Below are 115,343 nucleotides of genomic sequence, written 5' to 3' on the forward strand. Positions count from 1 at the left end.
GGATTTCCCCGAGGCCGAGGGCGAACACCCCGACCAGGAGTCCGACACCTGGTTCATCGCCGGACAGTTGCAGGCCGTCGAGAGCGACCGGTCGTTCGCGTTCCTGACCATCTTCAACAAGAACCAACCCGGGGGGACCGTCGTCGCCGACTTCTACACGATGGCGCTGTTCGACCTCGACACCGGCGATTACGGCACCTACACCGATTACGACATGCCGCCGAAGAACATGGAGCCGGGCGCGCAGCGCAAATTGTTCATGGCCGCAGGCTATCTCGACATCAGCTATCAGAGCAGCGTCGGTACCGCGTCGTGGACCACCTGCCGTGACGCCGACGACCAGTTGCTGCCCTACACCTATCGAGTCAGCCTGGTCGGCCGGGATCACCAGGGACGGTCCATGCGGCTGGACTTGGTCGTCACCCCGACGCGCGCGCCGACGCCGGTGGGGGCGTCGACCTACAACGGGAAGATCACCTGCTTCGGTCAAGACGACACGTATTCGTATTTCCAGAGCGGGATGTCGATGACCGGGACGCTACGCTGGGGCGAGACGGTCGAGCAGGTTTCCGGTAGCGCCGGACATGTCGACCGGCAGTGGTTTCCGAAGTATGCGGGCGGCGGCGGAAGCGGGGGAGACCCGCGGGCTCGCTCGCACGAATGGCGGACTATCAATTTCGACAACGGCGTCGACCTCAGCATCTGGCGGCAGTTCGACCGGACGAATGGCAACGCGTTGCAACCCTTTACCGGTGTGACGACGAGTCATCCCGATCCCGCCATCGCGCCGGAGTGCGCCGAGGACGTGGAGGTCACCGTGAGCAGCTATGTGCGCTGGCCACTTACCGTGCGTCCGCTGATGCGCCCGCTGGCCCCGGCTCGGTACATGCCCGACCGGCACCGGATCACCTGCGCCACACTGCAACTGGACCTCATCGGCGAGCCGCTGGTGCCGGCCCCGGCACATGGTCTGCCGATCGAGTACATGGAAGGCCCGTACCGCTACCAGGGGACGTTATGGGGAAAACCCGTGAGCGGCTTCGCCTTCAACGAGCGTTCGCTGGCCATGTATCGGGACTGGGAATTGGTGGAGGTGCTGGCCACCACAGTGGCCGACGTCGATCCCGGCCTGCAGTCGGTGGTCGATCAGCTGGTGGGATTGGTGGCCGCGGGACGTCGCGGCGCAGCCGTGGAATTGTTGGCCGGGATGCTTCCCGTGCAAAACGACACGTTGGCAACGCTTCTCGAAGATTTGATCGCCGTGCTGTCCCAGGAGGACTCAGCCGACGGAAGCTGAGGCGGCCAGCGCCTCGGCCCACGTGATGTGGCGGTGCTGCAGCCCCGGCTCGTTGCGGCCGAACACCAGGTGATCGCGTGCGCCCGACATGAGATTGGCCTGCAGGCCCTCGACCAGCCGGTAGTCTTCGTCGCGCACCGTCGCGTGCGCGTACTCGAACACGGCTTGCGCGCCGGCCGCCACCGATTCCTCCGAAAGGTCCAGCGGCGTCGAATTCTGGTGCACGGTAATCGATCTGCCGGGCTCATCGCCGGGGTAGATACGGAACAGCTCGCCGTTGGCGATCGTCACCGACAGCACGATGTTGGGGAACAGCGCGTAGATCACCACCATGTTGTGGAACGGGTCCCACTGCTCCTCGGGAACATTCTCCAGCTCCAGGATCGCGTTGAGCGGGAAGATCAATCGGTGGTGGGGCCCGTAGGAATCGAAAACCGCGCAGTTGCTGCGGGCGATGGTAGCGAAGGTGTCGCGGTGCACGGTGGCGAAGTGGTAGTTCTCGGCGAAGGTGTCGACGGCCAGCTTCCAGTTGATCGGGGCGTCGAGCACCTTCTCGCCCAACGGAGACCAGCGGCCGATGCCCCACGAGTCGAGCTCGTCGGCCAGCGGCCCTAGGTGCGCGGCAACGTCCAGGGTGGCGTCCTTATCCAGTGCCACCCAGAGGAACCCGGCGAACTCGGCGGCGGGCAGTTCGGTCAGTGAGTCGGACTTGACCGTCGCGTCCGGGAAGCCCTCGCGACCCGGCAGGCCGACCAGCTTGCCGGTGTTGTCGTAGGTCCACGCGTGATAGGGACAGCTGAACCGCTTCGCGGTGCCGCAGCCGGTCACGACGGGCGACTGGCGATGCAGGCAGACATTGTCGAACGCCCGGACCACCTCGTCGGAGGTTCTGGTGAGCAGGATCGACCGCCCCATCACCGTCTTGGTGCAGTAGGCGCCGGGTGCCGCGAGCTCCGAGACGTAACCGACGAGTTGCGGGCTGGCGAGCAGCAACGCCCTGTCACTGAGGTGGCGCTGCATCGAGGTGTAGTCGCTGGCGTCGACCGTGTGCGGTCGCGGAGCCAGGTCGGTGGTCTTGTCGCGGGCCAACTTCAAGGCCCGTCGGGTCAGGTCGATGAGCTGGTCATGGTCCATCCGAAGCCCCTTGTGCCGCTAACTTTGTAAAGTTAATAGTGACAATAACAATGGACTCCGCGACCTGGATCGGCGGCATGGACGAGGCGCTTCCGTGCCGCGGCCGTCGAGTGCGCGCTGGCGGCGCGATTTCGGCGCTTTTGCCGCCCTGGACGCGCACTGAACGCCGTAACGCAACACCTCGACGGCGGAGGAGGCCGAATCGGCGCTCAGCAGCGTGGTGACCGCGCCGCCGCACCGCCAAACTCCAACGACAAACAGCTCCAACGAGATGTGATCGACCTGTGATCAGCGTGACTGATGTGTCTATTGATGTTTGTGTCGTACCCTGTGCGATGTGTCGATTTCGCGTCGTGACGTGCTCAAATTCGCGGCGGCGGCCCCGGCGTTGGTCGGCCTGGGCGTCGCGGCGTCGTCGTTGAGCGCGCCAGCGGCCTCGGCATCGCTTGGCACCCTGCTGGACTACGCCGCGGGCGTGATCCCGGCAAGTCAGATCCGCGCCGCCGGCGCCGTCGGGTCGATCCGTTATGTCTCTGACCGGCGGCCGGGCGGCAACTGGATGCTGGGCAAGCCGATCCAGGTCGCGGAAGCGCGTGATCTGAACAGCAACGGGCTCAAGATCGTTTCCTGCTATCAGTACGGCAAGGGCAATTCCGCCGACTGGCTGGGCGGCGCCAGCGCTGGGCTGCAACACGCCCAGCGGGGGATGCAGTTACACGCCGCCGCAGGTGGTCCGCCCGACGCGCCGATTTACGCGTCGATCGACGACGACCCGTCCTATGAGCAGTACAAGAGCCAGGTAGCGCCGTACCTGCGGTCCTGGGAATCGGTGATCGGACATCAGCGGACGGGCGTTTACGCCAACTCGAAGACGATTGATTGGGCCCTGCACGACGGCCTGGGTTCCTGCTTCTGGCAGCACAACTGGGGCTCGCCCAAGGGCTACGCCCACCCGGCGGCCAATTTGCACCAGGTCGAGATCGATAAGCGCAGCGTGGGCGGCGTCGCGGTGGACATCAACGAGATCCTCAAGCCCCAATTCGGGCAGTGGGCCTAGCAACTGCGCGCCCTCGCACAGAATCCTGACCGCATAGCCTATCCGGCCGGGCTTGTGCAAGCCGATTCCAGCAAACACTCGTTCGCCGCTTGTCGCGCCGCGCGGCCGGCGGCGGGCGCGCGGCGGCTGGGCGGCCGTGGCGCATCGGGCGGCGCGCACTACAAATTCTTAACATAACGATTTGATAACAATGCCGCCTTGAACAGCGCAGTTATAGCTACTCGACCGTAACCACCTGCATGCAGGACGTTTGTTCTGGATACCCGGAAGGGCGGTTAATCCGGGTGTTACCCACGACACGGTTACCCGTGCGTAGAACTCACCAGTAACCGATCTGCGCCGAAAAACGACCGGAATCCTTATGACACTCTTAGTACAGCCGATGCAGTCCGCCGCGCCGCTTGGTCGACATGGGTGGCCCGCCGACAACACACCGGTCAGCCGCTAGTCGGGCTGCGATTCAAAGCGGAATCGACCCAAAGCCAGCTGGGGCTCCGCTCGCCGGGCTCTCAGCAGGCCGAACGATCCGATACGTGAAGACGCAACAGGGAGATACACAAGGTGACGATCCACGAGCACGACCGGGTGTCCGCTGACCGCGAAGAAAATGGACCGCACAGCTCCCATGCTCTGGTCGACCGGCTGACGGCGGGCGAGCCATACGCCGTCGCATTCGGCGGTCAGGGCAGCGCCTGGTTGGAAACCCTGGAAGAACTGGTGTCCTCGGCGGGCATCGAGACCGACATCGCCACACTGGTCGGCGAGGCGGAACTGCTGCTCGAGCCGGTGGCCAAAGAGCTGGTCGTGGTGCGTCCGATCGGCTTCGAGCCGCTGCAGTGGGTGCGCGCGCTGGCGGCCGAGGACCCGACCCCCGCAGACAAGCACCTGACGTCGGCCGCGGTGTCGATGCCCGGCGTGCTGCTCACCCAGATCGCGGCCGGGCGTGCCCTGGCGCGACAGGGCATGGACTGGACCGCGACCCCGCCGGTCGCCGTCGCCGGCCACTCTCAGGGCGTGCTCGCCGTCGAGGCGTTCAAGGCCGAGGGTGCGCGCGACGTCGAGCTGCTGGCCCTGGCCCAGCTGATCGGCGCGGCCGGGACGCTGGTCGCCCGTCGGCGCGGCATCTCCGTGCTCGGCGACCGCCCGCCGATGGTCTCGGTCACCAACGCCGACCCCGAGCGCATCCGCCAGCTGCTGGACGAGTTCGCCCAGGACGTGCGCACCGTGCTGCCGCCGGTCTTGTCGATCCGCAATGGCCGGCGTTCGGTCGTGATCACCGGCACGCCGGAGCAGCTGTCCCGCTTCGAGCTGTACTGCCAGCAGATCTCCGAGAAAGAAGAAGCCGAGCGCAAGAACAAGTTGCGCGGCGGCGACGTCTTCGCGCCGGTCTTCGACCCGGTTCAGGTCGAGGCGGGCTTCCACACGCCGCGGCTGGCCGACGGTATCGACATCGTCGGCGGCTGGGCGGAGAAGGTCGGCCTCGACGTCGAGCTGGCCCGGCGACTGACCGACGCCATCCTGGTCAGCGGCGTCGACTGGGTCGACGAGATCACCGGGGTGCACGACGCCGGCGCGCGCTGGATTCTCGACCTGGGTCCCGGCGACATCCTGACCCGCCTCACCGCACCGGTGATCCGTGGCCTCGGCGTCGGCATCGTGCCGGCCGCCACCCGCGGCGGTCAGCGCAACCTCTTCACCGTCGGGGCCACCCCCGAGGTGGCACGGCCCTGGTCGAGCTACGCGCCGACCGTCGTGACCCTGCCCGATGGCCGCGTCAAGCTCTCGACGAAGTTCACCCGGCTGACCGGGCGTTCGCCGATCCTGCTCGCGGGCATGACCCCGACCACGGTTGACGCCAAGATCGTCGCCGCCGCGGCCAACGCCGGACACTGGGCCGAGCTGGCCGGTGGCGGACAGGTCACCGAAGAGATCTTCAGTGCCCGCATCGAGGAGCTGTCCGGGCTGCTCGAAGAGGGCCGCACCTACCAGTTCAACACCCTGTTCCTCGACCCCTACCTTTGGAAGCTTCAGGTCGGCGGCAAGCGCCTCGTGCAGAAGGCCCGCCAAGCCGGTGCGGCGATCGACGGCTTGGTGATCAGCGCCGGGATCCCGGACCTCGAGGAAGCCGTCGAACTGATCGACGAGCTCAACGAGGTCGGCATCAGCCACGTCGTGTTCAAGCCCGGCACCATCGAGCAGATCCGCTCGGTCATCCGCATCGCCACCGAGGCGCCCACCAAATCGGTGATCGTGCACATCGAGGGTGGGCGCGCCGGCGGTCACCACTCGTGGGAGGACCTCGACGATCTGCTGCTGGCGACCTACTCGGAGCTGCGCTCACGCTCCAACATCACCGTCTGTGTCGGTGGCGGCATCGGCACGCCCGAGCGGGCGGCCGAATACCTGTCCGGACGGTGGTCGCAGTCCTACGGCTTCCCGTCGATGCCGATCGACGGCATCCTGGTCGGCACCGCGGCGATGGCGACGCTGGAGGCGACCACGTCGCCGTCGGTCAAGCAGATGCTGGTCGAGACCACCGGCACCGACCAGTGGATCGGCGCCGGAAAAGCCCAGGGCGGCATGGCTTCCAGCCGCAGCCAGCTCGGTGCCGACATCCACGAGATCGACAACGCCGCGTCGCGTTGCGGCCGCCTGCTCGACGAGGTCGCCGGTGACGCCGACGCCGTTGCCGAGCGCCGCGACGAGATCATCGCCGCGATGGCCGGCACCGCCAAGCCCTACTTCGGCGATGTCGCCGAGATGACCTACCTGCAATGGCTGCAGCGCTACGTCGAGCTCGCGATCGGTGAGGGCAACTCGACGGCGGACACCGCCTCGCCCGGCAGCCCGTGGCTGGCAGACACCTGGCGCGACCGCTTCCAGCAGATGCTGCAGCGCGCCGAGGCCCGGCTGCACCAGCAGGACCACGGCCCGATCGAGACGCTCTTCAATGACGACGCGCTGCTGGAGAACCCGCAGGCCGCCATCGCCGCGCTGGTTGACGGCTACCCCGACGCGGAATCCGTTGTGCTGCATCCCGCCGACGTGCCCTTCTTCAACACGCTGTGCAAGACACTGGGTAAGCCGGTCAACTTCGTCCCCGTCATCGACAAGGACGTGCGGCGCTGGTGGCGCAGTGACTCGCTGTGGCAGGCGCACGACGCTCGCTACGACGCCGACCAGGTCTGCATCATCCCCGGCACCGCCGCGGTCGCCGGCATCACCCGGGTCGACGAGCCCGTCGGTGAACTGCTCGACCGCTTCGAGCGGGCCGCCATCGACGACGTGCTGCGCGCCGGTGGCGAGGCGACAGCCGTCCGGTCGCGCCGGGTGGGCCGCCCGGATGTGAGCGGGCCACTGGCCGTCGTGCTCGACGCCCCCGATGTGCTGTGGGCCGGGCGCACCGCCACTAACCCGGTGCATCGCATCGCCGATCCGGCCGACTGGCTGGTTCACGAGGGTCAGCGTGCCACGCACTCGTCGACTGGAGCTCGCCTGCAGGTCAAGTCTGACGGTGGGGCCGGCAACGAGCAGGTCGTGCTGAGTATCCCGATCTCCGGGGTATGGATCGACATCCCATTCACGTTGAACGCCAACACAATTGACGGTGGTGCGCCGATCATCTCCACCGACGACGCTACCGCCGCGATGCGCGCGGTGCTGGCGATCGCCGCCGGCGTCGACGGGCCGGAGTTTCTCCCGCAGGTGACCGACGGGACGGCCACCGTGACGGTGGACTGGGACCCGGAGCGGGTCGCCGACCACACCGGCGTCACGGCCACCTTCGGCGAGCGCCTGGCGCCCAGCCTCACCACGGTGCCCGACGCGTTGGTCGGCCTGTGCTGGCCGGCGGTCTTCGCCACGATCGGTGCCGCGGTCACCGAGGACGGTGACCCGGTCGTCGAGGGCCTGTTGAGCCTGGTGCACCTGGACCACGCCGCCCACGTCGTCGGCAAGCTGCCCGAGCAACCGGCCCAATTGGCGGTTGCCGCAACGGCTTCCGCCGCGCTCGACACCGACATGGGCCGGGTCGTTCCGATCTCGGTGACGGTGACAGGTCCCGACGGTAAGGCGATCGCGACCCTCGAGGAACGGTTTGCGATCCTTGGGCGTACCGGTTCCGCCGAACTCACCGACCCGTCCCGGGCCGGTGGCGCGGTGTCGAAGAACACGACCGACACCCCGCGCCGGCGCCGCCGCGACGTCGCGATGACCGCGCCGGTCGACATGCGGCCGTTCGCCGTGGTGTCCGGTGACCACAACCCGATCCACACCGACCGGGCGGCCGCGCTGCTGGCCGGGCTGGGATCGCCCATCGTGCACGGCATGTGGCTGTCGGCCGCCGCCCAGCACACGGTGACCGCCACCGACGGACAGGCCCGCCCGCCGGCCCGCCTGATCGGCTGGACCGCCCGATTCCTGGGCATGGTGCTCCCGGGTGACGAGGTCGACTTCCGGGTCGACCGCGTCGGAATCGACCAGGGCGCAGAGGTTTTGGAGGTCACCGCCAAGGTCGGCACCGACCTGGTGATGTCGGCGACCGCGCGACTGGCCGCACCCAAGACCGTCTATGCGTTCCCCGGCCAGGGCATCCAGCACAAGGGCATGGGCATGGAGGTCCGCGCCCGGTCCAAGGCCGCCCGCAAGATCTGGGACGACGCGGACAAGTTCACCCGCGACACCCTGGGCTTCTCGGTGCTGCACGTGGTGCGCGACAACCCGACCAGCCTGATCGCCAGCGGTGTGCACTACCACCACCCCGACGGCGTGCTGTACCTGACGCAGTTCACTCAGGTCGCGATGGCCACCGTGGCCGCCGCGCAGGTCGCCGAGATGCGCGAGCAGGGTGCGTTCGTCGAGGGCGCCATCGCCTGCGGTCACTCGGTCGGTGAATACACCGCACTGGCCTGTGTGCTCGGCGTCTACGAGCTGGAAGCGCTGCTGGAGACCGTGTTCCACCGCGGCTCGAACATGCACGACATCGTGCCGCGTGACGCGATGGGCCGCTCCAACTACCGGTTGGCCGCGATCCGCCCCTCGCAGATCGACCTGCCCGACGACGAGGTGACCGACTTCGTCGCCGAAATCGCCGAGCGCACCGGGGAATTCCTGGAGATCGTGAACTTCAACCTGCGCGGCTCGCAATACGCGATCGCCGGCACCGTGCGCGGTCTCGAAGCCCTCGAGGAAGAAGTGGAGAAACGCCGCCAGGTCAGCGGCGGCAAGCGCTCGTTCATCCTGGTGCCGGGCATCGACGTGCCCTTCCACTCGAGGGTGTTGCGGGTCGGCGTTGCCGACTTCCGCCGCTCGCTGGAGCGGGTCATGCCGCGCGACCAGGATCCCGAGCTGGTCATCGGGCGCTACATCCCCAACCTGGTGCCGCGGCCGTTCACGCTGGATCGCGACTTCATCCAGGAGATCCGCGATCTGGTGCCGGCCGAACCGCTCGACCCGATCCTGGCCGACTACGACACCTGGCTTGCCGAGCGGCCGCGTGAGATGGCCCGCACGGTCTTCATCGAGCTGTTGGCCTGGCAGTTCGCCAGCCCGGTGCGCTGGATCGAAACCCAAGACCTGCTCTTCATCGAGGAGGCCGCCGGTGGTCTGGGCGTGGAGCGGTTCGTCGAGATCGGTGTGAAGTCCGCGCCGACCGTAGCCGGATTGGCCACCAACACTCTCAAGCTGCCCGAATATGCCCACAGCACAGTCGAAGTGCTCAACGCCGAGCGTGACGCGGCGGTGTTGTTCGCCAACGACACCGACCCCGAGCCGGAGGCCGAGGACGTCGCGGAGCCGGCCACCGAGGCGGGCGCACCGGCAGAAGCCGCGCCGGCCGCCGCCGCTCCGGCTCCCGCCGCAGCTCCGTCTGGTGCTCCACGTCCCGATGACATCGGATTCGACGCGGCCGATGCGACTTTGGCGCTGATCGCGCTGTCGGCGAAGATGCGCATCGACCAGATCGAGCAGCTGGACTCCATCGAGTCCATCACCGACGGCGCATCGTCGCGGCGTAACCAGCTGCTGGTCGACCTGGGTTCGGAGCTGAACCTGGGTGCCATCGACGGCGCCGCCGAAGCCGACCTGGCCGGGCTACGCGCGCAGGTGACCAAGCTCGCACGCACCTACAAGCCCTACGGCCCAGTGCTTTCCGACGCGATCAACGACCAGCTGCGCACGGTCCTCGGGCCGTCCGGCAAGCGGCCGGCCGCCATCATCGAGCGGGTCACCAAGACCTGGGAGCTCGGCGAGGGCTGGGCCAAGCACGTCGTCGTCGAGGTCGCGCTGGGAACCCGCGAGGGCACCAGCGTGCGCGGCGGTGCCATGGGGCACCTGCACGAAGGTGCGCTGGCCGACGCCGCTGCCGTCGACAAGGCCATCGACGCCGCCGTTGCCTCAGTCGCTGCGCGCCACGGTGTTTCGGTGGCGCTGCCCTCGGCCGGCGGTGGCGGCGGGGCGACGATCGACGCCGCCGCACTCAGCGAGTTCACCGACCAGATCACCGGCCGGGACGGCGTACTCGCTTCGGCGGCCCGCCTGGTGCTCGGCCAGCTGGGGCTGGACGACACGGTCAGCGCCGCGCCGGTGGCCACCGATGCCGAGCTGATCGACTTGGTCACCGCCGAATTAGGTTCGGAATGGCCACGTTTGGTGGCACCGGCATTCGACGCCAAGAAGGCCGTCGTCTTCGACGACCGCTGGGCCAGCGCCCGCGAGGATCTGGTCAAGCTGTGGCTGACCGACGAGGGTGACATCGACGCGGACTGGGTGCGGTTGTCCGAGCGCTTCGAGGGTGCCGGCCACGTCGTCGCTACCCAGGCCACGTGGTGGCAGGGCAAGGCGCTGGCGGCCGGTCGTCAGATCCACGCCTCCCTGTTCGGCCGCATTGCCGCGGGCGCGGAGAACCCGGACCCCGGCCCCTACCACAGTGAGGTCGCGGTGGTCACCGGAGCGTCGAAGGGTTCGATCGCCGCGTCGGTCGTGGCACGTCTGCTCGACGGCGGTGCCACCGTCATCGCGACGACGTCCAAGCTCGACGAGGAGCGGCTGGCGTTCTACCGCACGCTGTACCGCGACCACGCCAGGTTCGGCGGGGCGCTGTGGGTGGTCGCGGCCAACATGGCCTCGTACTCCGATATCGACGCCCTGGTGGAATGGGTCGGCACCGAGCAGAACGAAAGCCTTGGGCCGCAATCGATTCACATCAAGGACGCCCAGACGCCGACGCTGCTGTTCCCGTTCGCCGCACCGCGGGTGGCCGGCGACCTGTCGGAGGCCGGTTCGCGCTCCGAGATGGAGATGAAGGTTCTGCTGTGGGCCGTACAGCGGCTGATCGGCGGCCTCTCGAAGATCGGCGCCGAGCGTGACATCGCGTCGCGGTTGCACGTGGTGCTGCCGGGCTCGCCCAACCGCGGAATGTTCGGCGGCGACGGCGCTTACGGTGAGGCCAAGGCCGCGCTGGACGCGCTGGTGAGTCGCTGGCATGCCGAATCCTCGTGGGCCGCGCGAGTCAGCTTGGCGCACGCGCTGATTGGTTGGACGCGTGGCACCGGACTGATGGGTCACAACGACGCGATCGTCACTGCCGTCGAGGAGGCCGGTGTCACCACCTACTCCACCGACGAGATGGCCGGGATGCTGCTGGCTCTGTGCGACGTGGAGTCGAAGGTGGCCGCGGCCGGCAAGCCGATCGAGGTCGACCTGACCGGCGGCCTCGGCGAGGTTGAGCTCGACATGGCCGAGCTGGCCGCCAACGCACGCGAGCAGGCAACTGCCACAAGCGAAGAGGCTGACGACGAGGCGGCCGAGGGCACCCTTGCGGCGTTGCCGTCCCCGCCGCGCGGATTCACCCCGGCGCCGGCACCGGAATGGGCCGATCTCGACCTCGACCCCGCCGATCTCGTGGTGATCGTCGGCGGCGCCGAACTCGGCCCGTACGGCTCGTCGCGCACCCGGTTCGAGATGGAGGTCGACAACCAGTTGTCGGCAGCCGGTGTGCTCGAGCTGGCCTGGACCACCGGCCTGATCCGCTGGGAGGACGACCCGCAACCGGGTTGGTACGACTCACAATCCGGTGATCTGATCGACGAGGCCGAACTGGTCGAGCGCTACCACGACACCGTCGTCGAGCGCTGCGGCATCCGCGAGTTCGTCGACGACGGGTCGATCGACCCCGACCACGCGTCGCCCTTGCTGGTCTCGGTGTTCCTGGAGAAGGACTTCGCGTTCGTCGTCTCCTCGGAGGCCGACGCCCGCGCCTTCGCCGAGTTCGACTCCGAGCACACGGTCATCCGGCCCGTGCCCGACTCCAGTGACTGGCAGGTTATCCGCAAGGCGGGCACCGAGATTCGGGTGCCGCGCAAGAACAAGTTGTCACGTGTTGTCGGCGGCCAGGTCCCGACCGGGTTCGACCCGACGGTGTGGGGCATCAGCCAGGACATGCTCAGTTCCATTGACCGCCTTGCGGTGTGGAACATCGTCGCCACCGTCGACGCGTTCCTGAGCGCCGGGTTCAGCCCGGCCGAGGTAATGCGTTACGTGCATCCGAGCCTGGTGGCCAACACCATGGGCACCGGCATGGGCGGCGGTACCTCAATGCAGACGATGTACCACGGAAACCTGTTGGGCCGTAACAAGCCGAACGACATCTTCCAAGAAGTGCTGCCGAATATCGTTGCCGCACACGTGGTTCAGTCCTACATTGGCAGCTACGGGTCGATGATCCACCCGGTTGCCGCCTGCGCGACGGCCGCGGTGTCGGTCGAGGAGGGCATGGACAAGATCCGGCTCGGCAAGGCCGAGCTGGTGGTGGCCGGCGGTATCGACGACCTGACGCTGGAAGGCATCATCGGCTTCGGTGACATGTCGGCCACCGCCGACACCGACATGATGCGCGGCCGCGGCATTGCCGACTCGAAGTTCTCCCGGGCCAACGATCGGCGGCGGTTGGGCTTCGTCGAGGCGCAAGGTGGCGGCACCATCCTGCTGGCGCGCGGTGACCTGGCGCTCAAGATGGGGCTTCCGGTGCTCGCGGTGGTTGGTTTCGCGCAGTCCTACGCCGACGGTGTGCACACCTCGATCCCGGCACCGGGACTCGGCGCCCTGGGCGCGGGCCGGGGCGGCAAGGACTCGCCGCTGGCACGCGAGCTCGCGAAGCTCGGCGTGGGACCCGACGACATCGCGGTGATCTCCAAGCACGACACCTCGACGCTGGCCAACGACCCCAACGAGACCGAGCTGCACGAGCGCCTCGCCGACTCGATGGGTCGGTCTGAGGGTGCTCCGCTGTTCATCGTGTCGCAGAAGAGCCTCACCGGGCACGCCAAGGGCGGCGCGGCGGTCTTCCAGATGATGGGGCTGTGCCAGATGTTGCGCGACGGGGTGATCCCCCCCAACCGCAGCCTGGATTGCGTCGACGACGAACTGTCCGGCTCGGCTCACTTCGTCTGGGTGCGGGACACCTTGCGGCTCGGCGGGAAGTTCCCGCTCAAGGCCGGGATGCTGACCAGCCTCGGGTTCGGTCACGTGTCGGGTCTGGTCGCGCTGGTGCACCCGCAGGCGTTCATCGCAACGCTGGACCCGGAGCAGCGGGAGGACTACCAGCGCCGCGCGGACGCCCGCCTGCTGGCCGGCCAGCGCCGGCTGGTGTCGGCCATCGCCGGTGGCGAGCCGATGTACCAGCGGCCGCCGGACCGTCGCTTCGACCACAGTGCGCCGGAGAAGCGTCAGGAGGCTTCGATGCTGCTGAACCCGGTCGCGCGACTGGGTGAGGACGACGCCTACGAGGTGTCTGCCGGATGACTTCGGTGATCGGTTAACCTGGCCGGCCATGGGCATTGTCGGTGTGGGGATCGATCTCGTCTCCATTCCGGATTTCGCCGACCAGGTTGACCAACCGGGAACGGTGTTCTCCGAAACGTTTACGCCGGGTGAGCGTCGCGACGCCTCGGACAAGAGTTCGTCGGCGGCGCGTCACTTGGCCGCACGATGGGCCGCGAAGGAAGCCGTGATCAAGGCCTGGTCCGGGTCACGGTTCTCGCAGCGGCCGATCCTGCGCGAGGACATTCACCGTGACATCGAGGTCGTCACGGACATGTGGGGACGGCCGCGGGTGCGGTTGACCGGCGACATCGCCAAGCATCTGGCCGACGTGACGATCCATGTGTCGCTGACGCACGAAGGGGACACTGCCGCCGCGGTCGCGATCATCGAAACGCCGTGAGGCGCCGACTAGCCTCGAGGGCATGAGCGATCTGGTTGAGCGCGTCCGCGACGTCTTGCCGTCGGTGCGCCGCGATCTCGAGGACCTGGTACGGATCGAATCGGTGTGGGCCGACCCCGGGCGCCGCGACGAGGTGCATCGCAGCGCGCAGGCGGTAGCGGATCTGTTGTCTCAGGCAGGTTTTGGCGACGTGCGGATCATCAGCGAGGGCGGCGCCCCGGCCGTCATCGCACACCATCCAGCACCCGCCGGCGCGCCGACCGTGCTGCTGTACGCCCACCACGACGTGCAACCCGAAGGCGACCGCGAGCAGTGGGCGTCGCCGCCGTTCGAGCCGACCGAGCGCAACGGGCGGCTCTACGGGCGCGGCAGCGCCGACGACAAGGCGGGTATCGCAACGCATTTAGCCGCGTTCCGGGCGCATGGCGGCCAGCCGCCGGTGGGTGTGACGGTCTTCGTCGAAGGGGAAGAGGAATCCGGGTCGCCGTCGCTGGGCCGGCTGCTGGCGGCCCACCGCGACGCGCTGGCAGCCGACGTGATCGTCATCGCCGACTCGGACAACTGGAGCACCGAAATCCCGGCGCTGACGATCACCCTGCGCGGTCTGGTCGACTGCGTGGTCGAGGTCGCCACCCTCGACCACGGGCTGCACTCCGGCATTTGGGGCGGCGTGGTGCCCGACGCGCTGAGCGTGCTGGTGCGACTTTTGGCCAGTCTGCACGACGACGACGGGAACGTGGCCGTCGCCGGCCTGCACGAAAGCACCGCGGCGGCCGTGGATTACCCGCCCGAGCGGGTGCGCGCCGACTCGGGGCTGCTGGACGGGGTGTCGGAGATTGGCTCGGGTTCGGCTCCGCAGCGGTTGTGGGCTAAGCCGGCGATCACAGTGATCGGCATCGACACGACGCCGATCGACAAAGCGTCGAACACGCTGATCCCGCGCGCGGCCGCGAAGATCAGCATGCGGGTCGCGCCCGGCGGCGACGCCGCCGCACACCTGGACGCGCTCACCGCTCACCTGCACAAGCACGTGCGGTGGGGTGCGCACGTCAGCGTCACCCGCGGCGATATCGGGGAGCCCTACGCGATCGATGCCAGCGGCAGCGTCTACGACGCGGCGCGAGCGGCCTTCCGGCAGGCGTGGCGCACCGACGCGATCGACATGGGTATGGGCGGATCGATCCCGTTCATCGCCGAATTCGCCGAGGCGTTCCCGCAGGCGAAGATCCTCGTCACCGGCGTGGAAGATCCCGCCACCCAGGCGCACAGCATCAACGAGAGCCTGCACCTGGGTGTGCTGGAACGCGCGGCCATCGCCGAGGCGCTGCTGCTGGCCAACCTGGCCGGCGCTTAATCGTCGGCGATCCCGGGCGCGCAAAGCGCCGCGACCGTGTCCTCCCGCTGCAGCACCGAGCGCGCTGTCACCGCAAACTGGTTGAGCTTGTCGATGACGGTTTGCCCTTCCGGCTGGTGGCCCCAAATGCTGATGCCCTGGTGGGTGGTGGGGCTCCAGGTGCTTTCGTCGACGACGATCGGGTTCCACCCCACCTCCCACTCGAATCCCGACGGCGTCAGGGCGTAGTAGGACAGCTCCTTGTCGTTGGTGTGCTGGCCGACCGAAAGGGCCGTCCCGAATCCCAGTTCTTTGACCCGCTGATAGGAGGTGACCATGTCGTCGAGTGAGGCCACCTGGAGGTTGACGTGCTGGACGCGGGTGCGAATCGGATTGATTGGCAAGGCATTCACCGAAGCGATTGCCACGGAATGGTGTCGTTCGTTGACCCGCAGGAAGCGGATCTTGAGCTTCAAGCCGTTGATGGTTTCGTCGATGTAGTCCGAGAGGCGCGCGTCGAACACATGGTTGTAGTAGCCGCGGACGAGTTGCGGTTTCTTGGTGGGGAGGGCCACATGGCCCATGCCGCCTGCGCCGGTGACGAATCCACTGCCCGGCACGTCCAGGGACAGCGGCGCGGTGCGCGCGGTGGTGTAGATCTCCTGGCCGAGACCGTTGGGGCCGGGGAACCGCAGGAAGCGCTCGACCCCGCGGAGCTTCGCCTCTTCGTCGGTGCCCTCGAGGGCAGGCACGCCGTGGTCGGCGACGCGCCGACTGATTTCGTCGAACGTCGCGTGGCCGTCGAGCTGCCAACCCAGCGCGACCACGTCCTCGGCCGGTCCCCGCCGCAGCAGCACGCGACATTCGTTGTCGTCGAGGCGGAATCGAACCGTGTCGGGAGCCATGTCGTCGAGGTGCATGCCGATCGCGTCGCGGCCGAAGCGCTTCCAATCGCTGATCTTGTTGGTTTCAATCACGACGTAACCCAGGTGCACGCTTCCGAACACCGAAAGTGGTTGTGTGGTAGTCATCCTGGATCCTCAGCTTTTCAGGAACGCGGAGGTGACCGCGTTGAACAAGTCGGCACGCTCCCACTGGACCCAGTGTCCGGTGTTGGCGGCGAGCAGGACGTCGGCGTTGGGCAGCCGGTCGGCCAGCATTGCGGCGCCGCTGGGTTTGTTGACCTTGTCGTCGCGCCCCCAGACGATCAACGTCGGCGTCGAGAGACTGACGAGCCTGCGGTCGCGGGTGAAGTCCATCCGCCACAGGGTGCGCAACCCGGACGGGCGTTGTAGGGGCGGGTTGGCGACGACCTCGGGATCGATCGATGCCTCGTAACGGGATTCGATCAGCGAGTCGGGCACCGCGACCGCATCATACACCAGGTACGAGCGGATGAAGGTGCGCAGCTTCTCGAGGCTCGGTCCCTCACCCCGGTAGTAGCCCAGCAGATTTTTCAGGCCGGCGCTGGGGAGCCCCCGGCTTGTCCCGACGCCTCCGGGACCCATCAGCACGAGTTTGTTCACTCGGTACGGGGTGTCCAGCGCGAGCCGCAGCGCGCAGGATCCGCCGTAGGAGTTACCGACCAGGTGCGCGCTGTCGATGCCGAGCTCGTCGAGCATCCCCCGGATGTGATCGGCGAGGTATCCGAACGGATCTCGCCGGTCGACACCCTTGGTGGAGCGGCCGTAGCCGGGCATGTCGGGAACGATGACCCGGAAGTTCTCGGCGAGTGGCTCGATGTTGCGCGTGTAGTTCGACACGCCCGACGCGCCCGGTCCGCCGCCGTGCAACAGCACCACGGCGGGGCCGCTGCCGGTCTCGGCGACGAAGATTTCTCTCCCGTTGACCCGGACGCTGCGTTCCGTGAGTGTGGCGGTAGTCATGTTGTCTCCCTTACGAGTTGAAGCCGGCCGGTGGCGGTGGCAGTGGTTGGCGGTCAGTGGCGCCGGCGTAGACGAAGCCGTCGGGCCGAACAGCCACCGCAGCGGCGCCCTTCTTGTTCAGCCAGGCGCTCAGCACTCCCTCGCTGTCGACGACGGAGTCGGCACGCGGGACGCTGCCGGGCGGGGCGACTTGCAAGACCGGCACGCCCGCGGCCCGCCAGTCCGGGCATTCGGATCGGCCGCCGGTGTGCAGCACGGTCCAGCGGCCGCCGACCACGTCATCGAGGCGCACGCTGTCGCCTTTTTCATCGAAGACCCAAGGCTGCGGGATGAGCCAGCCGACGGCCCGGTTCCCGTTGCGCGCGAGCAGACCGTCTCGGTAGCGGGCGTCGGGTAGCCAGCGGTGATTGCGCAGCCACGTCGTGAAGTACGGCACCTTGCTGGCGGCGCGAAACAAGTGATTGCGGGCCGCCGCCCGGAACCGGTTGCGCTCGATGATCAGCTTGCCGGTCTTGACCGCGCGATCGGTTACTTCTTTTACGTGCGGCAGCCGCTCGCACTGATAGCTGTCGAGCACGGCTTCCGGTAGCGAGCCGTTCAACACGGCCCCCAACTTCCAGCACAGGTTTGCCACATCGCGCACGCCGGCGCACATGCCCTGGCCGATCCATGGGGGCATAGCGTGTGCGGCGTCGCCGGCCAGGAATACCCGGCCCACCCGCCACCGGTCAGCGAATCGGACGTGGTGGCTGTAGCAGGCGAAGCCGAGGATCTGCACGTTCTCCGGCGATATCCCCTGGCGGCGCAGCACCTTCCAGATCGCGTCGTCCGACAGCAGATCGCGCTCATCCTCCTCATCGCGCACCGGAAACTCCCAGCGATGGTGTCCTAGCGGAGTGGGGCAGTCCACAGTGGGCCGCTCAGGGTTGCAATGGAAGCGAAGCCGATCATGGCCCGGCCACTCCTTGAGCACTTTCGTGTCGATGACGATCCAACGCTCGGCGTAGGTGCGACCGCTGAACCCGACACCCAACTGCGCGCGAGTGGCGCTGGAACCGCCGTCGGCGGCGATCACGTAGGACGCGCGGATCCGGCGAAGCTGGTCAGTAGTGAGGTTGGCAAGCAGCAACTCGACGTGATCGTCCTTCTGGACCAGCCGCAGGCATTCGTGCTTGAGCAGGACGGACACATTGGGGAAGCGGTCAACTCCGTCGCGCAGCACCTTCTCCAGCGCGGGTTGGTAGATGAACTGCTGTGGGGGATGGCCGTTGCCCCTCGAGATGGGCATCAACCTGACGAACGGCACACCGTTGGCATCGACGAACGCCGCTCCGCAGCCGGGCAGCATGTCGGCGTTGAGGCGGTCGGCAAGCCCCACCTGCTGCCAGATGCGGACGACCTCTTCGTCGGTGGAGATGGCGCGCGCACGCGCATAGATGTCGGGGTCGCGTTCCACCACGACGACGTTGAGGCCCAACTGGCCCAACAGGTTGGCCGCGGTGCAGCCGACCGGGCCGTAGCCGACGACCGCCACGTCATAGGTTTTCCGCTCTGTCATCTCCGGGCCCCTTCGCCAGCTTGTTAATGTAGCGATCCATACAGTAAGTTTTTATAGCGTGAGCGTCAACACCCACAAGGAGGGAACGTGACGGCAAAACCCGAAAAGTCGGGCGCGACCAGCCCTCGCGGTCACAGGCGCACCCGGGCCAACGGGGAACAGTCGCGCGAGCGGATCCTCGATGCGGCGACCGAGGTCGCCACCGAACGCGGCTACGAAGGAACCACAATCTCCCTGGTCAGCAAGAAGAGCGGCCTGCCGCCGACTTCCATTTACTGGCACTTCGCCGACAAGGACGACCTGATCGCCGCCGTCATCGAGCGAAGTTTCGCCCGCTGGCTGGCGGCGTTGGATCTGCCCGCCGGCGCAATGGCCGCAGAGCGGGTGACCGAGCTCGGGATGCAGGTGGCCAAGGCGCTGCTGGATGCGCCCGACTTCATCCGCCTGGGCCTGATGCTGGCGCTGGAGCGCCGCCCGGTCGAGCCGCGCGCGAGGGAGATGTTCCTACACGTCCGCGACGCGGCCTTTCACCGGTTCGAGGCGATCGTGCGTGACGTCGCCCCGGGGCTTGACGAGGAGAGCGTGCGACTGCTGACCACCTATGCGATCGCCGGCGCCGATGGCCTGTTCATCGCCAAGGAGGTCGGCGGCGATTCGGTCGACTTGATCAAGCTGTTCGACCTGCATGCCCGCCTGGTCTTCCAGTCGGCGATGAAGCTTTTGGAATCTGGAGAACCGACATGATCGACGTGACCGCACGGGACCCGCGACTCGACGAGGCCGCCCAGCGGCTGTATACGGCACTGGTGGGCAGCAGTCCCATCCCGCCGCTGACCGAGACCTATCCGAATCTCGGTGTGGCGCAGGCCTATTCGGTACAGCGGCGCAACTTGGCCCGTCTCCTGGCTGACGGCGCGCTGCTGTGCGGCCACAAGATCGGGCTGACCTCCGCGCCGATGCAAAGCCTGCTGGGTGTCAGCGAGCCCGACTTCGGCTACATCCTCGACAGCATGATGCTGGCCGACGGGGCTTCGGTGCCCAGGGCTGCGTTCTGTGCGCCGCGGGTGGAACCCGAAGTGGCGTTTCTCCTGCGGGCGCCGCTGCGTGGTCCGGGGGTGACCGTCGCCGAGGTGATGGCGGCCACCGAAGCGGTGGCCGCGGCGCTGGAGATCGTGGACAGCCGCATCGCCGACTGGCGGATCACGCTGGCGGACACCGTTGCCGACAACGCCAGCTCTGGCGCGGTGGTGCTCGGCGAGTGGGTACCGATCTCCGACGCGTCGCCGCTGTCCGGCACCACCGCGGCGCTCTACCTGAACGACGCGCTGGTCGGAAAGGCACAGGGTACCGCCGTCATGGGCGATCCGGCCGTGGCCGTCGCGTGGCTGGCGAACGCCCTGGCCGAGTACGGAACCGGGATCGACGCAGGGCAGTTCGTGATGTCCGGCTCTTACACCGGGGCCGCGTTTATCGGGGCCGGCGACCGCGCGGCGGCGACGATCACCGCCCTGGGCGCCGTCCGCGTCACGTTCGAGTAGAGGAGAAATCCATGACCAGTCAACAATTCGCGGTGGCGATCATCGGGTCCGGCAACATCGGCACCGACCTGATGCTCAAGATCCTGCGCGGTGGCGGACCGCTGACGATGGCGGCGTTGATCGGCATCGACCCGACCTCCGACGGGCTGGCCCGGGCGCAGCGGGCCGGCGTGCCGACGTCTGCGCAGGGCGTCGACGGGCTGCTGGCGATGCCGGGCTTCGACCAGATCCGGTTGGTGTTCGACGCCACGTCCGCCGAAGCTCACGTCAAGCACTGGGAAGCCCTGCGCCACACCGGTGTACGTGTGCTCGACCTCACCCCCGCCGCCATCGGCCCGTTCTGTGTGCCGGTGGTCAACCTGGAGGACCACATCGACGAGCCCAACCTGAACATGGTGACCTGTGGCGGGCAGGCCACCGTCCCGATTGTGGCCGCGGTGAATCAGGTGGCGCCGGTGTCCTACGCCGAGATCGTGTCGGCGATCTCGTCGAAGTCCGCCGGCCCGGGCACCCGGGCCAACATCGACGAGTTCACCGAGACCACTGCCACCGCGCTGAAGGTCGTCGGCGGCGCGCAGCGCGGCAAAGCGGTGATCGTCCTGAACCCGGCCGATCCGCCGGTCATCATGCGCAACACGGTGTACTGCCTGGTGGAAGGCGACTGCGACCAAACCGTCATCGAAGCGTCCATCGCGGCGATGATCGAGCGGGTCCAGGGCTACGTTCCCGGTTATCGGCTCAAGCAGCCGGCGCAGTTCGAGACCTTCGGTCCCGAAAAGCCGCTGCACATTCCCGAGACCGGGAAGTTCATCGGCACCAGGGTCACCACGCTGCTGCAGGTGACGGGCGCCGCGGATTACCTTCCCGCGTACGCCGGCAACCTCGACATCATGACCTCCGCTGCGCTGGCGACCGCCAAAAGCATTGCCGCCCATGAGATGACGAAGGTAGGAGTGTAACCATGGGCGAGCGGCTCTATATCAGCGACGTCACGCTGCGGGACGGGATGCACGCGGTTCGCCACCAATACACGCTGCGGCAGGTCGCCGACATCGCCGCGGCGTTGGACGCCGCGGGCGTCGATTCGATCGAGGTCGCCCATGGCGACGGGCTGGGCGGCTCAAGCTGCGTTTACGGCTTCGGCGGCCACACCGACCTGGAGTGGATCGAGGCGGTCGCCAACGTGGTCCGCCGGGCGAAGATCGCGACCCTGATCCTGCCGGGAATCGGTACGATCCGGGACCTGGCCGCGGCGCATCGGGCCGGGGCCGGCGTGGTGCGGGTCGCCAGCCACTGCACCGAGGCCGATATCTCCGCACACCACATCGCCGCGGCCCGCGAGATGGGCATGGACACCGTCGGATTCCTGATGATGAGCCACCTGACCACCCCGCAGGCGCTGGCCGAGCAGGCCAAGTTTGATGGAGGGCTTCGGGGCCGGCTGCGTGTACGTCGTCGACTCCGGCGGCGCCATGACCATGCGCGACGTCGCCGAGCGGGTCGACGCTGTGCGCCAAAACCTTTGCCCGGAAACCGAAATGGGCATCCATGCGCACCACAACCTGTCTCTGGGCGTGGCTAACTCGATGGTCGCCGTCGAGCACGGGTGTCGTCGTGTCGACGCGTCCCTGGCCGGGATGGGTGCCGGCGCGGGCAACGCCCCGCTGGAGGTTTTCATCGCGGTCGCCACCCGCATGGGCTGGGAGCACGGCTGCGATCTCAATGCCCTCGAGGATGCCGCCGACGACCTCGTCCGCCCGCTGCAGGAACGTCCGGTGCGGGTCGATCGCAAGACGCTGACGCTCGGCTATGCTGGTGTGTACTCCAGCTTCCTGCGCCATGCGGAGGCGGCGGCGGAGCGGTTCGGTGTCGACGCGCGGACGCTGCTCGTCGAGGCCGGCCGTCGGAGAATGGTCGGCGGCCAGGAAGACATGCTCGTCGACATCGCCCTGGACCTGTCGGGCGCGGCGCCGCGCTGACCGTTTCCGAGCGTTTTCGGCGCGGCTCACGCCTCGTCGAGCACCGGAAACAGCAGCTGCTGCCGATCAGTATGGCGCGCGGCCTTCGGGAGTCGGGCATCAATCGGTAGAAGCCTGCGCGGATGCGGCGCATATCGGCGAGAAAGTACACGGTCAGCATGACCACAATGCCGACGTGAGACAGGGCGCCGAAGACTTGGGCACCCTACGGGTTGCGCTTAAAACAGTCTGTCCGTCAACGGGTGCTTTGGCGCTGAGACACGGTGTTGTTGTTGCCCGTCTTATTGATTGTCGGTGACCCGGAGTGGTAGATCATCGCGTTGTCGTCGCCGAAAACACTGATGATGTCGGCGCTGTCAACGGTGACGCGGTTTGCGCTTCCGGAGACGTCAAGCCTGCGACAGTGGCCGGTGACGGTGTAGGTGTTGTTGTCACCTTCCAACCTCAGATTTCCGTCGTTGCAGTCGATCGTTTCCTTCGCACCGCCATTGATCATTGTGAGATTTCCGTGCACGGTGGTGCCGGAGTAATGGCCCCAGAGAGCCGCGATCGCAAACGCGGCAAGGACCGCACCCATTAATAGCCCCCATGCTCGCGGCGTGTTCGCCAGCTTCGCGACGCCCCCACACCACCGCCACCAGGTCCCCCCAGGGTCTTTCTTCTCCGGGTCTTCTTCCGGGTCCATCGCTCAATAGTCCGCTCTGCGGTTCAGTTTTGGTGATGTCGCGCCGAGTCGCGACGTTTCACGGCCAGGGGAAGCCGGGTGCCGGTGGGGGTACGTCGGCCGGATTGGCCTCCTCGAAGTGATACACCGGGCCGGACGGGCCGTTGGTCACGGTCACGGCGAACCAGTGGCACACACTCAAGTCGAATCCTGGCGGTATCGGAACCGTGTATCCCCATTTCTGGCCGGGGCAGTAATGCCAATAGGATGGCCCGGCCTGCGCGGGTGCGGCCAGGCCCAGGCCGGCTACCGCTACGCCGCCAGATATCAACGCGGCCGCGACGATCCGGCCCAAGGTGCGAGGTGTATTCATCCCTTGACCTCTTGGTTAGCAATTGCGCCGCGGGTTATGGCGATCCATTGGCGAAATTCTGGCGATCGCGTGCGGCTACCGATCCCAATTGAAGCCCGGATGCTTTGTAGACGGACAGTCTCGTCGCATACTGCTACTACATGCAGCCACTCGTCCGCAGGAGAGGCCACGGTGACTACGGAAGACACCCTGACCGGCAAGTCAGCTAAGGCCGGCAAGACCAACCGTTACCACTTCGATCGCCACACTCCGGAGTACCGCGAGCGGTTCACCGCGATCACCGAGGAGATGCACGCCAAGTGCCCGATGGCGTGGACCGACACCTACGACGGGCATTGGGTGGCCGCGGGCAGCCGGGAAGTCTTCGAGCTCGCTCGATGCCCACACGTGTCCAACGACCACGACGTGACGGGCGAAGGCACCGGCTATAAGGGCATCACCATTCCCACGCTGCCGCAGGGCACCGGTGTCCGTGGCGGCATGCTCGAGATGGACGAACCCGAGCACTCCGCCTACCGCAGCATCCTGAACCCCTACCTGTCGCCGGCGGCCGTCAAGCGCTGGAAGCCGTTTGTCGACGAGATGGTGCGGGCGAGCATCGACGAGAAGATCGAAAGCGGGCGGATCGACTTCGTCGACGATCTCGCGAACGTCGTGCCCGCCGTCCTGACTCTGGCGATGATGGGCGTTCCCCTGAAGAAGTGGCAGCTGTATTGCGAGCCGGCCCACGCCAGTGTTTACACGCCCGCCGATTCTCCGGACGCCCCAAGGGTTTTGGAGCAGACGATGGCGATGGGGATGGACCTGTTCAACCATCTGCTGGAGATCCGGGAGAACCCGTGCCCCGGCCTGGTGGACGCGCTGGCGAGGCTCCACATCGACGGCGAACCCGCCCCCGATGCCGAACTCCTTGGAATGCTCGGCTTGATCATCGGCGGCGGCTTCGACACCACGACGGCGCTGACCGCGCACGCACTCGAATGGCTAGGCGAAAACCCCGATCAGCGCGAACTGCTGAGGCGGGAATCGGAAACGCTGCTCGACTCGGCGACCGAGGAATTCCTGCGTTACTTCACGCCCGCTCCGGGCGACGGTCGTACGATCGCCGCCGACCTCGAAATAGCGGGCACGCAGTTCAAGGAGGGCGATCGGTTGTGGTTGTCCTGGGCGATGGCCAACCGGGACCCCGCGGTGTTTCCCGAGCCGAATCGCTTGGACCTCGGCCGTAAGAACAACCGGCACTTCAGCTTTGGGCTTGGCATCCACCGTTGCATCGGATCCAATGTCGCGCGCGTCGTGTTCAAGTCGATGCTCATGGCCGTGCTCGAGCGGATGCCCGGCTACCGCTGTGACCGCGAGGGCACCGTGCACTATCCGACGATCGGCGTGATCCAGGGCATGCAGCATCTTCCGGCTACCTTCACGCCCGGCAAGCGCGTCGGACCCGGAATCGACGAGACGCTGGAAAGATTGCAGCGGATCTGCGACGAACAGGGCTGCGCGCGGCCCATCACCGAGTACGCCGAGGCGGTCGTCATCGACTAGACGGACAGGTCGCGGCGCAGCTTGGCGACGTGTCCGGTGGCCTTCACGTTGTACTGTGCGACGGCGATCTTGCCCTTTTCGTCGACGACGAACGTGGAGCGGATCACGCCGGTGACGGTCTTGCCGTACATCTGCTTTTCGCCGTAGGCACCGTACGCGGTCAGCACCTTGCGCTCGGGATCGGACAGCAGCGGGAAGGTCAGCCCTTCCGCGTCGCGAAACTTGGCGAGCTTCTCCGGCTTGTCGGGGGAGATCCCGACGACGTCGAGTCCGGCCTCGTTGAGCTCGGCGAGGCTGTCGCGGAAGTCGCAGGCCTGCTTGGTGCAGCCCGGGGTGGAAGCCGCCGGATAGAAGTACACGACGACACGGCGTCCCTTGTAATCGGCCAGCGACACCAACTTGGCGTCGGCGTCGGGAAGGCTGAAGGCGGGCGCTTTGTCCCCGGGTGCCAGCCGCGTGGTCTCGGTCTTCCCGTCGGTCATAGTGCTTCCCCTTTCGGTTCACCAGAGCGTCGGCACTAGGGTAGTGCCTCAGGTGCACGAGGCTCAGTTGGAGGACAGACACGTGGTGGACCGCGACCCCGACGCCATCAAGCAGGAGATCGACGCCGCCCGCGACCAGCTCGCGGCCACCGTCGACTCGCTTGCCGAGCGCGCTAACCCGCGCCGCCTCGCCGACGACCTCAAGGCCAGGGTGATCGGGTTCGTCACGCAACCCGCGGTGGCCGCCTCGCTGGCCGGTGTCGGTGCGGTGGTCGTCATCGTGGTGGTGCGCCGGGTCAGGAACCGCTGAGCCACGTTCGCCGGGTAGACAGACAGCTCTGTCTACTCACCTGAGCTCTGCTAGCGTCGGCTTATGAACAGCCCCGCCCGCGAGGTCGCCACGGCCGGTGATCAACCCGTGCGCTCGGCGTCCCCGTCCGACCGGCTGCTTGCCGGGGCCACAAGGCTGTTTGCCGCGCATGGGATTCGGGGAGTCGGGATCGAGCGGATCCTGCGCGAATCGGGGTGTGCCAAGGCCAGCCTTTACGACTCGTACGGTTCCAAGGCGGGTTTGGTGCTCGCGTACCTGACGCAGTTGGATCGTGCCGATCGCGACCGATGGGAGAAGGCGACCGCAACGGTGGCCAGTCCCGTCGAAAAGGCGTTGACGTTCTTCGATCTCGCGATCGCCAATGGACTGCGAGGTGAATTTCCCGGCTGCTTGTACGCCAACGTGGTGACCGAGTTTCCGGGCGTGCGTTTCGAACCCGTCGACGCCCACCGCCAATGGGTGCGATCGTGTCTGACCGCGCTGATGACGTCGGCCGGCGCACGTTCGCCGGATTCGACCGCCCGGCGGTTCCAGTTGCTCTGCGACGGGGCGCTGGCGGGCTCCAAGCTCGAACGGTCGGTAGAGCCGATTCAGCTGGGCCGGGGTGTGGCGGCCGAACTGATCGATCGCGCCTGCCGTCGATAGCGGCCGGTCAGAACGGTTCCGATCAACACGATTGAATTCCGGCCGGCGGTGTGACCAGCATCATTTCCCGGCAAGAGCGCCGTGCGGACGCGGTTCAAGGCGGTCGCCAACAACGAGGCGGTTCCAGCTAAAATCTGAATCACACAGTGCCGCATAGAGATTCGTCGCCACGCTGGCGACCTGTCGGACGAGGCGCCGACGACCGGCCACAACAGCACCCGCTATGCGCTGGCAGAACCGCGCAAGGTCCCAACCCGGTCGCGTAGACAGAGCGGTCTGTCTGTGGAAGCGTCGCCCACGTGCCTGCCCTGCGATGTGCGAGGCGCTCCGGGCTTACCGAAAGGACATCAACGTGGCAACTGGCACAGTGCGGATAGTCGGTGGCCACAAGAGCTTTGGGTCCACCAGACCCGCACTCGCCGACGTCGACCTGACAATCGACGACGGCGACTTCCTGGCAATACTGGGGCGCAGCGGAAGTGGCAAGTCCACTCTGCTGCGGGTGATCGCCGGCCTGGAGCAACTCACCTCCGGAACGGTCGAGTGGTCCACCGGAAACGCCGTGGCCCGGCCGCACACCGGTGTCGTGTTTCAGCAACCGCTGCTGATGCCGTGGCTCAACGCCCGCGAAAACGTCCTCTTCGCAGCACGATTCGCCGCGAACCGGGCGTCGTTCGAACCCGCATACGCTCAGGAACTGCTACGGCGTTTCGACCTTGAGCGGGTGGCCGACCAATATCCCGACCAGTTGTCCGGCGGGCAGGCGCAGCGCGTCTCGATCATCCGCGCGGTAGCGACCCGGCCCCGGCTGCTGCTGCTGGACGAGCCGTTCAGCGCGCTGGATCCCGCCATTCGCGGCGACCTGCGAAGCTGGCTGGCCGATCTCGCCGTCGAGCTCGGGATCACCGTCGTGCTGGTCACCCACGACGTCGACGAGGCCCTGCAACTGGCCAGCCGGGTGGTGCTGCTCGGCCCCGACGGGCGGATCCGCCGCGAATGGCAACCGGATGCCGATGACGCCGAGCTGAGAGAACAGATACTCGACCATTACCGACTGGTCGAACAATGATCGGCGTGCTCTCGCGCCGGTCGCTGCTGGCCGCGGGCGCCGCGCTGGCCGCGGCCGGGGGAGTGGCGGGGGTGGCCGACCTGGCCCGCGCCGCGAGCATCGACCGGACCAACACCAGCGGACAGCTTCGGATCGGATACCTGCCCATCACCGACGCGGCGCCGCTGCTGATCGCGCACGCCGCCGGTCTCTACCAGCCGGGCGTGGTCAGCTCGGCCAAGCCGGTACTGTTCCGCAGCTGGGCGTCGCTGGCCGAGGCGTTCGTCACCCGTCAGGTCGACGCCGTGCACATGCTGATGCCGATGGCCATCCAGCTGCGCTTCGCCTTGGGTAGTGCCGTCCGGGTGTTGGCCTGGAACCACACCAACGGTTCGGCGCTGACCGTCGCGCCGAACATCACCGACATCGGACAACTCGCGGGAACCCAAGTGGCGATCCCGTTTTGGTGGTCGATCCACAACATCATCCTGCAGGAGCTGTTGCGCGCGCACGACCTGCTGCCGGTGGTGCGCCGCAGCGCCTCGCGCAGTGCCCGCACGGTCGAGCTGATCGTGATGAGCCCGTCGGACATGGTGCCCGCACTGGCCAACCGTTCCATCGGCGGCTACGTGGTGGCCGATCCGTTCAACGCCATGGCTCAGGTGCGCAAGATCGGCCGCATCCACACCTTTTTGGGCGACGTGTGGCGCGACCACGCCTGCTGTGTGGTGCTGGCGCACGAGGACCTCATCGAGAACCGTCCGCAGGCGGCAGGCTCCCTGGTCAACTCGATTGTGCTTGCGCAGCAACGTATTAACGACAACCGGCCCGCCGCGGCTGCGGCACTGTCGAGTGGTGCCTATCTGCCCCAGCCGCTTCCGGCCATCAAGACCGCACTCACCTACAACCCGAAGGACTTTCGGCTCGCGCATCCGGATTGGCAGCCGCAGCGGTTGGGCTATCAGCCATTCCCGTTCCCGAGCTTTACCCGGCGACTGGTGGAGGCGATGCACGCCACCGTGGTCGACGGTGACCGGGGGTTCCTGGATCGGCTCGATCCCGCGGTCGCGCACGCGCAACTGGTTCACGACAGCTTCGTGCGAGCGGCGCTGGACGGGCACGGCGGCGCCGCGCGCTTCGGTATTCCTTCCGACCTGACCCGAACTGAAGAGGTGCAGCCGCTATGACCGCACAGGGAATCGAGACCGCCGCGCCGGGAGAGACGGACGCACCGGCGACGACGTCCGCGCCCAAGTGGTCCGTGCTGCGGCGCTGGTGGCCACCCGCGCTGGCCATCGGCGTGGCGGTCGCGCTCTGGTGGCTCGTCACCGCCGCGCTTGCCTCTCCGCAATCCCTGCTGCACCAGACCACACCGGGGCAGGTGGCCAAATCCCTTGTCGAGCTGTACAAGCGGGGCGTGCTGATCTCCGACACCGAGGTGAGCCTGTGGCGGCTGCTCGTCGGCTTGCTGGTGGCCGCGGTCATCGGGATTCCCGCCGGACTGCTCGTCGGGCTCAGCGACACCGCAGACCGTGCCACCCGTCCCGTCATCCAATTTCTGCGCATGATCTCGCCGCTGTCGTGGGCTCCGATCTCGGTGGCGATCTTCGGAATCGGCAATGAGCCCGTTATTTTCCTGATCGCCGCGGCGGCGGTGTGGCCGATCCTGATCAACACCGCAGCCGGCGTGCACAGCGTCGATTCCGGCTACCTGCAGGTGGCGAAGTCGTTCGGGGCGAGCCGAATCGAGCAGCTGACCCTCGTGGTGTTGCCCGCGATCCGCGGCCACCTGCAAACCGGCTTACGGGTCGCGTTGGGCATCGCGTGGGTGGTGCTGGTGCCGGCCGAAATGCTGGGCGTGCGTTCCAGTTTGGGCTATCAGATCCTGAACGCACGCGATCAGCTGTCCTACGGACAGGTGGTCGCGGTGATCGTGGTCATCGGCGTCATCGGATACGCGCTGGATCTCGCCGCGCGGCGGTTGCTGTCGTCGGGGCGCGGCTGAATCAGGCTGTGTCGGGTGCGGTACTGCGCTGCACGTGCACCGGCAGGTCGTCGGCCCACGGCTGGGTGGTGACCATGTCGTCGACGTCGATGTAACCACGCTCGAATTCACCGGTCGCCGCATCCACCAGCCGATATTCCTGCCGCTGTTTGTGGATGGGCTGCGCATCCAGAATCACGACCCGCACATCACCGGGCTCGAATCCGCACCGCTGCTGCATCGCCTCGATCAGGCACTCGTTGTGCATGTGCCCGTCGCCGAAGTTCCAGCCGAGCACCATGGAGCAGAGCACCTCGCCCTCGCACAGGTTGTAGTCGTCCTCGTCGTAGCCGGCCAGCGCGCGGTGTACCAGCGTGAGCAGCGCGCGCCCGTGCGTGTTCATCCCGCGGAATGCCAGCGCCAGGTGCAACGGGATCAGCGTTTCCTCTTTGCTGCCGTACAACCGCTCGAGCTGCAGGTGTTGCATCGGGCCAAGCGCACGGGAGCCGATGCGGAATTTCTCGTCCATCGAAGGCTTGACGCACCACACGGTGGTGTCCCAGTTGCCGGCGTAGTAACGCATACCGGGCAGGAAAGAAACCTTGCGCGGGAACAGGTTTCCCACCACCACGACCGTCGTGATGACCGCGAACAGCACGACGGGCCAGAGGCTGGTCAGATCCGACAGCCCGATGGGCGCGTGCGCCACGAACAGCCACAGCACGCCGAAGATCATGAACACGTTCCACTCCAGCGGCACGCCCATCGGAAAGGCCAGGAGGATGTTCAGGTGGAACACGATCATCACGAACGCGGCGATCGTCGTGGGCCAGCCGCCGTGCGCGAACAGCAGTGCCAGCGGCACCAAACCTTCGATCGCAGTGGAGAAGTGCGCGATGAACCCCGACAGCGCGCTGGGCCTCAGGTCGTCGGGATAGTGCTTGAACAGTGACCGCTTGAGCACTCCCGAGGGCAGGAACGGGTTGTTGGCCAGCATCGTCGAGATCACGAACGGGAAGTGCTTGGTGATCTTCGAGGTGGCGGCGCCCAGCCAGATCACCATGAAGACGAGCTTGGCCCCGATCACGATGTCGGCGCCGACGAATAGAAACGCCAGCGCCAGCGGTCCGTATACCTCGGCGCGAGCGGCCAGGAAGATCACCTTGTCACGCAGACTGATAACGGCCAGGACCGCGAGGATCGCGAGGGTCTGCCACCGCGGCAGCACGCCGATCACCGTGTCCAGGACCGGAATTGGACCGGAGCCGTCGGATACCAGCGCCGTCGCGAGCAACGCCAACAGCGCGCCGTAGAGCAACGCGTCGAACGGGGTCCGGTCGATGCCTTTGGTCAGCGGTACCCGGTTGGGCCAGGGTGGCAGCCGAATGGTGCCGGGCCGCAACCAGTACAGGATCGATCCCATCGGCGGGTAGTAGCGCCCGGCCAAAGGTCCGAAACAACAACCGAGACCGACGACTTCGAACAGCATGGTGAACAGCACAGCCTTCTGGAATACGATCGGCTCCGACCACCACGCACTGACGTCGGTGAGGCCGCCGATGCCCGTCGTGCACCAGCCGAAGAACCAGCCACCGAAGATGTAGAGCGCGATCTTCGCGCCGTACATCACATGCATGATCAGGGGAATGCCGAAGCCGTTCTCGGCGACGTGGCGCTGCATCGGGATGAGTCGCTCGGCGCGCGGGAGCTTGCTCCACTCGGGGATGTCGACGACGGGCAGGTTGGGCTGGATGAACCCCATTACAGCTCCTTCGACACGGGCGCCGATCGGCAGTACTGGCCGCGGCGTCACGAAGAAATTACCTGCGGTCAGCGGGCATGCGCAGGCGAAAGCCCGCTGTGTGGGATTCCCGGGAGCGCTACCTAATCTAAGATGATTAGGTTTAGACTCACTTGCGCAGCCCCCGATGCCCGACCAGGCATTTCAGACCACGGCCGACCTGTGAGGTGAGTCGATGACCGCTTTGGAGAGCACCGTCCCGGCAGTGCGGACCGAAAGCGAAGTGGCGGATAGCAAGACGGTGCATACGTCTTGCCGATACTGCCTGGCGTCATGTGGCGTGGAGGTGACGGTCAAAGACAATCGGGTGCTGAAGATCTCGGCCGACAAACAGAACCCGCACAGCTGGCACGACTTCTGCGCCAAAGGCCGGACCGCGAATCAGATGGTCGAACACCCGCGGCGCATCCTGGCCCCGATGCGACGCGTCGGCGATAGCTATGTGGAGGCCAGCTGGGAAGAGGCGATCGCCGATATCGCCACCCGGATGAATGCGCTCATCGAAACCGGCGGTCCCGACGCCGTCGGCTGCTATTGGGGCAATTCGGCGGCGTTTTCGGCGCCCAGCGTCATGTTCATGACCGCGTTCATGGATGCGCTCGGCAGCTACAGCCGCTACTTCGTCGGTTCGGTCGACCAGAACGCGATGCACGTCGTGGCCACGGCGATGTACGGCTCCCAGCTGATGGCGCCGGTGTCCGACATCGATTACTGCGACTACTTCCTGCTGGTGGGGACGAATCCTGCGGTCAGCGCCTGGAATTGGCTGGAGACCGTCCCGGCGGGGTGGCAGCGCACCCTCGACCGCCAGCGCCAGGGCGCGACGGTCGTCGTGGTCGATCCGGTTCGATCCGAGACGGCGGCCAAGGCGGACATGCATTTGGCCGTGCGGCCCGGGCAGGACTGGGCGCTGCTGCTCGGCATGGTGAAGGTCATCCTCGACGAGGGACGCGAGCATCGGCGGGACTGCCTCGAATTGGCAACGGGGGTACCCGAGTTGCGCAAGCTGGTCGCCGAGGCCGACCTCGACGACCTGGCCGCCCGGTGCGATATCCCGCGGGCCCAGATCGAAGCGGTGGCACGCGATTTCGCCGCGGCGCCCGGCGCGATGGTGGTGACCCGGACCGGGGTGTCGCTGCACTTGGCCGGCACGATCGGCGAGTGGCTCGGTCACGTCCTCAACGTCATCACCGGGCGGATCGACCGGCCGGGCGGTCGCCGCTACGAGCAGGGCTACGTGGACTCGCTGAAGCTTTTCGACATGATGGCCAAGCCGGTCGCGCACAAGTCGCGGCTGCACGGTCGTGACATGGTCGCCGGTCATCACGGCCTCGACGAATTGCCCGACGAGATCACCACACCCGGCCGCGGACAGATCCGCGCGATGATCATCAACGGCGGCAATCCTGTGGTGGCCGGACCCAACGGCGCCAAACTGGATCGAGCCCTGCAGGACCTCGACCTGCTGGTCGCCATCGATCTGGTCCAGCGAGAAAGTCACCGGCACGCGCATTGGCTGCTTCCCGTCGTGCACTGGCTGGAACGCGACGATCTGCACGCGCTGACGAGTGGGCTGCACGACGAGCCGTTCGCGATCTATGGCCCCAAGGCCATCGAGCCGCCCCCGGGGGCGCGGCCGGAGTGGCGGATCTTCACCGACCTCGCGCTGGCGATGCGCAAGCCGTTGTTCGGGATGAAGGGTGTCAACAGCTTCGTCAAGGCATCGCGGACGCTCGCCAGGATCACCGGGAGGCCCGCGCTGGAATTCAGTCCACAGTGGATCGACCGGCTGCTGGTGGCCACCGGGCGCAAGGTGAAATGGCGCGACATCATGGCCCATCCACACGGGTTCGTGTTCGGCAAGCCCGAATACGGCAACTTCAAGGCCGAACTCAAGACCGACGACTAGATGGTGCACGCCGCGCCGCCAGAATTCCTGGCCAGGTGCCGGGAACTGCTGGCCGATCCGCATCCGTGCGCGCCGCAGGGCTACCCGTTCCAGTTGGCGAACCGGCGTCACCGGCACTCGATGAACTCGTGGATGAACGATCTGCCGGGACTGCACCCGTCCGGCAAACGCAACGAGGTGGTGATTCATCCCGACGATGCCGCACCGCTGGGCATCGCGACCGGTGACCGGGTCAAGGTGTTCTCACCCGTCGGTGAGATCGATCTGCCCGCGCTGATCAGCGATCAGCCGCGTCGCAGTGTTGTGATCGTCGACCATGGCTGGGGCTCAAGGACTTTCGATCCCCGCGGCGGCGGTGCGCCCGAGTCGTTCGGGGTTAACCGCAACCTGCTCATCGACGGGTCCAAATACGACCCGCTTTCGCAGTCGCCCGCGATGAGTTCTTCCTACGTGGGTATCGCCCCCGCCGAATGAGCGAGCCCGACTAACTAGCCGACCGCCACCGCGCGGGGCCAGGCCAGTGGGTTGAGCTCGCGGAAAGGGTCCTCGGCGCGGACGGCCAACAGATCGCTCAGAATCGTCTCCAGCGATTGCTGGGTCGCGGTGCGCACCGACTCCACCCAATTCTCGGTCGATTCGTTTTCCGGCTTCGCGGTGTCGATCGGCCGGCCGAAACTCAGATACATCCGCTGCGGGCGGGGGATGAAGGTGGGTCCGACGCCGCGCAGCAACGGCATCGCCATATCCGCATTGCCCGACAGCCTCGTGCTGATGGCCTGGCTGAGCCGGCCCATTCTGCTGTCGCGGGTAACCAGGCTCTTGTAGACGTCGTCGCCGCCGACCAAGCCGACGGGGACGATCGGGTAGTTGTTTTCCACGGCGATGCGGGCGAACCCGGAGCGGCCGCGCCAATTGAGGCGGTACTCATCGCCTTTGAACTTGGCGATTTCTCGGCCCCGCCCGGGAAAACCAGGATGGTCTCGTTGTGCCGCATCAGCTCCCGTGCGGTCTCCGGCGCACCGACAACGCCGCCGTAAGCGGTGATCAGATCGTGCCCGAAGCCGGGCCGCTGGGAGAATCTTCGGTCCGCCAGCGGCCGAACCCGAACCCCCAGCGCGCGCCGCACGAAGTGTGGAATCAGCAGCACTTCGCCGCCACTGAACTGAGTGTGATTGCCTACCAACAGGAATCGGCCGTCGGCAGGCAGCGTCTCGAGGCCGGTGACGTAGGGCTGCCACAGGTCGATCAGAGGCGTGATGCCGTCGTGAACCTTCTCCAGCACGCCACGCAAGAACTGCGCGCGGCGTGGATGGTTCATCACGGCATCGATATCGATCGGCATGTTCACGGCAACCTCGGCTCGGGCTGGGGGAAGATGACACCGCTATACCAAACGAACTAGTTCGTATGGTTTATGATCGTCACCATGCGGACCACGACCGAACTTCGCGAGACGATCCTGACGGCCGCACGGTCGGAGTTCGCGCAGTACGGGCTGGCCGGTGCCCGGATCGATCGCATTGCGCGCGACGCGGATGCCAGCAAGGAGCGGCTTTACGCGCACTTCAAGGACAAGGAGACGCTGTTCCGCGGGGTGGTCGCCGCCGACATGGCGGAGTTCTTCGCCGCCGTCACGTTGCGTGCGGACGCGGTGCCGGAGTTCGTCGGCGAGATCTATGACCTGGCCTGCCGGCGGCCCGAGCACTTGCGGATGATGACGTGGGCCAATCTGGAGGGTCTGGTGTTGGACCCGCCGCCCGCCGACGGCCGTGAATCGGTCGCGGCCCGCGACATCGCCACCATCGAGGCGGCCCAGTCGGCGGGCTACGTGGATGCCTTCTGGCAGCCGATGGACTTGTTGGTGCTGTTGTTCGGCATCGCCTTGGCCTGGGCGCAATCGCCTCATCCCGACGCCGATACGGCCGATGTTGCGGTGATTACCGCGCGCCGCGCGGCCGCCGTGGAGGCGGCCCGGCGGATTGTTGCTCCCTCAACCTCAAATTGTGGTGCGCCGTCAGGGTTTCGAACCCCGGACCCGCTGATTAAGAGTCAGCTGCTCTACCAACTGAGCTAACGGCGCCTTGGTCAGCCAAGACCGGTTTGCAACAATAACAGGCCTTCTGTCGCAGGACGAAATTCTGGATTTCTTCCAGGATAGCGGCCCGCTTGGCGGCGGTATTGTGACCTCCGACGCCTAGCCGGCTCGTAGAGCGCGAAAACCCCGCCAGCGCAGGGACATTCGTTTGTGGCGAATATCAAAACAGGGTCCCGCAGTACGGTGCCCGCTCGGTACGGAACACGGCATCCAGGTCGCGCGCGACACCTGGACGAAGCTCCGTGAAACGGCCCGCGCGGGCAAGTTGAGATGCCGAATGAGTACCCATGTACAGGCTGGCCAGATCGGCCAGGCCGAGCTTGACGTCCGCGGGGCCCTCCTCCGGCGTGCATTTACCCACACCGTCGCGGATCTGCAGCCGGAACAGCCCCCCGGCCAGGTCTAGCGGATCCGCGACGTCCAAGACGACGTCGAGGTCGGCGAAGTACTCGCGGGTGCCCAGCGCGTGTGGCACGTCGTTGATCCGTACCCACAGGAAATCGCTTTGGCCCGCGGTCGCCGCGGCACGCTGATCACGCAGTTTGAGCGGAAGTGGATCATCGACCGGCACATCGATCTCGATCTCGTCGAACACCTCCAAGGCTAGCAATGTCTGAAGCAGTTCGGTATGGGCCTCGTCGGTGATGGGGCAGAAGTCTTGGACGACGACGGTGCCCAGCGGCGGCCGAAATCCGTGATTCATCTGACCGAACACGCGGTAGGACAGGAAGCCGTCCGGGTGGACCGTGTAGTTCAGGGCGGTGGCCTCGCTTCGCTGCGTGGCCCGGTCTTCGAAAAAGTCTGTCCACCAGGCGTCGTCCCGACTGACCGCACCAGCAGTGGCGGCGCACCAGCGTTCATAGATCTTCGGCAGCACGCGCCCGGCTTCGGCGGCGCCGACCTCGCGAGCCCGTCGCGCGCTCGGCTTGGCGCGCAGTTTCGCGAAACGACGGTCGAGGGAATAGGTGCGGCTGTAGCTCGTCACGCCCGCGCCGAAACCGTCGTACATCGCGGTCTGGGTCGGGACGCCCACGATGAGCGGGTAGCCCCTGTCCATCAGAATCCCCAGCCCTTGGGCGCTGAGCTGCCCCCAAATTCCCGTCCCCTGATGGGTTGAGGCGACGGTGATCATGGCCAGCCACGCCGCCCGAAGGCTGGCACCACCGGGCACGGTGAGACGCGTTTGGTAGATGATGGACGTCCCCACCAGAAACGGGCGGCTCGGGTCGGAGACATCCTCGGCAATCAGGATGTCGTCGAGTTTGACCCGCCGCTTCCATGCTTCGACGTCTTGCGGCCCGAGCAGATCGCCGAAGGTTCGGGCCTGGCTCTCAAAGATTGCCTGCGAATCGTTGTCGGATGGATGCCTGATGTTGATGGCGTCGTCAGATGCACTCATTGCTCGCCAATCTCCTTCTGGCTCAGCCTAACCGGCGCATGCTGAGCCGAATCCACTTGGTGAGACAGCCTTTCCGTCCGATACCCAGGGACCGGACGCCCAAACCTCATTCCGGGAATCCGATGCGATGCGCTTTCGGATTCGACGGGTCAACCGGCATCTTTCGGGTACTGCGGTATCGCATGCTGCAAGCAATCACTCGACTCGCCATCGCCGCGCCCCGCCGCATCATCGCGGTCGCCGCTTTGGCCCTGGTAGGGGCCGCGATCTTCGGCCTCCCGGTGATCAACAGCCTGTCCGGCGGCGGCTTTCAAGACCCCACGTCGGAATCTGCCCGCGCGACCGGTGTGCTCAGGGACAAATTCGGCCAGACCGATCAGCAGATGATCATCGTGGTAACCGCACCCGCCGGTGTTCGCAGCGATCAGGCGCGCCGAGTCGGCACCGACATCGTCGCCCACCTGAAGCAGTCGCCGTGGGTGCTGAACCTCTCCTCGGCGTGGACGTCGCCGCCGCCGGCCGCCGCGCAGCTGATCAGCAAGGACGACAAATCGGGCATGATCGTCGCCGGCCTCAAAGGCGGCGAGAACGACGCTCAGGAATACGCCAGCACGCTGTCCGACCAACTGGTGTATGACCGCGACGGTGTCACGGTGCGCGCGGGCGGCATGGCCATGGCGTATGCCCAGATCAACGACCAGAACGCGCGGGACCTGCTGTTGATGGAGTCCATCGCGATTCCGCTGAGCTTCGCGGTCTTGGTGTGGATTTTAGGTGGCGTGGTGGCGGCCGCGCTGCCGATCGTCATGGGCGCACTCGCCATTGTCGGCACCATGTCGGTGCTGCGGCTGATCGCCTTCGCAACAGACCTGTCGACCTATGCGCTGGATTTGAGCATCGCCATGGGTCTGGCCCTGGCGATCGACTACAACCTGTTGATCATCAGCCGCTACCGCGAGGAGGTGGCCCGGGCGGGCAACCGCGACCAGGAGCTGCCGCGAGTGATGGATCGGGACCAGGCGCTGCTGCGGACCATGGCGACTGCCGGGCGCACCGTGCTTTTTTCCGCCACCACGGTTGCGTTGTCGATGTCGGTCATGGCGCTGTTTCCGATGTATTTCCTGAAATCGTCCGCGTACACGATCGTGGTCACCGCGGTCATCGTCGCGCTCGCCAGCGTCGTGGTGACCCCGGCCGCGATCACGTTGCTCGGTTCGCGACTTGACGCGTTCGACGTCTCCGGGATCGTGCACCGCGCCCTATTCGGGGTCAGACACCAACGGAAGTCGTGGCGCGATCATGCGCACACGCCGGTCGAGTCGCTGTTCTGGTACCGATCGACGAAGTTCGTGTTGCGCCACGCTGTGCCCGTCGGTCTCTGGGTGGTCGCGCTGCTGCTGCTAATGGGGGTTCCGTTTCTGGGGGTGAAGTGGGGATTCCCGGACGAGCGGGTGTTGCCGAAGTCGGCGTCGGCGCGCCAAGTCGCCGATATGTTGGACGAGGATTTCGGCAACGGGCCGGGGACCGCCGTGACCGTCGTCGTCCCCGACGCCGGTGGTGTGACACCGGCGGCCGTCAGTCACTATGCCGCCCAACTGTCGCGGGTACCCGACGTGTCCGCGGTCAGCGCGCCGACCGGGACGTTCGTGGCCGGCAACGCGGTGGGACCGCCCGCGGCCGCCGCCGGGCTCGCCAACGGCGCCGCATTCCTGACCGTAGATACCACCGCACCGCTGTATTCGAAGGCGTCCAACGCCCAACTCGATCGATTGCACAAAGTCGCCGGACCGGCAGGACGGTCCACCGAGATGACCGGGCTGGCGCAGATCAACCGTGACAGCATCGATGCGATCACCACCCGCTTGCCGATCGTGTTCCTGCTGATTGCGGTCATCACCTTCGCGTTGCTGTTCTTGCTGACCGGCAGTGTGGTGCTTCCGTTGCAAGCCCTGGTGTGCAACGTCTTGTCGCTGACCGCCGCGTTCGGCGCCATGGTGTGGATCTTCCAGGACGGCCACCTCAACGCCCTGGGGACGACGCCGAACGGGACGTTGAACGCCAACATCCCAGTGTTGTTGTTCTGCATCGCATTTGGACTGGCCATGGACTACGAGGTGTTCTTGGTCTCCCGGATTCACGAGTACTGGCTGGCTTCCGCGCCCGCCCACGAAAGACGTCCGATCGCGGTGGAGGCACGCGCTGCCACCGACGAGAGCACCGCGCTGGGCATTGCCGGCATCGGCCGCGTGGTCACCACCGCCGCGCTGGTGATGTCGATTTCGTTTGCCGCGTTGATCCCCGCGCACGTGTCGTTCATGCGGATGCTCGGTGTGGGCCTGACGCTTGCGGTGCTGGTTGACGCCACACTGGTTCGAATGGTGTTGGTACCGGCCTTTATTCACCTGCTGGGCCGGTGGACGTGGTGGGCGCCCGCGCCAATGGTTCGGCTGCGAGAGCGCTCCGCGACCGGTGAAGACGCCGCCGCTGCGGTGGGACGGCGCCGGTGGGCCGCCGACGTGGCCGGCCCACAGCGGCGCTTGATCAGAAGATGGCCTACCACAATGACTTCCGATGGCAGATCCCGTATATCGACGGAGAACTTGCCATGACCAAGGTCGAGATCGCCGTTCTGCTCGCATTGGCTTCCGCGCTTTGCGTGGCGATCGGCGACGTATTACAGCAACGAGCGGCGCACTGCGTCGAGGACTCCTCGATCGGGCACGTCGAGCTGTTCGCCAGCCTGCTTCGAAATCAACGATGGTGGTGGGGTGCAGTGTTGCTGATCGCCAGCCTTGCCCTGCAGGCGGCGGCATTGAGTCGGGGCTCGGTGCTGTTGGTGCAGGCGCTGCTCATGCTCTCCCTGCTGTTCGCACTGCCCATCAACGCCAGATTCGCCCGCCGCACGGTCCACTCGAGCGAGTGGATCTGGGCCGGGGTGCTCACCGCAGCGGTGATCGTGATCGTCGTCGTCGGCAACCCGCAGCCCGGTCATTCCTCCGCGCCGTTGAGGACCTGGATCGCCGTCGCCGTCGTGCTCGGCCCGTTGCTCCTCGCCTGCGTCATCGCCGGCCGCAGGTGGGGCGGCGCGGTCGCCGCACTGTTGTACGCCCTGGTGTCGGGTTCGCTGTGGGGGATTTTTGCCGTGCTCGCCAAGGAGGTCGTCGCCCGGCTTGGCGAGGGGGGCGGGGCGGTGCTCCGAACCCCCGAACTGTATGCCGCGATCCTCGTCGCGGTGGGGGGTGTCGCGGGAAGCCAGTTCGCGTTTCGGGCGGGTCCGTTGACCGCGTCGATGCCCGCCCTGCAGGTATCGCAACCGGTGGTAGCGGCGCTCCTGGGGGTCGTTGTGCTCGGTGAGACCCTGAACGGCGGGCGGGCGGTCATGATCGGCTTGGTCCTAGCGGCCGTGGCGATGACGGCCGCCATCGTCAAACTCGCGCGCGTCGAGGCCGTGGCGACCCGTGAGCAGGTCGAGGCGAGTCGGCAATATCCGGCGAGCCAACCGACTTAGCCGGCGCGACCGCGACACCGAACGGCTCAACCCGCCAATGTCGACGTGGGGCGGGGCAAAAACCCATTAGAATGCTTGCAATTAAGCAAGGTCAGCGGTGACCGAACGTAACCGAATGATGTGGAAGGTCACTTGATGACGGCTTTGCGCAGGCACCTACCTTGGCTGGTTATCGCCATGGTGATGTTTGCTGTGACCAGCACCTCCTGCAGTAGTAACCAAGCTGCGGCGCCGCCGAAGATCATCTTCGACAAAGGCACACCGTTTGCCGATCTGCTGGTGCCCAAGCTGACCTCCTCGGTCTCGGACGGAGCCGTCGGTGTCACCGTCGATGCGCCGGTCACGGTCAACGTTGCCGACGGCGTGCTCGCGTCGGTCACGATGGTCAACGACAACGGCCGGGCGATCAGTGGCCAACTCAGCCCCGATGGACTGCGCTGGTCGACCACCGAACAGCTCGGCTACAACCGGCACTACACGCTGAACGTCAAGGCGACCGGGCTCGGCGGCGCGGCGAGCCGCCAGATGAGCTTCTCGACCAGTTCGCCCGCGCACCTGACGATGCCGTACGTCGCGCCGGGCGACGGCGAGGTCGTGGGTATCGGCGAGCCGGTGGCGATCCGGTTCGACGAGAACATCGCCGACCGCGCCGCCGCGCAGAAGGCGATCAAGATCACCACCAACCCGCCCGTCGAAGGCGCGTTCTATTGGCTGAACAACCGCGAAGTGCGTTGGCGTCCAGAGCATTTCTGGAAGTCGGGAACCGCGATCGACGTGGCGGTCAACACCTACGGCGTCGACTTGGGCGACGGGATGTTCGGCGAGGACAACGTCAAGACCCACTTCACGATCGGCGACGAGGTCATCTCGACCGCCGACGACAACACCAAGATGGTCACCGTGCGGGTCAACGGCGAAGTGGTGAAGACGATGCCGACGTCGATGGGCAAGGACAGCACCCCGACGGCCAACGGCTTCTACATCATCGGCGGCCGGTACAAGCACATCATCATGGACTCGTCGACTTACGGCGTTCCGGTCAACTCGCCCAACGGATATCGCACCGAAGTCGACTGGGCCACGCAGATGTCCTACAGCGGCGTCTTCGTGCACTCCGCGCCGTGGTCGGTCGGCGCGCAGGGCCATACCAACACCAGCCACGGCTGCCTGAACGTCAGCCCGAGCAACGCCGAGTGGTTCTACGACCACAGCAAGAGCGGGGACATCGTCGAGGTGGTCAACACGGTCGGGTCGACGCTTCCCGGCACCGAGGGCCTGGGTGACTGGAACATCCCCTGGCCGCAGTGGAAAGCCGGCAACGCCAACACCTGAGCTAGTCCTCGGGTTTATGCCGATGCTTCCGGCGTGCTCGAGCCGGCTAGTCAGCGATCGCCCGCCTGGGTGGGGCGGAGCCGGCCGGTACCCGCTCGCGCCGGCGCCTCGGCCATCGATTGACGGATTCGCCTGCCGCGCAGTCGCTTAGGGTTATGCGCAGGTGAAGAGCGGGTCGCAGACGACGGTGAACGTGCACCCCGATGCCGCCGGGGCCATAAATGCGAGGACCAGGGCGAGGACAACCTTGTACTCCAGACCAGACATGACCACTCCGAACCTATGAGCAAGTGATGTTACGCGATGTGACCTTGAAGAAACATGGCGCTGGCAAACATCGGCCGCGAGGTTTCGTCGCCCGCGGGCGGCGGGGTGGTCGGGAGGGCCGCCCGCACGGCAAGGCCGCTGCGCCACAACGTAATAGGTAGCCGGGCTCGACGACGGTCGCGCGTCGGTTCCGGCGCCGATTGAGCTGGCTATGGTCCCGGACAAGCAAAAAGGTCAGAGGGCGGATATGCCCTCTGCCCCTGTGGGGTGAGTGACGGGACTCGAACCCGCGACATTCAGGATCACAACCTGACGCTCTACCAGCTGAACTACACCCACCATGACCGCGCTACACGCGGCGACTGTCGATACTAGCGGTTCGGTGGCTCGACAGCCGAATCAATTGGCTGTGCCGCGCCGTCAGTGCCCGCGAGCTCGGCCGCCACCGCCGCGATTTCGCTGGTAGATGGCCCCGGCGGGGACACGAACGCGGTACGGCGGTAGAACTGCAGCTCGCGGATGGACTCGCGGATGTCGGCCAGTGCCCGGTGGGCCAGCCCCTTGGCCGGCTGGCCGAAGTAGACGCGGGGGTACCAGCGGCGGCAGAGTTCCTTGATCGAGCTGACGTCGATCATCCGGTAATGCAGAAACTCGTCCAGGGCGGGCATATCGCGGGCGATGAACGACCGATCGGTGGCGATCGAATTGCCCGCCAGCGGCGCCGTCTTGGGCTGCTTGACGTGCTTACCGATGTATTCGAGCACCATCGCCTCGGCGGTGGCCAGGTCGACGGTCGAGGCCCGCACCTCATTGATCAGCCCTGAGCGGGTGTGCATCTCGGTGACCACGTCGATCATCGACGACAGGGCGGCGTCATCGGCGTGGATCACCACGTCGACGCCGTCGCCGAGGATGTTTAGATCGGCGTCGGTGACCAGGGCTGCGATCTCGATCAACTTGTCCGATCCCAGATCCAGCCCGGTCATCTCGCAGTCGATCCACACCATTTCGTCGCGCACAGCGCTCAGCGTATGCCCACGTGGAGCCCTGCCGCTGGCTCCCCCTGGCAAGTAGTGTTGGGCCTTGCAACTTTCGGGCGAGAGGGGCGCGATGACCACCGAATCAGCGGACGGACCCGCGCAGCGGATCGCCAGCGGCTACGCCGTGGAAGGCCAGGCACTGGAACTGGGCACCGTCGTCATCGACGGCAACGCCGACCCGAGCGCGCAGATTCGCATCCCGCTCGCCACCGTCAACAGACATGGTCTGGTGGCCGGGGCGACCGGAACCGGCAAGACCAAGACCCTGCAGCTGATCGCCGAACAGCTCAGCGCCGCCGGGGTTCCGGTGCTGATGGCCGACGTCAAGGGTGACCTGTCCGGCCTGTCGCGGCCGGGGCAGGCCAACGAGAAGACGGCGGCTCGGGCGAAGGACACCGGGGACACCTGGGCGGCGACCGGCTTCCCGGTGGAGTTCCTGTCGCTGGGCACCGGTGGGCTCGGCGTACCGATACGCGCGACCGTCGCCAGTTTCGGCCCGGTCTTGTTATCAAAAGTGTTGGGGCTCAATGCCACTCAAGAGTCGACGCTGGGGTTGATCTTCCATTGGGCAAAGGAGAACGACCGCCCGCTGGTCACCCTGGACCAACTTCGCGCCGTCATCGGCCACCTGACCAGCGACGCCGGCAAGGCCGACCTGAAATCGCTGGGCGGGGTGTCGTCGACGACGGCCGGCGTCATCTTGCGCGCGCTGGTGAACCTCAAGGGCGAGGGCGGCGACACGTTCTTCGGCGAACCGAAGCTCGACCCGCAAGACCTGCTGCGCGTCGACAACGAAAACCACGGCACCATCTCGCTGCTCGAGTTCGGCGGTCAGTCGCTGCGCCCGGTCATCTTCTCGACCTTCCTGATGTGGTTGCTTGCCGACCTGTTCAACGAACTGCCCGAAGTTGGTGACATCGACAAACCCAAGCTGGTGTTCTTCTTCGACGAGGCGCATCTGCTGTTCACCGACGCGTCCAAGGCGTTTCTCGAGCAGGTCGAGCAGACCGTCAAGCTGATCCGCTCCAAGGGTGTCGGGGTGTTCTTCTGCACCCAGTTGCCCACGGATCTGCCCAACGATGTGCTGTCGCAACTGGGCGCGCGGATCCAGCACGCCCTGCGTGCATTCACCCCCGACGACCAGAAGGCCCTGTCCAAGACCGTCCGTACCTATCCGAAAACCGATGTCTACGACCTGGAGTCGGCGTTGACGTCGCTGGGCATCGGCGAGGCCGTCGTCACCGTGCTGTCCGAGAAGGGCGCCCCGACACCGGTTGCCTGGACACGGATGCGGGTGCCCCGCTCGCTGATGGCGTCGATCGGCGACGACGAGATCGCCAAGGCGGCGAAATCCAGTCCGCTGCAGGTCAAATACGGCCAGACGATCGAGCAGCCGTCGGCGCCCGAAATGCCCTCGGCGCCACCAGCGCCGAAGGCACCGTCGCCGCAGGGGCAATACGACCCGCTGCCGTCGTATCCGGACCCGTACGACATCCCGCCGATGCCGGCGCCCGCCGAACCCAAGGGCCCGGCCATATGGGAGGAAGTGCTGAAGAATTCGGACGTCAAGGACATCGTCAAAACTGGGTTACGCGATTTCGTCCGGGCCAGGTTCGGCACCGGCCGGGGCCGCCGGTGACGCGAGCCTAACGTCACTGCGAAATATCGGGCGGATTTTTCGCAGCCAGGTTAGACTCGCGGACGCGAGCGGGCGAAGGCTTAGCCGCCGCCGAGTTTCTTGTAGAAGCTGCCGACGATCGGCGCCACGATCGCGCGCGGGGCATACCCGCTGCCGACCGACATCGCCTTGGACGTCAGGCCCGGGACGACGCGCATCTTGTTGCGTTCCAACGCATCCAGCGAGATCCGGGCGGTGTGTTCGGTCGAGATCCACAGGAAGTCGGGCACCAGCCGTTCGACCAGTGACCGCTCGGCATCCTGGGGCAGGTCGGTGCGCACCGGGCCCGGTGCCAGCAGCGTGACGTGCACACCGGAGCGGCGTAGTTCGCCGCGCAACGACTCGCTGAAGGTGTTCACGAACGCCTTCGAGGCGGCATAGGTCGCGTTGTAGGGGATCGGCGAATTGCCCGCTGCCGAACCGGAAATCAAGATGCCGCCCGCGCCGCGCTCGACCATCCCCGGCAGTACCGCCAACGTAAGGTCATGCACCGCAACGGTATTCAGTTGCACCTGCGCTTTCTCGCCCGCCGGGTCGAGGCCGGAAATGGGGCCGAATGTGCCGGTGCCCGCGTTAGCGCACAGGATCGAGATGTTGCGGGTGGCCAACTCGTCGCAGAGTTTGGCCCGTTCCGCCGGGTCGGCGAGGTCGGCAGGCCGCGCTTCGACCGTGACCCCGTACTTCTCGGTTAGCCGAGCGGCAAGGTCGTTGAGCTTGTCTTCGCGTCGTGCGGTGACGATCAGGTAGTGTCCGCGTGCGGCCAATTCCGTGGCCAGGGCTTCGCCGATGTTTTGCGAAGCTCCGGTGACAACGGCGCGTGCATCCGGGTTGGGAGCGGGAATCGGCATTCGACAATCGTAGACAGCGGCCGAACCTCGACGACAATGGCTGCAACCGGGCCGCAGCCGCGGGGGGGGGGCGTCTTGTCGGCTCAACAAATAGAGTGCCGGGCATGGGTCAGCCAGAACCGGGGGCGGGCGAGATCGTGCGATCTCGGGTGGTGGCGTGGGCGCTGTGGGACTGCGGATCAACGGGTCTGAACGCGATCGTCGCGACATTCGTGTTCTCCGTCTACCTGACCAGCAGCGTGGGGGAGGGCCTACCCGGCAGGACCACGCCGGAGAGCTGGCTGGGCCGGGCGGGAGCGCTCGCCGGGTTGACGGTCGCGCTGCTGGCGCCGCTGGTCGGTGTGTGGGTGGAGTCGCCGCATCGCCGGCGCGTGACCCTGGGCGTGTTGACCGGCCTGGCGGTGACGCTGACCTGCGCGATGTTCCTGATCCACGACCGGCCCGCGTACCTATGGGCCGGGTTGGTGTTGCTGGGCGCGACGGCGGCCTGCGGCGACCTGGCCAGCGTTCCGTACAACGCGATGCTGCGTCAGCTCTCGACTCCCCAGACGGCTGGCCGCATCTCCGGTCTGGGTTGGGCATCGGGTTACCTCGGCAGCGTCCTGCTGCTGTTGCTGATCTACACCGGCTTTATCGCAGGCTCGGGTGACGGGCCCGGCGCGGTGCGGGGGCTGCTGCGCGTGCCGCTGGCCGACGGGCTCTACGTCCGCGAGGCCATGCTGGCCGCCGCGGCATGGCTGGCGGTATTGGGGCTGCCATTGCTCCTCGTCGCGCACCGACTGCCCGAGACCGGCGAGGTGTACCAGCCGACAACCATGCTCGGCGGCTATCGCAAGCTGTGGACCGAGATCTCCGCGGAATGGCGGCGCGACCGCAACCTGGTCTACTTCCTGGGCGCCAGCGCGCTCTTCCGCGACGGGCTGTCGGCGATCTTCGCCTTCGGCGCCGTGCTGGGCGTCAACGTGTATGGCATCTCGCAGGCCAACGTGCTGATCTTCGGTGTGGCGGCCAGCATCGTCGCCGCCATCGGCGCCGTGGCGGGCGGCTTCGTCGATCACCGGATCGGGTCCAAAACCGTCATCGTCGGATCGCTGGTAGCGATCATCGTCGCGGCGCTCACCCTGATGGTGCTCTCGGGTCCGGTGGCCTTCTGGGCGTGCGGACTATTGCTCTGCCTGTTCATCGGGCCGTCGCAGTCGTCGGCGCGCGCCCTGCTGTTGCAAATGGCCCACCACGGCCGGGAAGGCGTGGCGTTCGGTCTGTACACGATGACGGGCCGGGCCGTCGCGTTCGTGGCGCCCTGGCTGTTCTCGGTGTTCGTCGACGCGTTCGGCGCGGTGCGCGCCGGGCTGGGCGGGATATCGCTGGTGCTGATCGCCGGACTGATCGCGATGATCGCCGTCCGTGTCCCGCCGCGCCACACCGCCGCGGTCGAACAGGTCGAACAGGTCTAACGTCCGGCGGCGTCGCAGACCGTGATGCCGGCGCCGAGGTGTTGGCGTAGCTGCACGCCGTCCACGGTGACCGAGCAGGTGACGTTGTGGCCGATGTTGATGATCGTGACGCTGGCCGGATGAGCGGCCGACGGAGACAGGCTGACCTGCTTGGTCCATGGCAGCGAGACATTGAACTCGGTCTGGATGACGTCGCCGGTATCCCAGTAGGTGATGCTGATCGCGCGTCCCTCGCCGCTGACCGTGTAGACGACGTTGTGCATCGCGCCTGGGGTGGGCGCGGACCCGGCCGAGCTGCTCGGCGGCGGGACCGGCAGCGGGGTCTGCGACGGCCGCGACGTTCGTGTCGACGGGGTGGGCGTCGGGCTCTCACTCGATCCGGGCATCGCGGGCAACGGCGGCACCGCCGTCTGGGTCTTCAGCGCTCCATTGGTGAGGACCAGCGCGATCGTCAGTGCGACGACCAACAGCACGGCCAAGCCGGCACCGATCAACAACCAGCGGGGCGATCTCGGCCCTTCCGGCGGTGGGGGGGCCTCGCCGCCGGAAGGCAGCCCAACAGGTGGCGGCTGGTCCTGGTCCTGCTGCCAGTAGGCCGGCAGCCGTTTTGTCGTGTTGGTCTCGTTCGGGCTCGGCGCCCACTGCGGGGCATACCCGCCGTAGGTAGGCGCGTAGCGCGCTTGGTCGGCGTAGGCCGGATCAACGAGCGGCGCGTTGCGCGGGCCAATCGGCCCGGTCGGTTCCCACCCCGCTTCGGGGGGACTAAACCGCTCGGGTCGACGTGGATCGTTCATGTCCACCTCACAGTTTGCAGGGTACCTAAGCCGAGCGGCCGGGCGTGGATTCTCCCGGTGACGCCCAATCAGCCGGCTTGGCCCCCGGCTCCCAGTGCGGCAATCGTCATGGCCCGCATCACGGCGCGCGACCGTGTCCCGCGGGCGGGCTTTTCCGCTGCCTTCATGCTGTGCGGCGTCGAGTTCAGCAAGCCGAACACCGCGTGCGCCGCAAGCCGGGCATCCGCCTCGGCCAGCGCCGGGTCCAGCTCGCATAGCACGCCGACCCATACCTCTACATATTGGCGTTGCGCCTTGCGGACCTGTCGCTCGGCGGGCGCGGGCAGGTGTGCCAAGTCGCGGTCCTGGATGCGAATCAGGTCGGGCTCGCCGAAGGCGAAGTCGAGATGAAAATCGATCAGCCCTTCCAGGGCGGCGGCCGCGTCCGCACTGCGGGCAGTGACCTCGCGGGCCCCGGCGAGCAGCCGGGCGCTGATCCCGACCAACAACTCGACCAGCATCGATTCCTTGTTGGGGAAGTGGCGGTAGATGGCCGGGCCGCTGACCCCGGTGGCGGCGCCGATGTCTTCGAGTCGCACCGCGAGAAATCCGCGTTCGGCGAAGAGTCGTTCGGCCGCGGCCAGGAGTTGCAGTCGCCGGTCGGATTTCAACTGGCTGCGGCGATTTGCTGGTTCGGATTGACCGGGCGCGGTGTCCGGGCTGGACGCTGTCATGACGGCCCTCCGGAACTTTCGGTTAATCATCGCTAACTTAGCACGGGTTACTGGCTATTAACTCAGCTCACGCAGATATGCCGACACCGCGGTGATGTCGGCGACCGGCAGACTGTGGTCGATCAGGCCGAGTTGGCGCAGCACGGTGGCCTGGTCCCAGTAGAGCCGCTCGCTTGCCATCAGGTCGCCCCGAAATCTGACGACGACCACGGCGGCGATTTCCACCGTCTTGCCGGTGGGCGCCAGTCCCGGCAGCAGGAACGGCACATCACGGTCGTGGTTCATCCGCATGATGAACTCGTCGACCAGCAGGCCGTCACCGACCGATCGTGCGATCGGCGCACTGGTGGTGTCGGCTGGAATGCCCGGAATGAATACGTCGGCGTAGTACCGCCGCAGGTTGTCCTTCCCAGCGCCGCCGCTCATCGTCGGCAAGTGCATGACGGTGGCGTCGTCTGTCATCGTGGAAACCGCGAGATCGGGGTCCTTCAAGTCGAATTCACACGCCATGTGGCGTTCCCATGTCTCGACCAGCTGATCTCGATCCATTGCTAGTAGCCCAGCAGCTGGTGGTAGATCTGCGAGCGCACCGCGCGCGCCTCGTTTTCACCGATCATCCAAGTGATCAGGTCCGCGATCTGTGGGATGACGATGCGCGCGGTGCAGTGCGGTGCCAGCGGGTAGGTCGGTACGACCACGGTCGCCGATGTCTGGCGCGCGATGGCCGCATAGTCTCGCCAGTGCAAGGCGGTGGCCTCGCATACGAAGGCACCGCCGTGAACGGCTAGCACATGTTTGCCCGACGGAGATGCGGGGCGCAGTTCGCACACGTCCCAGTCGTTGAACTCGAGCTGTCCCACGGTCAGGGCGCGCGTGGTATGCCGGGGCGGGTGGCGGCTGGCCATCAAGGTGTTGATCGCAGTGCTCAGATCAATGCCGACCAGGCTGGCGATCGAGCGCAGCTGCCGCAGCGCCGGCGCACTGATACGTGCTTGCAACGAAGGTCGACCGGTGAATTGCGACGAGCGTGCGCCGTTCCTGCCGGCCGGCCTGTCAGGCATGACTTCCCCTGCGGTGATCGCGATTTCTCTCTAGCGATGATCGGCGAAAAACGTCGGGAATTTATGACGGCTCGGGAAGGTAAACACCCGTTGTCAGTGCCGCGCGTCCACCTCTCGTCGACGGGGCTCAAGGTAGAGAACATCCGCCCGATCTTCCGTCCCCCCGAACGGGTCACAAACGAGTTGAAATAGCCGTCCGCCAAACAGGGGACAGCCGGACCTGCATGGAAGCTCACGGCCGATCGGGTCTTAGCGCGCGTGATAACCCGTCCCTGGACGCAGGAATGCGCGCGATGGTATTCTCCGCGCCGAGTTAATGATCATTAACTGAAACGTCGTGTAACGGCGAGGAGGCCCGTCGTGACCGTGTCCGCAAAGGTCGCAGCGTCGTTCGCCGACGAGCACCGTCGGCTGGTCGATGAGCTGAACGCCAAACTGGCGGTCGCGGCGCTGGGTGGCAATGAGCGTGCGCGGGAGCGCCACGTCAGCCGCGGCAAGCTGTTGCCGCGCGAACGGGTGGACCGGCTACTCGATCCCGGCAGCCCGTTTCTGGAGCTCACCCCGTTGGCCGCGAACGGGATGTACGACGACGAATCGCCCGGGGCCGGGATCATCACCGGGATCGGGCGAGTGTCGCAGCGCGAGTGCGTCATCGTCGCGAACGATGCAACGGTCAAGGGCGGCACCTACTACCCGATCACGGTCAAGAAGCGCCTGCGCGCCCAGGAAGTCGCGCTGCAGAATCGACTGCCGTGCATTTATCTCATCGACTCCGGCGGCGCCTTTCTGCCGCGTCAAGACGAGGTTTTTCCCGACCGCGAGCATTTCGGGCGAATCTTCTACAACCAGGCGACCATGAGCGCCAAGGAAATTCCTCAGGTCGCCGCGGTGCTCGGTTCGTGCACGGCGGGCGGCGCCTATGTGCCGGCGATGAGCGATGAGGCCGTGATCGTCCGCGAGCAGGGCACGATTTTCCTCGGCGGACCGCCACTGGTGAAAGCCGCTACCGGAGAGATCGTTTCGGCCGAAGACCTCGGTGGTGGCGATCTGCACTCGCGCGTCTCCGGGGTCACCGACCATCTCGCCGACGACGACGAACACGCATTGCGCATCGTGCGCGCGATCGCGGCGACGTTCGGTCCGCGCGAGCCCAGTCCGTGGGAAGCGTTGCCGTCGGTCGAGCCTAAGCATGCGCAGACCGAGCTCTATGACGTCGTCCCCCCGGATCCGCGGGTGCCCTACGACGTGCACGAGGTCATCGTGCGATTGGTCGACGGAAGCGAATTCAGCGAATTCAAAGCGAAATACGGCAAGACGCTGGTGACCGGCTTCGCGCGCATCCACGGCCACCCGGTCGGGATCATCGCCAACAATGGTGTGCTGTTCAGCGAATCCGCTTTGAAGGGTGCGCATTTCATCGAACTGTGCGACAAGCGCAAGATCCCGCTGCTGTTCCTGCAGAACATCGCCGGTTTCATGGTCGGCCGCGACTACGAGGCCGGCGGCATCGCCAAGCACGGCGCCAAGATGGTCACCGCCGTGGCCTGTGCCCGGGTGCCCAAGCTGACCGTCGTGATCGGCGGATCCTATGGCGCGGGCAACTATTCGATGTGCGGGCGGGCGTACTCGCCGCGCTTCCTGTGGATGTGGCCCAACGCGCGGATCTCGGTGATGGGTGGCGAGCAGGCGGCCTCCGTGCTGGCCACCGTGCGCGGCGAACAACTGTCCGCCTCCGGCAAACCGTGGTCGCCCGACGACGAAGAGACGTTCAAGGCGCCGATCCGCGCCCAGTACGAGGATCAGGGCAACCCGTACTACTCGACCGCCCGGCTCTGGGACGATGGCATCATCGACCCAGCCGATACGAGAACGTATGTCGGGCTTGCCCTTTCGGTGTGCGCTTAGGCGCCGCTGGAACCGGTCTCCTACGGCGTCTTCCGGATGTGAGTGCAGTGTTTGACACCGTCTTAGTGGCCAACCGCGGCGAGATCGCCGTGCGGGTGATTCGGACGCTGCGCCGGCTCGGTATCCGGTCGGTGGCCGTCTACAGCGATGCAGACGCCGATGCGCGACACGTGCTCGAAGCCGACACGGCCGTGCGGCTGGGTCCGGCGCCGGCCCGTGAGAGTTACCTCGATATCGAGAAGGTGCTCGACGCGGCCGCGCGCACCGGCGCTGCGGCGATTCACCCCGGTTACGGGTTCCTTTCCGAGAATGCCCATTTCGCCGCCGCGTGCGAGCGCGCCGGGTTGGTGTTCCTGGGCCCGCCGGCCCGCGCGATCGAGGTGATGGGCGACAAGATCACCGCCAAGAACGCGGTGGCCGCCTTCGATGTGCCGGTGGTTCCCGGTGTGGCGAAATCGGGACTGACGGACGACGAGCTCGTCGCCGCGGCCGCCGAGGTCGGCTATCCGGTGCTGATCAAGCCATCGGCTGGTGGTGGCGGTAAGGGTATGCGGCTGGTGGACGATCCGGCCCGGCTGCCCGAGGCGCTGGCCGGCGCGCGCCGGGAGGCCGCGTCCTCTTTCGGCGACGACACGCTGTTCCTGGAGCGATTCGTGTTGCGGCCCAGGCATATCGAGGTACAAGTCCTTGCCGACGGCCACGGCAACGTCGTGCATCTCGGCGAGCGGGAGTGCAGCCTGCAGCGGCGTCACCAGAAGGTCATCGAGGAGGCGCCGTCGCCGCTGCTGGATCCGCAGACCCGTGCACGGATCGGAACGGCGGCCTGCAACACCGCCCGCAGCGTCGACTACGTCGGCGCCGGCACGGTGGAATTCATCGTCTCCGCCGAGCAACCCGACGAATTCTTCTTCATGGAGATGAACACCCGTCTGCAGGTGGAACACCCGGTCACCGAGGCGATCACCGGGCTGGACCTCGTCGAGTGGCAGCTGCGCGTGGGCGCCGGCGAGAAGCTCACATTCGCCCAAGACGACATCGAGTTGCACGGGCACGCGATCGAGGCCCGGGTGTACGCGGAGGATCCGGGCCGGGGCTTCCTGCCGACCGGCGGGCGGGTCCTCGATGTCTTCGAGCCCTCGGGTCCCGGCGTGCGAGTGGACTCCTCACTGCTGGCAGGCACGCTGGTCGGAAGCGACTACGACCCGATGTTGAGCAAGGTGATCGCCCACGGAGCCGACCGCGACGAAGCGCTCGCCGAGCTCGACCGGGCACTGGCGCAGACGACGATTCTGGGCGTGCAGACCAACATCGAATTCCTGCGCTTCCTGCTTGCCGACGAACGAGTGCGGGCGGGCGATCTGGACACCGCGCTGCTCGAGGAGCGGCTGCCGGACTTCGCGCCGCTGCCTGCGCCCGACGACGTGCTCGCGGCGGGCGGGCTGCATGTCCAATGGGTGCTGGCCCGCCAGGCGCGGGGTGACGTGTGGGCGCAGCCGTCGGGCTGGCGCGTTGGCAGCGCGACCGCACCGGTACGCACCGCGATGCGTACGCCGCTGCGCACCGAGACGGTCTCGGTGTCCGGCTTGCCGACCGCCGCGACGGTAAAGGTCGGTGACGGCGAAAACCAATCGGCGAGTGTAGAAGTCGAGCGGCGGCTGATGAGCGCGACGCTGGACGGGCTGCGCCGCGAGTACCGGTGGGCCGAGGCCAACCGTCACCTGTGGATCGCCGACGAGCGAGGGACCTGGCATCTGCGCGAGGCCGAGGAAACCAAGATCCAGCGCGGATCCGACACCCGGCAGGCCGAGGTTCTCAGCCCGATGCCCGGCAGTGTGATCGCCGTGCAGGTCGATTCCGGGGCCGAGGTTGCCGAGGGCGACGTGGTCGTGGTGGTTGAGGCGATGAAGATGGAACACTCTTTGGCCGCGCCGGTTTCGGGACGCGTGGAGCTGCTGGTGTCGGTCGGCGATCAGGTGACGGTTGACCAGGTGCTGGCCCGCCTGGTCCCAGACTCCGAAGAGAAAAAGGATTAAAGGATCATGACGACAACGATCACCGCGGGGACGCTACCCAAGGAATACGAAGATCTTCGCGCGACCGTCGCCGATTTCGCGCGCAGCGTGGTCGCTCCCGTATCGGCCAAACACGATGAGGAGCACAGCTTCCCGTACGAGGTCGTCGCCAAGATGGGTGAGATGGGGCTGTTCGGGCTGCCGTTTCCCGAGGGGTACGGCGGCATGGGCGGCGACTACTTCGCGCTCGCACTGGCGCTCGAGGAACTCGGCAAGGTCGACCAATCGGTGGCGATCACCCTAGAGGCCGGGGTGGGCCTCGGCGCGATGCCGATCTACCGATTCGGCACCGAGGAACAGAAGCAGCAGTGGCTACCCGACCTGGTGGCCGGCCGGGCGCTGGCCGGCTTCGGGCTCACCGAGCCGGGCGCGGGCTCGGACGCCGGCGGCACCCGCACCACGGCCAAACTCGACAACGGCGACTGGGTGATCAACGGATCCAAGCAGTTCATCACCAACTCGGGCACGGATATCACGTCGCTGGTCACCGTCACGGCGGTCACCGGCTCCCTGGCCGACGACAAAAAAGAGATCTCGACTATCATCGTCCCCAACGGCACAACGGGTTTCACCGTCGAGCCGGTCTACAACAAGGTCGGCTGGAATGCGTCGGACACCCACCCGTTGACGTTCGCCGGCGCCCGCGTCCCGGAGGAGAACCTGCTGGGCGTTCGCGGCAAGGGGTACGCGAACTTCCTGTCCATCCTTGACGAGGGCCGCATCGCGATCGCCGCGTTGGCGACCGGTGTGGCGCAGGGCTGCGTCGACGAGAGCGTCAAGTACTCCAAGGAACGGCAGTCGTTCGGCCAGCCGATCGGCTCCTATCAGGCGATCAGCTTCAAGATCGCGCGCATGGAGGCGCGCGCGCACGTAGCGCGGACCGCGTACTACGATGCGGCCGCAAAGATGTTGGCGGGTAAGCCATTCAAGAAGGAGGCGGCCATCGCCAAGATGATCTCGTCGGAGGCGGCCATGGACAACGCTCGCGACGCCACCCAGATCCACGGCGGATACGGCTTCATGAACGAGTATCCGGTGGCGCGTCACTACCGCGACAGCAAGATCCTCGAGATCGGTGAGGGCACCACCGAGGTGCAACTGATGCTCATCGCGCGGTCGCTGGGGCTCTCGTGACCGTCGACGATGCAGAGCGGAGCGATGAGGAGCGGCGCTCATGACCGAAGGTAAGTCGGTTATCCCGCGCGGCTTGTGGTTTGAGGAATTCGAGACCGGCACGACCTACCTGCACCGGCCTGGCCGCACGATCACCGAGGCCGACAACGTCCTGTTCACCACGCTGACAATGAACACCCAATCGCTGCACCTCGACGCGGCGTGGGCCGCCGAACAGCCCGGCTTTCGCGGCGAGCGCCTGGTGAATTCGATGTTCACCCTCTCGACGCTGGTCGGGCTGTCCGTGACACAACTGACGCTGGGCACCATCGTGGCCAACCTCGGCTTCTCCGAGGTGTCCTTCCCGAAGCCGGTTTTCCACGGCGACACGCTGTACGCGGAGACCGTGTGCACCGCCAAGCGTGAGTCGAAGAGCCGGCCCGGCGAAGGCATCGTCACCCTGGAGCACACCGGCCGCAATCAAGATGGCGAGATCGTTGCGCGCGCGGTCCGCACCACCCTGGTGCAGAAGCGACCCGCGGACGAGGAGCCTCGATGAACCTAGCCGCCGCCGGCCCCGGGTGGTTGTTCTGCCCGGCCGATAGGCCCGAGCGATTCGCGAAGGCGGCGGCCGCGGCCGACGTCGTGATCCTCGACTTGGAGGACGGCGTGGCGGAGGCGGACAAGCCCGCCGCTCGCAAGGCGTTGCAGGAGACCCCGCTGGACCCGGAGCGCACCGTGGTGCGCATCAACGCGGCCGACACCGCGGAGTACCCCCTCGATCTCGAGGCCCTGGCCGGTACCGCGTATTCGACGGTGATGTTGTCCAAGACCGAATCGGCGGCACAGGTGACGGCGCTGGCGCCGCGCGACGTGATCGCGCTGCTGGAGACGCCGCGCGGGGTGGTGTTCGCGACGGAAATCGCCGCGGCGCACGGCACGGTGGCGCTGATGTGGGGCGCCGAAGATCTGATCGCCACGCTCGGCGGCAGCGCCAGCCGCAAGGCCGACGGCACCTATCGGGACGTCGCCCGTCACGTGCGGTCGGCGGCCCTGCTCGCGGCGAACGCCTTCGGCCGGGTTGCACTCGATGCGGTGCATTTGGACATCCCGGACCTCGACGGCTTACGCGCCGAAGCCGAGGATGCCGTGGCGGTGGGCTTTTCCGGCACCGTCTGCATTCACCCGACTCAGGTGCCGGTAGTGCGCGAGGCGTTTCGGCCCACCGAGGAGAAGCTGGATTGGGCGCGTCGGGTATTGGCGGCGGCCCAGAACGAGCGCGGCGTGTTTGCTTTCGAGGGGCAGATGGTCGATTCGCCGGTGCTCAAGCACGCGGCCGCGCTGGTGCGTCGAGCTGGAGATTCCGGCTCGTAGCCGCTCCGGGCGCGCGTTGTTCTGAAAACGTCATTTGTCGCCTTGGGGCCTGGTCTTGAGCGGCGTCGCCGAATTGGGCCGGCTTACCGTGCATCCCGGCGGGGTGGCCACGCCGATGCTGGAGAACGAGCCGGCGGCACAATGCTTGGCCGAATTTCCGGAGGGCAGCAGCGCATTGGAAAATCTGTTGCCGGTCCCGATGATCGAAGCCGCCGACGTCACGGAAGCAATGGTTTACCTATGCGGGCAGTCCGGCCGCTGCATCACCGGAATCTCACTTCCCGTCGACGCGGCTTATACCGTCAAATAGGGGCCTCACCACCGGTTGCGCCGTCGCGTACCCGGTTCGCGTCTTAACGAAATCGCAAAAAAGCGGAAACATTCGCGAACGCCCAAGCCGCAATTGTGTCGTAATCTTTGATCCACCAGAACAGTTGCTCGCTGCACTGACTAGCTCCACGGAAGGAACCAAATCATGACCATCGCGCGGGGCTTCGCCGCAACCGTCGTTTGTGCCGGCTTAGCTGTCGGTTCGGCCGGCACAGCGTGGGCTACACCGACGATGAGCGGTAGCTACACCGAGACCGTCACGACGCCGAGCGGCAAAACCATCGACAATAGCTGGGCCGTCAACTCCTGTGGTGACGGATGCCTCTGGATCAAGGCCGGGTTGGGCGGTAGCCAGGCCCGCTTGGTCGATGGTCAGTGGGTCTTGGACACGATGAGCAACGTCAGCTGCCCCGACGGTTCCTACACCCTCTACGGCACGACCACTCACACCGTCTGGGATCCCAACACCCTTACCGGCACGTCCGCGCACACCTACGTCGTTGGAGCGTGCGGCCAGCCGCCGGGTTACACGCAGGTCGACCAGATCGCGATCAAGTCGGCTTCCTAACGCATTCTCAGTCTCAAAACCCCTGAAATCCTTGGGATTCAGGGGTTTTGAGCTATCACGACGGTTGCACGCTGTCAGCCGGCCGGTTGGATGCCCAGCGGATCGCTGCTGTATAAGGCAAGCTAACTAATCGCGCCGACAAATCGGCGGCCGGGCACCGAGACCGTGGAGTGTTATGGGCAGCGAGTACTTTCCGTACGTCATTGCGGTGGTCATGCTCGCCCTCGGGCTGACACTGACCGTAGACGACTTCAAGCGGGCCGCCACGCTGCGCCGACCACTGGCGGTAGCTCTGCTCTGCCAGTCCCTGCTGCTGCCGAGTCTGTGCCTGCTGATCGCCGAGGCGTTCCACCTCGAGCCGCATCTGGCGGTCGGGCTGATGCTGATGGCCGCTACGCCGGGCGGGACGATGGCCAACATCGTCAGCCACCTGTTCAACGGCGACCTGGCGCTCAACCTGACGCTGGCCGCGATCAACGCCGCGCTGTCGGTGGTGGCCCTGCCGGCGATCCTGGCCGCATCGATGACCTGGTTCCTCGGCGAGGGACGCTTCATCCCGCTTCAGCTGGACAAGTTCGTCACCGTGTTCGCGTTGGTGCTGATCCCTACCGCGATCGGTATCGCGATCCGCCACCGCTTCCCGGAGCTGGCCCGGCGAATGAAAACGCCCATCAAAATCGTCGCGGTCGTGCTGCTGATCGCGGCGATCGCCGGGGCGATCGCCAGCGGCAAAACGACGCTGCTGAACAACTTCGGCGTCATCAGCGGGGCGGTTGTATCGTTCTGCGCGGTCAGCCTGACCGTCGGCTATCTGGTGCCGCGTTTGATGCGGCTGGGCCCGCCACAGGGGATTGCCATCAGCCTGGAGATCGGTCTGCACAACACCGTGGTCGCGCTGGGGGTGGCGCTCAGCCCGCAACTGCTCAATAGCGTCGAAATGGCAACTCCCGTAGCGATTTACGGCGCTCTCTCACCCGTGATGGCCCTGACGTTCATCGGCGCGGTCCGCCTGCTGGATCCCGCGTTTCGGGTGAAGGCCCAGCCCGAGACCGTCGCGAGCGAACCCGCCGCCTAAGCCCTACTTACGCCGGGCCGCGGCCAGACGGTCGGCGAATTCCGGTGACTGGATCGAGGTCACCTGCGGCCCCAGCTCGGTGCGCATCGCGAATTCGTGGTGCTCGGTGTCCAGCGAGCCCGGGCTGGCGGTGGCGCGCATCGTGGCCTTGGTGGCCAGCACCACCTCGCGTGGCGCCGACGCGGGTCCCGCGGCCAGTTCCAACGCCGCGGCGACGGGGTCGTCGGCAACGCTGAGTGCCAACCCGTGCCGCACGGCGGATTCGGCGTCCAAGCGCAAGCCGAACAGCAGCGCCGCGCGAGCGACTTGCGGGCCCACCGCGCGCTGCAGCATCCAGGTCGCGCCGCCGCCGGGGTGCAGCCCCAGCCTCTGGAAACGGGGGTCGAACAGTGCGCCGGGCCCGGCGATGCGCACGTCGGCGGCCAGGGCCAGGTTCAGGCCCGCATGGACCGCGGCGCCGTTGACCGCGGCGTTGGTCGGCAGCGCGCAGCTGCCCACGGCCATGAAGCCGTCGTAGACCTGCTTGAGACCCGATTCCGCGGCCCCGGCGCCCGCGGCGGCCAGCGCGCTGAGGTCGGCGCCGGCGCAAAACGCCTTGCCCGCCCCGGTGACCACGACGGCGTGCACGCCCGGATCGGTTTCGGCCCGCTCGACCGCGGCGCGCAACTGAGCCGAGCTCTCGCTCGTCAGCGCGTTGCGCCGATCGGGGTCGTTGACGGTGATCAGCGCGACACGATTTTCCACGCTGAAAAGGATGGAGTCGGACTCGGCCATCGGGTGCCTCCACGGTCGATGTTGGGCGAGCTAAAGGCTACGTGGAGCCGAGCCTTCAAGAATTCGCAGAGGATGCTGCAAGCCCCGCCGCTGATGCTGAAAACGCCGGTGACCGGCATCACGAGGAGGGGCATCCAATGAGCACGACGACGATCACCACCACATCGCAGGCGATCCGCTGGGCGATCTTCTCGGCGATAGTGGTGGGCTTGATCGCGCTCGGCCTCGGTATGGCGGCGCCCAATCCACCGCAGCGGCAGCAACCGTGCTCGCTGCGGTACGCGACGATGCGCGACGCCGACGGACACATGATGCAGTGCGACCGGGCGATGAACGGAAATCACCGCTTGGTGTGGCAATACACCCCGGGGTCGTAATCGTCGCTAGTCTGGCCGGGTGAGCGGCAACTCGGTGCCCGGCGGGGTGGTGCACAAGCTGCCTGCGGACCTGCGCGAGGCACTCACCACGAACTCCACCGCACTCGCGGCGTGGAAGGACATCACGCCCCTGGCACGCAACGAATTCATCTGCTGGGTCGAGGACGCCAAGCAGGAGGCCACCCGCCAGCGCCGGATTCGCCGGACTCAGGAGGAGCTGGAAGAAGGCCAGCGCCGGCCCTGCTGCTGGCCGGGGTGCAAGCACCGCGAGCGCAACGGCCGGCCGTAACGGGCGTCAGAGGTGGCCAGCGACGAAAGTCGCGGCCTGCCCGGGCATCCCGGACTGCGCGTAGGACAGGTGCACCGGAGAAAACAGCTCATCGTGTGACGGCAGCGCCAAGGCCCCGCCCGGGGTGCACACCGGATCGGCGGGCGCGCACAGGTCGATGGCCTTGGACCCGTACCACGGGCTGACCTCGCTGACCGGCGCCCCGAGATACCGGTCCGAAGGATTGCCGAACAGGGCGAGCGCCGCGACGTGGCCGGCCTCGTCGGCCGTGAGGATGTCGGGGATCAGTCCCGCGATCGGTGCCCGGGCGATAGTGGCCTCGTCGATTGCCATGGCGCCCAACGAATATCCACCGAGCACCAGCTTGGTGCTGGGACAGGTCGCAACCATGGACCCGACGTGCGCGTGTACGTCGCTGGCGCCGGCCGAGGCCGACGGGGCGAAGTCGTCGCCGGCGGGGTAGTTGACCGCATACACCCCGAGGGACCGACCGCCGACCTGCGAGCGCAATGCGTCGATGAATTGCTGGCCGACCACTCCGACTCCGGGCGCTTCGTTGGTGGCCCGGGCGAACGTCACCTCGACGTCGGGGCAGGGGGCAGCGGATGCGGGGGCAACCAGGGTTGGTGCACTCAGGGGCGATGCCCAAGCCAGCACCGCGGCACCCAGCGAACAAGCGAACTGGCGTCCGTTCACGTCCCCATGCTGACACATCGCCGGTGGGTGCTGCAGGGTGCCGTCTCGCCCTGGGGTCGGCTAGGTGCTGCCCCGGGTCTTGATAACCTGACGGGCGACGTCGACCAGTCTCTCGTTGGACTCTTGCGACAGCTTCCGCAGCAGGTCGAAGGCGGCGAAAGCCTCAAGGTTGAACCGCTCCATGATGATCCCTTTGGCTTGACCGATGACGTCGCGAGTGCTCAACGCGTCGTCGAACTGAGCTTCGGCGGCCGAGCCGAACAAGGCCACAGAGGCGTGCTGGGCCAGCAGTTCGCCCGTGAACACCGCGTCTTCTGGGAACGCTTCGGCTTCATCGCCGTACAGGTTGAGCGCGCCGAGGTTTCGTGACGCGACGTAAAGCTGGAAGGAGAGCAGGCTTCGGGCGCGGTAGTCGATTGCGGCGTCGCAAAATCGCGGCCAGCGGGGCTCGGTCGCCATGTCTTTGATCAACACCGTGCGGTGCTCACGCAGCGCGCTTAAACAGGGCCCCTCGTTGGCTTCCGACTGCAGGGTGTCGAGTTTGGCCACCAAGGGATCGCTGGGCGCCCGTGCCTCCACCGCGTTTCCGTGGACCAGAGAGATGCCTGCCCAGGTTGCGCCCGGCACGAGCTTGACGGCGCCCGCGACAATCGACTGCAGTGTGGCCTCGATGTCCAGCTGGTTCTGCATTTCGATGGCAAGCAGCCCCATTGCGCTTGCCAAGTCGTTGCACGACTTGCCGCCCACAGTCATAACGTCTTGTGTTCCACGGGCGCCTGCCGAATTAAACCTTGACGGGCGTCACGATGCCTTGCCTGGTAGGCGGCGACATTGCTGGCAGCCCGCTGGCTGGCAATTCGGGTGCCGCACGGGCGACAAGCGGGATACTCGAACGCCTGAGCGAAAGCGCGAGCGTCTAGACGGGACATGGATCTACCTGCGGAAACCGTTGGTGCCCCCGGCACGACTCGAACGTGCGACCTAGGGATTAGAAGGCCCTTGCTCTATCCACCTGAGCTACGGAGGCAATGCGCAGGTCAGTCTATCCAACGAACGGCGACAACCCGACTCGCCGACGCGACACGCGCGAAAAGCCTTGCCCCACCGTCAATATCGGTTGTCGTATTGAGCCTCGACATACGTCCAACACCAGCTGGTAATCAGCTGTTAACCGCAACGAGGCGTGTGCATAAGGTCGAGGAGACCGTTTCAATGGGCGTGGCCACGAGCATGACCGCGCGGTACGCGAGGGCGGGTTCCCAAGCGTTTCGCCTGGTAGCAGATGCCAGAGGTGCCTCAAAGGCCGCCGGCCTGTTGCTGCGCGGATCGCCGTTTGCCCTGGGCTGGTTTGCTGGGTGGTTGTCCACCGAATTTCCCCCGCATGTCGTGACCGGACACGCGTTGTCCCGGGTGTCGGCCCCAGCCATCGGTCGAGTGGGCGCCTCGTGGGCCGGGCAGCGTGCGGAGCAAACGCTCACCGCCGCCCTCGAGGAGTCCTTCGGGACGAATTACGCGGACCTGGTGAGCCACCCGGCGTGCGACGAATCCGAGTTCCCGCCGCGCGGCGGGCTGTTGCACCGACCGGGACCACACGCGCGGTATGCGGCTGAAACGTCGGACATTTCGTACGGCCCGGGTGGTCGCGACAACCTGCTTGACATCTGGTGCCGTCACGACCTGGCGCCGGGCCGTCGCGCACCGGTGCTGATCCAGGTCCCCGGCGGCGCGTGGGCGGTCAACGGCAAGCGCGGCCAGGCGTACACGCTGATGAGTCGCATGGTCGAACTCGGCTGGATCTGCGTATCGATCGACTACAGCAAGAGTCCGCGGTCGACCTTTCCGGCGCACCTGATCGACGTCAAACGCGCGATCGCCTGGGTCCGCGAGAACATCGCCGACTACGGTGGCGACCCCGGCTTCATCGCGATCACCGGCGGGTCCGCCGGTGGCCACCTGGCCTCGCTGGCCGCGCTCACTCCGAACGATCCACGTTTTCAGCCCGGGTTCGAGCACGCCGACACCGCTGTTCAGGCCGCGGTGCCCTACTACGGCGTCTACGACTTCACCAACGCCGAGGTGATGCACGAACTGATGCTGCCGTTCCTCGAGCAGTTCGTCATGCGCGCTCGCTACGCCGAGACACCCGAGCGATTCGCGGCGGCGTCGCCGATCAACTATGTGCACGACGAAGCGCCCCCGTTCTTCGTGCTGCACGGCGAGAAGGACGAACTGGTTCCCTGCACGCAGGCCCGCACTTTCTGTGCGGCGATGCGAGCCGCCGGAGCCCCGCTGGTGGCGCACGCCGAGCTCGCCAACGCCCACCACGCGTTCGACATCCTGTCCACGGCCCGGTCGCGGCTGGCCGCCAAGGCGGTCGCCGATTTCCTGGGCATCGTCTATGGGCGCCGGTCGACCGCACTGCTCGATTCGTGGCCGCTGTCGGCGACGTCGGCCAGCTGATTTGCCCAGCTCAACTGGCTTGTCGCAGCGTTTCTTCGCCCGTTCGCCGCACCTGCTGTAGCGACTGAATCGTGCCTTTCACCAGCGCGTCAACCCGACTAGCGTTGGTGGGGCTATCCGGTTGGCGGAGCTGGGGCAGGAGGCTTGACGGCGGTGACAAGGTTGGCGCGTCGGGTGGGTGAGCATGACTGAGCCCGAGGGGGGCCTCGGATTATCCGACGAACTCGGACCGGTTGACTATTTGCTGCATCGCGGTGAAGCGAACCCGCGGACCCGGTCGGGGATCATGGCGCTGGAACTCCTCGACACGACGCCGGACTGGGAGCGGTTCCGCACCCGGTTTGAGAATGCATCGCGCAAGGTGCTGCGGCTGCGGCAGAAGGTGGTGGTGCCGACGCTGCCGACGGCCAATCCGCGCTGGGTGGTGGATCCCGACTTCAACCTGGACTTCCACGTCCGGCGGGTGCGGGTGTCCGAACCCGGCACGCTGCGTGAGGTATTCGATCTCGCCGAGCTGATCCTGCAGTCGCCGCTGGACATCTCGCGGCCGCTGTGGACGGCGACCCTGGTCGAGGGTCTGCCCGACGGCAAGGCCGCGACGTTGCTGCACGTCAGCCATGCCGTCACCGACGGGGTGGGCGGCGTCGAGATGTTCGCCGAGATCTACGACCTCGAGCGCGATCCGCCGGCGCGACCGACGCCGCCGCTTCCGGTCCCGCAGGATCTGTCGCCCAACGACTTGATGCGGGAGGGCTTCAACCACTTGCCGATCGCCCTGGTCGGCGGTGTCGTGGGGGCGGTCTCCGGAGCGGTGTCGGCGGCCGGTCGGGTGCTGATGGAACCGGTGTCGACCGTGTCGGGGATCGTCAACTACGCCATCTCCGGCATCCGGGTCGTCAACCGTGCCGCCGAGCCGTCACCTTTGCTGCGCCGGCGCAGTCTGGCCACCCGCTCCGTAGCGATCGACATCCCGCTTGCCGATCTGCACAAGGCCGCGAAGGCCGGCGGCGGATCGATCAACGACGCCTATCTGGCTGGCTTATGCGGCGCCTTGCAGCGCTACCACCACGCACTCGGTGTGCCGATCGGCTCGCTGCCGATGGCGGTGCCGGTCAGCCTGCGGGCCGACGCCGACACCGCCGGCGGCAACCGGTTCACCGGCGTCAACCTGTCGGCGCCGGTGGGGGCCGGCGACCCGGTTTCCCGGATGCGCAAGATCCGCGCCCAGATGACGCAGCGGCGCGACGAGCCCGCGATGAACATCATCGGCTCGTTGGCGCCGGCGCTCAGTGTGCTGCCTACCGCCGTGCTGGAGGGCATCACCGGCTCGGTGGTGGGCGCCGACGTGCAGGCCAGCAATGTTCCCGTATACCCGGGCGACACCTACATCGCCGGTGCAAAGGTGTTGCGGCAGTATGGGATCGGCCCGCTACCGGGTGTGGCGATGATGGTGGTGCTAATTTCCCGGGGCGGATGGTGCACCATCACGGTGCGCTACGACAGAGCATCGGTACGAAAGGAAGCCTTGTTCGCTCAATGCCTCTTGGAGGGCTTCGACGAAATTCTCGCGCTGGCCGGCGATCCGGCGCCGCACGCGGTGCCGGCGTCGTTCGCTGCGCAAGCCGGTTCGGTGACCCAATCGGTGTCGGGCTCATGAGCGCGGCAAAAGACCGCGGGATGCCAACGCCGCCAAAGGATTTACGTTTGCCCGGCTCGGTCGCCGAGATCCGCGCCAGCGCCCCCGGACCCAAAGTCGGTGCCTTCTTCGACATGGACGGAACGCTGGTCGCGGGGTTTACCGCGGTCATCCTCACCCAGGAGCGCCTGCGTCGACGAGACATGGGCGTGGGAGAGCTGCTCAGCATCGTTCAGGCCGGTCTGAATCACCGGCTCGGGCGCCTCGAGTTCGAAGACCTGATCAGTAAGGCATCGGAGGCATTGCGCGGCCGGATGCTGACCGACCTCGAGGAGATCGGCGAGCGGCTCTTCGTCCAACGGATCGAGTCGCGGATCTACCCCGAGATGCGTGAGTTGGTGCGCGCGCACGTCGCCCGCGGCCACACCGTGGTGCTCAGTTCGTCGGCGCTGACCATCCAGGTCAACCCGGTGGCGCGCTTCCTCGGCATCGCCAACACGCTGACCAACAAGTTCGTGACCAACGAAGACGGGTTGCTGACCGGTGAGGTGGTCGAGCCGATCCTCTGGGGGCCGGGCAAAGCCGCTGCGGTACAACGGTTCGCGGCTGAGCGCAACATCGACCTCAAGGACAGCTACTTCTACGCCGACGGAGACGAGGACGTCGCGTTGATGTACCTGGTCGGCAATCCGCGGCCCACCAACCCGGAAGGCAAGATGGCCGCCGTCGCCAAGCGGCGGGGTTGGCCGGTGCTGGAATTCAGCAGCCGTGGCAGTGTGGGCATCCGGCCGCAGGTGCGCACGCTGGCCGGCGTCGGTTCGATGATCCCGGTCGCGGCCGGCGCGCTGGGCGTCGGCCTGCTGACCCTGAGCCGACGGCGCGGGGTCAATTTCTTCACCTCGACGTTCCCCCAGACGTTGTTGGGGGCCAGCGGCGTGAGCTTGAACGTCCTCGGCAAGGAGAACCTGACCGCACAGCGTCCGGCGGTGTTTATCTTCAACCACCGCAACCAGGTTGATCCCGTCATCGCCGGAGCGCTGGTGCGCGACAATTGGATCGCGATCGGGAAAAAGGAGCTACAAAAAGATCCGGTGGTGGGCACGCTGGGCAAGCTCACCGACGGGGTGTTCATCGACCGCGACGATCCGATCGCCGCGCTCGAGACGATGGCCGAGGTTGAGGAGCGCGCCAAGAAGGGGCTGTCGATTCTGATCGCCCCCGAAGGCACCCGGATCGATACCACCGAGGTTGGGCCGTTCAAGAAGGGGCCGTTCCGCATCGCGATGGCGGCCGGAATTCCGATCGTGCCCATTGTGATTCGCAACGCGGAGATCGTCGCCGCCCGCAACTCCTCCACGATCAACCCCGGCACCGTCGATGTCGCGGTGTTCCCCCCGATCCCGGTGACGGACTGGACGGTCGAGACGCTGCCTGAGCACATCGCCGAGGTACGCCAGCTGTATCTGCACACCCTGGCCAACTGGCCCGAAGACGAGCTGCCTGAGGCCGATCTGTACGCCGAGAAGAAAGCCGCTAAAAAGACCCGGGCCAAGCCGGCCGCCAAGGCCGCCGGGAAGAAGACTGCCGCGAAGAAGGCTCCGGCGAAAAAGGCTGCAGCGAAAAAGGCTGCGTCCCGAAAGTCTACGGCCAATGCCAAAGCTACGACCAAAGCGCAACCGGCACGGCAGAATTCGAGTAAGTCCGCTGTCAACGACGGTGAGGCCCCGCGGCCCCGGGAGGGCCAGCCCGGTAGCGCGGATTCCACGTCTGCGCCACGAGGGCGCACGTGACACAACCGGTCGCAAATGCCAGCGCAGTCCTGACCGCGCAAGATTCGCTGGTGTTGGCGTCCATGGGGTCCGGTGTCGAGACACAGCTGGTGATGGAGTGGCTGGACCAGCAGCGATCCCGTAATCCGGATGTCAAGTTCGACGTGCTCAAACTGCCCCCCGGCGATGCGCCGCCCACGGCGTTGAAGCTGCTTGTGGACCAACTTGAGTCCGGCGACGACCGCTCGATCGTGCCGGTGCGGGTGTTCTGGCTCCCGGCACCGGATCGCGGCCGGGCAGCCAAGCTGGCCGGGCTGCTTCCCGGCTGGGATCCTTACCATCCCAACCAACGGCGGCAGCGCCACATCCTGAGTAAGGATCGTCACCGGGCCCGGGTGGTGGCCGGCGAGGCGGCCAAGGTGTCCGAACTCCGCCAGCAATGGCGCGACACCACCGTCGGCGGCGGTGAGCGTGAATTCGCGCAGTTCGTCACGCGCCGTGCCCTTTTGGCGCTGGAACGGACCGAGTACCGAATCCTCGGGCCGCAATACAAATCGCCGCGGCTGCTCAAGCCGGAGATCCTGGCGTCCACGCGGTTTCGCGAGGGGCTGAAGAAGATCCCGGACGCCAGCCTCGAAGAGGCGGGCAAGATGCTCGACGAGCTGGCCACCGGCTGGAGCCGTGTGTCCGTCGACCTGGTTTCCGTTCTGGCCAGGGCGATTTGCCGCGGATTCGAACCGGAGATCGACTACGACGAGTTCCAGATCGCGGCGATGCGCACCGGGCTGGAAATTCATCCGGCGGTGCTGCTGTTCTCGCACCGGTCCTACATCGACGGCGCGGTGGTGCCGGTCGCGATGCAGGAAAACCGGTTGCCGCCCGTGCACGTGTTCGCCGGTATCAACCTGTCGTTCGGGTTGATGGGCCCGCTGCTGCGCCGCTCCGGCGTCATCTTCATCCGCCGCGACATCGCCAATAACCCGCTCTACAAATACGTCCTGCGCGAATACGTCGGCTACATCGTCGAGAAGCGATTCAACCTGAGTTGGTCCATCGAGGGCACGCGCTCGCGCACCGGCAAGATGCTGCCCCCCAAGCTCGGTCTGATGTCGTACGTGGCCAACGCTTATCTGGATGGCCGCAGCGAAGACATTCTCCTGCAACCTGTTTCGATCGGCTTCGATCAGCTGCACGAGACCGCCGAATATGCCGCCTACGCTCGCGGCGGCGAGAAGACCCCCGAGGGCGTGCTGTGGCTCTACAACTTCATCAAGGCCCAGGGTGAACGTAACTACGGCAAGATCTACGTCCGCTTCCCCGAAGCGGTGTCGATGCGGCAGTACCTCGGCCCGCCACACGGCCCGCTAGCTCAAGACGACGACGCGAAACGGCTTGCGCTGCAGAAGATGACGTTCGAGGTAGCGTGGCGGATCCTGCGCGCGACCCCGGTGACGGCGACGGGTTTGGTGTGCGCGCTACTGCTCACCACCCGCGGCGCGGCGCTGACGCACGACCAGCTTCACCACACCTTGCAGGACTCGCTGGACTACCTGGACCGTAAGAAAACTCCGGTGTCGACGAGCGCGTTGCGGCTGCGCCGGCCCGACGGTGTGCGCGCGGCCGTCGACGCCCTGTCCAACGGGCATCCGATCACCCGCGTGGACGGCGGGCGTGAGCCGGTGTGGCTGATCGCGCCCGACAAGGAGCACGCCGCGGCGTTCTACCGCAACTCGGTCATCCACGCCTTTCTGGAGACTTCGATCGTCGAGCTCGCCCTCGCGCATGCCCGGCACGCCGAAGGCGACCGCATGGAGGCGTTCTGGGCGCAGGCGATGCGGCTGCGCGACCTGCTGAAGTTCGACTTCTACTTCGCCGACTCGACCGCGTTCCGCGACAGCATCGCCGAGGAGATGGCGTGGCACGACGACTGGGAGGCCCACGTCGCGACCGGCGGCGCCGCGATCGACGCGCTGCTGTTCGGCAAGCGGCCGTTGATGTCCGGCGCGATGCTGCGGGTGTTCTTCGAGGCCTACGAGATCGTCGCCGACGTACTGCGCGATGCACCCGCCGACGTCGGGCCGAAGGACTTGACGGAGTTGGCACTCGGGGTGGGCCGGCAATATGTCGCGCAGACCCGGGTGCGTAGCAGCGAATCGGTGTCGACGCTGCTGTTTGCCACCGCGCGTCAGGTCGTCGCCGACCAGGATCTGATCGCGCCGGGCCCCGATCTGACCGAACGCCGCATCGCCTTCCGGCGCGAATTGCGGTCGATTTTGCGGGATTTCGACTACGTCGAGCACATCGCGCGCAACCAATTCCTCGCCCGGGAATCGCAGGCCCGCCAGGAGCGCATCGCGGGCGCTGCCGGGTAGCGCGGGCTTTGCGGGTGCGCGCCCATACCCTGGACGTATGACGGTTGGGCAGTCCGCGGCCAAGGCCCCTGCGCTGGTGTGGCCGCTGCTTACCGGCGTCGCGGTGCTGGCCGGCTGCACGGCCTCCGGTATCGGGGCGTTATCGCTGGCCGATGCGCTGACCGCTACCGGCTTGCCAAATCCGGGGCCGGCGACCACCCTGGGCCTGCCGTTCGTCCGGGCGGCGGGCGAGATCGCCGCCGTGCTGGCCGTGGGGTCGTTTCTGCTCGCGGCTTTCCTGGTGCCGCCGCAGAAGTCCGGCGTGCTCGACGCCGGCGGATACCGGGCGCTTCGGCTGGGGACGGCCGCGTCGGGTGTGTGGGCGGTGTGTGCCGTCCTGCTGATTCCGCTGACTATTTCCGACGTATCCGGGCACCGGTTGGCCGAGATCCTCGATCCCGTACGGCTCTGGTCGTTGGCCAGCCTGGTCAATACCGCCTCGTCGTGGCGCTGGACGGCGTTCCTGGCCGCCGGCGTCACGCTGGCCAGCTTGGCGGTGCTGCGCTGGTCGTGGACGCCGCTGCTGCTGGCCGGCTCGCTAGTCACGCTGATCCCGCTGGGGCTGACGGGTCACTCGTCGGCCGGCGGCTCGCATGACCTGGCCACCAACAGTCTTTTGATCCATCTCGTCGCCGCCAGCTTGTGGGCCGGCGGGCTGCTCGCGGTGCTGGGGCACGGGTTGCGCCGCGGCGACCACCTCGCCCTCGCGGCGCGGCGGTTTTCGACGGTCGCGTTGTGGTGCTGGGTCGCGATGGCGCTCAGCGGTCTGATGAACGCGCTGGTGCGGGTGCTGCCGTTGGACCTGCTGACCACGACCTACGGGCGGCTGGTGCTGGTCAAGGTCGTCGCGCTGGGTGCCCTCGGTGTGCTGGGCTGGCGTCAGCGGCGTGCCGGAGTCGTCGCGCTGCAACGCGATTCCACCGCGCGCAGCGGACTGATCCGGCTGGCGCTGGTCGAGGCGGCGTTGTTCGGCGTCACGTTCGGCGTCGCCGTCGGACTCGGCCGCACCCCGCCGCCGCCACCGCCGCTCCGGCTGCCGTCGATCCCCGAGGCCGAGATCGGTTACGACTTCGACGGCGGGCCGACCGTGGCGCGCGTCCTGTTCGATTGGCGCTTTGATCTGGTCTTCGGCACCGCCGCGATCATTTTGGCCGGGCTGTACGTGGCGGGGGTGTTGCGGCTGCGCCGCCGCGGCGATCGCTGGCCGACAGGCCGCATCGTGGCCTGGCTGCTGGGCTGTCTAACCCTGCTGTTCGTCACGTCGTCCGGGGTCGGCCGTTACATGCCCGCGATGTTCAGCATGCACATGGCCGCACACATGGGGCTGTCGATGCTGGTGCCGATCCTGCTGGTGCTGGGCGCGCCGGTCAGTCTGGCGCTGCGGGCGCTGCCCGCCGCCGGCCGCGACGACCCGCCGGCCATGCGTGAATGGCTGTTGGCTGCCCTGCACAGCCGGGTGTCGCGCATCCTAACCAATCCGATCGTGGCCACGGTGCTGTTCGTCGCGGGCTTCTACGGCCTGTACTTCACCTCGATCTTCGACAATGCGGTCGCCAGCCACGCCGGCCATCTCGCGATGAACGTGCACTTCCTGGTCAGCGGTTACCTCTTCTATTGGGTCGTGATCGGCGTGGACCCGGCGCCGCGGCCGATCCCGCCCCTGGCCAAGGTCGGCGTGGTGTTCGCGTCCCTGCCGATGCACGCGTTCTTCGGTGTGGAACTGATGGGCACCCCCACCGTGCTGGGTGAGGCTTACTACCGGTCGCTGGGCTTGAGTTGGCACACCGACCTGCTGGGCGATCAACACTTGGGTGGCGGAATCGCTTGGGCGGCAGGCGAAATACCGCTCGTCATCGTGATGCTCGCGCTGCTCGTGCAATGGGCCCGCAGCGACGAGCGCACGGCACGGCGCCTCGACCGGGCGGCCGACCGCGACGACGACGCCGACCTGACCGCCTACAACGCGATGCTGGCCGAAATGGCCCGCGGTCCGAGGCCCGCACCTCAGGGACCCCCGGCCGGCGAGTAAATCGCCCGGCTTAGTTCACGTTAGTGCGCACGTCGGTGCGGATCGTGGCGAGCAGCATTGCGGAGGTCGTCGGGTCAGCGGATAGCGCGGCTGTGGTTGTCGGCCGCAACTGTCACGAAACGGTAGATGCGCGTACAACGAGCAAATTCTCGATGCCCCAACATGTTTCATGACCGGCGTTGGTGAGTTATCTAGTTGGTTGTTGGTGGTGGTATCGGTTGGAAGGGTTGGTACCACCACCATTGGGCGCGTTCGCCGGTGGGCCCGGGGCAGGGTGGGACTTGGGGTGGGGCGTGGGTGGGTGGGCGTGCCAGTGATCCTGGGTTCAGTGGTTGGCCGTCCTCGTCGGTGATGGTGAGATCGTTTGCGGGTCCGGTGAGGGTGATGAGGCCGCGGTGGTGTGCTCGATGGTGGTAGGGACAAACCAGGACCAGATTGGACAACTCGGTGGGGCCGCCGTCTTCCCAATGCTGGAGGTGATGGGCGTGCAGACCGCGGGTGGCCCCACAACCGGGGACCACGCAGGTGCGGTCGCGGTGCTCGAGCGCGCGGCGCAGCCGCCGACTGATCACCCGCGTGGTCCGGCCGGCGCCGATGACCTCGCCGTCGCGTTCGAACCACACCTCGCCGGTGGCATCACAGGTCAGGTAGTGGCGTTGCGCGTCGGTGAGCAGCGGACCCACATGCAGGGCGGCGGCGCGCTTTTCCACATCGAGGTGCACGACCACGGTGGTGTGCTGCCCGTGCGGACGCCGCGCCACCTCCGCGTCCCACCCGCCTCGACCAGGCGCATAAACGCCTCGAGGGTGCCCGGCACCGGCGCCGCCACCTCCGATGCACGATCGCCCTCGTCGTGGTCGTGCTTCCACTCGGCGATCAGCGCATCACGATGAGACGCCAGTGCCGCGTCGAACGTCGCCGCATCCGGGTGCGCAAGTTTGATCCGCCAGCACGTGAGCTCCTCGTCAGAGGTCTGGGTGATCGAGGCCTGCGGCCGCGGCCGGGCCGGTTCGGGGTGTGGTTCCAGCGTGACCGCGGTACGCAACTGGCTGACGGTGGCAATGCTGGCCAACGCCGCGTAATGCTCATCAGAGCCGTCGCTCGCTCGGGCCGCGATCACGCCGACCTGATCCAGTGACAGCCGACCCTCCTTCATGCCCTGCGTGCAGCGGGGAAACTCCTCCCAGCGGCGCGCCACCGTGGCGATCGTATGGGCATTGGCCGAGGAAGAACCCAGCTTCCAGCCCAGCAACGCCGCCACCGACCGCGCCCCCGTCATCCCACACAACCCGTCACGATCGATCTCGGCGGCGATCTCCACAATGCGCCCATCAACCGCATTACGCTGACCAGCCAACTCCGCCAACTCATCGAACAACACCTCAAGCCGCTGCTTAGGGCTCACCACCACGGCACACGACGCGCTCGACGACATAACCACATCCTCGCAGCCACCTACGACAAATTTCGGCCGCTCAAATCCGCGCCGGGCGTAACGGGGTTCGTATCCACAGTCACGAGTTTGTCCACAACTCCACCGACCATGGGCCGTGGACGGCGGTGGGCCGTCGGTGCCGTCGAGCTCAATGGGTCCCAGTCACGCGCAATACGAAAGGAACCAAGTCATGTTCGAAACACCGCTTACCGTCGTCGGCCACATCGTGAACAATCCCGAGCGCCGGCAGGTCGGCAATCAGGAACTCATCAAGTTCCGGGTAGCCAGCAATTCGCGCCGTCGCAACGGTGACGGCAGCTGGGAGCCGGGGAACTCGCTTTTCATCACCGTCAACTGCTGGGGAAGGCTGGTCACCGGGGTCGGCGCCGCACTGGGCAAGGGTGCGCCGGTGATCGTGGTCGGCCATGTGTACACCAGCGAGCACGAGGACCGCGACGGCAATCGTCGCTCTTCGCTGGAGATGCGCGCGACGTCGGTCGGCCCGGATGTGTCGCGCGCGATCGTGCGCATCGAAAAGCCCGGCTATACCGGCCCCGACGCGGAGCCGGCTGCCGCCGTCGCGGACAGCGAAGCGTCGTCGTCAGCCGACGATGACTCGCCCGAATCCGCCGACCACGCCGAGGAGCCCAACCCCCTCTCCCTGTCGGCCTAGCCGACGGCGTCGGGCCAGCACCGTCGAGCGATGCCTAGGATGGTCGCGAGATCAATCTCGAAGACCAGAAAGGCAAAACCGCGGCATGGCTGAGTTCATCTACACGATGAAAAAGGTCCGCAAGGCGCACGGCGACAAGGTGATCCTGGACGACGTCACGCTGAGCTTCTTCCCGGGCGCCAAGATCGGTGTTGTCGGCCCGAACGGCGCCGGTAAGTCGAGCGTCTTGCGGATCATGGCTGGTCTGGACAAGGCCAACAACGGCGAGGCATTCCTGGCCACCGGTGCCACGGTCGGCATCCTGCAACAAGAGCCGCCGCTGAACGAGGAGAAGACCGTTCGCGGCAACGTGGAGGAGGGCCTGGGCGAGATCAAGGTCAAGCTCGACCGCTTCAACGAGGTCGCGGAGCTGATGGCCACCGACTACTCCGACGAGCTGATGGAGGAAATGGGCCGGCTGCAAGAGGACCTGGACCATGCCGACGCGTGGGACCTCGACTCGCAGCTGGAGCAGGCGATGGATGCGCTGCGCTGCCCGCCGCCCGACGAGCCGGTGACCAACCTGTCCGGCGGTGAACGCCGCCGGGTGGCGCTGTGCAAGCTGCTGCTGTCCAAACCCGACCTGCTGCTGCTCGACGAGCCGACCAACCACCTCGATGCCGAGAGCGTGCAGTGGCTCGAACAGCATCTGGCCAGCTGCGCGGGCGCGATCCTGGCGGTCACCCACGACCGCTACTTCCTGGACAACGTCGCCGAATGGATCCTGGAACTCGACCGCGGTCGTGCCTACCCCTACGAAGGCAACTACTCGACCTACCTGGAGAAGAAGGCCGAGCGGCTGGAGGTCCAGGGCAAGAAGGACCAGAAGCTGCAGAAGCGGCTGAAGGAGGAGCTCGCCTGGGTGCGCTCGGGCGCCAAGGCGCGCCAGGCAAAGAACAAGGCCCGCCTCGGGCGCTACGAAGAGATGGCCGCGGAGGCGGAGAAGACGCGCAAGCTCGATTTCGAGGAGATCCAGATCCCGGTCGGGCCGCGGCTGGGCAACGTGGTGGTCGAGGTCGACCACCTGGACAAGGGGTACGACGGGCGCACCCTGATCAAGGATCTGTCGTTCACCCTGCCCCGCAACGGCATCGTCGGCGTCATCGGTCCCAACGGTGTCGGCAAGACCACGCTATTCAAGACCATCGTCGGGCTCGAGGAACCGGACAGCGGCACGGTCAAGGTCGGCGAGACCGTCAAGCTCAGCTACGTCGACCAGGGCCGCGCGGGCATCGATCCGAAGAAGACCGTGTGGGAGGTCGTCTCCGACGGGCTGGACCACATCGTCGTCGGCCAGAGCGAGATGCCGTCGCGGGCGTATGTGTCGGCGTTCGGATTCAAGGGCCCTGATCAGCAGAAGCCGGCCGGGGTGCTCTCCGGTGGCGAGCGCAACCGACTCAACCTCGCGCTGACGCTCAAGCAGGGCGGCAACCTGATCCTGCTCGACGAGCCGACCAACGACCTCGATGTCGAAACGCTGGGTTCGCTGGAGAACGCGCTGGAACAATTCCCCGGCTGCGCGGTGGTGATTTCACACGACCGCTGGTTCCTCGACCGCACCTGCACGCACATCCTGGCGTGGGAGGGCGACGATGACAACGAGGCCAAGTGGTTCTGGTTCGAAGGCAACTTCGGTGCATATGAAGAAAACAAAGTAGAGCGACTTGGTGTCGACGCCGCCAGGCCGCACCGCGTTACTCACCGCAAGCTCACGCGGGACTAGTGTCAGCTCTGCCAGCTGCCCCGCGACGATGCGGCCGAACGGTCGCCGAGAAGTGCGGCGACTGAGCGTAGTGCCATCCGTCCTGAGTAGGGAGCTAGCGGCATGACGATCGGTTCGGGACCGAAGCAGCAAACCACGCCGTGGACCACGTTCACCACGATGGCGGACGTTCCCGAGTGGATCTCGAAGGCCTACATCGAGACCTATCGCGGTCCCCACGACAAAGAACCCGGGACCCTCGAAACCGGCGTCATCGACCTGAACATCCCGGCCGCGATCCTCACCCCGGCATTGCTCAGCGCGCACTACCGGCTGGGCCAGCATCGGGCGCCCGGAGCGAGCTGCGTCGCGGTCTACCCGCCCGGGAACCCCGCGGGTTTCGGGCCCGCGCTTCAGGTCGTCACCGACCACGGCGGCATGCTGATGGACTCCGTCACGGTGTTGCTGCACCGGCTCGGGGTCTCCTACTCCGCGCTGATGACCCCGGTGTTCGACGTGCAGCGCAACCCGTCGGGTGAGCTGCTGAGCATCGAACCCAAGGCGCCGGGCACGCCGCAATACGTCGGAGAGGCGTGGATCCACATCCAGTTCGTGCCGCCCGTCGACACCAAGGCGCTCGCCGAGGTCGAACGGGTGCTGCCCAAGGTCCTCAGCGACGTCCAACTGGTGGCCGCCGACGCGGCATCCATCATCGGCGCCCTGAGCAACCTGGCCGCCGACGTCGAAACCAACATCCGGGGGCGATTTACGGCGCCCGACCGCCAGGACGTCGCGGCACTGCTGCGCTGGCTGGGGGAAGGCAACTTCCTATTACTGGGGTACCAGCGGTGCCGGGTGCACGACGGCCTGGTCTCCGGCGATGGGACAAGCGATCTCGGCGTGCTGCGCGGCCGCACCGGCTCTCGCCCGCGCTTGACCGACGACGACAAACTCCTGGTGCTGGCCCAGGCCACCGTCGGCAGCTACCTGCGCTACGGCGCATATCCCTACGCGATCGGGGTGCGCGAATACGTCGACGGCGGCGTGATCGAGCACCGCTTCGTCGGGCTGTTCACCGTCGCCGCGATGAACGCCGACGTCCTCGAGATCCCGACGATCTCCCGCCGCGTCCGCGAGGCGCTGGCGATGGCCGACAGCGACCCCGTCCACCCGGCGCAGTTGATCCTCGACGTGATCCAAACCGTTCCGCGCTCGGAGTTGTTCACCCTCAGTGGCGAACGACTTTTCACGATGGCCAAAGCCGTGGTGGACCTGGGATCCCAACGGCGGGCGCTGTTGTTCGTGCGGGCCGACCGGCTGCGCTACTTTGTCTCCTGCCTGGTGTACGTGCCCCGTGACCGCTACACCACGGCCGTGCGGCTGCAGATCGAGGACATCCTGGTTCGCGAATTCGGCGGCACGCGACTGGAATTCACCGCACGCGTCAGTCAATCTCCTTGGGCGCTCATGCATTTCATGGTGAGGCTGCCCGAAGACGCGGGCCCGGTCGACGTCTCCGAAACGAACCGGATGCGAATCCAGGCGCTAGTCAGCGAGGCCGCGCGCACCTGGTCCGACCGACTCATCGCCGCCGCGCCCACCGGCGCGATCTCATACGCCGATGCCGAGCACTACGCCGAGGCATTCTCGGAGGCTTACAAGTCGGCGCTCACTCCCGACGATGCGATCGGTCACATCGCCATCATCAACGAGCTGACCGACGATTCGGTCAAGCTGGTGTTCACCGATCGCGGCGAGGAAACCGCGCAGCTGACCTGGTTCCTGGGTGGACACAGCGCCTCGCTGAGCCAGCTGCTGCCGATGCTGCAGAGCATGGGTGTCGTCGTGCTCGAGGAGCGGCCGTTCACGGTCGTGCGGCCGGACGGATTGCCGGTGTGGGTCTATCTGTTCCGGATCTCTCCGCACCCGACCATCCAGCTGGCGCAGACGCCGGCCGACCGCGACGCGACGGCGGAACGATTCGCCGAGGCGGTCACCGCAATCTGGCACGGCCGGGTCGAAGTCGACCGGTTCAACGAGCTGGTGATGCGCGCCGGGCTGAGCTGGCAGCAGGTCGTGCTGCTGCGTGCCTATGCAAAGTACTTGCGGCAGGCCAACTTTCCCTACAGCCAGTCCTACATCGAATCGGTGCTCAACGAGCACCCCTCGACCGCGCGATCCCTGGTGCGGCTGTTCGAGGCGCTTTTCGATCCCGGCGCGGCGGGTTCGGCGTCCAGCGATGCCCAAGCGGCCGCCGCGGCGGTCGCCACTGACATCGACGCGCTGGTCAGTTTGGACACCGACCGTATCCTGCGCGCCTTCGCGTCACTGGTGCAGGCCACCCTGCGCACCAATTACTTTGTCACACAAGAGGCTTCGGCCCGAGTCCGTAATGTGTTGGCGATCAAGCTGGATGCCCAGCTGGTCGACGAGCTCCCGCTGCCAAGGCCCAAGTACGAGATCTTCATCTACTCGCCGCGCGTCGAGGGCGTGCACTTGCGGTTCGGCCCAGTGGCCCGCGGCGGGCTGCGCTGGTCGGACCGGCGCGACGACTTCCGCACCGAGATCCTGGGTCTGGTCAAGGCGCAGGCGGTGAAGAACGCCGTCATCGTGCCGGTCGGCGCCAAGGGCGGGTTCGTCCTCAAGCGGCCGCCCCTGCCCACCGGCGATGTCGCGGTCGACCGCGACGCGATCCGCGCCGAGGGCGTCGCGTGCTATCAGCTGTTCATCTCCGGGCTGCTCGACGTCACCGACAATGTCGACCACTCGACCGGAAAGGTCAGCCCGCCAGCACAAGTGATACGCCGCGACGGCGATGACGCCTACCTGGTGGTCGCCGCGGACAAGGGCACCGCCACCTTCTCCGACATCGCCAACGACGTTGCCAAGTCCTACGGCTTCTGGCTGGGCGACGCCTTCGCTTCCGGCGGATCGGTCGGCTACGACCACAAGGCCATGGGCATCACCGCCAAGGGCGCCTGGGAAGCCGTCAAACGACACTTCCGCGAGATGGGCGTCGACACCCAGACCGAGGACTTCACGGTGGTGGGCGTCGGCGACATGAGCGGCGACGTGTTCGGCAACGGCATGCTGCTGAGCAAACACATCAGGCTGGTCGCCGCCTTCGACCACCGGCACATCTTTTTGGACCCCGACCCCGACGCTGCGACGACGTGGCCGGAGCGCGAGCGGATGTTCAACCTGCCGCGATCCAGCTGGGAGGACTACGACAAGTCGCTGATCAGTGCGGGCGGCGGGGTGTACAGCCGCGAGCAGAAGGCGATCCCGATCAGCCCGCAGGTGCGCCTGGCCCTCGGTATCGACGACGAGGTCAGCGAGATGGCTCCGCCCAACCTGATGAAGGCGATCCTGCTCGCCCCGGTGGACCTGCTGTTCAACGGCGGCATCGGCACCTACGTCAAGGCCGAATCCGAGTCCGACGCCGACGTGGGCGACCGCGCCAACGATCCGATACGGGTCAACGGAAACCAGTTGCGCGCCAAGGTGATCGGCGAGGGTGGCAACCTCGGTGTGACGGCCCTGGGGCGCGTCGAGTTCGACCTGGCCGGTGGCCGGGTCAACACCGACGCGATGGACAACTCCGCCGGAGTGGACTGCTCCGACCACGAGGTCAACATCAAGATCCTGATCGACTCGCTGGTCACCGCCGGCAAGGTGAACGCCGACGAGCGCAGCGCGCTGTTGGAGTCGATGACCGACGAGGTCGCCAAATTGGTGCTCACCGACAACAAGGACCAGAACGACCTGATCGGCACCAGCCGCGCCAACGCTGCCAGCCTGCTCCCGGTGCATGCGATGCAGATCAAGTTCCTCGAAGAAAACGGGGTCGACCGCGAACTGGAAGCGCTGCCGTCGGAGAAGGAGATCGCGCGGCGCACCGAGGCCGGTCTCGGGCTGGCCTCTCCCGAGCTCTGCACGCTGATGGCCCACGTCAAGCTGCTCCTCAAAGCCGAGATGCTGACCATGGAACTACCGGAGCAGGACGTCTTCGCATCAAGGTTGCCCCGTTATTTCCCAACACCTTTGCGGGAGCGCTTCACCCCGGAGATCCGCACCCATCAGCTACGCCGTGAGATCGTCACGACGATGCTGATCAACGACATGGTGGACGCCGCGGGCATCAGCTACGCCTACCGGATCACCCAGGATGTCGGCGTCGGTCAAATCGACGCGGTCCGGACCTGGGTCGCCACCGACGCCATCTTCGGGATCGACGAGATCTGGCGCGGCATCCGCGCCGCGGACATTCCGGTCGCGCTGTCGGACCGGATGACCCTGGATACCCGACGGTTGATCGACCGTGCGGGACGCTGGCTGCTCAACTACCGTCCGCAGCCGCTGGCCGTCGGCGCCGAGATCAACCGGTTCGCCGCCAAGGTCAAGACGTTGACCCCGCGCATGTCGGAGTGGCTGCGCGGCGACGACAAGGCCATCGTGGAACAGGAAGCCGGAGCGTTCGCCGCCGAGGGCGCGCCCGAAGAGCTGTCCTACCTGGTCGCCGTCGGGCTGTACCGCTTCAGCCTGCTCGACATCATCGATATCGCCGACATCACCGAGACCGAGACGGCCGACGTCGCGGACACGTATTTCGCGCTGATGGACCGGCTGGGCACCGACGGCCTACTCACCGCGATATCCGCGCTGCCCCGGTATGACCGGTGGCATTCATTGGCGCGCTTGGCGATTCGCGACGACATCTACGCATCGCTGCGGTCGCTGTGTCTCGACGTACTGGCGGTGGGGGAGCCGGACGAAAGTGGGCAGGAGAAGATCGCGGAGTGGGAGCACATCAGCGCGTCCCGGGTGGAGCGGGCGCGGCGCACGCTCACCGAAATCTATGCAAGCGGCGCTAAGGATCTCGCGACGCTGTCGGTGGCCGCGCGACAGATCCGCCGGATGACCCGCACCAGCGGACGGGGGACGCCGGGGTGACAATCGGGTATGTCGCGTCGGTGCCGGTGCGTTGGTCGGACATCGACATGTACCAGCACGTCAACCACGCCACGATGGTTACGTTGCTCGAAGAGGCGCGGGTGCCCTTCCTCAAACCGGCCTTCGAGATCGATATCTTGGAGATCGGGCTATTGATCGCCGACGTGCGGGTCACCTACAAGGCACAGCTGCGGCTGATCGATTCGCCTCTGCAGGTGACCATCTGGACCAAGCAGCTGCGGACGGTCGACTTCACGTTGGGATACGAGGTGCGTTCGGTCTCCGCGGACCCGGAGTCCAGGCCTGCCGTCATCGCCGAGTCGCAATTGGCCGCGGTTCACATCGAAGAACAGCGGCTGGTGCGGCTTTCGCCACAGCATCGGGAGTACCTGCAACGGTGGCTGCGTTAGCTGATCGCGGTTTGTGGTTGGGCCCGGCATCGCTGGACGCCCACCGCGCCGATCTGGCTGCGTTCGTCGCTCGTGCTCTGCACCTGGATGACGCCGCCGTCGTTCGGCTGCGGACCCGCTCGCCCGGTTCGCTAACCGCTTGGATAGCAACCGGTTTCGACGTGCTGGCCAGCCGGGTGGTGGTGGGCCGGGTGCGCCCCGACGACATGACGGTCGCCGCGGATGCGCTGGCGCGCGGGCTGTCCGCGATGGACGACACCGGCTACGTCGACCCGGGGTTCGCGATCGACTCGTCGTGGCGCACCGCGCTGCCGCCGGAATCCGGCTTCACCTACCTCGACGACGTGCCGGCCCAAGTGATGCTGGACCTGGCGCAAGAAGGCGCCCGGCTGGCCAAGGAGCACAGCAGCTCGCATGGCCCGCCGGCCTCGCTGCTCGACCAGGAAGTGATTCGGGTCAGCGCGGCCGATACCAGCGTCGGGCTACCGATGCGTTGTGTGTTCGCTTTGACCGCAATGGGTTTCCTGCCGCAGTCAAGGGATTCCATCGACGCGAGCGAAATGATCCGGGTTCGGACACTTCCGGCGTGGTTGCGCCTCGATGCGCGCTTCGGCTCGGTGTACCGCCGGCGCGGCGAGGCCGCGGTGGTACTGCTTTGACCGTGTCTCAGGTCGGGTAGCGCAACCACAACGGCAACACGGCGTCGAGGTAGTCCATGAACTTCTTGAGCCCCACCCGGTACTGCCCGAATCCGTATGGATCTTCGGCATATTCCGGAAATGCGATGCCCAGGCCGAACAGTCCGGGGGCGAGTATTCCGTTGCGCTTGTTGTAATCCAGGGCGCCCCACTGCGGCGTCTCGGGCAGTTTTCTGCGCTCGAAGCCGACGGTGTAGACCACGCGATTGCACTGCGCGAGTTTGTCGTCGAATTCCGGGCTTGATACCCAGCACCTGTCCAGTCGCTCCGGATAGACGCCGTCGATGTTTTCCCGGGCCCAGGTGGCGGCCCGGCCTTTGAGGCCGGTGTCGTCGAAAAGAATCCAATCATCGAGATGCACAGCGTATTTCAGCGGACCCTGGTAGAAGTTGATCACCCGTTCGACGGGGTGGCGCAGCAGATTCGGCAACACGATCATCGACGAGTGCGACGAGCCGAAGACGGCCACCGTCGCACCATCGAGCGACTGCTCGGCTAGCCGGTCCGGGTCCAGAGCGGCCTCTACCGGAATCTCGTCGAGGCCAGGGTAGGCGAGCTTCTTGGGCACCGCGCCGACGGCGAGGATCACATTTTCGGAGACGATTTTCTGTTGCTCGGTTTCAATTCGCCACCGCCGGTTGTGCAAAACCAGCGACGTCGCGATCGTTTGAAAGACCTGGACCCGCTCGCGCAGGTGCTGGGTTATCCACACCAGCGGATCGGCGACCAGGTCAAGGGCACACGTCTGCCCCGGGTCGATATCGTGCAACGGCAACGACGGTGCCTCCGAGAACCGAAACGCCGCAGAGCCGTTCAGGAAGTTCAGGAAGGTCTCGGCGATGGTATTACTCGATACCGCCCGCCACTTCTGGCCGAGATCGCCTGCCGCAAAAGCCGGATCGATCCAGGCGATCTTCTCCGCAGCGACGCCCTGATCTAAAAGCCTTCCCACCGCAGCAATTCCGGCGGGGCCGGCTCCGATCACTGCCCACGCATACGCTGCCATGTAACACATATAGGCCAGCGCGCGCCACGGCGCGAATCGGCCCCCCGCCCGGCTACACCAACCAGGCCGCCGTGTCGCTCGGCAGCTGGCCGTCGACCAACGGCGCGCTGGACAAGATGAGTTCGCCGGCGGGCAGCGCCATCGGACGCTTTCCGGTGTTCAGTGCGCACATCAGACCGCCCTCTCGGCGCCGGAATACCAGGGCATCGTCGGTTGCTGTCAGCCACTCCAGCTCGACGCCGTCGAATTCGTTCCGCCCCCTACGCAATTTGAGCGCCGTGCGGAAAAACTCCAACGTCGAGTTCGGGTCGGCATTCTGCTTTTCGACGGTCAGTGACGCCCACTCCGCGGGCATCGGCAACCAGGTGTCGGGCGAGGTGGAGAAGCCGAACGGGGGAGTGTCGCCCGACCAGGGCAGCGGAACGCGGACCTTGTCGCGGCCCCGCTCGGTGCGCCCGGACCGTTCCCAGGTCGGGTCCTGCAGCACCTCGTCGGGCAGGTCCAGCACGTCGGGTAGCCCGAGCTCCTCGCCGTTGTAGATGAACACCGTGCCCGGCAGGGCGAGCATCGCCATCAACATCGCCTTCGCTCGGCGCAGCCCGATCTCGCCACCGCCGTAGCGGGTGACCTCACGGTCGATGTCGTGGTTGGACAGCGTCCAGGTCGGAACGGAGTCATAGATCGCGGTGGCTGCGAGCGAATTCACGACGGCGTCGTGCACCTGCGCGGCGTCGAAGCCGACCTTGGTCAGCCGGAAGTTGAAACCGAGGTGCAATTCGTCGGGCCGCAGATACTCGGCCCAGAGCATGTTGTCCAACACCCAGACCTCGCCGATGGTCACGGCGCCGTCGTACTCGTCGACGATCTTGCGGATCTTGCGGTGGATGTCGTGCACGGCCGGGTTGTTGAAACGCGGGTCGTCGTCGGCGTGCGACAACACCTTGACGGCTTCCTTGGCGTCGGGCAGGCCGGCCGGCTTGGCCATGCCGTGCGCCACGTCGATGCGAAAGCCGTCCACGCCACGCTCCAGCCAGAACCGCAGCGACGCCTCCAAGTCGTCGAAGACCTCGGGGTTGTCCCAGTTCAGGTCCGGCTGGTGGGTGTCGAAAAGGTGCAGGTAGTACTGACCGGGATTGCCGTCCGGCTCGACCACCCGCTCCCAGGCGGAGCCGCCGAAGACGGAGGTCCAGTTGTTCGGCGGCAGCGACCCGTCGGGCCCCTTGCCGTCGCGGAAGTAATAGCGCTCCCGGGCGTCAGTGTCCGGTCCGGCGGCCAGCGCGGCCTGGAACCATGCGTGCTCCGAGCTGGTGTGATTGGGCACCACGTCCATCGTGATCTTGATGTCGCGCTCGTGCGTCGCCGCGATCAACCGTTCGATCGCGGGCATCCCCCCGAACAGCGGGTCGATGTCACGGGGATCGGAGACGTCGTAACCGTGGTCGGCCATTGGCGAGACGGTGACCGGGCTGAGCCAAATCGCGTCGATCCCCAGCCGCACCAAGTGATCAAGATGGGTGACGATTCCGTCGATGTCGCCGACGCCGTCGCCGTTGCTGTCGGCAAACGATCGTGGATAGACCTGGTAAAAGACCGCGTTCGACCACCATGCTGCGGGGCTCATGCTGCTCCGATCGGTTGGCTGGACATCAAAGGTTATGGATCAAAAAGGGGCATTGACCAGGGAGTGGGCAGCCATCTCGAGATAGTTGAGCAACTCACGGCGATGGTCGTCGTCAAGAGTCTGTGAGTCGATCGATGCGACGGCGGTCTGCATGCACCGCAGCCACGCGTCGCGCTCGATCGGGGTGATTCGGAACGGCACGTGGCGCATCCGCAGCCGGGGGTGTCCGCGCTGGTCGGAGTAGGTCCGCGGACCGCCCCAGTACTGCTCGAGGAACATCCGCAGCCGCTCTTCGGCGCCCTGCAGGTCGTCGAGGGGATACAGCTCACGCAGGATTTCGTCCTCGGGGACCTGCGCGTAGAAGCGCGCCACGATCGTTTTGAAGGTCTCGGCACCGCCGACAGCGTCGTAGAAGGACTGTTGCACCTGATCCATCACACCCCATTGTGGTGCATCGGGCGTTTTGCGCAGTCAAACGGCCGTACTCGCTCCTGCTGTTCACCGGTTCGACACGGCGTGCACCAGCAATTAGGCGTGCGATTGGCGGCGAATCATGGTGGACTATTCGCGGAGGATTTATGGCGCAGGGCAAGAGACGCCGCAGCCACCGAAGTTCAGGGGCCGCGGCAGGGCTAACCGGACCCCCAACCGCGTCGTCTCTGCATAGCTTTGATACCCATCCGCCCAACCGGATCGAGACCGCATCGATCTGGAGTCGCCGCCGGGTACTGCTGCTGAACTCCACCTACGAACCGTTGACCGCGCTGCCGATGCGGCGGGCGATCGTGATGGTGATCTGCGGCAAGGCTGACGTCGTGCACGCCGACCCCGGCGGGCCGATCATCCACTCCGCGACCGAGTCGATCGTGGTGCCATCGGTGATCCAGCTGCGGTCCTATGTTCGGGTTCCGTACCGGGCCCGCGTCCCGATGACCCGCGCCGCGCTGATGCATCGTGACCGGTTCTGCTGTGCCTATTGCGGGGCGAAGGCCGACACGGTCGACCACGTGGTGCCGCGCAGCCGCGGCGGCGGGCACTCCTGGGAGAACTGTGTCGCCTGCTGCTCGACCTGCAATCACCGCAAGGGCGACAAGCTGTTGGCCGAACTCGGTTGGACGCTGCGCCGGACACCGCTGCCGCCGACCGGACAGCACTGGAGACTGCTGTCGACGGTCAAGGAAATGGATCCGTCCTGGGTCCGGTATCTCGGCGAGGGCGCAGCCTGACCGCCAATCTTGTGTCCAGGCGCGCCGCGGGATCACTGCGTGGGATACGGTTTCGGTCGTGAGCGCTATGGAGATTCACCTGTACCTGGTTGGAATCCCGGCGTTGCTGGTCATCGTGCTGGCGGCGCTGATCTGGTCGCGCAAGGGGCCGCACCCCGCGACGTACAAGATGTCCGAATCGTGGACGCATCCACCGATTCTGTGGGCTGCCACCGACGAGTTCGTCGGCCACTCGCACGGACATGACGAGTTCTCGGTCGGAGGTGGCGCCAGTGGCACATGGTGAGGTAGCGACGAAGGCACCCGCCGCACTGCCGTTGGGCTTTGCGATCACCACCAGCGGACGGGTGTCCGGGGTCACCGAGCCCGGCGAAATCTCGGTGCACTACCCGTTCCCGATCAAGGACCTCGTCGCCATCGACGACGCCTTGAAATACGGTTCGCGCCAGTCGATGACGCGGTTCGCCATCTACATCGGCGACCTGGGTAGCGACACCGCGGCCCGGGCTCGCGAGATCCTGGCCGACGTGCCGACGCCGAATAACGCGGTGCTGCTGGCCGTCTCGCTCGACCAGGCGGTCATCGAGGTGGTCTACGGCTCGGAGGTACGCGGGCGTGGTGCCGAGTCGGCCGCCCCGCTGGGCGTGGCCGCGGCCTCGTCGGCGTTCGAGCAGGGCCACCTGGTCGACGGCCTGGTCAGCGCGATCCGCGTACTCAGCGCCGGGATCTCACCAGCCTAAGCACCGTCGAACCGGCGCGCGCGCAACGCCCGCTTCACCCCGGCCTGGCCCTCGACCACGAGGCGGCGCAAGGCCGGGGGCACCTCGGGGTCGGACAGGAATGTGTCGGCGGCGGCGATGCCGTCCTCGCTGATGTCCCAGGACGGGTACAGCCCGACCACCACGGTCTGCGCGACCTCGCAGGAGCGCCGCGCCCAGACGCCGGGAATGGCCTGGAAATAGCGCGCGGCGAACGGCCTGAGCAACTCACCCTGGCCGGGCGCCCCGAAGCCCGCGATGATCGAGCGGGCCGACGTGTTGGCCAGGGTGTCGTCCTCGACCACCGTGGTGAACGCCTGCTCCTTGACCTCGAGCTGCGGACGGGCCGCGGCGGCCTGGGCGCCGTGCCGCTTGCCGGTGGCCGTCGGGTCGCGCCGCACCTCGGCGTCGATGAACGGCGTCTGGATTCCGTCGGCGTCGATATCGCCGGCGGTGGCCAGCGCGGTCACGATGCGCCAGCGCAGATCGGTGTCGATCTCGAGGCCCCCCAGGCCCAACTCGGACGGGTCGCGATCGAGCAGGTCGGCCAGCGCCGCGAGGTGCCGGTCGGACAGCACCGACGAGCACAGCGTGTTGACGTAGGCGAGCTGGTGATCCGATCCCGGCTGGGCGGCGCGGGCCAGCTCCAGCACCCGGTCGGCGAACTGCGGCCAGCCGTGCTCACGGGCCCAGCCCGGCTCGGCATAAGCGCCCAGCGCCGTCTGCGCCTGCAGCAGCAGTCGTTGTGCCACACCCACTTCCGTCTCGGCCTGCACGCCGCCGGAGACTAGGGCGACGGAATCGCGGGCACGCATTTCCGCCTCGCGAGTCATCTCCCACGCCGCGGACCACACCAGCGAGCGGGGCAGTGAGTCGGCGATGTCGGCGATGCGCTCCAGCGCGGTCCGCAACGACCGGGCATCGAGGCGCAGCGAGCAGTAGGTCAGGTCGTCATCGTTGACCAGAATCAGCTGCCCGGACGAAACACCAACCAGCCCAGGGACTTCCGTCTCGGCTCCATCGACGTCGAGTTCCTCCCGGTGCACCCGCACCAGCCTGCCCGCGCCGTCGTCGTCGTAGATCCCGACCGCCAGCCGGTGCACCCGGGTCTCACCCGCTCCCGGAGCGGCGCCGCTCTGCGTCAGCACGAACCGGGTGAACTTCCCGTCGGCGTCGGTGTCGAACTCCGGGCGCAGGGTGTTCAGCCCGGTGGTCTTCAGCCACTGCTGACCCCAGTTCGACAGGTCGCGGCCCGACGCCTTTTCCAGCGCCCCGAGCAAGTCACTGAATGTGGCGTTGCCGAATGCGTGCGCGCGGAAGTAGTCGCGCAGCCCGGCCAGGAAATGCTCCAGCCCGACGTAGGCGACCAGCTGCTTGAGCACCGAAGCGCCCTTGGCGTAGGTGATGCCGTCGAAGTTCACCTCGACAGCGTGCAGGTCGGGGATGTCGGCGGCGATCGGGTGCGTGGACGGCAATTGGTCCTGGCGGTAGGCCCACGACTTCTCGACGGTGGCAAAGGTTGTCCACGCCGAGGTGTATTCGGTCGATTCGGCCTGGCACAGCACCGAGGCGAACGTGGCGAAGGATTCGTTGAGCCACAAGTCATCCCACCAGGTCATGGTGACCAGGTCGCCGAACCACATATGCGCCATCTCGTGCAACACCGTCTCGGCGCGCCGCTCGTAGGAGGCGCGGGTGACCTTGCTGCGGAACACGTAATCCTCGAGGAAGGTGACCGCCCCGGCGTTTTCCATTGCGCCGGCGTTGAATTCGGGAACGAACAGCTGGTCGTATTTGCCAAACGCGTAGGGAACCCCAAAGTTCTTGTGGTAGAAGCTGAATCCTTGTTTGGTCTCGGTGAACAGACGCTCGGCGTCCATGTGCTGGGCCAGCGAGGTGCGGCAGTAGATGCCCAGCGGGATCTCGCCGTGCTCGTCGCTGTAGGAGTCCTTCCACTCCGAATACGGGCCCGCGATCAAGGCCACCAGGTAGGTACTCATCCGCGGCGTGACCGCGAAACTGTGCACGCCGTTGTCGACCGACGTGGTGGCGCCGTTGGAGATCACCTTCCAGTGCGCCGGCGCGGTCACCCGCAGGTCGAACGTGGCCTTGAGGTCGGGTTGGTCGAAGCAGGCGAACATCCGCTTGGCATCGGCGGTTTCGAACTGCGAGTACAGGTAGGTCTCGTTGTCGACCGGGTCGACGAAGCGGTGCAGTCCCTCGCCGGTGTTGGAGTAACGGCAGTCGGCGTCGACGACGACGACGTTGCGGTCGGCCAGTCCGCGCAACGGGATGCCGGTCGACTCGTCGTATCCGGAGACGTCCACATCGCGCCCGTTGAGGGTGGCGCTGCGGACGGTCTCGGCGGCCAGGTCGATCACCGTGTCGGCGCCGGCGACGGCGTCGAACACCACGGTGGTGGTGGACCGGAAAGTACGCGAAGTTCGTTCGCCAGGCGCGCCGCCAGGACCGGAGCCGTCGGTGACGTCGAGGCTGATTTGATAGCTGTCGACGGTGATCAGCGCCGCACGTTCGACGGCTTGGTCGCGGGTGAGGTGAGGAAGTGCCACCCGTCCAACTTAGTAGCGTCGCGAGCAAACAGTGCGGAACGGGAACGCGCGGGCGGCGGCTGCGGTTGTGTTGAGCGGTGTTCTGACCGTTCCCGATCTCGTCCGGAGAGGACTGCGCAATGTCCGACAAGGCCCCGTCAAAAACCAAGCCGACTTCTGGTTCGACCCGCTATGCCCCTGGGCATGGATCACGTCACGCTGGATCCTCGAGGTGGAAAAGGTTCGCGACATCGACGTGAACTTCCACGTCATGAGCCTGGCGGTGCTCAACGAGAACCGCGAGGGCCTGCCGGAGGAGTATCGGGAGAAGATGAAGTCGGCCTTCGGTCCGGTAAGGGTGGCGATCGCCGCCGAGCAGGCGCACGGCGCCGAGGTGCTGGCCCCGCTCTACACCGCGATGGGCACCCAGATTCACAACAAGGGCAACAAGGAACTCGCGGACGTCATCAAGCTGGCGCTCGACGAGGTCGGTCTGCCCGCGGAGCTGGCCGAGGCCGCGACCAGTGGGGCCTACGACGAGGCGCTTCGCAAGAGCCACCACGCCGGCATGGACGCGGTCGGCGACGACGTCGGCACGCCGACCATTCACGTCAACGGTGTCGCGTTCTTCGGGCCGGTGCTGTCGCGGATCCCGCGCGGCGAGGAGGCCGGCAAGCTATGGGACGCCTCAGTGACCTTCGCCGCCTATCCGCATTTCTTCGAGCTCAAGCGCAGCCGTCACGAGAAGCCCGAATTCGACTAGGCCTGCCGGGGCGACCGGGTTCACCCGGTCGCCCCGCGCTTGCGATCGCGGCTAGTCGGTCCCGCGTTGCGGAGCTCGGATCCGGCAAGGAAGTATGTCGGGCATGCGCGTCTACCTGGGTTCAGACCACGCTGGATTCGAGCTCAAGCAAGCGATCATCGAGCACCTCGAGAGCACCGGACATGAGCCGATCGACTGCGGCGCCTTCACCTATGACGCCGAGGACGACTACCCCGCGTTTTGCATCGACGCCGCGACACGCACGGTGGCCGATCCCGACAGCCTCGGCATCGTGATCGGCGGATCGGGCAACGGCGAGCAGATCGCGGCGAACAAGGTGCCGGGCGCGCGCTGCGCGCTGGCGTGGAGCGTTGAGACCGCGTCGCTGGCCCGTCAGCACAACAACGCACAGCTGATCGGCATCGGCGGCCGGATGCACACCGTCGCCGAGGCGCTGACGTTCGTCGACGCCTTCCTTACCACGCCGTGGTCGAAAGCCGAACGCCACCAACGGCGTATCGACATACTCGACGAGTACGAGCGCACCCATCAGGCGCCGCCGGTACCCGGCGTGCCGGCGTAAGGGCGCCCGTTGCCCGAAGGGCATACGCTGCACCGGCTGGCCCGGCTGCACCAACGGCGCTTCGGCGGCGCGCCCGTCGCCGTGTCCAGCCCGCAGGGCCGCTTCGCCGAGGCGGCGGCCGCCGTCGACGGCCGGGTGCTGCGCAAGTCGAACGCATGGGGCAAGCATCTGTTCCATCACTACGCCGGCGGCCCGATCGTGCACGTGCACCTCGGTCTGTACGGCACCTTCACCGAATGGGAACGCTCCGAGGAGCTTCCGGAGCCGGTCGGACAGGTACGCATGCGGATGGTCGGCGCCGAGTACGGAACCGACTTGCGCGGCCCGACGGTGTGCGAGGTGATCGACGAGGCTCAGGCGAGTGAGGTCGTGGCGAAGCTCGGCCCTGACCCGCTGCGCAGCGATGCCGATCCGGCATGGGCGTGGAATCGAATCACGAAGTCCCGCAGGCCTATCGGTGCATTATTGATGGATCAGACCGTCATTGCCGGAGTGGGCAATGTGTACCGCAGTGAGTTGTTGTTCCGGCATCGCATCGACCCGTACCGGCCCGGCCGGGCAGTGAGCGAGGCCGAGTTCGACGCCGCCTGGACCGATTTGGTCGCGCTGATGAAGGTCGGCTTGCGCGGCGGCAAGATCGTCGTTGTTCGGCCCGAACACGATCACGGCCCGCCGTCCTATGCGCCCGACCGGCCCCGCACCTATGTGTACCGGCGCGCCGGCGAGCCGTGCCGCGTCTCGGGGGACCCCATCTGCACGGCAGTGCTCGAGGGCCGAAACGTGTTCTGGTGCCCGACGTGTCAAAGTGAGCCACCCGGCTGAACTGACAGGAAGAGACGCTGGCGTCTACAGTTTGGGGCGCGACGCTCTCGGGTACGACGTGGCTCGTGAAAACAATTCCACGTTTTGCTGCAACGATTTTGGCCGGGCGAGTTCTGGGACCCGGGCTGGGGCAATAACTGGGACTGGAACAGCTGCCATGACTGGCGCGGCGGGCCCGGGGGCTGGAACCCGCCCGGACCGGCCGGGGGCCCTGGGTGGGGACCGCCGCCGCCGCCGGGCTGGGGACCGCCTGGACCGCCGCCGCCTCCGGGCTGGGGGCCGTCGGGACCGCCCGGATGGCATCCCTGATAGAAGTCCACATCAACAACCGCGCCCGGCCGGCATCGTTCGGCAGGGCGCGGTTATCTCGGGAGAATCAGGAGGCGTCGACGCCCAGCACGGCGTAGACCTCGTTGGACAGCGCGGTGCTGCGCGGGTCCGCGTTGGCCTTGGTGGCGTCGAAATGGTTCGCCACGTACGCGTAGCCGATGCGGTGTTCCAGGTCGACGAACCCGAATGAGCCACCCAGACCGCCGTGGCCGAAGATCCGCGGGTTGGGTCCGTTGACGCGACGTTGGTTGAGCATGTAGCCCAGGCCCCAGCCGTGGTCGGCGACCCGGGGTCCCAGCACCAGGTCGGTTTCCAGGCCGCCCTGGCATTCCCGGATCAGGTCCATGTGCTCGCGGCTGAGCAGTTTCTCCTGGGCCAGCGCGTTGTAGAACGTCGCCAGCCCCAGCGCGGACACCTGGCCATTGGTGCCGGGGAACTCGAGGCGGCGCCACAGGTCGAGGTCATACGAGCTGACCTCGTCGTCCGGGGCCCACCCCATTGCGACCGAGAGGCCGGCCTTGGGGTGCTCGGCGAGTGAGGTGGGCTGGCTGGGAACGTGCGTGAGCAGATCGTGCATGTGCGGTTTGTTCACCCGCTCGGCGCAGCGGAGCTGCTCGGCGTCCGACAGTCCGATGTGGACGTCGGCGCCCAGCGGTTCGGCGATCTCGGCGCGCAGGTACTGACCGATCGTGCGGCCGGTGACCCGGCGGAACACCTCGCCGAGGATGAAGCCGAACGTGGTCATGTGATAGCCCTGGGCGGTGCCCGGCTCCCACCAGGGTTCGGCGGTTGCCAGCTGATCGCAGACGAAGTCCCAGTCGCACACCTGCTGCCAGGTGATCGGTGCCGGGGGTCCGATCACTCCGGATCGGTGGCTCATCACCATGGCCAAGGTGATGTCTTCTTTGCCGGCCTGCCCGAATTCCGGCCAATACCGGGCCACCGGCGCCTGCAGGTCCAGCTGACCACGGTCGACGAGCTGGTGGACGCAGGTCGCCGACAGACCTTTGGTGCCGGACAGCACGGTGGTCAGGGTGTCTTGCTGCCAGGGCCGGGTGCCGGCCGCGTCGGCCCAGCCGCCCCAGAGGTTGACGACGAGGTCACCGTCTACCCATACGGCGACGGCCGCGCCCTGCTCGTTGTTCTGCGTGAAATTGCGCTCGAATGCGCTGCGTATCCCGACGAAGTCGGACGCGCACGAGCCGCGAATGTCAGCATCCGTCTTCAGGTCGCTCATGGCGCCTTTCTGTGGAGCAGCACTTACCCCGAGCGGGCGACGGGAATCGAACCCGCGTAGCTAGTTTGGAAGACTAGGGCTCTACCATTGAGCTACGCCCGCATGCATTAGTCGAGCGTGACTGTATCTGGCGGCGAACATCAAATCTAATCGACGCGGTCTCGTGATCGCTCTGTTAGGTCTGCGAGGTCGCTGTCGGGGCGACGCGGTCGAGCCGTAGGATCGCGAGGTCAGCGCGGGGTGTAGCGCAGCTTGGTAGCGCATCCGCTTTGGGAGCGGAAGGCCGCAGGTTCAAATCCTGTCACCCCGACCAGCACTGCCGCACCAACGAAACAAAGAACGAGGAGCACATCCGTGAAGAGCAGCGTCGAGCAGTTGAGCCCCACCCGGGTGCGCATCAACGTGGAGGTGCCGTTCACCGAACTCGAGCCCGATTTCCAGCGCGCCTACAAGGAGCTGGCCCGGCAGGTCCGGCTGCCCGGGTTCCGGCCCGGCAAGGTACCGATGAAGTTGCTGGAGGCCCGCTTCGGCCGCGAGGAGATGCTCGACCAGGTCGTCAGCGAGGCGCTGCCCACCCGATACGGGCAGGCGGTCAGCGAAACCGAGGTGCACCCGATCGGACGTCCCGAGATCGAGGTGACCAAGAAGGAGTACGGCGAGGACCTCGCATTCACCGCCGAGGTCGACGTCCGCCCCAAGATCACGCTGCCGGACCTCAGCACGCTGAAGGTGTCGGTGGATCCGATCGAGGTCAGCGACGACGACGTCGACGCCGAGCTGCAGTCGCTGCGGGCCCGGTTCGGCACCCTGACCGGAGTGGACCGTCCGGTCGCCGACGGTGATTTCGTCTCGATCGACCTGTCGGCGACGATCGACGGCGAGGACATACCGGGCGCCGCCGCGCAAGGCTTGTCGCACGAGGTCGGCTCCGGCCGGCTCATCGAGGGCCTCGACGATGCGATCATCGGCCTGTCGGTCGACGAATCCAAGGAATTCACCGCCAAGCTTGCCACCGGCGAACACGCCGGCAAGGACGCGCAGGTGACCGTAACCGTCAAGACCATCAAGCAACGCGAACTGCCCGAACCCGACGACGAATTCGCGCAATTGGCAAGCGAATTCGACACGATCGACGAACTGCGCACCAACCTGCGCGACCAGGTGGGCAACCTCAAGCGCGCCGAGCAAGCGGGCAAGATCCAGGAAGCCGCGATGGACGCGCTGCTCGAGCAGGTCGACGTGCCGCTGCCGGAGGGCATCGTCGCCGAACAGTTCGACAGCGCCATGCACGGCGCCATCGACAGCGTCAATCACGACGAAGCCAAGTTCGCCGAGGTGCTGGCCGAACAGGGCAAGACGCGCGAGGAGTTCGAAACCGAAACCCGCAGCGCGGTGGAGAAGGACGTCCAGCGGCAGCTGTTGTTCGACGCGCTCGCTGACGAGTTGGAAGTCCAGGTCGGCCAGGACGATCTGACCGAGCGACTGGTGGCGACGTCGCGGCAGTACGGCATCGAGCCGCAACAGCTGTTCTCCTACCTTCAGGAAAACAACCAGCTGCCGGCCATGTTCGCCGACGTGCGGCGCGGTCTGGCGATCGCCGCGGTGGTATCGAAGGCGACGGTCACCGACACCGACGGCAACACGATCGACACGAGCGAGTTCTTCCCGGATCGGGCGAAGAACGACGCCGACGATGAGGACTCCGATGACGCCGACGACGCGGTCGAAGAGTCCGGCGAGGAATGACCCAACCGTGACGCTGTGAGCGAACGCGCCCGTTTCGGGGGTGCGTGGCCGCGAAACGGCGCGCGCGGTTGGTTAGTGTCGTCAGTACAGATCTGAAAGAAAGCAGGTAACCCAGTCGTGAGTGATATGCGTTCGAATTCGGTGGGTCTCAACCTCACGGACTCGGTCTATGAGCGCTTGCTCTCCGAGCGCATCATCTTCCTGGGTTCGGAGGTGAACGACGAGGTCGCCAACCGGTTGTGCGCGCAGATTCTGCTGCTCGCCGCCGAGGATGGCGACAAGGACATCTCCCTGTACATCAACTCCCCGGGCGGATCGATCAGCGCGGGGATGGCGATCTACGACACGATGGTGCTGGCCCCCTGTGACATCGCCACCTACGCGATGGGCATGGCCGCCTCGATGGGCGAGTTTCTGTTGGCCGCGGGCACCAAGGGCAAGCGCTACGCGCTGCCGCACGCCCGCATCCTGATGCACCAGCCGCTGGGCGGGGTGACGGGCAGCGCGGCCGATATCGCGATCCAGGCCGAACAATTCCACGTCATCAAGAAGGAGATGTTCCGGCTCAACGCGGAGTTCACCGGACAATCGATCGAGCGGATCGAGGCGGATTCCGATCGCGACCGCTGGTTCACCGCACCGGAGGCCTTGGAGTACGGCTTCGTCGACCACATCATCACCCGCGCCGCCCACATCACCAATGGAGAAGCCCAGTGAACCCCGAAACCCAACCCCAGGCGCGCTACATCCTGCCGTCGTTCATCGAGCACTCCAGCTTCGGTGTCAAGGAGTCGAACCCGTACAACAAGTTGTTCGAGGAGCGCATCATCTTCCTCGGCGTGCAGGTCGACGACGCCTCGGCGAACGACATCATGGCCCAGCTGCTGGTGCTGGAGTCGCTGGACCCCGACCGCGACATCACCATGTACATCAACTCGCCCGGCGGCGGGTTCACCTCGCTGATGGCGATCTACGACACCATGCAGTACGTGCGGGCCGACATCCAGACGGTGTGCCTGGGTCAGGCCGCCTCGGCCGCCGCGGTGCTGCTGGCCGCCGGCACGCCGGGGAAGCGGATGGCACTGCCGAACGCGCGCGTGCTGATCCACCAGCCGTCGCTGTCCGGCGTGATCCAGGGGCAGTTCTCCGACCTGGAGATCCAGGCCGCCGAGATCGAGCGGATGCGCACGCTGATGGAGACCACGCTGGCCCGGCACACCAATAAGGACGCCGCGGTGATCCGCAAGGACACCGATCGGGACAAGATCCTGACCGCCGAAGATGCCAAGGACTACGGGATCATCGACACCGTACTCGAGTACCGGAAGCTCTCCGCGCAGAACGCCTAACGGCTTTCGGCGTCTTTTGCGACGGCCGCTCGCTCGGCAATTTCTGCGACGGCCGCCAGCGCGGCGATATCGGCCGGCCCGACCCGGCAACATCCTCCGACGATGCGCGCCCCGGCCGCGATCCACTGCCGGGCGAGCTCGGTGGAGAACCGTGACCGCCCGATCCATTGCCGCTTGCTCCCATCCCATCGTTCGCCGCTGTTCGGATAGACGATCACCGGCTTACCGATCGTCGACGCGACCTCAATGGCGGGCAGCACGTCGTCGGGGGCGCAGCAATTGACGCCGACCGCGACGATCTCGTCGACACCGGCGGCCACCGCGAACGCCTCGGCGAGCGGCTGGCCGGCGCGCGTGCGCGACCCGTCGATCGTGTAGCTGAGCCAGGCCGGCACGCCGGCCGCCCCTACCAGGTCGACCAGCGCCTCGGCTTCGTCGGCGTCCGGCACGGTCTCGCACGCCAGCACGTCGGCGCCCGCCGCGGCCAGAGTCTCCAGTCGCGGTCGATGCCAGCGCTTGAGCGCCGCGACGGAAAGCCCGTAACGCCCGCGGTATTCGGATCCGTCGGCCAGTGCCGCGCCGTAGGGTCCGACCGATGCGGCGACGAGGAGGTCGCCGGCGCCGGCCTCGTCGCGCGCCGCCCGCGCGAGTTCGACGCTGCGGCGCAACAATTCGACGGCCCGCTCGCGGTCAAAGCCATGGGCCGCAAAGCCTTCGAACGACGCCTGGTAGCTGGCGGTGGTCGCGATCGTGGCGCCGGCCCGAAAATAGGCGGCATGTACCGCGGCGATTTCCTGCGGCGCATCCGACAGCAGCCGCGCCGACCATAGCGGGTCGGACAGGTCGTGACCACGTGCTTCCAGCTCGGTCGCCAGACCTCCGTCGCTGATCAGCACGGATTCGTCCGCCTTGCAAATTCCGGCAGCCAATCCCACCCGGCCACTGTATGGTGGTGGCCTGGCAACCAGCCCGTTTCGCATTAGCAGCCTCGGTCGGGTAACGACCGCGACACGCCAAAGACACGGAAAGCGCGTCTGCGCCAGTGACGGGGGTTGTCGGGCTATATGTTTTCGGACAGGCACGAATACCACCGACGCGATTCGGCGCTAATGGTCGCGGCGGGCCCGATCCAGCGGGTAGCGTCGGGGGGAATACATGCGGCACGTTAAAAGACGTACGGCTACAGGAAGTAGGCACTGAGGCACCATGGCGCGCATCGGAGACGGCGGTGATCTGCTGAAGTGCTCGTTCTGCGGAAAGAGTCAGAAGCAGGTTAAGAAACTCATTGCGGGCCCGGGGGTCTACATCTGCGATGAGTGCATTGATCTTTGTAACGAGATCATCGAAGAGGAGCTGGCGGACGCCGACGACGTCAAGCTGGACGAGCTGCCCAAGCCGGCCGAGATCCGGGAATTCCTCGAGGGATACGTCATTGGGCAGGACACCGCTAAGCGCACGCTGGCCGTCGCGGTCTACAACCACTACAAGCGGATCCAGGCCGGCGAAAAGGGTCGTGACTCCCGGTGCGAGCCGGTCGAGCTGACCAAGTCCAACATCTTGATGCTCGGCCCAACCGGCTGCGGTAAGACCTACCTGGCTCAGACCCTGGCCAAGATGCTCAACGTGCCGTTCGCCATCGCGGATGCCACCGCCCTGACCGAAGCCGGTTACGTCGGGGAGGACGTCGAGAACATTCTGCTCAAGCTGATCCAGGCCGCCGACTACGACGTCAAGCGCGCCGAGACCGGCATCATCTACATCGACGAGGTCGACAAGATCGCCCGCAAGAGCGAGAACCCGTCGATCACCCGCGACGTCTCCGGCGAGGGCGTGCAGCAGGCGCTGCTGAAAATTCTGGAGGGCACGCAGGCGTCGGTTCCCCCGCAGGGCGGCCGCAAACACCCGCACCAGGAGTTCATCCAGATCGACACCACCAACGTGCTGTTCATTGTCGCGGGTGCGTTCGCCGGCCTGGAGAAGATCATCTACGAGCGCGTCGGCAAGCGCGGTCTGGGCTTCGGTGCCGAGGTTCGCTCTAAGGCCGAGATCGACACGACCGACCACTTCGCCGAAGTGATGCCCGAGGATCTGATCAAGTTCGGACTGATCCCCGAGTTCATCGGCCGGCTCCCGGTCGTCGCCTCGGTCACCAACCTCGACATGGAGTCGTTGGTCAAGATCCTGTCCGAGCCAAAGAACGCGCTGGTCAAGCAGTACACCCGGCTGTTCGAGATGGACGGCGTGGAGCTGGAGTTCAGCGACGACGCGCTCGAGGCGATCGCCGACCAGGCGATTCATCGCGGCACTGGTGCCCGTGGCCTGCGCGCCATCATGGAAGAGGTCCTGCTGCCGGTGATGTACGACATCCCGAGCCGCGATGACGTCGCCAAGGTGGTCGTGACCAAGGAAACGGTGCAGGACAATGTCTTGCCGACGATCGTGCCGCGCAAGCCGTCGCGCACCGAGCGCCGCGACAAGAGCGCCTAGCTCTTAAAGCGCCGGCGGCCGGGTTGCCCCCGCCAGAATCCTCGTGACGCCCGAAACGGCGTCACTGAATCACACCCCGGACAACGGTGGGTTACAACCCGGTGCCGAAGTGACCAAAACCACAGTTTTGTGTCGTACTCGTCGGTAGCCCTCACTGACTACGCGTTTTGCCTAAGATATTGGTAAGTATGCGCAGCCGGAGACGTCCTTGTGACCCGAAAACCAATGCAATAATTGGTACTACCAGTCTCATTCAATCGTGTGAGAGCGGGGCTCCCTTTGACGGCGCGTAACCTGAAACTTCGGATGAGTGCCTGTCCGGTTAACAAATGGAAGGCGGAGACGTGGATTTGAACGGCAGTGGAGCCGGGTCAGATTCTCATGGCGGGTCCTCGGACCGCCAACGTCTGGAACAGGTTGTCATCCGATTCGCCGGCGACTCCGGCGACGGCATGCAGCTGACCGGTGACCGGTTCACCTCTGAGGCCGCACTTTTCGGTAACGACCTGGCGACGCAGCCGAACTATCCCGCCGAGATCCGGGCCCCCGCAGGCACATTGCCCGGGGTCTCGTCCTTCCAGATTCAAATCGCCGACTACGACATCCTGACCGCGGGCGACCGGCCGGACGTGCTCGTCGCAATGAACCCGGCCGCGTTGAAGGCCAACATCGGCGACCTGCCGCGCGGCGGAATGGTGATTGCGAACTCCGACGAATTCACCAAGCGCAACCTGACCAAGGTCGGTTATGTAGCAAACCCGCTGGAGACCGACGAGCTGTCCGACTACGTCGTGCATTCCGTCGCGATGACCACGCTGACGCTGGGTGCCGTCGAGACGATCGGCGCGAGCAAGAAAGACGGGCAGCGCGCCAAGAACATGTTCGCGCTGGGCCTGCTGTCGTGGATGTACGGCCGGCCGATCCAGACCAGCGAGAACTTCATCCGGGAGAAGTTCGTCCGCAAGCCCGACGTCGCGGAGGCCAACGTGCTCGCGCTCAAGGCGGGCTGGAACTACGGCGAAACCACCGAGGCATTCGGCACCACCTACGAGGTGTCCCGGGCGACGCTGCCGACCGGTGAGTACCGCCAGATCTCCGGCAACACGGCGCTGGCCTACGGCATCATCGCGGCCGGTCAGGTTGCCGACCTTCAGGTCGTCCTCGGCAGCTACCCGATCACTCCGGCGTCGGACATCTTGCACGAGCTGTCCAAGCACAAGAACTTCAACGTGATCACCTTCCAGGCCGAGGACGAGATCGGCGGCATCTGCGCCGCGATCGGCGCCTCGTACGGCGGCGCGCTGGGCGTCACCACCACCTCGGGGCCGGGTATCTCGCTGAAGTCCGAGGCGATCGGCCTGGCCGTGATGACCGAACTGCCGCTGCTGATCGTCGACGTCCAGCGGGGTGGACCGTCGACCGGTCTGCCGACCAAGACCGAACAAGCCGACCTGCTGCAGGCGCTGTTTGGCCGCAACGGCGAGTCGCCGGTGGCGGTGCTGGCGCCGCGGTCGCCGTCGGACTGCTTCGAGACCGCGCTCGAGGCGGTGCGCATCGCGGTGTCGTACCACACGCCGGTGATCCTGCTGTCCGACGGCGCGATCGCCAACGGCTCTGAGCCGTGGCAGATCCCGGATGTCGGCTCACTCCCGCACATCCAGCACACCTTCGCCAAGCCCGACGAGCCCTTCCAGCCGTATGCGCGCGACCCGGAGACGCTGGCCCGCCAGTTCGCCGTTCCGGGCACCCCCGGTCTCGAACACCGCATCGGTGGCCTGGAAGCCGCGAACGGTTCGGGCGCCATCTCCTACGAGCCGGTCAACCACGACCTCATGGTGCGGATCCGCCAGGCCAAGATCGACGGCATCTCGGTTCCCGACCTGGCGGTCGACGACCCGACCGGCGACGCGGAGCTGCTGTTGATCGGCTGGGGCAGCTCGTACGGCCCGATCGGCGAGGCTTGCCGGCGCGCGCGGCGCAAGGGCATCAAGGTCGCCCACGCCCACCTGCGCTACCTCAACCCGTTCCCCGCCAATCTTGGTGACGTGCTGCGGCGCTACCCGATGGTGGTGGCACCGGAGATGAACCTGGGCCAATTGGCGATGTTGCTGCGGGCGAAGTATCTGGTCGACGTCCAGTCGGTCACCAAGGTTCAGGGCCTGGCGTTTTTGGCCGACGAAATCGGGCGTGTTATCCGGGCGGCGCTCGCGGGAACACTGGCCGAAATCGAGCAAGACAAGACGATGGTCGCCAGAATGGCGGCAGCAACGGTTGGAGCTAACGCATGACTTGCGCAGTGGCGATGCAGAGCGAAGCGATGAGGAGGAGCGGCGCTCATGACTGACGTGATCGCTGGCGACCTGGCGGGCACGGACCTCGGCCTGACTCCGAGGCTGAAGAAGAACGACGGTGTGCCCACTCTGTCTTCTGAGGATCCGCCGCAGAAAGGCAAGGACTTCACCAGCGACCAAGAGGTGCGCTGGTGCCCGGGTTGCGGCGACTACGTCATCCTCAACACCATCCGCAACTTCCTGCCGGATCTGGGTCTGCGCCGCGAGAACATCGTCTTCGTCAGCGGTATCGGCTGCTCGAGCCGGTTCCCCTATTACCTGGAGACCTACGGGTTCCACTCGATCCACGGCCGCGCTCCGGCGATCGCCACCGGTCTGGCACTGGCCCGCGAAGACCTGTCGGTCTGGGTGGTCACCGGTGACGGCGACGCGTTGTCGATCGGCGGCAACCACCTGATTCACGCGCTGCGCCGCAACGTCAACATCACCATCCTGCTGTTCAACAACCGGATCTACGGGTTGACCAAGGGCCAGTACTCGCCGACGTCCGAGGTCGGCAAGATCACCAAGTCGACGCCGATGGGCTCGCTGGACCACCCGTTCAATCCGACCTCGCTGGCGCTGGGCGCCGAGGCGACCTTCGTCGGTCGCGCACTGGACTCCGATCGTGCCGGGCTCACCGAGGTGTTGCGCGGTGCCGCCGAGCACCGTGGCGCCGCGGTGCTCGAAATCCTGCAGGATTGCCCGATCTTCAACGACGGCTCGTTCGACGCGCTGCGCAAGGAGGGCGCCGAGGATCGGGTGATCAACGTCCACCACGGTGAGCCGATTGTGTTCGGCGCCAACGGCGAATACTGCGTGGTGAAGTCGGGCTTCGGCCTCGAGGTAGCCAAGACCGCCGACGTGGCCGTCGAAGAGATCGTCAAGCACGACGCGCACGCGGACGACTCCGGTTACGCGTTTGCGCTGTCGCGGCTGTCGGATCAGAACCTGGATCACACGGTGCTGGGCATCTTCCGCAACGTCGACCGCCCCACCTACGATGACGCGGCCCGTGCTCAGGTCGCCGCGGCCCGGTCCGCAACGCCGTTCGACGCGGCCGCGCTGCAGTCACTGCTGCGCGGGCGCGACACCTGGACCGTCGACTAAGGGGCTGCGCTGGTGTCCGATGCAGTGTCATTGGCCGCAGTAGTACTCGCCGGAGGCGAATCGCGGCGCATGGGCCGCGACAAGGCCACCTTGCCGGGTCCCGGCGGAACCGCCACGATGGCCGAGTATGTGGTCGGCGTCGTGGCTCAGCGTTGCGAGCCGGTATTCGTCGTCGCTGCCCCGGGCCAACCGCTGCCAAAGTTGGAGGCGGCGCGGGTGATCCGTGACGAGATCCAGGGATTGGGGCCGCTGCCGGCGACCGGGCGCGGACTGCGTGCTGCTGCGGAAGCGGGCGCTCAGTTCGCCTTCGTCTCCGCGGTCGACATGCCTTTGCTGACACCGGAATTGATCGACGACCTGATGGCACTCGCCACCAAGACCGACGCCGAAGTGATCGTGCCGTGGGACGGTCGCAGCCACTTCCTGGCGGCGGTGTACCGCACCGAGCTGGCCGACCGAATTGATGCCCTGGTGGCCGCCGGCGAGCGCAGGATGAGCGCGCTGATCGATGCGTCCGACGCCCAGCAGATCGTGTTGCCGGATTCGCGCGCATTGACCAACGTCAACACCGACTCCGAGTTCCGCGCCCTGGTGCACCCCGGAGCCTGATAGGCCCGGCGAGTTTTCGCCATTCTTGAAACCGATCACTCGGATTCTGCTCGATTTATCGAGATAAACATATCGCTGAACTGCGCGGTTAGTTAACCGATTATAAATCCTTTCTCTTAATCGGTGCGCCCGCAATTGATCAAACCATTATGTGCTTATTGCGGATGCATCCGGATTCATGCCGGCTAGTGCTGACCGGATTATGTTGGGGCACAGTAGTTTTCGAACGACCAAGAACGCATCGGCGCAGGAGCGATGCCCGGGCGCCACAATGCGGACCCGTGGACATGGCTGCGGGAATTTACTCAGCAAATTGTTTCGCGCAAATCCAGGCGGGACGGTAGGTCCCGTCACGCCGGTGGCCATAGGCGTTGTCGCGTCGGCACCCGCGGCTGGTCTTCGGCGCGTTCGCCTGACTAAAACCGTTGAAAAACCGCGCAACTCAGGCGACGCGGTTGTCAAGGCGTGTTAACACGTTGCTAACACCCATGCTTTGGTAGCCCTTTCTCGACAGTGGTGAATGACGTTGCGAAATAGCATGTTTGGGCTGATAGAGGCTGTTTTTCGCCCGCACTGCGGCGCCGGATGAAGCATCAAGAAACTGCTCATGAGGCGCCAGGGACGTCTGGGACCGAAGTGAGGTTGGCGGCAGCTTGGCTGCTAGGGCAAATGCGTGGTCCAGCTCACAAAATATGCGTGATTCGAGTCACGATTGCGTCTTTGATCTTGACCTGGGACTTTGCGAAGAAAACACGGGGTTGACCTGCAAAGATAAATTTCTACTCGGACCGTGATCTGCTCGTTATTGTTCCGATATAGCGGCGTGTCGGATATGACGAATGTTCCGCGGTCTCGTACGGTGCCTTTTAGCCCGAAAGGGGTCATAGAAAATTTAATCCACGGACCCGTGTGTGAGCGGGGCTGCGGGCGGCAACGGCCGTCTGCGGCCAGCGGCTTTTCGCCCGCCGGGCAGATGATTGCCCCCCGCTGCCGTGCCGAAACGAGACGGCACGTTCCAGAGCACCTATCTCCACTTCACGAACCACCTAAACCCACCTGTGAGTTTGCTTTGGCGCGCGCGCTTGCGAAAGGAACACTTTGAACAACGTCCGTAAGACGCTCATCCTCGCTGCAATCACAGGGTCGCTGGTGACGCTTCCGTCCGCCACGGCCAGCGCGGATGTGCCCCCGCCGCCGGCTCCTGACGCCCCGGCCCCTGACGCGCCCGCCGCGCCGGTCGGCTTCGACGTCCCGCCGCCTCCGGCACCGGACGCCCCGCCGGCCGCGCCGGTGGGTTTTGACCCGAATGTCCCGCCGCCTCCGGCGCCGGACGCTCCGCCGCCGGCCGCTCCGGTGGGCTTCGATGCCCCGCCGCCTCCGGCACCGGACGCCCCGGCGCCAATCAAGGCGTACAGCGTGAACTGGGATGCCATCGCACAGTGCGAGTCGGGTGGTAACTGGGGGATCAGCACCGGTAACGGCTACTCGGGTGGGCTGCAGTTCACCCCGAGCACCTGGCGTTCCAACGGCGGGTCGGGTTCCCCGGCCGGCGCGAGCCGTGAGGAGCAGATTCGGGTGGCCGAGAACGTGCTGCACTCGCAGGGCATCGGCGCGTGGCCCGTCTGCGGCCGTCGCGGCTGACGTTTGACGTTGCAAGTAAAGGAAGATGCCGGGCCGGTGCCCGGCATCTTCCTTGTTGCGGGGATTCGCGGCCGCCGAGCCGTCGCTATCGATCCGGTACCGTCGCGACGATGACCGCATCGTGGCGTGAATTCGACATCGTGCTGTACGGGGCGACCGGCTTCGTCGGGAAGCTGACCGCCGAGTACCTGGCCCGGGCCGGAGCCGGAGCGAGGATCGCCCTGGCCGGCAGGTCGACAGACCGCGTGCGCGCCGTTCGCGACACCCTGGGAGCAGCCGCGCAATCCTGGCCCGTGCTCAGCGCCGACGCCGCGTCCCCGTCGAGCCTGGCTGAGATGGCCGCCCGCACCCAAGTCGTCGTCACCACGGTTGGGCCCTATGCCCGCTACGGAATGCCGTTGGTGGCGGCGTGCGCCGCGGCCGGCACCGACTACGCGGACCTGACCGGCGAGGCGATGTTCATCCGCGAGGTCATCGACCTCTATCACAAGCAAGCCGCCGACAACGGTGCCCGCATGGTGCACTGCTGCGGATTCGATTCCATCCCTTCCGATCTGACGGTGTACGCGCTGTACCGGGCGGCGCAAGACGACGGCGCCGGCGAACTCGGCGATACCAACTTCGTGATGCGTCGGTTGGTCGGCGGGGTCTCCGGCGGGACCATCGCGTCGAGTCTGGGCGTGCTGCGCGCCGCCTCCAGCGACCCCGCCGTACGCCGCCAGCTTGCCGATCCCTACACGCTGAGCACCGATCGCGGCGCCGAACCCGAGCTCGGCCGCCAACCCGATCTACCTTGGCGGCGCGGTCGCTACCTCGCCCCGGAATTGACCGGTGTCTGGACGGCCGGATTCTTGATGTCGTCGATCAATACCCGAATCGTACGGCGCAGCAACGCATTACTGGATTGGTCGTACGGACGGCGGTTCCGTTACACCGAACACATGAGCCTGGGTTCGTCGCCGGTGGCGCCGGTGGCGTCGGCCGCCATGGCCGGGATCGGCAACGCGACGTTCGAGCTGGGCAGCCGCTATTTCCGGCTGCTTCCGGCCACGGTGCTGGACCGGATCACACCCAAACCCGGCACCGGTCCCAGCGCCAAAGCCCGCGACCGCGGCTATTACCGGCTAGAGACCTACACCACCACAACCAGCGGTGCACGGTATGTGGCCAGGATGGAGCAGCGCGGGGACCCTGGTTACAAGGCGACCGCGGTGTTGCTGGGGGAGTGTGGCTTGAGCCTCGCACTGGATCGTGACAAGCTCTCGGACCTGCGCGGCGTCCTTACCCCCGCGACCGCGATGGGTGATGTTTTGCTGGCCCGGCTCCCTGCCGCCGGCGTGTCGCTGCGGACCGAGCGGCTGGATTAATCCCGCTGCCGCAACACCTTTCGATCGGCAGTGCATCGGACTAGTGTCGTAGGCGACTTGCCTCAAACAGCCGTGCAATCAAGGTGGAGATAGCGATGGCCGGTCTCGATGATCTGTACGCGCAGATTCCGACAGCTGACATAGCGCGCACGCTCGGCGCCGAAGAAGGCGAGGTCGATACGGCAGTGCGCACGCTAGTGCCGTCACTGTTGGGCAGTCTGCAGCAGGATTCGCAAGATCCAGAGCAGGCCGGCAGAATCGAATCCGCGGTGATCGCTGCCGACTATGACGGGCATCAGGCAGTCGCGACGCTCTTCGGTGGCAGCGATGCCGACCAGGTCGCGTCGGCGCTGGCCAACGAGGGAGCCGGGAATAGCGACCTGCTCAACCAGCTGTTACCGATTGGGCTCCCGATTGTGTTGGCGTACATCGGAAAACAACTATCGCGCGGCTCGGGGCCGCAGACCAACGAAGCGCCGGCCGGCGGCCTCGGCGAGGTTCTGGGCAGCATCCTGAGCGGCGGTAGCGGCGACAAGTCGCTGGGCAACATTCGCGGAAGCGTGCTGAGCGGCAAAAGCGGCGGGCTCGGCGACATACTCGGTGGCCTGCTCGGCGGTAAGAAGTAGGCAACCGGGCACCCACTCATCGGGCACCGGCAAGCGTGTCCAGCGCCACGCGGACACGATGAAGAGAGGGAAATGCTATGTCAGACACGCTTACTGAAGAACAGCAACTGCAGCGGGGGGAATCGCTTGCCTCCAACAACGGGGCCTACACCCTGACGCTGCAAGACGACGGCAACCTCGTGCTGGCCGCGCGGGGCGAGGCGTTGTGGGCGACGGCGACCAACGGCCAGGACGTGCAGCGCGCCGAGGTGCAGCGCGACGGCAACTTCGTCCTGTACACATCCGACAAGCCGGTTTGGCACACCGACACACAGGGCAAGAAGGACGTCCGGCTCGTCCTTCAGGACGACTGCAACCTGGTGCTCTACGCCGCCGACGGGCCGGCCTGGTCCAGCCACACCGAAACCGAGGGTCCGCCGCCTCCGGCGCCGGCCGCCGAGCCCGCCGGCGCGGATGTGACGATCGACACCGCCGAACCCTCCCCGGCGCCCCCGGCAGAGGCCGCGCCCGAGCCCGCGCCGCGCACCTACACCGTCGTCTCCGGCGATACGATGTGGGCCATCGCCGAGCGCTTTTACGGTGACGGCAGCAAGTATCGGGTGATCGCCGACGCCAGCGGCGTCGCTGACCCCGACCTGATCCACCCTGGCCAAGTGCTCACGATTCCCTGAGCGGGACGGCCAAACCGACACTGGCCGATCACCTGCGTGTTCGGGCGCTTACACGCGGGCTCGTCGCGGTTCCTAGAATTGACCGGTGACCGCCAGCCCCCGCTCTGCCGCCGACCTGCCCAAGTCGTGGGATCCCGGTGCGCTGGAGACGGCGATCTACCAGAAGTGGGCGGACGCCGGTTACTTCAAGGCGGACCCGACCAGCTCCAAGCCCGGGTACTCGATCGTGCTGCCGCCGCCCAACGTCACGGGCAGCCTGCACATGGGCCACGCGCTGGAACACACGATGATGGACGCCCTGACCCGCCGCAAGCGCATGCAGGGATACGAGGTGCTCTGGCAGCCCGGGATGGACCACGCCGGCATCGCGACGCAGAGCGTGGTGGAAAAGCAGCTCGCGGTGGACGGCAAGACCAAAGAGGACTTCGGTCGCGAGCTCTTCGTCGACAAGGTCTGGGACTGGAAGCACGAGTCCGGCGGCGCCATCGGCGGCCAGATGCGCCGCCTCGGCGACGGCGTGGACTGGAGCCGCGACCGGTTCACTATGGACGACGGCCTGTCCCGCGCGGTCCGGGCGATCTTCAAGCGGCTCTATGACGCCGGGTTGATCTATCGGGCCGAGCGGCTGGTCAACTGGTCGCCGGTGCTGCAGACTGCGATCTCGGATATCGAGGTCGACTATCAAGAGGTCGAGGGCGAGCTGGTGTCGTTCCGGTACGGCTCGCTGGACGACTCGCAACCGCACATCGTGGTCGCCACCACCCGGGTCGAGACGATGCTGGGCGACACCGCGGTCGCGGTGCACCCCGACGACGAGCGTTATCGCCACCTGGTCGGCACCACACTCCCGCACCCGTTCGTCGACCGACAGCTGATCATCGTCGCCGACGAGCACGTGGACCCCGAATTCGGTACCGGCGCAGTCAAAGTCACGCCCGCACACGACCCGAACGACTTCGAGATCGGTCTGCGCCACGAGTTGCCGATGATCTCGATCCTCGACACCAAGGGCCGGATCGTCGATACCGGAACACAATTCGACGGCATGGACCGCTTCGAAGCCCGCGTGGCGGTTCGCGAGGCGCTGGCAGCGCAGGGCCGGGTGGTCGCCGAGAAGCGGCCCTATCTACACAGCGTCGGGCACTCGGAACGCAGCGGCGAACCGATCGAGCCCCGGCTGTCGCTGCAGTGGTGGGTCCGGGTGGAAACGCTGGCCAAGGCCGCCGGTGACGCAGTGCGCAACGGCGACACCGTGATTCACCCCACTAGCCTCGAGCCGCGCTGGTTCGCCTGGGTCGACGATATGCACGACTGGTGCATTTCGCGACAGCTGTGGTGGGGACATCGCATCCCGATCTGGTACGGACCCAACGGCGAGCAGGTCTGCGTCGGCCCCGACGACACGCCGCCGAAGGGCTGGGAGCAAGACCCCGATGTGCTGGACACCTGGTTCTCGTCGGCGCTGTGGCCATTCTCCACTCTGGGATGGCCGTCGCAGACTGCGGAGCTGGAAAAGTTCTATCCGACAAGCGTTTTGGTGACCGGATACGACATCTTGTTCTTTTGGGTGGCGCGGATGATGATGTTCGGCACCTTCGTGGGCGGCGACGACGCGATCACGCTCGGTGGCTCCCGTGGCCCGCAGGTGCCGTTCACCGACGTCTTCCTGCACGGCCTCATCCGCGACGAATTCGGCCGCAAGATGAGCAAATCCAAGGGCAACGTGATCGACCCGCTGGACTGGCTGGAGACGTTTGGAGCCGACGCGTTGCGGTTCACCCTGGCGCGCGGCGCTAGTCCCGGCGGCGACCTGTCGGTCGGCGAGGACGCGGTCCGGGCGTCACGGAACTTCGTCACCAAGCTGTTCAACGCGACCCGCTTCGCGTTACTCAATGGTGCGGCATGGCGTCCGGAAAAGGCTTTGCCGGCTCTCGCCGAGCTGACCGATGCCGACCGGTGGATCCTCGGGCGGTTGGAAGAGGTTCGCGCCGAGGTTGATTCGGCATTCGACAGCTATGAGTTCAGCCGGGCCTGCGAGGCTCTCTACCACTTCGCCTGGGACGAATTCTGCGACTGGTATGTCGAAGTGGCGAAGGTGCAGCTCGCCGACGGGCTCACCGAGACCACCGGGGTGCTGGCCGCGACACTGGACACGCTGCTGAGGTTGCTGCAGCCGGTCATCCCGTTCGTCACCGAGGAGCTGTGGCAGGCGCTGACGGGGGAGGAGTCGTTGGTCATCGCCGAGTGGCCGAAGCCCTCCGGTATCAGCCTGGATCCTGTTGCGGTGCAACGCGTCAGCGATATGCAGCGACTGGTGACCGAGGTTCGCCGATTCCGCAGCGACCAGGGCCTGGCCGACCGGCAGAAGGTGCCGGCCCGGTTGGCCGGTGTCGAAGACAGCGATCTGAACACTCAGGTGTCGGCGGTGACGTCGCTGGCGTGGCTGACGGCGCCGGGTCCTGAGTTCAACCCCTCGGCGTCCGTGGAAGTGCGGCTGAGCGGCGGCACCGTCGTCGTCGAACTCGACACGTCGGGCACCATCGACGTTGCCGCCGAGCGTCGTCGCCTGGAAAAGGATCTGGCCGCCGCCCGGAAGGAATTAGATTCCACCGCAGCGAAATTGGCCAACGCGGACTTCCTGGCCAAGGCGCCAGACCAGGTTGTGACGAAGATCCGCGATCGTCAGCGGCTCGCCCAAGAGGAAACCGAACGCATCAACGCCAGGCTGGCCGGGCTGCAATGACCGAGCCGCCCGACTGGCTCGACCAGCCTGAGGCCACCAACACTGCCCCGACGCCGGACGAGATCGCATCCCTGTTGCAGGTCGAACATCTGCTGGACCAGCGCTGGCCCGAGACCAAAATCGAACCGAGCCTGACCCGGATCAGCGCCCTGATGGATCTGCTCGGCTCGCCGCAGCTCGGTTATCCGTCGATCCACGTCGCGGGCACCAACGGCAAGACGTCGGTGGTACGCATGATCGACGCGCTGCTGACCGCGTTGCACCGGCGCACCGGCCGAACCACCAGCCCGCACCTGCAGTCGGCGGTCGAGCGCATCGCAATCGACGGAAAGCCAATCAGCCCAGCGCAATACGTGGCGACTTATCTCGAGATCGAACCGTTCGTGCAGATGATCGACGCACAGTCGGAGGCCGCGGGTGGGCCGGCGATGAGCAAGTTCGAGGTGCTGACCGCGATGGCTTACGCCGCCTTCGCCGACGCTCCCGTCGAGGTCGCCGTCGTCGAGGTGGGCATGGGCGGTCGCTGGGATGCCACCAACGTGATCAACGCGCCGGTCGCGGTCATCACTCCGATCGGCATCGACCACGTCGAATACCTCGGCGAGGACATCGCGGGGATCGCTGGTGAGAAGGCGGGCATCATCACCAAGGCTCCAGACGGCGCGCCCGACACGGTCGCAATCATTGCGCGACAGGCGCCGGAAGCGATGGAAGTGCTTCTGGCGCAGACTGTTTCGTCCGACGCCGCAGTCGCGCGCGAGGATTCGGAGTTCGCGGTGCTGGGCCGTCAGGTCGCGATCGGCGGGCAGGTGCTGCAGCTGCAGGGCCTCGGCGGGGTGTACTCCGATGTGTACCTGCCTCTGCACGGCGAGCATCAAGCGCACAACGCGGTCGTGGCTCTCGCCGCGGTGGAGGCGTTCTTCGGCGCCGGTGCGCAGCGTCAGCTCGACGTCGAGGCGGTGCGGGCCGGTTTCGCCGCCGTCGCCAGCCCCGGGCGCTTGGAGCGCATGCGCAGCGCCCCCACGGTGTTCATCGACGCCGCGCACAATCCGGCCGGGGCGGCCGCGCTGGCGCAGACGCTGGACGGCGAATTCGATTTCCGCTATCTGGTCGGGGTCCTGTCCGTGATGGCCGAGAAGGACGTCGACGGCATTCTCGCCGCGCTGGAGCCGGCCTTCGATGCCGTCGTCGTGACGCACAACGGTTCGCCGCGGGCACTGGATGTCGAGTCGCTGTCGCTGGCCGCTCAGCAGCGGTTCGGACCCGACCGGGTGTTGACCGCCGAAACCCTGCGCGACGCCATCGACGTCGCGACGGCGCTGGTCGACGAGGCCGCTGCCGACGGTGAGGCGGAGTCGTTTTCTGGCACCGGAATCGTGGTGACCGGCTCGGTGGTTACCGCCGGGGCCGCGCGTACGTTGTTCGGTCGTGATCCGGAATGACGGATAGCGACCAGAACCCGCCACCGCCCGACCCCTGGAAGAGCTTCCGGGGCGTGATGGCCGCGACGCTGATCTTGGAGGCGATCGTGGTGCTACTGGCAATACCGGTAGTCGGCGCGGTCGGTGGCGGCCTGACCACGGTGTCGCTGGGCTACCTAGTCAGCGTGGCCGGGCTGCTCATCGTGCTGAGTGGCCTGCAGGGCAGGCCCTGGGCGATCTGGGTGAATCTGGCCGTCCAGCCGGTCGTACTTGCCGGATTCGCGGTTTATTCGGGAGTGGGATTCATCGGCGTGCTGTTCGCCGGGCTGTGGCTGCTGATCGCGTACTTCCGCGCCGAGGTCCGTCGACGCCAAGAGCGCGGGCAAACGCCACCCGGCTGAGTGCCGATTCGTTCTGTACGCTGGCCGCCGTGACCGAACGGACCCTGGTACTGATCAAGCCCGACGGCGTCGAACGGCGACTGATCGGCGAGATCATCAGCCGCATTGAGCGCAAGGGCCTGACGATCCTGGCGCTCGAACTGCGCAGCGTCAGCAAAGAGCTGGCCACCCAGCATTACGCCGAACACGACGGCAAGCCGTTCTTCGAGTCGCTGCTCGACTTCATCACGTCGGGACCGGTCGTCGCGGCAATCGTGGAGGGGCCGCGCGCGATCGCGGCGTTTCGGCAGCTCGCGGGCGGTACCGACCCAGTGGAAAAGGCCACGCCCGGCACCATCCGCGGCGATTTCGGGCTGGAAACGCAACTGAATCTGGTGCACGGCTCGGATTCGATCGATTCAGCTAAGCGCGAAATCGCGCTATGGTTTCCCGGCGCTTAGGCCCCTAGCCCGCCTGGCTTCCAGGTCAGGCTCGTTTGGGCCGACGGCGTGATGTGGGATACTGACTGCGGGTGAACGTCGCCGGACCGGCGTCGGACGCCCGAATGAAGACTTAGACAAGCGCGACCATTGCCAGCTCGCGATGTAGCGCCGCATGTCAGGCCGACATTCAGCACGGCACCGAGTTGGTTCTAGCCGAGCCGCTCGGGGCAAGACCATCACAAGTCCGGGAGAAGTAGGCCGGGTACATAGCGAAGCCCTCGCGTGGCCGCGTCGCCATGACGCGCCCGGGGGCTTGAGGAGAATACGTGATAGACGGTGACCAAACTTCAGACCCTTCGACTGCGCCGGCCCAGGAAGGCCTGCCGGACCGATTGAGAGTCCACTCCCTGGCACGAGCGCTGGGAACCACCAGCAAGCGGGTGGTCGACGCCCTCAGCGCACTGGACGGACGAATCCGCAGCGCACATTCCGGCGTGGACTACGAGGACGCGATCCGGGTGCGCGATCTGCTGTCGCCCCGGCCGCCGGAGAACTTCGTGGCCTTCAGCAGCGCCGAAGAACCGGGGGAACCCGGGTCCCGGGTGGTCGTGGAGACGGTGGTCGACCGGCCGGCGTACATGCCGCTGTTCGTGGCGCCGCAGCCGGTCGCGGCCGACGCCCAAACCCGCGTCGACGACGGCACCGACGCCGATACCGACGATTCCGACGACGGTGACGACGACGAGCAGACCGATCGGCCGGCCAACCGGCGGCGGCGGCGCGGCCGGCGGGGACGCGGCCGCGGCCGCGGTGAACAGGGCGGATCAGACCAGGACGACGATGGCGACGGCTCGAAATCCACTGACTCGGATGACGACGCCGACGATCAGGACTCGGACGACTCCGACGACGGTGACGGCTCGGACGACGGTTCGCCGGATGGCGGCAACCGGCGTCGTCGCAGGCGGCGCCGGCGCAAGTCGGGTCCGGGTGACGACAACGACGACGGTTCGCCCGACGATCCGCCCAACACCGTGGTGCACGAACGCGCGCCGCGCGGCAAGGGCGGATCCGACGACGGCAGGGGCAACAACGGCTCAAGCAATGCCGAGATCAGGGGTATCGACGGGTCGACGCGGCTGGAGGCCAAGCGCCAACGCCGCCGCGACGGGCGCGATGCCGGTCGGCGCCGTCCGCCGGTACTGACCGAGGCCGAATTCCTGGCGCGCCGGGAAGCCGTCGAGCGGGTCATGGTGGTGCGCGACCGGGTTCGCACCGAGCCGCCGCACCCGGGTGCCCGCTACACGCAGATCGCCGTCCTCGAAGACGGCATCGTCGTCGAGCATTTCGTGACATCGGCGGCGTCGGCGTCGCTGGTCGGCAACATCTACCTCGGGATCGTGCAGAACGTGCTGCCCTCGATGGAGGCCGCATTCGTCGATATCGGTCGCGGCCGCAACGGCGTGCTGTACGCCGGCGAGGTCAACTGGGAGGCCGCGGGGCTGGGCGGGGCCGAGCGCAAGATCGAAAAGGCGCTCAAGCCAGGCGATTACGTCGTCGTCCAGGTCAGCAAGGACCCGGTGGGACACAAGGGCGCCCGGCTGACCACGCAGGTCTCCCTGGCCGGCCGCTACCTGGTTTATGTGCCGGGCGCGTCGTCGACCGGGATCAGCCGCAAGCTGCCGGACACCGAACGCCAGCGTCTCAAGGAGATCCTGCGTGAGGTGGTGCCGTCCAACGCCGGGATGATCATCCGGACCGCGTCCGAGGGCGTCAAAGAGGAAGACATTCGCCACGATGTCACCCGCCTGCAGGAGCGTTGGGAGCAGATCGAGGCCAAGGCCGCCGAGATCAAGGGGAAGGCCGCCGGCGCCGCGGTGGCGCTCTACGAAGAGCCCGACGTGTTGGTCAAGGTCATCCGCGACTTGTTCAACGAAGACTTCGCCGGCCTTATCGTCTCCGGCGACGAGGCGTGGAGCACCATCAACGAGTACGTGAATTCTGTTGCGCCCGATCTAGTTTCGAAGCTGACGAAGTACGACCCGCCCGCCGGAGAGGAAGGGCAACCCGGTCCGGACGTCTTCGCGGTGCATCGCATCGACGAGCAACTGGCCAAGGCAATGGAGCGCAAGGTGTGGCTGCCGTCGGGCGGCACACTGGTCATCGATCGGACCGAGGCGATGACGATCGTCGACGTCAACACCGGCAAGTTCACCGGATCCGGGGGCAACCTGGAGCAGACGGTCACCAAGAACAACCTCGAGGCGGCCGAGGAGACCGTGCGCCAGCTGCGGTTGCGCGACATCGGCGGCATCGTGGTCATCGACTTCATCGACATGGTGCTCGAGTCCAACCGCGACCTGGTGTTGCGCCGGCTGACCGAGGCACTGGCCCGGGACCGCACTCGCCACCAGGTGTCCGAGGTGACGTCGCTGGGCCTGGTGCAATTGACCCGCAAGCGGCTGGGAACCGGTCTGATCGAGGCATTTTCGACGTCGTGCCCGAACTGTGGCGGCCGCGGAATCCTGCTGCATGCCGACCCGGTCGACTCGGTCCCCGCCCCCGGCCGCAAGTCCGAGTCCAGCGGCGGCCGGCGTGGCAAGCGGTCGAAGAAGAACCGATCCGACGAGCCCGCCGATCAGCCCGCCGTCGCAAAGGTGCCCGCACATGCGCCGGGCGAACATCCGATGTTCAAGGCCATGGCCACCCGCGACAATGGCGAGGCCGAGGAGGGCGGCGAGGACGTCACCACCGAGACCGACGAGCAGACCAAGCTGGAGACCGCCGCGGACCTGGAAGATGCGGACTCCGATGCCTTCGAGGACGGCGAGGACGACGACACCGATCAGGACACTGACGACGTCGACGAGGATCTCGACGATGACGACGATCTCGATGACGACGATGACGACGAGGATCTCGATGACGATGACGAGGATCTCGACGACGACGAGGACTCCGACGACGAGAACGGCGACGCCGAAGATTCCGCGGACGAAGCCGGGGCGGATTTCGGGCGTCCGCGACGCCGCCGAGCGGCGGGCCGGCCGGCCGGCCCGCCCATCCACGTGGACTAACCGGCCGTCACGCGACGGCGGGCTGCCGCGCCGGGGGTGGCAGTCTCGTCATTGCCGTCAAACTCCGGCGCCATTGCTACCGGCCAGCGTGGCCGGCTTACGGCTACTTTCGCTCAAACGGACCCATTGCCCGGCCGAAGTGCTGGTTTGACCCTGTAGCCGCTGGTCACGTACCCTTGGACAGTTGTCATCAAGCCGGGCAGGACTTCGGCTGATGACAGGCGGGAAGATCATCCCGCACCCAAAGACCCACCACGCGCATCGCACTTGCACGCGCGCGGAAGACGCGAGGAAGAGCAGGAGCAACGATGGCGACCTACGCAATCGTCAAGACCGGTGGCAAGCAGTACAAGGTTGCCGTCGGTGACGTGGTCAAGGTCGAGAAGCTCGAATCCGAGCCCGGCGCCAAGGTGTCGCTGCCGGTGGCGCTGGTGGTCGACGGTGCCACCGTCACGTCCGACGCCGCCGCGCTGGCCAAGGTCGCGGTGACCGGCGAGGTGCTCGAGCACACCAAGGGCCCGAAGATCCGTATCCACAAGTTCAAGAACAAGACCGGCTACCACAAGCGTCAGGGCCACCGTCAGCAGCTGACGGTCCTGAAGGTCACCGGAATCAAGTGATGAGCCGGCAGGCGAAGAACAGACAATACTGAGCGGAGGCTCATAGACATGGCACACAAAAAGGGCGCTTCCAGCTCGCGCAACGGTCGCGACTCCGCCGCTCAGCGGCTGGGCGTCAAGCGATTCGGCGGCCAGATCGTCAAGGCCGGCGAGATCATCGTCCGCCAGCGCGGCACCCACTTCCACCCCGGCGTGAACGTCGGCCGTGGCGGCGACGACACATTGTTCGCCAAGGAAGCCGGCGCCGTCGAGTTCGGCGTGAAGCGCGGACGCAAGACCGTCAACATCGTCGCCGCCGGCTAGACCTCCGACTGAGGTCGCTGCGCCCGTGCATGCGGGCAGCTGAGAGGACCCCCGATGCCTCGGTTTGTCGATCGAGTCGTCATCCACGCCCGGGCCGGCTCCGGCGGTAACGGCTGCGCCTCGGTTCATCGCGAGAAGTTCAAGCCGCTCGGCGGCCCCGACGGCGGCAATGGCGGCCGCGGCGGCAGCATTGTCTTCGTCGTCGATCCCGCCGTCCACACGCTGCTGGATTACCATTTCCGTCCGCATGTCACCGCTCCCAATGGCAAGCAGGGGGCCGGTAGCAACCGCGACGGCGCGGCCGGTGCGGATCTGGAAGTCAAGGTCCCCGACGGCACCGTCGTCCTGGACGACCACGGCCGGCTGCTAGCCGATTTGGTCGGTGCGGGCACCCGCTTCGAAGCCGCGGCCGGTGGCCGTGGCGGGCTGGGCAACGCGGCGCTCGCGTCTCGCGCGCGCAAGGCCCCCGGGTTTGCGCTACTGGGTGAGCCCGGCCAGGCCCGCGACCTCACCCTCGAGCTCAAGACAGTCGCCGACGCCGGGCTGGTCGGATTTCCGTCCGCGGGAAAGTCGTCGTTGGTGTCGGTGATCTCGGCGGCCAAGCCCAAGGTCGCCGATTACCCTTTCACCACGCTGGTCCCCAACCTCGGCGCGGTCTCGGCCGGCGAGCAATCGTTCACCGTCGCCGACGTGCCCGGCTTGATCCCGGGCGCTTCCGAAGGTCGCGGCCTGGGCCTGGATTTCCTGCGGCACATCGAGCGGTGCGCGGTGCTGGTGCACGTCGTCGACTGCGCCACAGCCGAGCCCGGCCGCGACCCGATCTCCGACATCGACGCGCTGGAAGCCGAACTTGCCGCCTACACGCCCACCCTGCAAGGGGATGCGGCGCTGGTCGACCTGGCCGAGCGGCCGAGGGCGGTGGTGCTCAACAAGATTGACGTGCCGGAGGCGCGCGAGCTCGCCGAGTTCGTCTACGACGACATCGCCGAGCGTGGCTGGCCGGTGTTCCTGGTGTCGACGGCAACCCGGGAAGGGTTGCAGCCGTTGGTCTTTGGGCTCTGGCAAATGATCTCCGAATACAACGCCTCGCGCCCGGCGCCGGTGGCGCGACGCCCGGTGATCCGCCCGGTGCCCGTCGACGACAGCGGCTTCACCGTCGAGCCCGACGGGGAGGGCGGCTTCGTGGTCACCGGGGCGCGCCCCGAGCGGTGGATCGGCCAGACCAACTTCGACAACGACGAAGCGGTGGGTTATCTCGCCGACCGCCTCGCGCGCCTCGGTGTCGAGGAGGAGCTGCTGCGGCTGGGTGCGCAACCCGGCTGCGCGGTGACCATCGGTGAGATGACGTTCGACTGGGAGCCGCAAACCCCTCCCGGCGTTCAGGTTCCATTGACCGGCCGTGGCACCGACGCGCGGCTGGAACGCACCGAGCGCATCGGCGCCGACGAGCGCAAGGCCGCGCGCCGCCGGCGCCGCGAACGCGGTGACGAGCCGTGAGCGCGCATCGCGAAGCCATCCGCACCGCGCGCAGCCTGGTCGTCAAGATCGGGACCAACGCGCTGACTACGCCGTCCGGGGTGTTCGACGGTGGCCGGCTGGCCGGGCTGGCCGATGCGATCGAGGGCCGCATGAAGGCGGGCACCGACGTCGTCATCGTGTCCTCGGGTGCCATCGCCGCCGGCATCGAGCCGCTCGGATTATCGCGTCGGCCAAAGGATTTGGCGACCAAACAGGCCGCCGCCAGCGTGGGCCAGGTCGCGTTGGT

90 protein-coding genes, 5 tRNA genes and 5 pseudogenes (2 of these 100 running past the window's edge) are annotated in these 115,343 nt (G+C 66.5%); 70 read left to right on the forward strand and 30 right to left on the reverse strand.

The genetic code is table 11. From position 1 onward, the window contains the following. Window positions 1-1,297 carry the 3' portion of a carotenoid 1,2-hydratase gene (locus G6N54_RS26750; protein ID WP_163793497.1) on the forward strand. The gene continues 56 nt to the left of window position 1, outside the view, so the window shows 1,297 of its 1,353 coding nt (coding positions 57-1,353); its start codon lies off the left edge, out of view; the stop codon is at window positions 1,295-1,297. On the opposite strand, the gene G6N54_RS26755 is transcribed toward G6N54_RS26750, so the two are convergent. Beyond that, window positions 1,280-2,431: an aromatic ring-hydroxylating oxygenase subunit alpha gene (locus G6N54_RS26755; RefSeq protein ID WP_163793499.1), complete on the reverse strand. Its 1,152-nt coding sequence runs from the start codon at window positions 2,429-2,431 to the stop codon at window positions 1,280-1,282. The two genes, G6N54_RS26750 and G6N54_RS26755, sit on opposite strands and share 18 nt — an antisense overlap. 337 nt (window positions 2,432-2,768) lie before the next feature. Between G6N54_RS26755 and G6N54_RS26760 the strand changes: the two genes are divergently transcribed. The 4 genes from G6N54_RS26760 to G6N54_RS26775 all read left to right on the forward strand — a co-directional run bounded on the left by G6N54_RS26760 (window position 2,769) and on the right by G6N54_RS26775 (window position 15,061). Beyond that, window positions 2,769-3,488 carry a DUF1906 domain-containing protein gene (locus tag G6N54_RS26760; RefSeq protein WP_163793501.1) on the forward strand — a complete coding sequence of 240 codons (720 nt, stop codon included), beginning with the start codon at window positions 2,769-2,771 and terminating at the stop codon, window positions 3,486-3,488. A gap of 561 nt (window positions 3,489-4,049) precedes the next feature. Continuing rightward, window positions 4,050-13,286: a type I polyketide synthase gene (locus G6N54_RS26765; RefSeq protein WP_163793503.1), complete on the forward strand. Its 9,237-nt coding sequence runs from the start codon at window positions 4,050-4,052 to the stop codon at window positions 13,284-13,286. A 28-nt stretch (window positions 13,287-13,314) separates the two neighbouring features. Beyond that, on the forward strand, window positions 13,315-13,707 hold the full coding sequence (gene acpS / locus G6N54_RS26770; RefSeq protein WP_163793506.1) for a holo-ACP synthase AcpS: 393 nt from the start codon (window positions 13,315-13,317) through the stop codon (window positions 13,705-13,707). A gap of 22 nt (window positions 13,708-13,729) precedes the next feature. Then, complete coding sequence (locus tag G6N54_RS26775) at window positions 13,730-15,061, forward strand: dipeptidase (RefSeq protein ID WP_163793508.1); 1,332 nt, start codon at window positions 13,730-13,732, stop codon at window positions 15,059-15,061. On the opposite strand, the gene G6N54_RS26780 is transcribed toward G6N54_RS26775, so the two are convergent. The 3 genes from G6N54_RS26780 to G6N54_RS26790 are packed head-to-tail and all read right to left on the reverse strand — an operon-like array spanning window position 15,058 to window position 18,484. After that, entirely contained in the window at window positions 15,058-16,071 is a 1,014-nt protein-coding gene (locus tag G6N54_RS26780; RefSeq protein ID WP_163793510.1) for a VOC family protein, read from the reverse strand. The genes G6N54_RS26775 and G6N54_RS26780 overlap by 4 nt on opposite strands. A gap of 9 nt (window positions 16,072-16,080) precedes the next feature. Continuing rightward, window positions 16,081-16,926: an alpha/beta fold hydrolase gene (locus G6N54_RS26785; RefSeq protein ID WP_163793511.1), complete on the reverse strand. Its 846-nt coding sequence runs from the start codon at window positions 16,924-16,926 to the stop codon at window positions 16,081-16,083. Window positions 16,927-16,936: 10 nt separating this feature from the next. Beyond that, window positions 16,937-18,484: a bifunctional 3-(3-hydroxy-phenyl)propionate/3-hydroxycinnamic acid hydroxylase gene (locus G6N54_RS26790; protein WP_163793513.1), complete on the reverse strand. Its 1,548-nt coding sequence runs from the start codon at window positions 18,482-18,484 to the stop codon at window positions 16,937-16,939. Between the two features lie 87 nt (window positions 18,485-18,571). Between G6N54_RS26790 and G6N54_RS26795 the strand changes: the two genes are divergently transcribed. From G6N54_RS26795 to dmpG, 4 genes and pseudogenes are all read left to right on the forward strand, one after another. Next, the gene (locus G6N54_RS26795) at window positions 18,572-19,228 is read left to right on the forward strand and encodes a TetR/AcrR family transcriptional regulator (RefSeq protein WP_163793515.1); all 657 of its coding nucleotides are present in this window, start codon (window positions 18,572-18,574) and stop codon (window positions 19,226-19,228) included. 5 nt (window positions 19,229-19,233) lie between these two features. Continuing rightward, window positions 19,234-20,022, forward strand: a complete 789-nt coding sequence (locus tag G6N54_RS26800; RefSeq protein WP_372513285.1) for a 2-keto-4-pentenoate hydratase — start codon at window positions 19,234-19,236, stop codon at window positions 20,020-20,022. An 11-nt stretch (window positions 20,023-20,033) separates the two neighbouring features. Further along, window positions 20,034-20,981, forward strand: coding sequence for an acetaldehyde dehydrogenase (acetylating) (locus tag G6N54_RS26805; RefSeq protein WP_170313075.1), 948 nt, complete (start codon window positions 20,034-20,036; stop codon window positions 20,979-20,981). 2 nt (window positions 20,982-20,983) lie between these two features. After that, a pseudogene (dmpG, locus tag G6N54_RS26810) lies at window positions 20,984-22,001 on the forward strand (4-hydroxy-2-oxovalerate aldolase). Between the two features lie 235 nt (window positions 22,002-22,236). Here dmpG and G6N54_RS26815 read toward each other — a convergent pair. Continuing rightward, window positions 22,237-22,686, reverse strand: coding sequence for a DUF3060 domain-containing protein (locus G6N54_RS26815; protein ID WP_163793519.1), 450 nt, complete (start codon window positions 22,684-22,686; stop codon window positions 22,237-22,239). Window positions 22,687-22,744: 58 nt separating this feature from the next. Beyond that, a complete protein-coding gene (locus tag G6N54_RS26820) occupies window positions 22,745-23,038 on the reverse strand; it encodes a hypothetical protein (RefSeq protein WP_163788005.1) in 294 nt (97 codons plus the stop codon). A 171-nt stretch (window positions 23,039-23,209) separates the two neighbouring features. Between G6N54_RS26820 and G6N54_RS26825 the strand changes: the two genes are divergently transcribed. Next, entirely contained in the window at window positions 23,210-24,583 is a 1,374-nt protein-coding gene (locus G6N54_RS26825; RefSeq protein ID WP_163793521.1) for a cytochrome P450, read from the forward strand. Here the strand turns inward: G6N54_RS26825 and bcp are convergent. Next, window positions 24,580-25,065, reverse strand: a complete 486-nt coding sequence (bcp, locus tag G6N54_RS26830; RefSeq protein WP_163793523.1) for a thioredoxin-dependent thiol peroxidase — start codon at window positions 25,063-25,065, stop codon at window positions 24,580-24,582. The genes G6N54_RS26825 and bcp overlap by 4 nt on opposite strands. Before the next feature lie 82 nt (window positions 25,066-25,147). Between bcp and G6N54_RS26835 the strand changes: the two genes are divergently transcribed. The 5 genes from G6N54_RS26835 (at window position 25,148) to G6N54_RS26855 (ending at window position 29,094) form a co-directional block, all read left to right on the forward strand. Continuing rightward, window positions 25,148-25,375, forward strand: coding sequence for a DUF3618 domain-containing protein (locus G6N54_RS26835; RefSeq protein WP_163795008.1), 228 nt, complete (start codon window positions 25,148-25,150; stop codon window positions 25,373-25,375). Window positions 25,376-25,438: 63 nt separating this feature from the next. Beyond that, complete coding sequence (locus G6N54_RS26840) at window positions 25,439-26,041, forward strand: TetR/AcrR family transcriptional regulator (RefSeq protein WP_163793525.1); 603 nt, start codon at window positions 25,439-25,441, stop codon at window positions 26,039-26,041. Between the two features lie 352 nt (window positions 26,042-26,393). Further along, window positions 26,394-27,110, forward strand: a complete 717-nt coding sequence (locus tag G6N54_RS26845; RefSeq protein WP_163793527.1) for an ABC transporter ATP-binding protein — start codon at window positions 26,394-26,396, stop codon at window positions 27,108-27,110. After that, window positions 27,107-28,276, forward strand: coding sequence for an ABC transporter substrate-binding protein (locus G6N54_RS26850; protein ID WP_163793529.1), 1,170 nt, complete (start codon window positions 27,107-27,109; stop codon window positions 28,274-28,276). The genes G6N54_RS26845 and G6N54_RS26850 overlap by 4 nt, the downstream gene beginning before the upstream one ends. Further along, the gene (locus tag G6N54_RS26855) at window positions 28,273-29,094 is read left to right on the forward strand and encodes an ABC transporter permease (protein WP_163793531.1); all 822 of its coding nucleotides are present in this window, start codon (window positions 28,273-28,275) and stop codon (window positions 29,092-29,094) included. Before G6N54_RS26850 ends, G6N54_RS26855 begins: the two co-directional genes overlap by 4 nt. A 1-nt stretch (window position 29,095) precedes the next feature. Here the strand turns inward: G6N54_RS26855 and G6N54_RS26860 are convergent, their stop codons facing one another. Further along, complete coding sequence (locus G6N54_RS26860; RefSeq protein ID WP_163793533.1) at window positions 29,096-30,835, reverse strand: DUF3556 domain-containing protein; 1,740 nt, start codon at window positions 30,833-30,835, stop codon at window positions 29,096-29,098. Window positions 30,836-31,049: 214 nt separating this feature from the next. Between G6N54_RS26860 and G6N54_RS26865 the strand changes: the two are divergent. Further along, window positions 31,050-33,257 (forward strand): annotated as a pseudogene (locus tag G6N54_RS26865) (molybdopterin-containing oxidoreductase family protein). 14 nt (window positions 33,258-33,271) lie between these two features. Here G6N54_RS26865 and G6N54_RS26870 read toward each other — a convergent pair. Beyond that, a pseudogene (locus G6N54_RS26870) lies at window positions 33,272-34,125 on the reverse strand (lysophospholipid acyltransferase family protein). A gap of 84 nt (window positions 34,126-34,209) precedes the next feature. Between G6N54_RS26870 and G6N54_RS31775 the strand changes: the two are divergent. Continuing rightward, a pseudogene (locus tag G6N54_RS31775) lies at window positions 34,210-34,701 on the forward strand (TetR family transcriptional regulator); the annotation flags it as partial. Window positions 34,702-34,787: 86 nt separating this feature from the next. Here the strand turns inward: G6N54_RS31775 and G6N54_RS26885 are convergent. After that, window positions 34,788-34,863: transfer RNA gene (locus G6N54_RS26885), tRNA-Lys, on the reverse strand. Between the two features lie 175 nt (window positions 34,864-35,038). Beyond that, window positions 35,039-36,277 carry a GNAT family N-acetyltransferase gene (locus tag G6N54_RS26890; RefSeq protein WP_163793535.1) on the reverse strand — a complete coding sequence of 413 codons (1,239 nt, stop codon included), beginning with the start codon at window positions 36,275-36,277 and terminating at the stop codon, window positions 35,039-35,041. Between the two features lie 182 nt (window positions 36,278-36,459). Between G6N54_RS26890 and G6N54_RS26895 the strand changes: the two genes are divergently transcribed. The 3 genes from G6N54_RS26895 (at window position 36,460) to G6N54_RS26905 (ending at window position 41,117) form a co-directional block, all read left to right on the forward strand. After that, window positions 36,460-38,886 (forward strand): MMPL family transporter, encoded by a 2,427-nt coding sequence (locus G6N54_RS26895; protein ID WP_163793536.1) that lies wholly within the window; start codon window positions 36,460-36,462, stop codon window positions 38,884-38,886. Further along, on the forward strand, window positions 38,883-39,785 hold the full coding sequence (locus G6N54_RS26900; RefSeq protein ID WP_163793538.1) for a DMT family transporter: 903 nt from the start codon (window positions 38,883-38,885) through the stop codon (window positions 39,783-39,785). The genes G6N54_RS26895 and G6N54_RS26900 overlap by 4 nt, the downstream gene beginning before the upstream one ends. A gap of 177 nt (window positions 39,786-39,962) precedes the next feature. Next, window positions 39,963-41,117 carry a L,D-transpeptidase gene (locus G6N54_RS26905; RefSeq protein WP_372513284.1) on the forward strand — a complete coding sequence of 385 codons (1,155 nt, stop codon included), beginning with the start codon at window positions 39,963-39,965 and terminating at the stop codon, window positions 41,115-41,117. A 530-nt stretch (window positions 41,118-41,647) separates the two neighbouring features. Here G6N54_RS26905 and G6N54_RS26910 read toward each other — a convergent pair. Both G6N54_RS26910 and orn read right to left on the reverse strand, forming a co-directional pair. Beyond that, window positions 41,648-41,723, reverse strand: a tRNA-His gene (locus tag G6N54_RS26910). A 32-nt stretch (window positions 41,724-41,755) separates the two neighbouring features. Beyond that, the gene (gene orn, locus G6N54_RS26915; protein ID WP_163793542.1) at window positions 41,756-42,403 is read right to left on the reverse strand and encodes an oligoribonuclease; all 648 of its coding nucleotides are present in this window, start codon (window positions 42,401-42,403) and stop codon (window positions 41,756-41,758) included. Window positions 42,404-42,494: 91 nt separating this feature from the next. On the opposite strand from orn, the gene G6N54_RS26920 reads away from it, so the two are divergent. Then, entirely contained in the window at window positions 42,495-44,063 is a 1,569-nt protein-coding gene (locus G6N54_RS26920) for a helicase HerA-like domain-containing protein (protein WP_163793544.1), read from the forward strand. Between the two features lie 80 nt (window positions 44,064-44,143). Here G6N54_RS26920 and cmrA read toward each other — a convergent pair whose 3' ends face one another. Further along, window positions 44,144-44,950, reverse strand: a complete 807-nt coding sequence (gene cmrA, locus G6N54_RS26925; protein WP_163793546.1) for a mycolate reductase — start codon at window positions 44,948-44,950, stop codon at window positions 44,144-44,146. 104 nt (window positions 44,951-45,054) lie between these two features. Here cmrA and G6N54_RS26930 point away from each other — a divergent pair, with 104 nt between their 5' ends. Further along, window positions 45,055-46,404: an MFS transporter gene (locus tag G6N54_RS26930; protein WP_163793548.1), complete on the forward strand. Its 1,350-nt coding sequence runs from the start codon at window positions 45,055-45,057 to the stop codon at window positions 46,402-46,404. Here the strand turns inward: G6N54_RS26930 and G6N54_RS26935 are convergent. The 4 genes from G6N54_RS26935 to G6N54_RS26950 form a co-directional block, all read right to left on the reverse strand. Continuing rightward, on the reverse strand, window positions 46,401-47,198 hold the full coding sequence (locus G6N54_RS26935; RefSeq protein WP_163793550.1) for an MmpS family transport accessory protein: 798 nt from the start codon (window positions 47,196-47,198) through the stop codon (window positions 46,401-46,403). The two genes, G6N54_RS26930 and G6N54_RS26935, sit on opposite strands and share 4 nt — an antisense overlap. Before the next feature lie 68 nt (window positions 47,199-47,266). Further along, window positions 47,267-47,911 (reverse strand): SACE_7040 family transcriptional regulator, encoded by a 645-nt coding sequence (locus G6N54_RS26940; RefSeq protein ID WP_163793552.1) that lies wholly within the window; start codon window positions 47,909-47,911, stop codon window positions 47,267-47,269. Window positions 47,912-47,968: 57 nt separating this feature from the next. After that, the gene (locus G6N54_RS26945; protein ID WP_163793555.1) at window positions 47,969-48,460 is read right to left on the reverse strand and encodes an ester cyclase; all 492 of its coding nucleotides are present in this window, start codon (window positions 48,458-48,460) and stop codon (window positions 47,969-47,971) included. Between the two features lie 2 nt (window positions 48,461-48,462). After that, entirely contained in the window at window positions 48,463-48,972 is a 510-nt protein-coding gene (locus G6N54_RS26950) for an alpha/beta hydrolase fold domain-containing protein (RefSeq protein ID WP_163793557.1), read from the reverse strand. A 360-nt stretch (window positions 48,973-49,332) separates the two neighbouring features. Between G6N54_RS26950 and G6N54_RS26955 the strand changes: the two genes are divergently transcribed. The 8 genes from G6N54_RS26955 to G6N54_RS26990 all read left to right on the forward strand — a co-directional run bounded on the left by G6N54_RS26955 (window position 49,333) and on the right by G6N54_RS26990 (window position 57,409). Then, a complete protein-coding gene (locus G6N54_RS26955; RefSeq protein WP_163793559.1) occupies window positions 49,333-50,877 on the forward strand; it encodes a carboxyl transferase domain-containing protein in 1,545 nt (514 codons plus the stop codon). Between the two features lie 47 nt (window positions 50,878-50,924). After that, complete coding sequence (locus G6N54_RS26960; protein ID WP_163793561.1) at window positions 50,925-52,910, forward strand: acetyl/propionyl/methylcrotonyl-CoA carboxylase subunit alpha; 1,986 nt, start codon at window positions 50,925-50,927, stop codon at window positions 52,908-52,910. A 6-nt stretch (window positions 52,911-52,916) separates the two neighbouring features. Beyond that, the gene (locus G6N54_RS26965; protein ID WP_163793563.1) at window positions 52,917-54,083 is read left to right on the forward strand and encodes an acyl-CoA dehydrogenase family protein; all 1,167 of its coding nucleotides are present in this window, start codon (window positions 52,917-52,919) and stop codon (window positions 54,081-54,083) included. Between the two features lie 40 nt (window positions 54,084-54,123). After that, a complete protein-coding gene (locus G6N54_RS26970; RefSeq protein WP_163793565.1) occupies window positions 54,124-54,621 on the forward strand; it encodes a MaoC family dehydratase in 498 nt (165 codons plus the stop codon). Next, a complete protein-coding gene (locus G6N54_RS26975; RefSeq protein ID WP_163793567.1) occupies window positions 54,618-55,436 on the forward strand; it encodes an HpcH/HpaI aldolase/citrate lyase family protein in 819 nt (272 codons plus the stop codon). Before G6N54_RS26970 ends, G6N54_RS26975 begins: the two co-directional genes overlap by 4 nt. A gap of 55 nt (window positions 55,437-55,491) precedes the next feature. Next, window positions 55,492-55,746, forward strand: a complete 255-nt coding sequence (locus G6N54_RS26980; protein WP_163793568.1) for a Rossmann-fold NAD(P)-binding domain-containing protein — start codon at window positions 55,492-55,494, stop codon at window positions 55,744-55,746. A gap of 165 nt (window positions 55,747-55,911) precedes the next feature. Further along, window positions 55,912-56,334, forward strand: a complete 423-nt coding sequence (locus tag G6N54_RS26985) for a hypothetical protein (protein WP_163793570.1) — start codon at window positions 55,912-55,914, stop codon at window positions 56,332-56,334. 175 nt (window positions 56,335-56,509) lie between these two features. Continuing rightward, window positions 56,510-57,409 carry a bile acid:sodium symporter family protein gene (locus G6N54_RS26990; protein WP_163793572.1) on the forward strand — a complete coding sequence of 300 codons (900 nt, stop codon included), beginning with the start codon at window positions 56,510-56,512 and terminating at the stop codon, window positions 57,407-57,409. Window positions 57,410-57,412: 3 nt separating this feature from the next. Here G6N54_RS26990 and G6N54_RS26995 read toward each other — a convergent pair whose 3' ends face one another. Continuing rightward, the gene (locus G6N54_RS26995; protein ID WP_163793574.1) at window positions 57,413-58,183 is read right to left on the reverse strand and encodes an enoyl-CoA hydratase; all 771 of its coding nucleotides are present in this window, start codon (window positions 58,181-58,183) and stop codon (window positions 57,413-57,415) included. A 137-nt stretch (window positions 58,184-58,320) separates the two neighbouring features. Here G6N54_RS26995 and G6N54_RS27000 point away from each other — a divergent pair, with 137 nt between their 5' ends. Next, window positions 58,321-58,560 (forward strand): hypothetical protein, encoded by a 240-nt coding sequence (locus G6N54_RS27000; RefSeq protein ID WP_163793577.1) that lies wholly within the window; start codon window positions 58,321-58,323, stop codon window positions 58,558-58,560. 19 nt (window positions 58,561-58,579) lie between these two features. Then, window positions 58,580-58,849: a YdeI/OmpD-associated family protein gene (locus G6N54_RS27005; protein WP_163793579.1), complete on the forward strand. Its 270-nt coding sequence runs from the start codon at window positions 58,580-58,582 to the stop codon at window positions 58,847-58,849. Window positions 58,850-58,855: 6 nt separating this feature from the next. Here G6N54_RS27005 and G6N54_RS27010 read toward each other — a convergent pair whose 3' ends face one another. The 3 genes from G6N54_RS27010 to G6N54_RS27020 form a co-directional block, all read right to left on the reverse strand. Next, window positions 58,856-59,545, reverse strand: coding sequence for a cutinase family protein (locus G6N54_RS27010; protein ID WP_232073041.1), 690 nt, complete (start codon window positions 59,543-59,545; stop codon window positions 58,856-58,858). Window positions 59,546-59,605: 60 nt separating this feature from the next. Beyond that, window positions 59,606-60,298, reverse strand: a complete 693-nt coding sequence (locus tag G6N54_RS27015) for a GAF and ANTAR domain-containing protein (protein ID WP_163793584.1) — start codon at window positions 60,296-60,298, stop codon at window positions 59,606-59,608. A gap of 197 nt (window positions 60,299-60,495) precedes the next feature. Then, a tRNA-Arg gene (locus G6N54_RS27020) sits at window positions 60,496-60,572 on the reverse strand. A gap of 185 nt (window positions 60,573-60,757) precedes the next feature. Between G6N54_RS27020 and lipQ the strand changes: the two genes are divergently transcribed. The 5 genes from lipQ (at window position 60,758) to G6N54_RS27045 (ending at window position 69,850) form a co-directional block, all read left to right on the forward strand. Continuing rightward, window positions 60,758-62,005 (forward strand): esterase LipQ, encoded by a 1,248-nt coding sequence (gene lipQ / locus G6N54_RS27025; protein WP_163793586.1) that lies wholly within the window; start codon window positions 60,758-60,760, stop codon window positions 62,003-62,005. A 184-nt stretch (window positions 62,006-62,189) separates the two neighbouring features. Next, window positions 62,190-63,662 carry a wax ester/triacylglycerol synthase family O-acyltransferase gene (locus G6N54_RS27030; protein WP_163793589.1) on the forward strand — a complete coding sequence of 491 codons (1,473 nt, stop codon included), beginning with the start codon at window positions 62,190-62,192 and terminating at the stop codon, window positions 63,660-63,662. Next, a complete protein-coding gene (locus tag G6N54_RS27035) occupies window positions 63,659-65,431 on the forward strand; it encodes an HAD-IB family hydrolase/lysophospholipid acyltransferase family protein (protein ID WP_163793591.1) in 1,773 nt (590 codons plus the stop codon). The genes G6N54_RS27030 and G6N54_RS27035 overlap by 4 nt, the downstream gene beginning before the upstream one ends. Further along, the gene (locus G6N54_RS27040) at window positions 65,428-67,782 is read left to right on the forward strand and encodes a glycerol-3-phosphate 1-O-acyltransferase (protein WP_163793594.1); all 2,355 of its coding nucleotides are present in this window, start codon (window positions 65,428-65,430) and stop codon (window positions 67,780-67,782) included. The genes G6N54_RS27035 and G6N54_RS27040 overlap by 4 nt, the downstream gene beginning before the upstream one ends. 37 nt (window positions 67,783-67,819) lie before the next feature. After that, a complete protein-coding gene (locus tag G6N54_RS27045; protein ID WP_163793596.1) occupies window positions 67,820-69,850 on the forward strand; it encodes a cytochrome c oxidase assembly protein in 2,031 nt (676 codons plus the stop codon). A gap of 191 nt (window positions 69,851-70,041) precedes the next feature. Here G6N54_RS27045 and G6N54_RS27050 read toward each other — a convergent pair. Then, window positions 70,042-71,285, reverse strand: a pseudogene (locus G6N54_RS27050) (HNH endonuclease signature motif containing protein). Window positions 71,286-71,475: 190 nt separating this feature from the next. Between G6N54_RS27050 and G6N54_RS27055 the strand changes: the two are divergent. The 5 genes from G6N54_RS27055 to G6N54_RS27075 all read left to right on the forward strand — a co-directional run bounded on the left by G6N54_RS27055 (window position 71,476) and on the right by G6N54_RS27075 (window position 79,721). Beyond that, a complete protein-coding gene (locus tag G6N54_RS27055; RefSeq protein ID WP_163793598.1) occupies window positions 71,476-71,958 on the forward strand; it encodes a single-stranded DNA-binding protein in 483 nt (160 codons plus the stop codon). 85 nt (window positions 71,959-72,043) lie between these two features. Further along, the gene (gene ettA / locus G6N54_RS27060; protein ID WP_163793600.1) at window positions 72,044-73,720 is read left to right on the forward strand and encodes an energy-dependent translational throttle protein EttA; all 1,677 of its coding nucleotides are present in this window, start codon (window positions 72,044-72,046) and stop codon (window positions 73,718-73,720) included. Between the two features lie 102 nt (window positions 73,721-73,822). Continuing rightward, window positions 73,823-78,652: an NAD-glutamate dehydrogenase gene (locus G6N54_RS27065; RefSeq protein ID WP_163793603.1), complete on the forward strand. Its 4,830-nt coding sequence runs from the start codon at window positions 73,823-73,825 to the stop codon at window positions 78,650-78,652. Continuing rightward, window positions 78,649-79,062: an acyl-CoA thioesterase gene (locus G6N54_RS27070; RefSeq protein ID WP_163793604.1), complete on the forward strand. Its 414-nt coding sequence runs from the start codon at window positions 78,649-78,651 to the stop codon at window positions 79,060-79,062. The genes G6N54_RS27065 and G6N54_RS27070 overlap by 4 nt, the downstream gene beginning before the upstream one ends. Then, window positions 79,050-79,721: a hypothetical protein gene (locus tag G6N54_RS27075; protein ID WP_163793606.1), complete on the forward strand. Its 672-nt coding sequence runs from the start codon at window positions 79,050-79,052 to the stop codon at window positions 79,719-79,721. The genes G6N54_RS27070 and G6N54_RS27075 overlap by 13 nt, the downstream gene beginning before the upstream one ends. Before the next feature lie 7 nt (window positions 79,722-79,728). Here G6N54_RS27075 and G6N54_RS27080 read toward each other — a convergent pair whose 3' ends face one another. From G6N54_RS27080 to G6N54_RS27090, 3 genes are all read right to left on the reverse strand, one after another. Beyond that, entirely contained in the window at window positions 79,729-80,745 is a 1,017-nt protein-coding gene (locus G6N54_RS27080; protein WP_163795010.1) for a pyridine nucleotide-disulfide oxidoreductase, read from the reverse strand. Between the two features lie 73 nt (window positions 80,746-80,818). Next, on the reverse strand, window positions 80,819-82,387 hold the full coding sequence (locus G6N54_RS27085; protein ID WP_163793608.1) for a glycoside hydrolase family 13 protein: 1,569 nt from the start codon (window positions 82,385-82,387) through the stop codon (window positions 80,819-80,821). A gap of 39 nt (window positions 82,388-82,426) precedes the next feature. After that, a complete protein-coding gene (locus tag G6N54_RS27090; RefSeq protein WP_163795011.1) occupies window positions 82,427-82,813 on the reverse strand; it encodes a globin in 387 nt (128 codons plus the stop codon). Window positions 82,814-82,965: 152 nt separating this feature from the next. Between G6N54_RS27090 and G6N54_RS27095 the strand changes: the two genes are divergently transcribed. The 3 genes from G6N54_RS27095 to G6N54_RS27105 all read left to right on the forward strand — a co-directional run bounded on the left by G6N54_RS27095 (window position 82,966) and on the right by G6N54_RS27105 (window position 84,353). Next, entirely contained in the window at window positions 82,966-83,613 is a 648-nt protein-coding gene (locus G6N54_RS27095) for an HNH endonuclease (RefSeq protein WP_163793610.1), read from the forward strand. Between the two features lie 67 nt (window positions 83,614-83,680). Continuing rightward, window positions 83,681-83,899, forward strand: a complete 219-nt coding sequence (ctaJ, locus tag G6N54_RS27100) for an aa3-type cytochrome oxidase subunit CtaJ (protein WP_163795014.1) — start codon at window positions 83,681-83,683, stop codon at window positions 83,897-83,899. Beyond that, entirely contained in the window at window positions 83,886-84,353 is a 468-nt protein-coding gene (locus G6N54_RS27105) for a DUF5130 domain-containing protein (protein WP_179969129.1), read from the forward strand. The genes ctaJ and G6N54_RS27105 overlap by 14 nt, the downstream gene beginning before the upstream one ends. Here G6N54_RS27105 and pepN read toward each other — a convergent pair. Further along, window positions 84,350-86,941, reverse strand: a complete 2,592-nt coding sequence (gene pepN / locus G6N54_RS27110) for an aminopeptidase N (protein ID WP_163793614.1) — start codon at window positions 86,939-86,941, stop codon at window positions 84,350-84,352. The genes G6N54_RS27105 and pepN overlap by 4 nt on opposite strands. A gap of 112 nt (window positions 86,942-87,053) precedes the next feature. On the opposite strand from pepN, the gene G6N54_RS27115 reads away from it, so the two are divergent. The 4 genes from G6N54_RS27115 (at window position 87,054) to G6N54_RS27130 (ending at window position 89,495) form a co-directional block, all read left to right on the forward strand. Next, a complete protein-coding gene (locus G6N54_RS27115; protein WP_163795016.1) occupies window positions 87,054-87,683 on the forward strand; it encodes a mycothiol-dependent nitroreductase Rv2466c family protein in 630 nt (209 codons plus the stop codon). A gap of 103 nt (window positions 87,684-87,786) precedes the next feature. Next, window positions 87,787-88,266 carry a ribose-5-phosphate isomerase gene (locus tag G6N54_RS27120; RefSeq protein ID WP_179969130.1) on the forward strand — a complete coding sequence of 160 codons (480 nt, stop codon included), beginning with the start codon at window positions 87,787-87,789 and terminating at the stop codon, window positions 88,264-88,266. Window positions 88,267-88,275: 9 nt separating this feature from the next. Continuing rightward, entirely contained in the window at window positions 88,276-89,088 is an 813-nt protein-coding gene (locus G6N54_RS27125; RefSeq protein WP_163793618.1) for an Fpg/Nei family DNA glycosylase, read from the forward strand. 215 nt (window positions 89,089-89,303) lie between these two features. After that, complete coding sequence (locus tag G6N54_RS27130; protein WP_163793620.1) at window positions 89,304-89,495, forward strand: hypothetical protein; 192 nt, start codon at window positions 89,304-89,306, stop codon at window positions 89,493-89,495. Here G6N54_RS27130 and G6N54_RS27135 read toward each other — a convergent pair. Then, the gene (locus G6N54_RS27135; protein ID WP_163793622.1) at window positions 89,465-90,655 is read right to left on the reverse strand and encodes a serine hydrolase domain-containing protein; all 1,191 of its coding nucleotides are present in this window, start codon (window positions 90,653-90,655) and stop codon (window positions 89,465-89,467) included. The genes G6N54_RS27130 and G6N54_RS27135 overlap by 31 nt on opposite strands. A gap of 31 nt (window positions 90,656-90,686) precedes the next feature. Further along, window positions 90,687-90,757: transfer RNA gene (locus tag G6N54_RS27140), tRNA-Gly, on the reverse strand. A 134-nt stretch (window positions 90,758-90,891) separates the two neighbouring features. Here G6N54_RS27140 and G6N54_RS27145 point away from each other — a divergent pair. From G6N54_RS27145 to clpP2, 4 genes are all read left to right on the forward strand, one after another. Beyond that, a tRNA-Pro gene (locus G6N54_RS27145) sits at window positions 90,892-90,968 on the forward strand. Between the two features lie 41 nt (window positions 90,969-91,009). Further along, window positions 91,010-92,401 (forward strand): trigger factor, encoded by a 1,392-nt coding sequence (tig, locus tag G6N54_RS27150; protein ID WP_163793624.1) that lies wholly within the window; start codon window positions 91,010-91,012, stop codon window positions 92,399-92,401. Between the two features lie 126 nt (window positions 92,402-92,527). Further along, window positions 92,528-93,118, forward strand: coding sequence for an ATP-dependent CLP protease proteolytic subunit ClpP1 (gene clpP1, locus G6N54_RS27155; RefSeq protein WP_163795025.1), 591 nt, complete (start codon window positions 92,528-92,530; stop codon window positions 93,116-93,118). After that, on the forward strand, window positions 93,115-93,750 hold the full coding sequence (clpP2, locus tag G6N54_RS27160; protein ID WP_108921682.1) for an ATP-dependent CLP protease proteolytic subunit ClpP2: 636 nt from the start codon (window positions 93,115-93,117) through the stop codon (window positions 93,748-93,750). The genes clpP1 and clpP2 overlap by 4 nt, the downstream gene beginning before the upstream one ends. Here clpP2 and mmuM read toward each other — a convergent pair. Beyond that, on the reverse strand, window positions 93,747-94,667 hold the full coding sequence (gene mmuM, locus G6N54_RS27165; protein ID WP_232073826.1) for a homocysteine S-methyltransferase: 921 nt from the start codon (window positions 94,665-94,667) through the stop codon (window positions 93,747-93,749). The genes clpP2 and mmuM overlap by 4 nt on opposite strands. A gap of 289 nt (window positions 94,668-94,956) precedes the next feature. On the opposite strand from mmuM, the gene clpX reads away from it, so the two are divergent. The 17 genes from clpX to proB all read left to right on the forward strand — a co-directional run. Continuing rightward, window positions 94,957-96,237, forward strand: a complete 1,281-nt coding sequence (gene clpX / locus G6N54_RS27170; RefSeq protein ID WP_036470433.1) for an ATP-dependent Clp protease ATP-binding subunit ClpX — start codon at window positions 94,957-94,959, stop codon at window positions 96,235-96,237. A gap of 344 nt (window positions 96,238-96,581) precedes the next feature. Continuing rightward, window positions 96,582-98,525 carry a 2-oxoacid:acceptor oxidoreductase subunit alpha gene (locus tag G6N54_RS27175; protein ID WP_163793628.1) on the forward strand — a complete coding sequence of 648 codons (1,944 nt, stop codon included), beginning with the start codon at window positions 96,582-96,584 and terminating at the stop codon, window positions 98,523-98,525. Window positions 98,526-98,573: 48 nt separating this feature from the next. Beyond that, window positions 98,574-99,677 carry a 2-oxoacid:ferredoxin oxidoreductase subunit beta gene (locus tag G6N54_RS27180; RefSeq protein ID WP_163793630.1) on the forward strand — a complete coding sequence of 368 codons (1,104 nt, stop codon included), beginning with the start codon at window positions 98,574-98,576 and terminating at the stop codon, window positions 99,675-99,677. Between the two features lie 12 nt (window positions 99,678-99,689). Continuing rightward, window positions 99,690-100,286: a molybdenum cofactor guanylyltransferase gene (gene mobA / locus G6N54_RS27185; RefSeq protein WP_163793633.1), complete on the forward strand. Its 597-nt coding sequence runs from the start codon at window positions 99,690-99,692 to the stop codon at window positions 100,284-100,286. Window positions 100,287-101,384: 1,098 nt separating this feature from the next. Continuing rightward, entirely contained in the window at window positions 101,385-101,927 is a 543-nt protein-coding gene (locus G6N54_RS27190) for a transglycosylase family protein (RefSeq protein WP_163793635.1), read from the forward strand. 110 nt (window positions 101,928-102,037) lie between these two features. Further along, entirely contained in the window at window positions 102,038-103,294 is a 1,257-nt protein-coding gene (locus G6N54_RS27195; RefSeq protein ID WP_163793637.1) for a saccharopine dehydrogenase family protein, read from the forward strand. Between the two features lie 95 nt (window positions 103,295-103,389). Then, on the forward strand, window positions 103,390-103,920 hold the full coding sequence (locus tag G6N54_RS27200) for a DUF937 domain-containing protein (RefSeq protein WP_163793639.1): 531 nt from the start codon (window positions 103,390-103,392) through the stop codon (window positions 103,918-103,920). A gap of 77 nt (window positions 103,921-103,997) precedes the next feature. After that, window positions 103,998-104,591 (forward strand): LysM peptidoglycan-binding domain-containing protein, encoded by a 594-nt coding sequence (locus G6N54_RS27205; RefSeq protein ID WP_163793641.1) that lies wholly within the window; start codon window positions 103,998-104,000, stop codon window positions 104,589-104,591. 85 nt (window positions 104,592-104,676) lie between these two features. Beyond that, window positions 104,677-107,334: a valine--tRNA ligase gene (locus G6N54_RS27210; RefSeq protein ID WP_163793643.1), complete on the forward strand. Its 2,658-nt coding sequence runs from the start codon at window positions 104,677-104,679 to the stop codon at window positions 107,332-107,334. Further along, window positions 107,331-108,776 carry a bifunctional tetrahydrofolate synthase/dihydrofolate synthase gene (gene folC, locus G6N54_RS27215; protein ID WP_163793645.1) on the forward strand — a complete coding sequence of 482 codons (1,446 nt, stop codon included), beginning with the start codon at window positions 107,331-107,333 and terminating at the stop codon, window positions 108,774-108,776. Before G6N54_RS27210 ends, folC begins: the two co-directional genes overlap by 4 nt. After that, a complete protein-coding gene (locus G6N54_RS27220) occupies window positions 108,773-109,156 on the forward strand; it encodes a DUF4233 domain-containing protein (RefSeq protein WP_163793647.1) in 384 nt (127 codons plus the stop codon). The genes folC and G6N54_RS27220 overlap by 4 nt, the downstream gene beginning before the upstream one ends. Before the next feature lie 29 nt (window positions 109,157-109,185). Beyond that, a complete protein-coding gene (gene ndk / locus G6N54_RS27225) occupies window positions 109,186-109,596 on the forward strand; it encodes a nucleoside-diphosphate kinase (protein WP_163793649.1) in 411 nt (136 codons plus the stop codon). Window positions 109,597-109,904: 308 nt separating this feature from the next. Then, window positions 109,905-112,655, forward strand: a complete 2,751-nt coding sequence (locus tag G6N54_RS27230) for an Rne/Rng family ribonuclease (protein ID WP_163793651.1) — start codon at window positions 109,905-109,907, stop codon at window positions 112,653-112,655. A 308-nt stretch (window positions 112,656-112,963) separates the two neighbouring features. Next, entirely contained in the window at window positions 112,964-113,275 is a 312-nt protein-coding gene (gene rplU / locus G6N54_RS27235; RefSeq protein ID WP_025736107.1) for a 50S ribosomal protein L21, read from the forward strand. A 48-nt stretch (window positions 113,276-113,323) separates the two neighbouring features. Further along, window positions 113,324-113,578: a 50S ribosomal protein L27 gene (gene rpmA / locus G6N54_RS27240; protein WP_163793653.1), complete on the forward strand. Its 255-nt coding sequence runs from the start codon at window positions 113,324-113,326 to the stop codon at window positions 113,576-113,578. A gap of 54 nt (window positions 113,579-113,632) precedes the next feature. Further along, window positions 113,633-115,075: a GTPase ObgE gene (gene obgE / locus G6N54_RS27245; RefSeq protein ID WP_163793655.1), complete on the forward strand. Its 1,443-nt coding sequence runs from the start codon at window positions 113,633-113,635 to the stop codon at window positions 115,073-115,075. Further along, window positions 115,072-115,343 carry the 5' portion of a glutamate 5-kinase gene (proB, locus tag G6N54_RS27250; protein ID WP_163793657.1) on the forward strand. 832 nt of this gene lie beyond the right edge of the window, so 272 of the gene's 1,104 nt are visible here — the first part of the coding sequence; it begins with the start codon at window positions 115,072-115,074; its stop codon lies beyond the right edge, outside the window. Before obgE ends, proB begins: the two co-directional genes overlap by 4 nt.

The sequence above is a fragment of the Mycobacterium stomatepiae genome, from assembly GCF_010731715.1.
Taxonomy (GTDB): domain Bacteria; phylum Actinomycetota; class Actinomycetes; order Mycobacteriales; family Mycobacteriaceae; genus Mycobacterium; species Mycobacterium stomatepiae.

Bases quoted from the DNA above. Each gene is read 5' to 3' on its own strand.
- G6N54_RS27095 (WP_163793610.1), top strand. From the start codon at position 82,966: ATGGCGCAGGGCAAGAGACGCCGCAGCCACCGAAGTTCAGGGGCCGCG.
- lipQ (WP_163793586.1), top strand. From the start codon at position 60,758: ATGGGCGTGGCCACGAGCATGACCGCGCGGTACGCGAGGGCGGGTTCC.
- G6N54_RS26815 (WP_163793519.1), bottom strand. From the start codon at position 22,686: ATGGACCCGGAAGAAGACCCGGAGAAGAAAGACCCTGGGGGGACCTGG.
- G6N54_RS27205 (WP_163793641.1), top strand. From the start codon at position 103,998: ATGTCAGACACGCTTACTGAAGAACAGCAACTGCAGCGGGGGGAATCG.
- G6N54_RS27220 (WP_163793647.1), top strand. From the start codon at position 108,773: ATGACGGATAGCGACCAGAACCCGCCACCGCCCGACCCCTGGAAGAGC.
- G6N54_RS26805 (WP_170313075.1), top strand. From the start codon at position 20,034: ATGACCAGTCAACAATTCGCGGTGGCGATCATCGGGTCCGGCAACATC.
- G6N54_RS26975 (WP_163793567.1), top strand. From the start codon at position 54,618: ATGAACCTAGCCGCCGCCGGCCCCGGGTGGTTGTTCTGCCCGGCCGAT.
- G6N54_RS27055 (WP_163793598.1), top strand. From the start codon at position 71,476: ATGTTCGAAACACCGCTTACCGTCGTCGGCCACATCGTGAACAATCCC.
- G6N54_RS26985 (WP_163793570.1), top strand. From the start codon at position 55,912: ATGACCATCGCGCGGGGCTTCGCCGCAACCGTCGTTTGTGCCGGCTTA.
- G6N54_RS26995 (WP_163793574.1), bottom strand. From the start codon at position 58,183: ATGGCCGAGTCCGACTCCATCCTTTTCAGCGTGGAAAATCGTGTCGCG.
- G6N54_RS27015 (WP_163793584.1), bottom strand. From the start codon at position 60,298: ATGACTGTGGGCGGCAAGTCGTGCAACGACTTGGCAAGCGCAATGGGG.
- G6N54_RS26785 (WP_163793511.1), bottom strand. From the start codon at position 16,926: ATGACTACCGCCACACTCACGGAACGCAGCGTCCGGGTCAACGGGAGA.
- G6N54_RS27195 (WP_163793637.1), top strand. From the start codon at position 102,038: ATGACCGCATCGTGGCGTGAATTCGACATCGTGCTGTACGGGGCGACC.
- G6N54_RS27120 (WP_179969130.1), top strand. From the start codon at position 87,787: ATGCGCGTCTACCTGGGTTCAGACCACGCTGGATTCGAGCTCAAGCAA.
- G6N54_RS26855 (WP_163793531.1), top strand. From the start codon at position 28,273: ATGACCGCACAGGGAATCGAGACCGCCGCGCCGGGAGAGACGGACGCA.
- G6N54_RS26965 (WP_163793563.1), top strand. From the start codon at position 52,917: ATGACGACAACGATCACCGCGGGGACGCTACCCAAGGAATACGAAGAT.
- G6N54_RS27180 (WP_163793630.1), top strand. From the start codon at position 98,574: ATGACTGACGTGATCGCTGGCGACCTGGCGGGCACGGACCTCGGCCTG.
- cmrA (WP_163793546.1), bottom strand. From the start codon at position 44,950: ATGCCGATTCCCGCTCCCAACCCGGATGCACGCGCCGTTGTCACCGGA.
- G6N54_RS27085 (WP_163793608.1), bottom strand. From the start codon at position 82,387: ATGAGCCCCGCAGCATGGTGGTCGAACGCGGTCTTTTACCAGGTCTAT.
- G6N54_RS26920 (WP_163793544.1), top strand. From the start codon at position 42,495: ATGACCACCGAATCAGCGGACGGACCCGCGCAGCGGATCGCCAGCGGC.
- G6N54_RS26775 (WP_163793508.1), top strand. From the start codon at position 13,730: ATGAGCGATCTGGTTGAGCGCGTCCGCGACGTCTTGCCGTCGGTGCGC.
- G6N54_RS26890 (WP_163793535.1), bottom strand. From the start codon at position 36,277: ATGAGTGCATCTGACGACGCCATCAACATCAGGCATCCATCCGACAAC.
- rplU (WP_025736107.1), top strand. From the start codon at position 112,964: ATGGCGACCTACGCAATCGTCAAGACCGGTGGCAAGCAGTACAAGGTT.
- G6N54_RS26755 (WP_163793499.1), bottom strand. From the start codon at position 2,431: ATGGACCATGACCAGCTCATCGACCTGACCCGACGGGCCTTGAAGTTG.
- G6N54_RS27200 (WP_163793639.1), top strand. From the start codon at position 103,390: ATGGCCGGTCTCGATGATCTGTACGCGCAGATTCCGACAGCTGACATA.
- acpS (WP_163793506.1), top strand. From the start codon at position 13,315: ATGGGCATTGTCGGTGTGGGGATCGATCTCGTCTCCATTCCGGATTTC.
- G6N54_RS27000 (WP_163793577.1), top strand. From the start codon at position 58,321: ATGAGCACGACGACGATCACCACCACATCGCAGGCGATCCGCTGGGCG.
- G6N54_RS26860 (WP_163793533.1), bottom strand. From the start codon at position 30,835: ATGGGGTTCATCCAGCCCAACCTGCCCGTCGTCGACATCCCCGAGTGG.
- G6N54_RS26780 (WP_163793510.1), bottom strand. From the start codon at position 16,071: ATGACTACCACACAACCACTTTCGGTGTTCGGAAGCGTGCACCTGGGT.
- G6N54_RS26990 (WP_163793572.1), top strand. From the start codon at position 56,510: ATGGGCAGCGAGTACTTTCCGTACGTCATTGCGGTGGTCATGCTCGCC.
- G6N54_RS27045 (WP_163793596.1), top strand. From the start codon at position 67,820: ATGACGGTTGGGCAGTCCGCGGCCAAGGCCCCTGCGCTGGTGTGGCCG.
- G6N54_RS27065 (WP_163793603.1), top strand. From the start codon at position 73,823: ATGACGATCGGTTCGGGACCGAAGCAGCAAACCACGCCGTGGACCACG.
- G6N54_RS26790 (WP_163793513.1), bottom strand. From the start codon at position 18,484: ATGACAGAGCGGAAAACCTATGACGTGGCGGTCGTCGGCTACGGCCCG.
- G6N54_RS26850 (WP_163793529.1), top strand. From the start codon at position 27,107: ATGATCGGCGTGCTCTCGCGCCGGTCGCTGCTGGCCGCGGGCGCCGCG.
- folC (WP_163793645.1), top strand. From the start codon at position 107,331: ATGACCGAGCCGCCCGACTGGCTCGACCAGCCTGAGGCCACCAACACT.
- G6N54_RS26935 (WP_163793550.1), bottom strand. From the start codon at position 47,198: ATGAACGATCCACGTCGACCCGAGCGGTTTAGTCCCCCCGAAGCGGGG.
- clpX (WP_036470433.1), top strand. From the start codon at position 94,957: ATGGCGCGCATCGGAGACGGCGGTGATCTGCTGAAGTGCTCGTTCTGC.
- G6N54_RS27030 (WP_163793589.1), top strand. From the start codon at position 62,190: ATGACTGAGCCCGAGGGGGGCCTCGGATTATCCGACGAACTCGGACCG.
- ctaJ (WP_163795014.1), top strand. From the start codon at position 83,681: ATGGAGATTCACCTGTACCTGGTTGGAATCCCGGCGTTGCTGGTCATC.
- clpP1 (WP_163795025.1), top strand. From the start codon at position 92,528: ATGCGTTCGAATTCGGTGGGTCTCAACCTCACGGACTCGGTCTATGAG.
- G6N54_RS27035 (WP_163793591.1), top strand. From the start codon at position 63,659: ATGAGCGCGGCAAAAGACCGCGGGATGCCAACGCCGCCAAAGGATTTA.
- G6N54_RS26940 (WP_163793552.1), bottom strand. From the start codon at position 47,911: ATGACAGCGTCCAGCCCGGACACCGCGCCCGGTCAATCCGAACCAGCA.
- rpmA (WP_163793653.1), top strand. From the start codon at position 113,324: ATGGCACACAAAAAGGGCGCTTCCAGCTCGCGCAACGGTCGCGACTCC.
- bcp (WP_163793523.1), bottom strand. From the start codon at position 25,065: ATGACCGACGGGAAGACCGAGACCACGCGGCTGGCACCCGGGGACAAA.
- G6N54_RS26840 (WP_163793525.1), top strand. From the start codon at position 25,439: ATGAACAGCCCCGCCCGCGAGGTCGCCACGGCCGGTGATCAACCCGTG.
- G6N54_RS26900 (WP_163793538.1), top strand. From the start codon at position 38,883: ATGACCAAGGTCGAGATCGCCGTTCTGCTCGCATTGGCTTCCGCGCTT.
- obgE (WP_163793655.1), top strand. From the start codon at position 113,633: ATGCCTCGGTTTGTCGATCGAGTCGTCATCCACGCCCGGGCCGGCTCC.
- G6N54_RS26945 (WP_163793555.1), bottom strand. From the start codon at position 48,460: ATGGATCGAGATCAGCTGGTCGAGACATGGGAACGCCACATGGCGTGT.
- ettA (WP_163793600.1), top strand. From the start codon at position 72,044: ATGGCTGAGTTCATCTACACGATGAAAAAGGTCCGCAAGGCGCACGGC.
- G6N54_RS26970 (WP_163793565.1), top strand. From the start codon at position 54,124: ATGACCGAAGGTAAGTCGGTTATCCCGCGCGGCTTGTGGTTTGAGGAA.
- G6N54_RS26895 (WP_163793536.1), top strand. From the start codon at position 36,460: ATGCTGCAAGCAATCACTCGACTCGCCATCGCCGCGCCCCGCCGCATC.
- G6N54_RS26820 (WP_163788005.1), bottom strand. From the start codon at position 23,038: ATGAATACACCTCGCACCTTGGGCCGGATCGTCGCGGCCGCGTTGATA.
- G6N54_RS26905 (WP_372513284.1), top strand. From the start codon at position 39,963: ATGGTGATGTTTGCTGTGACCAGCACCTCCTGCAGTAGTAACCAAGCT.
- G6N54_RS26950 (WP_163793557.1), bottom strand. From the start codon at position 48,972: ATGCCTGACAGGCCGGCCGGCAGGAACGGCGCACGCTCGTCGCAATTC.
- G6N54_RS26930 (WP_163793548.1), top strand. From the start codon at position 45,055: ATGGGTCAGCCAGAACCGGGGGCGGGCGAGATCGTGCGATCTCGGGTG.
- G6N54_RS27135 (WP_163793622.1), bottom strand. From the start codon at position 90,655: ATGAGCGACCTGAAGACGGATGCTGACATTCGCGGCTCGTGCGCGTCC.